This window comes from Streptomyces lacrimifluminis (assembly GCF_014646095.1).
Taxonomy (GTDB): domain Bacteria; phylum Actinomycetota; class Actinomycetes; order Streptomycetales; family Streptomycetaceae; genus Streptomyces; species Streptomyces lacrimifluminis.
Window position 1 is genome coordinate 1 of sequence record NZ_BMMU01000032.1, and the last position, 83351, is coordinate 83351.

The 83351-nt window shown below is 70.5% G+C and carries 78 protein-coding genes and 2 pseudogenes; 40 read left to right on the forward strand and 40 right to left on the reverse strand.

All coding sequences use genetic code 11. The features are described from left to right. The coding region (locus IEY89_RS33140; protein ID WP_189151234.1) for a maltotransferase domain-containing protein at nucleotides 1-576 on the reverse strand (576 nt) is incomplete at its 3' end. 61 nt (nucleotides 577-637) lie between these two features. Then, a complete protein-coding gene (locus tag IEY89_RS33145) occupies nucleotides 638-934 on the reverse strand; it encodes a DUF5133 domain-containing protein (protein ID WP_189151235.1) in 297 nt (98 codons plus the stop codon). A 250-nt stretch (nucleotides 935-1184) separates the two neighbouring features. Here IEY89_RS33145 and IEY89_RS33150 point away from each other — a divergent pair, with 250 nt between their 5' ends. Then, entirely contained in the window at nucleotides 1185-1688 is a 504-nt protein-coding gene (locus IEY89_RS33150) for a pep a2 (RefSeq protein WP_189151236.1), read from the forward strand. Between the two features lie 84 nt (nucleotides 1689-1772). On the opposite strand, the gene IEY89_RS33155 is transcribed toward IEY89_RS33150, so the two are convergent. Both IEY89_RS33155 and IEY89_RS33160 read right to left on the reverse strand, forming a co-directional pair. Then, complete coding sequence (locus tag IEY89_RS33155; RefSeq protein ID WP_189151237.1) at nucleotides 1773-2588, reverse strand: VOC family protein; 816 nt, start codon at nucleotides 2586-2588, stop codon at nucleotides 1773-1775. A 428-nt stretch (nucleotides 2589-3016) separates the two neighbouring features. Then, entirely contained in the window at nucleotides 3017-3877 is an 861-nt protein-coding gene (locus tag IEY89_RS33160) for a SigB/SigF/SigG family RNA polymerase sigma factor (protein ID WP_189151238.1), read from the reverse strand. 808 nt (nucleotides 3878-4685) lie between these two features. On the opposite strand from IEY89_RS33160, the gene IEY89_RS33165 reads away from it, so the two are divergent. Continuing rightward, complete coding sequence (locus IEY89_RS33165) at nucleotides 4686-5243, forward strand: hypothetical protein (RefSeq protein ID WP_189151239.1); 558 nt, start codon at nucleotides 4686-4688, stop codon at nucleotides 5241-5243. Nucleotides 5244-5315: 72 nt separating this feature from the next. Here the strand turns inward: IEY89_RS33165 and hemC are convergent, their stop codons facing one another. Beyond that, entirely contained in the window at nucleotides 5316-6251 is a 936-nt protein-coding gene (gene hemC, locus IEY89_RS33170) for a hydroxymethylbilane synthase (RefSeq protein ID WP_189151240.1), read from the reverse strand. Between the two features lie 521 nt (nucleotides 6252-6772). Here hemC and IEY89_RS33175 point away from each other — a divergent pair. Beyond that, the gene (locus IEY89_RS33175) at nucleotides 6773-7300 is read left to right on the forward strand and encodes a MarR family winged helix-turn-helix transcriptional regulator (RefSeq protein ID WP_189151241.1); all 528 of its coding nucleotides are present in this window, start codon (nucleotides 6773-6775) and stop codon (nucleotides 7298-7300) included. A gap of 182 nt (nucleotides 7301-7482) precedes the next feature. On the opposite strand, the gene IEY89_RS33180 is transcribed toward IEY89_RS33175, so the two are convergent. Then, complete coding sequence (locus tag IEY89_RS33180) at nucleotides 7483-8256, reverse strand: SDR family oxidoreductase (RefSeq protein ID WP_189151242.1); 774 nt, start codon at nucleotides 8254-8256, stop codon at nucleotides 7483-7485. Between the two features lie 112 nt (nucleotides 8257-8368). On the opposite strand from IEY89_RS33180, the gene IEY89_RS33185 reads away from it, so the two are divergent. From IEY89_RS33185 to IEY89_RS33200, 4 genes are all read left to right on the forward strand, one after another. Then, nucleotides 8369-9082: a TetR/AcrR family transcriptional regulator gene (locus IEY89_RS33185; RefSeq protein WP_189151243.1), complete on the forward strand. Its 714-nt coding sequence runs from the start codon at nucleotides 8369-8371 to the stop codon at nucleotides 9080-9082. An 84-nt stretch (nucleotides 9083-9166) separates the two neighbouring features. Further along, a complete protein-coding gene (locus IEY89_RS33190; protein ID WP_189151244.1) occupies nucleotides 9167-9547 on the forward strand; it encodes a DoxX family protein in 381 nt (126 codons plus the stop codon). Next, nucleotides 9544-10008: a peroxiredoxin gene (locus IEY89_RS33195; RefSeq protein ID WP_308437471.1), complete on the forward strand. Its 465-nt coding sequence runs from the start codon at nucleotides 9544-9546 to the stop codon at nucleotides 10006-10008. Before IEY89_RS33190 ends, IEY89_RS33195 begins: the two co-directional genes overlap by 4 nt. 113 nt (nucleotides 10009-10121) lie before the next feature. After that, complete coding sequence (locus IEY89_RS33200) at nucleotides 10122-12491, forward strand: ATP-binding SpoIIE family protein phosphatase (RefSeq protein ID WP_189151245.1); 2370 nt, start codon at nucleotides 10122-10124, stop codon at nucleotides 12489-12491. Nucleotides 12492-12521: 30 nt separating this feature from the next. Here the strand turns inward: IEY89_RS33200 and IEY89_RS33205 are convergent, their stop codons facing one another. Continuing rightward, nucleotides 12522-12956: a cupin domain-containing protein gene (locus IEY89_RS33205; protein ID WP_189151246.1), complete on the reverse strand. Its 435-nt coding sequence runs from the start codon at nucleotides 12954-12956 to the stop codon at nucleotides 12522-12524. A gap of 178 nt (nucleotides 12957-13134) precedes the next feature. Then, a complete protein-coding gene (locus IEY89_RS33210; RefSeq protein ID WP_189151247.1) occupies nucleotides 13135-13806 on the reverse strand; it encodes a TetR/AcrR family transcriptional regulator in 672 nt (223 codons plus the stop codon). A 121-nt stretch (nucleotides 13807-13927) separates the two neighbouring features. Here IEY89_RS33210 and IEY89_RS33215 point away from each other — a divergent pair, with 121 nt between their 5' ends. Next, nucleotides 13928-14977: a serine hydrolase domain-containing protein gene (locus IEY89_RS33215; RefSeq protein WP_229695543.1), complete on the forward strand. Its 1050-nt coding sequence runs from the start codon at nucleotides 13928-13930 to the stop codon at nucleotides 14975-14977. Nucleotides 14978-15427: 450 nt separating this feature from the next. Here IEY89_RS33215 and IEY89_RS33220 read toward each other — a convergent pair whose 3' ends face one another. After that, the gene (locus IEY89_RS33220) at nucleotides 15428-15850 is read right to left on the reverse strand and encodes a DUF3291 domain-containing protein (protein ID WP_189151248.1); all 423 of its coding nucleotides are present in this window, start codon (nucleotides 15848-15850) and stop codon (nucleotides 15428-15430) included. A gap of 109 nt (nucleotides 15851-15959) precedes the next feature. On the opposite strand from IEY89_RS33220, the gene IEY89_RS33225 reads away from it, so the two are divergent. After that, entirely contained in the window at nucleotides 15960-16598 is a 639-nt protein-coding gene (locus IEY89_RS33225; RefSeq protein ID WP_189151249.1) for a MerR family transcriptional regulator, read from the forward strand. Between the two features lie 432 nt (nucleotides 16599-17030). On the opposite strand, the gene IEY89_RS33230 is transcribed toward IEY89_RS33225, so the two are convergent. Continuing rightward, nucleotides 17031-17849, reverse strand: coding sequence for an AraC family transcriptional regulator (locus IEY89_RS33230; RefSeq protein WP_229695544.1), 819 nt, complete (start codon nucleotides 17847-17849; stop codon nucleotides 17031-17033). Nucleotides 17850-18060: 211 nt separating this feature from the next. Between IEY89_RS33230 and IEY89_RS33235 the strand changes: the two genes are divergently transcribed. Both IEY89_RS33235 and IEY89_RS33240 read left to right on the forward strand, forming a co-directional pair. Next, nucleotides 18061-18849 carry an IclR family transcriptional regulator gene (locus IEY89_RS33235; protein ID WP_189151251.1) on the forward strand — a complete coding sequence of 263 codons (789 nt, stop codon included), beginning with the start codon at nucleotides 18061-18063 and terminating at the stop codon, nucleotides 18847-18849. A gap of 906 nt (nucleotides 18850-19755) precedes the next feature. Beyond that, nucleotides 19756-20757: a TauD/TfdA dioxygenase family protein gene (locus IEY89_RS33240; protein WP_189151252.1), complete on the forward strand. Its 1002-nt coding sequence runs from the start codon at nucleotides 19756-19758 to the stop codon at nucleotides 20755-20757. A 7-nt stretch (nucleotides 20758-20764) separates the two neighbouring features. On the opposite strand, the gene IEY89_RS33245 is transcribed toward IEY89_RS33240, so the two are convergent. From IEY89_RS33245 to IEY89_RS33255, 3 genes are read right to left on the reverse strand one after another with little or no spacing between them, the layout of a single operon-like run. Then, nucleotides 20765-21796 carry an LLM class flavin-dependent oxidoreductase gene (locus IEY89_RS33245; RefSeq protein ID WP_189151253.1) on the reverse strand — a complete coding sequence of 344 codons (1032 nt, stop codon included), beginning with the start codon at nucleotides 21794-21796 and terminating at the stop codon, nucleotides 20765-20767. 30 nt (nucleotides 21797-21826) lie between these two features. Next, nucleotides 21827-23377, reverse strand: coding sequence for a metallophosphoesterase family protein (locus IEY89_RS33250; protein ID WP_189151254.1), 1551 nt, complete (start codon nucleotides 23375-23377; stop codon nucleotides 21827-21829). Nucleotides 23378-23397: 20 nt separating this feature from the next. Next, on the reverse strand, nucleotides 23398-24279 hold the full coding sequence (locus tag IEY89_RS33255) for an MHYT domain-containing protein (RefSeq protein WP_189151255.1): 882 nt from the start codon (nucleotides 24277-24279) through the stop codon (nucleotides 23398-23400). Between the two features lie 272 nt (nucleotides 24280-24551). Between IEY89_RS33255 and IEY89_RS33260 the strand changes: the two genes are divergently transcribed. The 3 genes from IEY89_RS33260 (at nucleotide 24552) to IEY89_RS33270 (ending at nucleotide 28819) form a co-directional block, all read left to right on the forward strand. Then, entirely contained in the window at nucleotides 24552-25682 is a 1131-nt protein-coding gene (locus tag IEY89_RS33260) for a substrate-binding domain-containing protein (protein ID WP_189151256.1), read from the forward strand. A gap of 183 nt (nucleotides 25683-25865) precedes the next feature. Further along, nucleotides 25866-26897: a hydroxyacid dehydrogenase gene (locus IEY89_RS33265; protein ID WP_189151257.1), complete on the forward strand. Its 1032-nt coding sequence runs from the start codon at nucleotides 25866-25868 to the stop codon at nucleotides 26895-26897. Beyond that, a complete protein-coding gene (locus IEY89_RS33270) occupies nucleotides 26894-28819 on the forward strand; it encodes a DUF2264 domain-containing protein (RefSeq protein WP_189151258.1) in 1926 nt (641 codons plus the stop codon). The genes IEY89_RS33265 and IEY89_RS33270 overlap by 4 nt, the downstream gene beginning before the upstream one ends. Nucleotides 28820-28916: 97 nt before the next feature. Here the strand turns inward: IEY89_RS33270 and IEY89_RS33275 are convergent, their stop codons facing one another. After that, nucleotides 28917-29123 (reverse strand): hypothetical protein, encoded by a 207-nt coding sequence (locus IEY89_RS33275; RefSeq protein ID WP_189151259.1) that lies wholly within the window; start codon nucleotides 29121-29123, stop codon nucleotides 28917-28919. Nucleotides 29124-29157: 34 nt separating this feature from the next. Here IEY89_RS33275 and IEY89_RS33280 point away from each other — a divergent pair, with 34 nt between their 5' ends. After that, nucleotides 29158-29304 (forward strand): hypothetical protein, encoded by a 147-nt coding sequence (locus IEY89_RS33280; protein ID WP_189151260.1) that lies wholly within the window; start codon nucleotides 29158-29160, stop codon nucleotides 29302-29304. On the opposite strand, the gene IEY89_RS33285 is transcribed toward IEY89_RS33280, so the two are convergent. Continuing rightward, complete coding sequence (locus IEY89_RS33285; protein ID WP_189151261.1) at nucleotides 29290-29910, reverse strand: L-threonylcarbamoyladenylate synthase; 621 nt, start codon at nucleotides 29908-29910, stop codon at nucleotides 29290-29292. The two genes, IEY89_RS33280 and IEY89_RS33285, sit on opposite strands and share 15 nt — an antisense overlap. 190 nt (nucleotides 29911-30100) lie before the next feature. On the opposite strand from IEY89_RS33285, the gene IEY89_RS33290 reads away from it, so the two are divergent. After that, nucleotides 30101-31582, forward strand: coding sequence for a helix-turn-helix domain-containing protein (locus tag IEY89_RS33290; protein WP_189151301.1), 1482 nt, complete (start codon nucleotides 30101-30103; stop codon nucleotides 31580-31582). 302 nt (nucleotides 31583-31884) lie between these two features. Continuing rightward, the gene (locus IEY89_RS33295; protein WP_189151262.1) at nucleotides 31885-32268 is read left to right on the forward strand and encodes a DUF6479 family protein; all 384 of its coding nucleotides are present in this window, start codon (nucleotides 31885-31887) and stop codon (nucleotides 32266-32268) included. 290 nt (nucleotides 32269-32558) lie between these two features. On the opposite strand, the pseudogene IEY89_RS33300 reads toward IEY89_RS33295, so the two are convergent. Beyond that, a pseudogene (locus IEY89_RS33300) lies at nucleotides 32559-32848 on the reverse strand (cation acetate symporter); the annotation flags it as partial. 378 nt (nucleotides 32849-33226) lie between these two features. On the opposite strand from IEY89_RS33300, the gene IEY89_RS33305 reads away from it, so the two are divergent. Then, nucleotides 33227-33568: a YkvA family protein gene (locus tag IEY89_RS33305; RefSeq protein WP_189151263.1), complete on the forward strand. Its 342-nt coding sequence runs from the start codon at nucleotides 33227-33229 to the stop codon at nucleotides 33566-33568. Nucleotides 33569-33633: 65 nt separating this feature from the next. Here IEY89_RS33305 and IEY89_RS33310 read toward each other — a convergent pair whose 3' ends face one another. After that, the gene (locus IEY89_RS33310; protein ID WP_189151264.1) at nucleotides 33634-34998 is read right to left on the reverse strand and encodes an FAD-dependent oxidoreductase; all 1365 of its coding nucleotides are present in this window, start codon (nucleotides 34996-34998) and stop codon (nucleotides 33634-33636) included. A 247-nt stretch (nucleotides 34999-35245) separates the two neighbouring features. Between IEY89_RS33310 and IEY89_RS33315 the strand changes: the two genes are divergently transcribed. Further along, entirely contained in the window at nucleotides 35246-37264 is a 2019-nt protein-coding gene (locus IEY89_RS33315; protein WP_229695545.1) for a DUF1996 domain-containing protein, read from the forward strand. A 19-nt stretch (nucleotides 37265-37283) separates the two neighbouring features. On the opposite strand, the gene IEY89_RS33320 is transcribed toward IEY89_RS33315, so the two are convergent. Further along, nucleotides 37284-37568 (reverse strand): zinc-ribbon domain-containing protein, encoded by a 285-nt coding sequence (locus tag IEY89_RS33320; protein WP_189151266.1) that lies wholly within the window; start codon nucleotides 37566-37568, stop codon nucleotides 37284-37286. Nucleotides 37569-37659: 91 nt separating this feature from the next. Here IEY89_RS33320 and IEY89_RS41070 point away from each other — a divergent pair, with 91 nt between their 5' ends. Then, on the forward strand, nucleotides 37660-38010 hold the full coding sequence (locus IEY89_RS41070; protein WP_229695546.1) for a hypothetical protein: 351 nt from the start codon (nucleotides 37660-37662) through the stop codon (nucleotides 38008-38010). 97 nt (nucleotides 38011-38107) lie between these two features. Here IEY89_RS41070 and IEY89_RS33330 read toward each other — a convergent pair whose 3' ends face one another. The 3 genes and pseudogenes from IEY89_RS33330 to IEY89_RS33340 all read right to left on the reverse strand — a co-directional run bounded on the left by IEY89_RS33330 (nucleotide 38108) and on the right by IEY89_RS33340 (nucleotide 39938). Then, complete coding sequence (locus IEY89_RS33330) at nucleotides 38108-38977, reverse strand: helix-turn-helix transcriptional regulator (protein ID WP_189151267.1); 870 nt, start codon at nucleotides 38975-38977, stop codon at nucleotides 38108-38110. Nucleotides 38978-39038: 61 nt separating this feature from the next. After that, nucleotides 39039-39266: pseudogene (locus IEY89_RS33335) on the reverse strand (nuclear transport factor 2 family protein); the annotation flags it as partial. A 321-nt stretch (nucleotides 39267-39587) separates the two neighbouring features. Beyond that, nucleotides 39588-39938 (reverse strand): helix-turn-helix domain-containing protein, encoded by a 351-nt coding sequence (locus tag IEY89_RS33340; protein WP_189151268.1) that lies wholly within the window; start codon nucleotides 39936-39938, stop codon nucleotides 39588-39590. A gap of 679 nt (nucleotides 39939-40617) precedes the next feature. Between IEY89_RS33340 and IEY89_RS33345 the strand changes: the two genes are divergently transcribed. Then, a complete protein-coding gene (locus IEY89_RS33345) occupies nucleotides 40618-41451 on the forward strand; it encodes a LuxR C-terminal-related transcriptional regulator (RefSeq protein ID WP_229695547.1) in 834 nt (277 codons plus the stop codon). 430 nt (nucleotides 41452-41881) lie between these two features. On the opposite strand, the gene IEY89_RS33350 is transcribed toward IEY89_RS33345, so the two are convergent. Next, complete coding sequence (locus IEY89_RS33350) at nucleotides 41882-42739, reverse strand: aldo/keto reductase (RefSeq protein ID WP_189151270.1); 858 nt, start codon at nucleotides 42737-42739, stop codon at nucleotides 41882-41884. Nucleotides 42740-42995: 256 nt separating this feature from the next. Here IEY89_RS33350 and IEY89_RS33355 point away from each other — a divergent pair, with 256 nt between their 5' ends. Continuing rightward, nucleotides 42996-44270, forward strand: coding sequence for a hypothetical protein (locus IEY89_RS33355; protein ID WP_189151271.1), 1275 nt, complete (start codon nucleotides 42996-42998; stop codon nucleotides 44268-44270). Nucleotides 44271-44619: 349 nt separating this feature from the next. Then, nucleotides 44620-46038: a DEAD/DEAH box helicase gene (locus tag IEY89_RS33360; RefSeq protein WP_229695548.1), complete on the forward strand. Its 1419-nt coding sequence runs from the start codon at nucleotides 44620-44622 to the stop codon at nucleotides 46036-46038. A 267-nt stretch (nucleotides 46039-46305) separates the two neighbouring features. On the opposite strand, the gene IEY89_RS33365 is transcribed toward IEY89_RS33360, so the two are convergent. Genes IEY89_RS33365 through IEY89_RS33390 form a run of 6 tightly spaced genes read right to left on the reverse strand, consistent with a single transcriptional unit; the run spans nucleotide 46306 to nucleotide 52250 of the window. Further along, nucleotides 46306-46866 carry a hypothetical protein gene (locus IEY89_RS33365; protein WP_189151272.1) on the reverse strand — a complete coding sequence of 187 codons (561 nt, stop codon included), beginning with the start codon at nucleotides 46864-46866 and terminating at the stop codon, nucleotides 46306-46308. A 25-nt stretch (nucleotides 46867-46891) separates the two neighbouring features. After that, the gene (locus IEY89_RS33370; RefSeq protein WP_189151273.1) at nucleotides 46892-47818 is read right to left on the reverse strand and encodes an STM4011 family radical SAM protein; all 927 of its coding nucleotides are present in this window, start codon (nucleotides 47816-47818) and stop codon (nucleotides 46892-46894) included. Between the two features lie 10 nt (nucleotides 47819-47828). After that, nucleotides 47829-49202, reverse strand: a complete 1374-nt coding sequence (locus IEY89_RS33375; RefSeq protein WP_189151274.1) for an STM4012 family radical SAM protein — start codon at nucleotides 49200-49202, stop codon at nucleotides 47829-47831. After that, entirely contained in the window at nucleotides 49199-50005 is an 807-nt protein-coding gene (locus IEY89_RS33380) for an STM4013/SEN3800 family hydrolase (protein ID WP_189151304.1), read from the reverse strand. The genes IEY89_RS33375 and IEY89_RS33380 overlap by 4 nt, the downstream gene beginning before the upstream one ends. A 31-nt stretch (nucleotides 50006-50036) precedes the next feature. Next, nucleotides 50037-51227, reverse strand: coding sequence for an STM4014 family protein (locus IEY89_RS33385; RefSeq protein WP_189151275.1), 1191 nt, complete (start codon nucleotides 51225-51227; stop codon nucleotides 50037-50039). Nucleotides 51228-51281: 54 nt separating this feature from the next. Continuing rightward, nucleotides 51282-52250, reverse strand: a complete 969-nt coding sequence (locus IEY89_RS33390) for an STM4015 family protein (protein ID WP_189151276.1) — start codon at nucleotides 52248-52250, stop codon at nucleotides 51282-51284. Between the two features lie 270 nt (nucleotides 52251-52520). Here IEY89_RS33390 and IEY89_RS33395 point away from each other — a divergent pair, with 270 nt between their 5' ends. From IEY89_RS33395 to IEY89_RS33405, 3 genes are read left to right on the forward strand one after another with little or no spacing between them, the layout of a single operon-like run. Then, complete coding sequence (locus IEY89_RS33395) at nucleotides 52521-52847, forward strand: DUF8820 family protein (protein WP_189151277.1); 327 nt, start codon at nucleotides 52521-52523, stop codon at nucleotides 52845-52847. Between the two features lie 45 nt (nucleotides 52848-52892). Beyond that, nucleotides 52893-53957 (forward strand): DUF6745 domain-containing protein, encoded by a 1065-nt coding sequence (locus tag IEY89_RS33400; protein ID WP_373287325.1) that lies wholly within the window; start codon nucleotides 52893-52895, stop codon nucleotides 53955-53957. 10 nt (nucleotides 53958-53967) lie between these two features. Beyond that, nucleotides 53968-54150 (forward strand): hypothetical protein, encoded by a 183-nt coding sequence (locus IEY89_RS33405; protein WP_189151279.1) that lies wholly within the window; start codon nucleotides 53968-53970, stop codon nucleotides 54148-54150. 38 nt (nucleotides 54151-54188) lie between these two features. Here the strand turns inward: IEY89_RS33405 and IEY89_RS33410 are convergent, their stop codons facing one another. Then, on the reverse strand, nucleotides 54189-54974 hold the full coding sequence (locus tag IEY89_RS33410; protein ID WP_189151305.1) for a PaaX family transcriptional regulator: 786 nt from the start codon (nucleotides 54972-54974) through the stop codon (nucleotides 54189-54191). Between the two features lie 393 nt (nucleotides 54975-55367). Between IEY89_RS33410 and IEY89_RS33415 the strand changes: the two genes are divergently transcribed. Genes IEY89_RS33415 through IEY89_RS33430 form a run of 4 tightly spaced genes read left to right on the forward strand, consistent with a single transcriptional unit; the run spans nucleotide 55368 to nucleotide 58828 of the window. Next, nucleotides 55368-56345, forward strand: coding sequence for an ABC transporter substrate-binding protein (locus IEY89_RS33415; protein WP_189151280.1), 978 nt, complete (start codon nucleotides 55368-55370; stop codon nucleotides 56343-56345). After that, complete coding sequence (locus IEY89_RS33420; RefSeq protein ID WP_229695549.1) at nucleotides 56342-57202, forward strand: ABC transporter permease; 861 nt, start codon at nucleotides 56342-56344, stop codon at nucleotides 57200-57202. Before IEY89_RS33415 ends, IEY89_RS33420 begins: the two co-directional genes overlap by 4 nt. Further along, nucleotides 57199-57981, forward strand: coding sequence for an ABC transporter permease (locus IEY89_RS33425; protein WP_189151281.1), 783 nt, complete (start codon nucleotides 57199-57201; stop codon nucleotides 57979-57981). The genes IEY89_RS33420 and IEY89_RS33425 overlap by 4 nt, the downstream gene beginning before the upstream one ends. Nucleotides 57982-57994: 13 nt before the next feature. Continuing rightward, nucleotides 57995-58828 (forward strand): ABC transporter ATP-binding protein, encoded by an 834-nt coding sequence (locus IEY89_RS33430; RefSeq protein ID WP_189151282.1) that lies wholly within the window; start codon nucleotides 57995-57997, stop codon nucleotides 58826-58828. 161 nt (nucleotides 58829-58989) lie between these two features. On the opposite strand, the gene IEY89_RS33435 is transcribed toward IEY89_RS33430, so the two are convergent. Further along, nucleotides 58990-59871: a LysR substrate-binding domain-containing protein gene (locus tag IEY89_RS33435; RefSeq protein WP_189151283.1), complete on the reverse strand. Its 882-nt coding sequence runs from the start codon at nucleotides 59869-59871 to the stop codon at nucleotides 58990-58992. A 71-nt stretch (nucleotides 59872-59942) separates the two neighbouring features. On the opposite strand from IEY89_RS33435, the gene IEY89_RS33440 reads away from it, so the two are divergent. The 5 genes from IEY89_RS33440 to IEY89_RS33460 all read left to right on the forward strand — a co-directional run bounded on the left by IEY89_RS33440 (nucleotide 59943) and on the right by IEY89_RS33460 (nucleotide 64731). Then, nucleotides 59943-61148 carry a thiolase family protein gene (locus tag IEY89_RS33440; RefSeq protein WP_189151284.1) on the forward strand — a complete coding sequence of 402 codons (1206 nt, stop codon included), beginning with the start codon at nucleotides 59943-59945 and terminating at the stop codon, nucleotides 61146-61148. Then, nucleotides 61145-61840 carry a 3-oxoacid CoA-transferase subunit A gene (locus tag IEY89_RS33445; RefSeq protein ID WP_189151285.1) on the forward strand — a complete coding sequence of 232 codons (696 nt, stop codon included), beginning with the start codon at nucleotides 61145-61147 and terminating at the stop codon, nucleotides 61838-61840. The genes IEY89_RS33440 and IEY89_RS33445 overlap by 4 nt, the downstream gene beginning before the upstream one ends. Further along, the gene (locus tag IEY89_RS33450; protein ID WP_189151286.1) at nucleotides 61837-62526 is read left to right on the forward strand and encodes a 3-oxoacid CoA-transferase subunit B; all 690 of its coding nucleotides are present in this window, start codon (nucleotides 61837-61839) and stop codon (nucleotides 62524-62526) included. The genes IEY89_RS33445 and IEY89_RS33450 overlap by 4 nt, the downstream gene beginning before the upstream one ends. Before the next feature lie 299 nt (nucleotides 62527-62825). Next, nucleotides 62826-63467, forward strand: coding sequence for a DNA alkylation repair protein (locus IEY89_RS33455; RefSeq protein WP_189151307.1), 642 nt, complete (start codon nucleotides 62826-62828; stop codon nucleotides 63465-63467). 61 nt (nucleotides 63468-63528) lie between these two features. After that, the gene (locus IEY89_RS33460) at nucleotides 63529-64731 is read left to right on the forward strand and encodes a cytochrome P450 family protein (protein WP_189151287.1); all 1203 of its coding nucleotides are present in this window, start codon (nucleotides 63529-63531) and stop codon (nucleotides 64729-64731) included. Between the two features lie 135 nt (nucleotides 64732-64866). Here IEY89_RS33460 and IEY89_RS33465 read toward each other — a convergent pair whose 3' ends face one another. The 4 genes from IEY89_RS33465 to IEY89_RS33480 all read right to left on the reverse strand — a co-directional run bounded on the left by IEY89_RS33465 (nucleotide 64867) and on the right by IEY89_RS33480 (nucleotide 69053). Next, complete coding sequence (locus IEY89_RS33465) at nucleotides 64867-65898, reverse strand: LacI family DNA-binding transcriptional regulator (RefSeq protein WP_189151288.1); 1032 nt, start codon at nucleotides 65896-65898, stop codon at nucleotides 64867-64869. A gap of 76 nt (nucleotides 65899-65974) precedes the next feature. Then, entirely contained in the window at nucleotides 65975-66811 is an 837-nt protein-coding gene (locus tag IEY89_RS33470) for an ATP-binding cassette domain-containing protein (protein ID WP_189151289.1), read from the reverse strand. Next, entirely contained in the window at nucleotides 66808-67803 is a 996-nt protein-coding gene (locus tag IEY89_RS33475; protein WP_189151290.1) for an ABC transporter permease, read from the reverse strand. Before IEY89_RS33475 ends, IEY89_RS33470 begins: the two co-directional genes overlap by 4 nt. Before the next feature lie 233 nt (nucleotides 67804-68036). Beyond that, complete coding sequence (locus IEY89_RS33480; RefSeq protein WP_189151291.1) at nucleotides 68037-69053, reverse strand: sugar ABC transporter substrate-binding protein; 1017 nt, start codon at nucleotides 69051-69053, stop codon at nucleotides 68037-68039. A gap of 210 nt (nucleotides 69054-69263) precedes the next feature. On the opposite strand from IEY89_RS33480, the gene IEY89_RS33485 reads away from it, so the two are divergent. Both IEY89_RS33485 and IEY89_RS33490 read left to right on the forward strand, forming a co-directional pair. Then, nucleotides 69264-70229, forward strand: coding sequence for a carbohydrate kinase family protein (locus IEY89_RS33485; RefSeq protein ID WP_189151292.1), 966 nt, complete (start codon nucleotides 69264-69266; stop codon nucleotides 70227-70229). Between the two features lie 103 nt (nucleotides 70230-70332). Next, on the forward strand, nucleotides 70333-70635 hold the full coding sequence (locus IEY89_RS33490; protein ID WP_189151293.1) for a putative quinol monooxygenase: 303 nt from the start codon (nucleotides 70333-70335) through the stop codon (nucleotides 70633-70635). A 124-nt stretch (nucleotides 70636-70759) separates the two neighbouring features. On the opposite strand, the gene IEY89_RS33495 is transcribed toward IEY89_RS33490, so the two are convergent. From IEY89_RS33495 to IEY89_RS33515, 5 genes are all read right to left on the reverse strand, one after another. Then, entirely contained in the window at nucleotides 70760-73228 is a 2469-nt protein-coding gene (locus IEY89_RS33495) for a CBM35 domain-containing protein (RefSeq protein ID WP_189151294.1), read from the reverse strand. Nucleotides 73229-73334: 106 nt separating this feature from the next. Further along, nucleotides 73335-74159, reverse strand: a complete 825-nt coding sequence (locus IEY89_RS33500; protein WP_189151308.1) for a carbohydrate ABC transporter permease — start codon at nucleotides 74157-74159, stop codon at nucleotides 73335-73337. Nucleotides 74160-74203: 44 nt separating this feature from the next. After that, on the reverse strand, nucleotides 74204-75139 hold the full coding sequence (locus IEY89_RS33505) for a carbohydrate ABC transporter permease (RefSeq protein ID WP_189151295.1): 936 nt from the start codon (nucleotides 75137-75139) through the stop codon (nucleotides 74204-74206). 58 nt (nucleotides 75140-75197) lie between these two features. Further along, nucleotides 75198-76532: an ABC transporter substrate-binding protein gene (locus IEY89_RS33510; protein ID WP_189151296.1), complete on the reverse strand. Its 1335-nt coding sequence runs from the start codon at nucleotides 76530-76532 to the stop codon at nucleotides 75198-75200. Nucleotides 76533-76644: 112 nt separating this feature from the next. Next, nucleotides 76645-77691: a LacI family DNA-binding transcriptional regulator gene (locus IEY89_RS33515; protein ID WP_189151297.1), complete on the reverse strand. Its 1047-nt coding sequence runs from the start codon at nucleotides 77689-77691 to the stop codon at nucleotides 76645-76647. Between the two features lie 105 nt (nucleotides 77692-77796). Between IEY89_RS33515 and IEY89_RS33520 the strand changes: the two genes are divergently transcribed. Together IEY89_RS33520 and IEY89_RS33525 are read left to right on the forward strand one after the other, a co-directional pair. After that, the gene (locus tag IEY89_RS33520) at nucleotides 77797-79971 is read left to right on the forward strand and encodes a glycoside hydrolase family 36 protein (protein WP_189151298.1); all 2175 of its coding nucleotides are present in this window, start codon (nucleotides 77797-77799) and stop codon (nucleotides 79969-79971) included. Nucleotides 79972-80127: 156 nt separating this feature from the next. Beyond that, complete coding sequence (locus tag IEY89_RS33525) at nucleotides 80128-81501, forward strand: cryptochrome/photolyase family protein (RefSeq protein ID WP_189151299.1); 1374 nt, start codon at nucleotides 80128-80130, stop codon at nucleotides 81499-81501. Nucleotides 81502-81528: 27 nt separating this feature from the next. On the opposite strand, the gene IEY89_RS33530 is transcribed toward IEY89_RS33525, so the two are convergent. Then, nucleotides 81529-82545 (reverse strand): MerR family transcriptional regulator, encoded by a 1017-nt coding sequence (locus tag IEY89_RS33530; RefSeq protein ID WP_189151309.1) that lies wholly within the window; start codon nucleotides 82543-82545, stop codon nucleotides 81529-81531. A gap of 150 nt (nucleotides 82546-82695) precedes the next feature. Here IEY89_RS33530 and IEY89_RS33535 point away from each other — a divergent pair, with 150 nt between their 5' ends. Beyond that, the gene (locus IEY89_RS33535) at nucleotides 82696-83295 is read left to right on the forward strand and encodes a sigma-70 family RNA polymerase sigma factor (RefSeq protein WP_373287326.1); all 600 of its coding nucleotides are present in this window, start codon (nucleotides 82696-82698) and stop codon (nucleotides 83293-83295) included. The last annotated feature ends 56 nt before the right edge of the window (nucleotides 83296-83351 follow it).

An 83351-nucleotide genomic window follows, 5' to 3' on the forward strand; every position in this document is an offset into this window, starting at 1 on the left:
CACCAGCGCCAACGGCTCACTCGACGTCACCAGCTCACGCAACGGATACCGACGCAACACCCTGCCCACCGCCGGGGTCATGGCCGGCGCGAGGCGATCAGTGACAGAGAGCGAGTCGTCGCCCAGGGAGTGTGCGGCGGCCAGCACGGCAGCCCGGGCCGCCGGCTCCGGCACACCCACGGCGGCACGTTCGTACAGCAGCGCGCCTTCCTCCAGCACCAGCCCGACGTCGATCCCGGCGGGAATCTTGATGCCGGCGTGGTGCCGCCAGGTGCTGACCGGGTCGTCCCAGGCCTCGACCCGGTAGGTCCAGCGGCCCGGCGCGTCCGGGGTGACGTCCGCGCCCCAGCGATCACTGCCCGGAGCCAGTTCACGCATCGGGGTCCAGGGACCCGGACGGCCTTCCGGGTCGCACAGCACGACGTTCGCGCCGACGGCGTCATGACCCTCGCGGAAGACCGTCGCGGTGACCTGGAAGGTCTCTCCCGCGACGGCCTTGGCCGGGCGTCTGCCGCTCTCGACGGCCGGGCGCACATCCCGTACCGGGATGCGGCCGATGGCCGGGGTCGGGCTCATGGGTCTCACCTCTGCCGTGTGCGTGGGCGTGTGCGGGGTCGGGCCGGGGCCGCGGGTGGCGCTATCCCCCCGCTGTGGAGCGCTGGACGGCCGGGGCGGCGTGTCCGGTGAAACGTTCGGCGTGGGCCCATCCGGTCTGCTCCCGGAGGTAGGCGACCAGGCTCGTGCGGAGATAGCGTTCGGCGGCGTGCACGGCCTCCCGCGCGCACCGTTTCCCCATCAGCACGCACAGGGTGTAGCCAGAGTCCTCGAAACTGTCCCGCGCCGAACGGTCGGACGGGGCCGCGAGCATGACGCGCTCCCACGCCCGGTACCTGTCCAACTGTCGGGCGACCTCGGCTTTGGCGGGCAACAGCATGGCGCTGGTCCCCTTCCTCGTGACTCACAGCTTCTGGGCCTCTACGGCGAGACCTTCACTCATGGTGCACGCGCGACGACCAAGCGTCTTGTTGGCTCTTCAACCATCACTGGTGGTGCTCGTGTTGCACGAATGGACTAGCGCTCCCACTCTGGAGCTGACTCAGAAGCGAACAGTGCTCACGCTTCGCGTTCGGGGACCGGCCCCGCAGCGTGGAGGAACGTGGGCCCGCCGTGAGGAGCCAACGAAGATGAAGACCGCAGAGTCCTGCTACTACCACCTCGACGTGGAGGTCTGTCCCGAACGGGTCGGGCAGGTGGGCCGCATCCTGGCCGCACACCTCCGGCTCTGGGACCTGGAGCACCTCGCCGGGTCCGTATGCCACGGCACCGAAGCGCTGCTGCGCGCCATCGACGAGCACGCGACCGACAAGCAGGCGGTGATCGAGATGTGGTGGAACGGCCAGCACCTCATCACCGCCATCGCCGAGAACGACCGCGACCTGCGTCTCGACCAGGAACTCGGCGACTGCCTGGCGTGGATCGCCGCGGTGAGCGACGGCTGGGGCTGCTGTGCCACCGGCACCGGTGCCAAGGTCATCTGGTTCTCGCGCCGGGCCCGCGCCTGCGAAGGCGTCCCTCTCCTCCCGGCCCCGCCGGCGCCGACCTTGCGTGAGGTGCGCCAACTGCCCCGAGGGGGCCCGGCCTTCGCCGGTGCGGCGCACAGGGCGCCGAGCGTTCTGGTCGGGGCGTAGGGGCGGTACGTTGCGGCCGGGCCCGCACCCGGCATCCGAAGGGCGGGCGTCACCGTGCGTGCCGCGGTCCGGTAGGCGGCGGGCTCAGCGCGGGAGACGTGAGGTCACCGTGAACTGAGCCCCGTCCGGATCGCGCAGTACCGCCTCGTACGGCAGGGAACCGGAGTCGTAACGCAGGACGCTGCCGCCGTTGTTCTGCGCGGCCTTGACGCAGGCCGCCACGTCCTCGACCGCGAAGTGGACCTGCCAGTGCGGCCGGATCGTGGGATCGGGCGCCGCCTCCAGCGCACCCGAGACGATGCGGGCCACCACGTCTCCCCGGCTGCGCAGCACGACCTCGTCGCCCTCGTAGTGGACCTGGCAGCTACCGGGCCGGTCCGAAGCCCACTCCAGGATCTCGCCGTAGAAGATGGCCGCGTCGAAGGCGTCGCGGGTGTGCAGCCGAACGAACGTCGGCGCCGCACGGCGCCAGGCCTCCCAGCCGGCGAGCAGTTCACCCTCCCAGATCCCGAAGATGGCCCCGTCGCGGTCGGCCAGCAGGGCCGCCCGGCCGGGCGGGAAGGAGAGCGGCCCGACCGCAGCCGTACCCCCGCGCTCGCGGACCCGCGCCACCGCGTCGTCGGCGCTCGGCACGGCGAAGTAGGGCGTCCAGGCGACCACCATCTGCCACACGGAGGCCACCGCGGCGATCCCCGCGACCGGTGTGCCGTTCACCAGTGCGACCCGGAAGTGGTCGCCCAGGCGGGCCGAGCGCCATCTCCAGCCCAGTACGGCGCTGTAGAACGCCTCGGTGGCCCCTGTGTCGCGGCTGGTCAGACTCACCCAGCAGGGGGCACCGAACACGGAATGGGTCGAGGGGACGACGTCCGTCGCGCCGCTGGGATGTGTCGCGTGGTTCATCACTCGTGTTCCTGACTTCGTCGACCGGCGGACACCGGTCGGGCACCAGTCTCCGACCGAACCCCCTCCCGGTGCCTGTCGAGTACCCCGATCGGGTCTGTTGCCACCTGGCGGGTGCGATGGCGTATCTCGCAAATATTTCCGAACCGGGGACGTGACGCGGAAATGCCAGTCCGAATCCGTGCCGAGCAGAAAGAAATCCCGGACCGTCAGGGACCCGCGTGGATTCCGGGCGGCGCACCGAACCCATGGCGCCGGTTCCGAGCGGGAGCGGAGTGTGTTTCAACTCCGCCCCTCTGGTGAAACCGGGAGGGGAGGGCGAGCTGAGGAACCATTCCCGGGAGGGTTCGGCAGTGAGCCCGTCCCCCGGTCGCCCGGCGCGAAGGACTTGCCCGGGCGACTGTGGTGTGGTCGGAGCCGTCCGGCCTTCAGCGGGCGTCGGCGAGCGCGTCCTCGTGCCGGGGCCGGATCCGCTCGGAGTGATCGGCGGGCGGCTCGGCGGCCGATTCCTCGTCGAGCTCCTCGCGTATGCGAGCGCAGCAGGTGCTGAGCAGCCGCGAGACGTGCATCTGTGAGATGCCGAGTTGCGACGCGATCCGGCTCTGTGTCATCCCGCCGAAGTACCGCAGGTAGAGGATGGTCCGCTCGCGTTCGGGCAGAGCCCGCAGACAGGGGCTGACGGCCGTGCGGTCGACGATCAGGTCGAAGCCGGGGTCGGTTTTGCCGACGGTGTCCGTGAGCGCGTACCCCTCGGTGCGCGGCAGCTCCGCCTCCAGTGACAGGACGGAGAAGCACTCCAGGGCCTCCATGCCGGTACGCACCTCGCTCTCGCTCAGTTGCGCGCAGGCGGCGATCTCGGCCACGGTCGGGGGGCGTCCCGAGACGGTGGCTGACAGTTCCTTGGAGGCCGAGCGCACCCGGTTGCGCAGGTCCTGGACCCGGCGCGGCACATGCAGCGCCCACAGATGGTCGCGGAAGTGGCGCTTGATCTCGCCGGTGACGGTCGGTACGGCGTAGGCCTCGAAGGCGGCGCCGCGCTCGGGGTCGTAGTGGTCGACAGCCTTGACGAGTCCGACGGCCGCGACCTGGTACAGGTCCTCCAGGGCCTCGCCGCGCCCCCGGAAACGGACCGCGATCCGCTCCGACATGGGCAACCAGGCCCGTACGAGGTCGTCTCGGAGGGCTTGGCGTTCCGGGCCCTCGGGCAGACGGGCGAGCCGCTCGAAGTCGGCGGCCGTGTCGGGAGCGTCGTCATGCGGATGTTGCTTCGTTCTGGTGGCGACAAGCATCGCGCGCACCTTCCTCGCACTGGTGCTGGATGGACAGACACCGGGGGAGAGAGTGCGCTCACGGACCGGACGGAGGTCGGCCGAGATCCGGCGAACCGGCTCCCACGGGCGTGCCTCCAGTCCGAAGCACTACCAGACCAATTCCCGTTCTTGACGACATGGAAACAAATCGACATAAAAAGTGACTCACTGTTTCCCGTTGGTCGCCACGCGAATTCATCACATGGAACATGTCGCATGCATGTTCTTGACCGTTCTATTCCTTCCTCGTGGTTCGTCAGCTCTGACGCAGAGCCAATTCCTGACGTGTGGAACCAGCGAGGAAACGGAGGAGGCGTGACGTCCGTAGGATCACCGAAAGCCCTGAAGCCGTCAGCCGTACCGGTCTCGTGTATCCCTTGGGCGGGAGCGGGGTCGTCGCCGGATTCGGTCTCCGCGTTCTCGGCCACGAGGCCACCGACCGGATGGCGGTGCGCCGGCTGCTCCGATACGTACCGCGGCAACTGTCCGCCGACTCCACCTCGCCGTCGACTTCGGGTCCTGCTGCTCGCCGCCGTCCTCGGCGTCGTGGCGGCCTCCCTCCTCCACGGTCGGCTGGCCCGCTGAACGCCGGTCACGACCATGCATCTGAACGTGATGTGCGGCACGCGCCCAGCTGGTGTGGGACGGCCCTTCGGCGGATTTCCGCTGCACACCGCTTGATCAGTGATCAAGGGGACGAATTCGCTGGCCACAGCGCATTCTGCTCATTTGACTGTGCGCCGGGCGCAAGGATAGGAAGCAGCCATCCGAGGTCGAGAGGTGGACTGTGCACGAGCCGAACGTGGTCGGGGACTGGCACGAGTACGACGAGCATGCCGGCCTGCGTGTCCGCGTCCACCGTCTGGTGGCGGCCGAACCGCCGCGCGGACGCGACGACGCAGCCGAGGGACTGACCTATTTCAGCCTCCGGGTGACGGTCGAGAACCGCGGCGACCGGCGTTTCGGCGTCCACCTGGAGGACGGCCAGATCGACATCCGGCTCGGCCCCGACGGCGAGGGAGCCTTCATCGACTGGCGGAGCTCACAGTTCATCGAGGGCTTCGACATCCACCCGCTGCGCCGCGCCACGGCCGTCCTGTACGCGGCCGGCCCGGAAGCGTCCCTCGCGCAGGTGGACGTACAGATCCAGCTGCGGGTCGAGGAGGAGTGGACCGCCCGGCACCTCTGGGCGGGCGGGATCGGCCTGCCCGAGGACTTCACCGGTCCCGGCGCGCACCACGGCACGGTCCGCGACGGGGTGGCCCACCAGGTGAGCGACTTCCTCAAGGAGCAGAGGGGCCTGAGGGAGCAGCGGGATCAGAAGGGCCAGACCGAACCCACCTGAGCGACCGACCGGCCCGCACCGGCGTGCGGCCTTCGCCGCCGCCGGACGGGCCCGGCCTGCGTTCCCCGGTCCTCAGTGCGCGATGTTGTCGATCAGCTCGCGGGCGCCCTGCCGCAGCAGCGCCACCGCCACAGATGTGCCGAGCGTGGCCGGGTCGAGGCGGCCCGCCCATTCGTGGGCGTTGAGCTGGACCTTGCCGTCCGGGGTGAACACGCAGGCGCGCAGGGAGAGTTCGCCGTTGCGGGACACCTTCGCGTACCCGGCGATCGGGCTGTTGCAGTGCCCCTGGAGAACGTGCAGGAACATGCGCTCGGCCGTCGCCTCGCGATGCGTGTCCGGGTCGCCGAGGCCGCTGACCGCGTCGATCAGCTCGGTGTCGCCCTCGCGGCACTGGAGGGCGAGGATGCCCGCGCCGATCGGCGGCATCATCGTCTCGGGGGAGAGGATCTCGCTGACCACGTCCATCCGGCCGATGCGCTCCAGACCGGACACCGCGAGGAGCAGCGCGTCCGCCTCCCCGGCCGCGAGCTTCTCCAGCCGCCGGTTGGCGTTGCCGCGGAACGGTACGCACTCCAGGTGCGGGTGGGACGCGGCCAGTTGGGCGATCCGGCGCACCGAGGACGTACCGATCCGGGTGCCGTCCGGCAACTCGTCGAGGGTGCGGCCACCGGGGTGGATCAAAGCGTCACGGATGTCGTCCCGCCTGAGGAAAGCGGCGAACATCGTGCCCGCGGGGAGCGGCCGGTCGGCGGGCACGTCCTTGACACAGTGCACCGCCAGATCGGCCTCACCGGCCAGCAGCGCGGCGTCGACCTCCTTGGTGAACGCACCCTTGCCCTCGACCTTGGACAGATCACCCATCCACTTGTCGCCGGTCGTCTTCACGGGGACGACCTCGGTGCGCACCCGCGGATGTACGACGGCCAGTTCGGCGCGTACCCGTTCCACCTGGGCCAGTGCCATGGGCGAGTCGCGGGAGACGATACGGATCAGTTCAGGGACGGACATGCCGACACGATAGACCCTCCGGACCACCCTCCTGGTCCGAACCGGGCGCTTCGCCCAGGGAGTCAGCACCCGGCACGGAGACCACCAGGCTCCCGCCGCCGACGTCGATTCCGACTGTCGGGGACACCGTCGGCGCTGGACGATCACGTGGGCCCGGCTGCCCGGCTGCCCGGCGCACGAGAGTCTCGTGGCACCCGTCCGCTTCAGGAGACATGAGCGCTCATCCCGAACCCTTCAGGCCGCGCAACGCGGCGTCGGCCGTGCCGCGTTCACCTCGCTCGCCCGGGTGCACCGGGGCCGCGTCCTCCGTCGGCATCAAGGGCTCGACATGATCATGCGCAGGGAACCGGACGAGCCCAGTCTCCCCGCCTTGGGTCGGTGGGTGACGCTGACTGCGAAGGCGCACGGGAGTCTGTCGTGATCTGGCCGGCGGTGGCCGAAACGCTCCGGCGCCCCGTCGGTCGGGAGGGTAGGGCCGGGGAATTTACTTGAGTAACGCAACGAGATGGTAACGTGAAGGTATGTCCACACCGCCACCCAAGACCGCTCCCGCCCCGAAGGATGTGGCAGAGATCGAGCGTGCTCTCACCCGCATCTCCTATCTGCACAGCCGTGCCCGGCAGCACGACCGTCTGATGGCGATCGCCGGAGTCCCGCTCGACCGGGCCGCCACCGCGCTCCTTCGGCAGATCGCCGACTCCGAACCGATGCGCCCCGGCGAACTCGCCAACCTGCTCGCGGTCGAGGCCTCCCACGTCACCCGCCAGGTGCAGCAGCTCCAGAAGGCCGGTTACGTCACCCGCGTACCCGACCCCGACGACCGCCGTGCCCAGCGCATCGAGCTGACCGCGACGGGCGAGGAGGCCGTCGAGCGCGTGCGGGAGGCGAGCCGCCGCGGTATGCAGCTGGCCCTCGGCGGCTGGTCCGCCGAGGAACTTCAGCAGCTCGCCGGCCTGTTCCACCGCATGGTCGACGATTTCCTCGCCTACTCGCTCGACGGTGACGGCGACGGCGAGGCGGGCGTCGTCGAGCCCCTCCCCAGTGCCTGACGCAGCACCTCGCGCCGTGTCGTACCGCGCCCGCGGTGCGATCGGTCACTTCCCGTCGAGCATCAGTCCGACCGTGAGGCGGGTGTCTCCCGGAGCCCTGGAGGGCGACGGCGCCGCCCGGTCGGTGACGCGGCGGGGGTACCGGCGTCGGAGGGTGCTCGTGGGCGGTCGCTCGCGGCGGCTCAGGCGATGCCCCCGTTGGCGCGCAGCACCTGGCCGTTGACCCAGTGGCCTGTCGGGCCGACCAGGAAGGACACGACCGAGGCGATGTCCTGTGGGGTGCCCAGGCGTTCCAGCGGGGGCTGGGCGGCCAGGCGGGCCACGGTCTCCTCGTCCTTCCCGTCGAGGAACAGGTCGGTGGCGGTCGGTCCGGGCGCGACGGCGTTGACGGTGATGTCCCGGCCGCGCATCTCCCGGGCGAGGATCGGCGTGAGGGCCTCGACAGCTCCTTTGCTCGCCGCGTAGGCGCCGTAACCCGGGAAGGACAGGCCGAGGACCGAGGTGGAGAAGTTGACGAGGGCTCCGCCCGGCCGCAGCCGGCGCGCCGCTTCCCGGTCGACGACGAACGTGCCCCGGATGTTGGTGCGGTGGACGGCGTCGAGCTCGTCCAGGTCGATTTCGGCTATCGGGGACAGTGTCATCCGGCCGGCCGCGTGGACGACGGCGTCGACACCGCCGTACGTGCTCTCCGCGAGGTCGAACAGGGCGCTCACGTCGGCCTCGTCGGCGACATCGGCGCGGGCGGAGAGCGCGGTGCCGCCGGCTGTCTCGATGGTGTGCACGGCGTCCTCGGCGGCCTCCTTGCTGCCCGCGTAGCCGACCGCCACGGCGAATCCGTCGGCGGCGAGCTGCTGGGCAACCTGGCGCCCTATGCCGCGCGAACCGCCGGTGACAAGCGCGACGCGCGGACCGGTGCGGGGAGGGCCGGACGGGGTGGTGTCGGTCTGAGCGGTCACGACGGATCCCTTCGTAGCGACGTTACGGTCGATCCGTATCGAAGGTATCACGGAACCGTAGCGACGCTAATAGGCGTTCGTAACGTCGCTACGCATGTCGTAACGTGAAGGCATGGACGCGAGAGAGAAGATTCTGGACGCCGCCACCGAACTGCTGGCCCGGGCGTCGGCCGCCGATGTGTCGACGCGCGCCGTGTGTGAGGCCGCGGGGGTGGGGGCGCCGATGCTCTACCGGCTCTTCGGTGACAAGGCGGGGCTGCTCGCCGCGGTGGTGGACCGGGGCTTCGAGCAGTACCTCGCGTCCAAGCGCGCCGCCCGGCCCAGCGCCGACCCGGTCGCCGACCTCAAGCGCGGCTGGGACAACCACATGCGGTTCGCGCTGGACCACCCGAACCACTACCGCCTGATGTACTCGCCCGAGCTCGCCACGCCCCCCGCCGCCGCGAAGGAGGCCCACGCCCTGCTGCACGGCGTACTGGAGCGGTGCGCGGCGGCCGGACTGCTGACCGTCCCCCCGGAGGCCGCCACCCGGGTCGTCATGGCGGCGAACGTCGGCGCGGCCCTGTCCATGCTCACCAGACCGGAGCAGTACCCCGACATCCGGTTCGCCGCCCGCCTGCGCGACTCGGTGATCGACTCCCTCACCAGCCCCGCCGACACGGGCGAACCCCACGACACCGGCCGTGGGGGTGCGGTACCGGCGGCGGCGGCCACCCTCGCTGCCCGCTTGCGGGCCGAACCCCCGCAGCGACTCACCGTGGTCGAGGCGGCCCTCCTCCAGCAGTGGCTGGGAACGCTCGCGGACTCCGGCGAGCCCACGGCCTGATCGCGGGGAGAAGTCGAACACCCACTTCTCGAACGGGATTTACCGTCCAGTAGGATCGCCCGGCACACCATCCGAGGAGGAAGCGTGCCCCGGTCCCAACGCTCACCCCTGCTGCTCGCCGGCCTGTTGGCCGCTGCCGGAGTCACCCACTTCATCGCGCCCCGCACCTTCGACGCGATCGTGCCGCGCGCCCTGCCGGGTACGCCCAGGACCTGGACGTACGCCAGCGGCGCCGCGGAGATCGCGCTGGCGGCCGGGGTGGCGCTGCCGCGTACCCGGCGGGTCGCCGCGCTCGCCACGGCGGGCTTCTTCGTCGGGGTCTTCCCGGCCAACGTGAAGATGGCCGTCGACTGGCGGAACAGGCCCGCCGCCCTGCGGGCCGGCGCCATCGGCCGGCTGCCGCTCCAGGTACCGCTCGTCCTGTGGGCACGAAGTGTCGCGAAGAACGGAGAAGGCCGGTCATGACAAAGGTGAACGTCGGCGACAGGATCGAGGACTTCGAGCTGCCCGACGAGAGCGGCGCGCCCCGTCGGCTCTCCCAGCTGCTCGCCGAGGGGCCGATCGTCCTCTTCTTCTATCCCGCGGCCCTGACGCCCGGTTGCACGGCCGAGGCCTGCCATTTCCGGGACCTGGCCGCGGAGTTCGCCGCAGTCGGCGCGCGGCCGGTCGGGGTCAGCGGGGACTCGGTCGACCGTCAGCAGGAGTTCGCGCAGAGCCACACGCTCGGCATGCCGCTGCTGTCGGACGCGGACGGGAAGGTCCGTGAGCTGTTCGGTGTCAAGCGCGGGTTCTCGATGATGCCCACCAAGCGGGTCACCTTCGTCATAGCCCAGGACCGGACGGTCCTGGAGGTGGTGACGAGCGAGCTGCGCATGAACACCCACGCCGACCGTGCCCTCGCCGCACTCCGGGCCCACAAGGGCTGAGATCCGCCTCAGCAGTTGCCCGGGCGCCCGCAGGGGGCGGCCGGGCGGGATCGCCGTGCCGGGGTGGGGCGTCGGGGTTGATGCCCCGGGGCCCAGGGACCATCCTGGGGCGTATGAACCAAGTCGCCGCCGCGGTGATCATCGATGCCCGAGGCATGGTGACGGGATGGAGCGAGGGTGCCCGGCGGTTGACCGGGCACGCGGCCGAGGCCGTCGTCGGACGCCCCGCCGCCGAACTCCTCGCGGAGGACCCGCCGCCGACGGCGATGACCGGGCTGGCCGGCGTGGTCGCACTCCGCCACCGGGACGGCCACCGCGTCGAACTCACCGTCAGCGCGTGCGCGGTACTCGGCGAGGACGGCGAGGCACGGGGTTTTGTCGTCACCGCCCTCCCCGAACCGGCGGCCCCCGAGCCGCAGACGGTCGCGCAGGGGCCCGCCTCGCTGGAGCGGACCATCCGGCAGGCATCCGTGTCCATGTCCGCCCTCGACACGAACCAGTGCTACACGTGGCTCAACGACTCCGCCTGCGACCTGATGGGGGTCGAGGAACAGGCGTTGATCGGGCAGTTCTACGGGGACGGGAACCTCGTGCCCGACGACCGGATCAGCCAGGGGTTCCTGGTCAACCTGCGCGAGGTCGTCCGTACGGGCGTCCCCGTACGCTACGAGACCTTCGGCAAGGACGCGGACGACGGCCGGGAGCACGCCTGGAGCCTTGAGATGTGGCCGGTGCGCGACGATCTGGGTGCCGTCGTCTCGGTCGGTATCGCCGCGTTCGACAGCAGTGAACAACACTGGGCGCGGCGGCGGCTCGCTCTGCTCAACGAGGCTGCCGCGGCCATCGGGACCACCCTCGACGTCGTCCGCACCGCCGAGGAACTCGTCGAACTCGTGGTGCCCCGGTTCGCCGACTTCGTCAGCGTCGACCTGCTCGACTGGGTGCTCGGGGCGGAAGAACCCACGGCCGCACAGGCCGAGGAGGTCGTACTGCACAGGGTCGCCCACGGCTCCGTCACCGAAGGCACGCCGGAGGCCGTCATTCCGCTGGGTGCGAAGGACACGTACCCGCCGTTCACCCCGCCTGTGCGGGCCATCGCGGAGGGCCGGGCGGTGCTCGGGCGGGTCGGCGAGCGGGCGTTCGACGAGTGGGTTGCGGAGCGCAACGCCCGGGAGCCCGTCGGCCGCCCCTACCGCAAGGGCGTCCACTCCATGGTCACCGTGCCGCTGCGGGCCCGCGGCACCACGCTGGGCGTCGCCGTCTTCCTGCGCATCGGCAGCCCCGACCCCTACACCGAGGACGACGTCGTCCTCGCGGAGGAACTGGCCAGCCGCGCCGCCGTCTGTGTCGACAACGCCCGCCGTTTCGCCCGCGAGCGCACCACCGCGCTGGCCCTCCAGCACAGTCTGCTGCCCCGGGGGCTGCCCGGCCAGGCCGCGGTCGAGGTCGCCCACCGCTATCTGCCCTGCGGATCGGTGGCGGGCATCGGCGGCGACTGGTTCGACGTCATCCCGCTGTCCGGCAGCCGGGTCGCCCTCTGCGTCGGCGACGTCGTCGGGCACGGCATCCAGTCCTCCGCGACCATGGGACGGCTCCGTACGGCCGTACGGACCCTCGCGGACGTCGATCTGCCGCCGGACGAGCTCCTCACCCACCTCGACGACCTGGTCACCCATCTGGCCGACGAGGAGGACGGTGCCGACGTCGCCGAACTGGGCGCCACCTGTCTCTACGCCGTCTACGACCCGGTCTCACGCCGGCTGACCCTCGCCTCCGCCGGACATCCGCCACCGGCCTTCGTGCCGCCCGGCGGTGTCGCCGAGCTGATCGAGGTGACGGCGGGACCGCCGCTGGGCGTCGGCGGCCTGCCCTTCGAGGCGACCGAGCTGAAACTGCCCGAGGGCTCGCTTCTCGCCCTCTACACGGACGGCCTGATCGAGGACCGCGACCGGGACATCGACCACGCCACCGCCGAGCTGTGCCGCGCCCTGAACCTGCCCGGAGCCTCGCTCGACGCCGTGTGCGACGCGGTGCTCAAGGCCGTGCTGCCCGAGCAGCCCGGCGACGACGTGGCCCTGCTGCTCGCCCGCACGCACGCGCTGGGCGCCGGCCGGGTGGCCACCTGGGACATCCCGCCGGACCCCGCGCACGTGGCCGCCACGCGTCAGGCCGCCATGGAGCAACTGGCCGCCTGGGGGCTGGAGGAGGAGGCCTTCGTCACCGAACTCGTCGTCAGTGAACTGGTCACCAACGCCATCCGGTACGGCGAACCACCCATCCAGCTCCGGCTGATCCGCGACCGCGCCCTCATCGTCGAGGTCTCCGACGGCAGCTCCACCTCACCGCACCTGCGCCGCGCGCACGTCTACGACGAGGGCGGCCGAGGCCTCCTGCTCGTCGCCCAGCTCACTCAGCGCTGGGGCAGCCGCCAGACGGGTACCGGCAAGACGATCTGGGCGGAGCAACCGCTGCCGGCCGAGTGATCCGGCCGGCCGGGCGGGTTCGGCGACCGGTCACTCGAAGTCGCACCCGGGGTTCGGGGCGTCCTGCGAGAAGGGCGAGCCGTGCGGCAGCACGTACAGGACGTCGAGTACGACGGGCGTGCTGCCGAGATTCCGGCCTATGTGGATGTTCCCGGGACCGGCCGGCTCGTGGATGGCGCTGCCCTGCGGGTACAAGCCGTCGGACTCGCAGGTGGAGTCGAAGTGGCTGAGGGTGCCCTGCTTGACGAGGCCGTGGAGGGGGCCGTCATGGTAGTGCCAGCCGGTGGCCTGACCTGCGGGAATGGTGATCTCCCGCAGGATGTAGTCGGTGTCGCCGATGGTGGTCCGGGCGAGTATGCGGCCCGACACTCCCGGCCCGGGCGGCGTGGCGTGGGCGGTGCCGCAGGCGAGGACCGCGGTGACCGTGACGGCTCCGGCCATGGTGGTGCGAAGCAGGTTGCGCATGGTGGGGATCCCCTCGATGGCGAGAGCGTGAGCGCGTCATGACAGGTCCACGCGATCGTAGAGGGGCGGGGCGGTCGGCGGAAAGAGGGAGAGGCTCCCGCCGAACAGGACGCGCCGGTCACCGTCCGTCCGTCACGTACGGGCGGTCACGTCACCGGTGTTGGGACGGGACGGGGTCTCACGCTCGCTCGGCCACCGCTTCGGCCGAGATCTCCGTCTCTGCCGCCTTCCTGGACATCGATCGTCGCCCCCGGGCGCGGGCGGGGAGCGGCTGCTTGGTGCCCGGACCCGGCGCATCGGTGTATGCGGCGAGGCGGGTCAGGGCCTCCTCGATCCGGGGGGTGTCGCCCGTGACGAGGTAGTCCTGAGTGAGCCCGGAGAGGGCCGCGGAGATGAGGGTGGCATCGATGCGCGCGGCCCGGGCTCCCCAGCCGTATGCCATGAGCTGGTGACCAATGAAGTCGATCCAGTCCTCGATCATGCGCGGGTGATGGCCGCTGACGCGTCCGCTCGCCAGCAGACCGAAGATCTCGTAGTCGAGGCGGACGAGCGGCAGTGCCTCCGGCCTGGTCTGCCAGTGCCAGAAGGCGAGGATCCCCGCGCCCGGCGAGCTCGGCGGTGCCTGGGATGCCCACTGCTGCAGCGCCTCGCGTTGCTGTTGGTCCAGGTGGTCGAGGACGGCGGCGAGCAGGCCGCTCTTGTCCTTGAAGTGGTAGGTGAGCACGTAGGTGCTCTGCCCCAGTGCCTTGGCCAGCGGGCGCAAGGAGAGGCCGGCGATGCCGTGCTCGGTCAGGTGGGCGACGACGGCGTCAAGGAGTTCCGTACGGCGGGTGTCAGGAGCTTGGGGCATCGGGGTCTTCTCTCTCGGTTGCTTGGGGGTCCAGCCTAGATAACAGTCGTCATCAATAACGACTGTTATCCGTGACGGTTGTCATCGATAACGACCGTCATTCACGACTCGGGAGACTCCTGTGGCACCCTTTTCGTCGCTGCGCGCATTCCTCGCCCGGCACCGGCGGGCCGCTGTCGCCGTACCGACGGCTCTGACGGTTCTCGTCGCCGGCCCCTGGGCGGCAACGGCAGCCCTGAGCCTTCCGTCCCCCCTCGCCCTCACCCGTCTGTCGAACACCCCGCCCTCGCGGCAAGGCGCCCTCTTCCCGGCCCGTACGGTGTCCGCGTCCGCCGAACCGGCACCGCTGCGCAAAGCCCCGGTGGCACTGCCGGCCACCGTGCCCTGGAAGGACGGGCGCAAGGGCACCCGGCAATTCCTGACGGACACCCACGCCAACGCCTTCCTGGTCCTGCGCGACGGCCGTCTGGCCCACGAGTGGTACCGCGACGGCGTCGACGCCCAGAGCCGTCACGGCTCCTGGTCCACCGCGAAGTCCGTGATCTCCCTGTTGGTCGGGCAGTCCATCGCCGCAGGACACCTGCGCGAGGACGATCTTCTGGTGGACTTGCTGCCCGAACTCGAAAAGGGCGGCGCCTACGACCGGATCACCGTGCGCCACCTGCTGGACATGAGCAGCGGCATCGACGTGAGCGAGGACTACAGCGGCATACCTAGGTCCGGCACCCCGCGGATGTACCTCACCACCGACCTGCCGACCTTCGTCAAGGACAACCGCACCCTGCGCTTCCCCCCGGGCAGCACGAGCGAGTACCGCAGCGTCGACACCCAGCTACTGGGCCAGATCCTGCACCGCGTGGAGGGCGAATCCGTGGCGGGGCTACTCCAGGAGCGCATCTGGCGGCCGATGGGCGCCGAAGGCGACGCCACCTGGAACCTGGACAGCGAGGGCGGGACGGAGAAGTCCTTCTGCTGCCTGAACGCCGCCGCCCGGGACTTCGCCAAGATAGGACAGCTCGTCCTCGACAACGGCCGGGCCGGCGACCGCCAGATCGTCCCCCAGGACTGGATCGACCGCCTGAGCGCCCCGCGGCGACCATGGCCAACGGGTGGAGCTGCTCCGCCCAGTGGTGGCATCCCAGTGGCGCCACGGGCGACTTCAGCGCGGTAGGCGTCTACGGCCAGTACATCTACGTCAATCCGGCCGAACGCACAGTGATCGTGAAACTCAGCGACCACGGCACAGAACGAGACGAGCAGGAAACCATCGACGCCATGCGGGATCTCTCCCACAACCTGCACCACTGAAGCCCGTCTCTCTCCGCCGACGCGGGAAACCGCTCAGCCCCGAGGCGGCCGACCTCCGCGAACAGCGCCAGGCCCACCCGAGCAGGGAGGTCCGCGGCTGGACCAAGGCCGTACCGATGTTCCCCGAGGTGGTTCTCTTCCTGGTCCTGGCGGCCTTCTCGAGCCGCTCCAGCGCCGCCTTGCCGTCGGCCCGTCGTCGGCTGTGCGTCGGCCTCTTCCTCCACGACCGGGTTCACTTCGGACAACGTCATGGCGGGGAGTCTCCGAAGCTGAGTGGCTGGTCCGGCGGTGCGGCAGAAGCGGGCAGGTGGGGTCAGCCGGTCGGCGAGTTGCCGTCGGCGTCCGAGTGCTCCTGGGCGGCCAGCCGGTCGCGCGCGTCCGACCAGTCGATGGGCAGGCCCGCCGTCGGCGTCTCCCAGAAGGTGAAGACCGAGCGGTTCATCGTGGAGCGGAGGCCGGTCATGACCGACTTGTGGGGCTCGGTCCGTGCGTATGCGTAGAGGGCCTGCTTGTCCTCCCAGGCCGACAGTGTCCAGAACGTGCGCTTCAGCGGTTGCGCGATCAGGGAGGCGCCGTACGCGCCGGGCGCGCGCTTCACCTGCTTCCACGCGGCGAGGGCCCGTAGGAAGAAGCGGGGGACGTCGCTCAGGGAGCGGACTTCGAAGCGGGAAGCCATGACGAACGCCGTGGCGTCAGGAGCGGGCTCGTCGACAGGGGTCCAGGGCAGGGTGGGCATGGCTGAGACCTTCTTCCGGGAGGCAGGGTGAAGCGGAGACCTCATTGGATACCTTCACTATCCATGTTAGACAGTAGAAGTATCCAATGACCAGAGTGGAGCCCGACCGATGCGTATGTCCGAGCTGAGCCGCCGCAGCGGCGTCTCCGTCACGACGATCAAGTACTACCTCCGCGAAGGTCTCCTCCCGGTCGGCCGTCAACTGTCGGCGACGCAGGCCGAGTACGACGAGAACCACCTGCGCAGACTTCGGCTGATCCGCGCGCTGATCGGCGTACGCGGCCTGTCCGTCAGTGCCACCCGGGAGGTGCTGGGCGCGCTGGCCGGGCACACCGCCGACACGCACCGCATCCTGGGGCTCACGCTCGGGGCGATCCGGCTGGCCGACGAGGCCGAGGCGGACTCCCCGGAACCGGCCGAGGTCGACGCGCTGATCGAGGAGTTGGGCTGGGACGTGCACCGGTCCGCCCCTGCTCGCCTCGCACTGGCCGACACCCTCGCCTCCCTGCGCACCCTCGGCGCACCCCTGGACCGGCGGGTGCTCCTGCCGTACGCCCGGCTGGCCGAGGAGACCGCGGTCCTCGACCTTGACCAACTCGACGGAATCGAGGACTCGTTGGAGGTCGCCGAACGCGCGCTTCTGCTCACCGTCCTCCTGGAGCCCGCGCTCATGGCGCTGCGGCGCATGGCCCAGCAGAACGAGTCGGCCCGGCGGCACGCGGGCGGGGCGGACCGGGCGGACTGCTGACCGTGCCTACCGGCCCAGTCTCGCGGCGACCGGGCCACGCGTAGTCGACGGCGGGCGGTCGCCCACGCCTCCTGGCGGGACCGGTCGGCCGACGGGACGGAGGTGCTGTAGCGCAGCGGCACGGGTCGCGCTGGAGGGCCCGATTCGGGAGCGCCTGTTCCGACCCGGCGTGAATCGGTGCACTGGTACGGAAATGGGGTCGAGACAGACGGCGGTGTTTTGGTGACTTTCCTCACCGCGTGCGGCAGGGAACAACCGTCAATAGACGGGTGCGGGAGGAATCCGGTCTCGCCACGATCCTGTCAGTTCGCTGAATCTTGAACAACCACTCTTCCTGGAGAGTGGAATGAAACCGTGGATTACGGGCGGAGAACGCGAGCAAAGCAGGTTACCGGCGAGTCAAGTCCCGGCTGGTCAACGCGGGCGCCGACGCTAATTCCGTGGATCGTCGCCGCGCCGGAATGTGCCGGGCGTCATATTGACCCGGCGCGCGAAGAACTTGCCGAAGTTCGTGACTTCGGTGAACCCGAGCTGGCGGGCGATGGTGCCGACAGGCAGATCCGTGTGGACCAGAAGACGCTTCGCCTCCAGGGCGACACGGGCGTCGATCAGGTCCTTGGTGGAGGTGCCGGCGACGATGCGGCAGGCCCGGGACAGGGTGCGGGGCGTGCAGTTGAGCGCGGCGGCGTAGTCCTCGACCAGCCGGGTCGTGCGATAGGAGGCCTCCAGCTCGCGTCGGAAACGCAGGAAGAGCTCACCGTTCTCGCCGGAGGGGGTGTCGGTCTCCCGGTGATCCTTCCGCTGGCTGCGGCACAGCTGGTCGATGTGCATCAGGGCGACCGCCAGCAGATGCTTGAGGATGTCCTCGCCGAGGCCCTGGTCGGGCCGCCCGAACTCCTCCTGGATCAGGGCCAGCACCCGCTGGAAGCCGGCCAGCTCGTCGTCGCCGAGCTGCCAGTGGCAGGGGCGCAGGACATCGTCGAGCATTCCCATCTGGGCGCGCAGTCGCAAGGGGAAGGTCTCGGTGAACATGACGAGGTGAGCGTCCATGTTCGTCGCCGATGCGAACTGGATCACCTGGTTCGGCCGGATCCACAGCAGGGAGCCCGCCCGGCACGAGTAGCGCGTGGAGTCGATCGTGAAGTCTCCGGTTCCCGACTCGACCAGCATGATCTGGTGATAGTCGAGCCGGTGGGGAGCGGTGGTGAAGTCCATCCGGACCTTCGCGCGCACCTCACCGAGCGAGGTCACGGCTATGCCGACCCCGGGTCTGCAGAGGGGTGTGTAGGGGATCACAGGGATCGGTAACGAAGCGAAATCGACCATGAGCGTTCCGGAATCGACCTTTCTCAGGCTTCTTTAAAAATCAATGATAGGCGTGGCCGCCCGTTGCCAGATCACTTCTGGCGCATGCACGAGTAATCGTCCCCACATGATGTGCAGGTGAAGGGAAGTTGACGGGATGACCACCCACCCCAGCGCCCCCGAGCGCTCGGTTGTCGACCGGACGCTCAGCATTCTCGGCGTCTTCGACCGTGACAACCGCACCCTGACGCTGAGCGACATCAGCCGGCGCTCCGGACTTCCGGTCGCCACGGTCCATCGCATCGTCAACAAGCTCCATGGCTGGGGCGCACTGGAGCGAGGGGAAGAAGGCGGTTACAGCATCGGCCTGAAACTGTGGGAGACGGCGATGCTCGCCCCCCGGTACTCGGGCCTTGCCGAGGCCGCGCAGTCCCACCTCGTGGAGCTCCACGACCAGTCCGGCGGCGCGGCGGTCCTCGCCCTGCGTGACGGAAAGGAGAGTGTCTGTCTGTCCATCCTCTCCAATGACCCCGGTCTCACGGCCTACCGCGGTGGCCCAGGCTGTCGGCTCCCCCTGCACGTCACCGCGACGGGCCTGGTCCTGCTGGCGCACGCGAGTGTCGTTCTCCAGGACGAGATCTGCGCCGGCCCGCTCCGCGCGTACACCGCCGCCACCATCACCAACGGCGCCACGCTGCGAAATCAACTGAGCCGGACAAGGCGGGAAGGCTACGCGATGGTCTGCAGCTCCCTGCACGAGGGCCGGGGAGCGATCGCGGCCCCGGTGCGCAACGCGTGCGGCACGGTGGTGGCGTCGGTGGGTGTCGTGGGCCCACTGAACATGCTCCAGCCGTCCCGACTGGCCCCGCTGGTCATGGCCACGGCCGAGGCGGTCTCCCAGCAGGACCGGACGGAAGGGCGGCGGATGGCGGGGGTGGGCGCGTAGCCCGCCCTACCCCACGCAACGCCGTCCCGCCCCTGCCCCCGTCCTCTGCCGCCGCCGCGATCCGTCGATCGGCTCGCAGCTCCCGACTCCCTTTACGGGAGCAGGAGTTCTTTCCCCCCAAGAGAGGAACATGTCGCGCAATCGGGTCGGATCGGCGGGGCGGGCGGCAACCGCGAGCGGAGGTGCACGGCGCACGTCGCCCACCGGTCGACGTGCGCCGTGCGGGTCGTCCGTCGAGAGGACGGTCCGCACGGCGCGCGCTGCAACAGCGGTCTCAGCCCGGCCGACCGGGCGGCGGGCAGATCGTCCGGGTCGTAGGGGAAGCGCGGCTGCAGCAGCCTGATGGCAGGCGGCCGTGGGCAGCCGATCGTGGTCCAACCCGCCAGTGCGCGTCAGCCCAGAGCGCGTCCGCCACGAGCTTGCGGCAGACCACACAGGCCAGGCCCCGGCCTCGCCGTCGCGGTCCGGCTCCGTCAGCACCGGAGGTGGTAACGGTTCGACCCGCGACTCCGCTTCGAACCTCGAAGGTGAAGGTCTCTCGTGCGGTGACCGAGGTCCGCAGGCATCGACAGCCGCTCCCTGGCGGGCAACCAACGGACAAAGTCACCGGGTTCGGGGACACAGGGTCCGGCAGCGGTCATCGTTGCGGCCCTTCGGATGCGCCCGGGCACTGTGGGGCCCCACGCAGACACTGGGGCAAGCGGTCCCTGGACAATCGGGCGCGGGACCGAATCGACCTGCGGCTCCACCGCGTCGGGGCGACCAGCCGCGACGGCCCCGCGGGTTGACGTACCGGGCGTCCGGTTGAGACGCGGCGCCCGGTCGCCATGTCCGCCGAATACTGACACGCTCACCAGCGAGACCGACACACGAGACCGACACAACGGACCCACGATCGGAGCGTGCATGAGGACGAACCGGCCCGCGAACGGCGAAGTGCCCCCGACCGACCAGGAGTCGGGGGAGGCGAGCGCAGCCGGAGTCGAGGTGAGGCCTGTCGCGGGGCACATCGGTGCCGAGATCTCGGGCGTCGACCTGACCGAGCCCCTGGACAGCGCCGTGGTCGCCGCGATCAGGGCGGCCGTCCTGCGCTGGAAGGTGGTGTTCTTCCGTGGCCAACGGCTGGACCACGCCGGGCACATCGCCTTCGCACGCCGGTTCGGCGAGCCGGTCGTCCTCGGACGGCGCGGCGGCGCCTCACCGCCCGACTTCCCCGAGATCGAGACGACCGCCGACCGGCTGGAGCTGGGCGGACGCTACGGCATGGAGCACACCGAGTGGCTGGAGCGGCGCCGCCACTCGCTGTTGCGAGGCTGGCACTGTGACCACGGTGCCCGTATCGACCCGCCCGCCGCGACCGTCCTGCGCGCCGAAACCGTACCGCCGTACGGAGGTGACACCACCTGGTCCAACCTGGCCGCCGCGTACGCCGGACTCTCAGCGCCCGTACGGGAGTTCGTCGACGGACTCAGGGCCGAGCACCGGCTCGGCGTCGGCTACCAGGCGCGGCCCGGTGACGACGCGTATCTGCGGCATCTGCTGGACCACCAGGTCGCCTCGGTGCACCCGTTGGTGCGGGTCCACCCGGAGACGGGGGAGCGGGTGCTGTTCGTCAACGGCTACTACCTGGAGCAGATCGTGGACGTCTCCCGCGCGGAGAGCCGACTGCTCCTGGAGATGCTCCTCGAACAGGCGACCAGGCCCGAGTACACGGTCCGTTTCCGCTGGGAGCCCGGCAGCGTCGCCTTCTGGGACAACCGGGCCACCATCCACCTCGCCCCCGGCGACAACGCCCACCTCGGCCACCCCCGGGTCATGCACCGCGTGTTGCTGACCGGCGACATCCCGGCCGGCGTGGACGGCAGACCGTCGGAGCCGGTCACCGGTACCGAAGCCGGACGCTGGTGAGGGCGCCTCAGCCGGTGGCCGGCTGCCAGCCCAGTGCGGGACCGAGCCGGGTCGCGATGTCCGTGAGGATCTGGACGTAGTCCTCGTGGTCGAAGGTGAACGGCAGCGCGAAGGCCACCTCGTCGATCTCCTGGAACGCGACGTGCGCGTAGAGGCGTTCGGCGATCTCGGCCGACGTGCCGACGAGGTCCGGCGCGAACATCAGCCGTGCCGGACCCTGCGGGGCCTCGGTCCGTGGCAGCCGCTTCGCCGCGTACTCCTCGTACTTCGCGCGCTGCTCGGGCGAGGCGCTGTCGGTGGGGATCACGACGAGGCCCTGGGAGACCCGGGCCCGGTCGCCGTCCGGGTGGTGGGCGCGGAAGGCCCGGACGCCCGCCAGCTGGATCTCGGCGAAGTCCGGCGCCTCCTCGTGCCCCTCGGCCTTGACGACACTGCTGGTCAGGAAGTTCATCCCGTGCTCACCGGCCCACTGGGCCGACCGCAGACTGCCGCCGCCGTACCACAGCCGGCTGCCCAGCCCCGGGGAATGCGGTTGCACCCGGTCGGAGAACACCTCGAATCCCTGCACCCCGCTGAAGTCGCTGGCCGCCTTGCCGCGTACGTGGTCCAGCAGTCGTTCGACCCGCTGGTAGCTGAAGTCCTCGGCATCCGCCGTGCCGGGGTACAGGGCGTCCTTGATGTGGTCGTAGTTCATCGGTGGGCCCACACTCAGACCCGGGTTCAGCCGGCCGCCGGAGAGGATGTCGACGGTCGCCAGGTCCTCCGCCAGACGCAGCGGGTTCTCCCAGCCCAGGGGGATGACCGCGGTGCCCAGCTCGATACGGCGGGTGCGCTGCGAGGCCGCCGCGAGGACGGCCACGGGGGAGGAGATCCCGTACTGGAGATGGCGGTGGCGCAGCCACGCGCTGTCGAAACCCAGCCGCTCACCCAGCTCGATGATCTCCAGCGTTGATTCGTGCCCTGCTCGCGGATCGTCCCCGTCGAACAGTCCGATGGTGAGAAAGCCCAGTTTGCGCAGCGGCTGTGAGGGGGACGGCACGAACTCCTCCAACGATCGTCGTACGCACGTTCACGCTTCGTCGATTGTGCCAGCCGGCCGGGTCAGCGGAATGACGACCTCGTCCTCGACCGGTGGATCCAGCTCCTGCCTGAGCTTGCCGGTCGCGGAGAAGCAGCGCAGCCGGACCTCCTCGGGAGACACGTCGATGCGCAGGAAGCTCTTGAAGAACGGCGGGCTGTACGTCGCCGAACCGGGCGAGAACAGTTGCGTGTACGCCTTCCGGACCGGGAGCCGCAGACGCCGCGTCCGGTCGGGACGGCGGGCCGTGCCCAGCAGGCCGGCGACCAGCCGGATGCGCCAGGTGAGGCGGACGGACTCGCCGGGGTCGCGCGTCGGACGGATGCCCAGGCGCTCGGCGATCACGGCCGTCGCCTCGGCCTCGGTGAGGGTGAAGAAGCGGCGCAGGTGCAGCCGTCGGCCGTAGATGCGGCTGTAGAAGGCCAGCGAGTCGCCGCGCAGGGGATAGCAGCGGAAGTCGTCCTCGGTGACGTCGGCCACCGAGACGGGCTTGATGGTGTGGGTGGCGTGCATGAACGCACCGCCCCCGCCCGAGACGATGTACTGGATGGTCCCGTTGACGCGGCCGGGCACGCTCACCGGATAGCGCTGGTAGTTGTGGATGTCACCGCCTATCGCGGCCACGAAGTTCCGCTCCGGAACGCGGACCAGGTCGTCGACCGTGCCGCCGCCCTCGATCGGGCAGGGGTGGTGCTCGCCGTCCACGTACAGGGGTGACCCCGTGATGAGGATCTTCGGGACGGGCCCCGAGGACACCTCTTTCAGCCAGCGGCCCTGCTCGGCGTCGAGCGTGCCCAGCAGGCCGGTGTCGATGCCTATGATGCGCACCGGTCCGGCGTCGATCGCCCAGTACGGGCCGGGCTGGACGGACTGTTGGGCCGGCGCCGAGCGCAACTTGCTTGCCTCGGCGAGGCGTTGCTCGTCCACGGCGCTCGGCCTGTGCCACAGCTTCGAGCGCAGCCAGGCGGGGGTCAGCGGGCGGGGCGCGGGCTCGGCCGGGAGGGGCGGGGCGTCGCAGAAGACGCGCATGAACCCGTTCAGGTCCTCGTACCAGTCATGGTTGCCCGGTATCGCGTAGATGGGCGCCGGGTAGCTCTGGTAGGGGCGGAAGAACTTGGTGCCGAAGTCGTCGGTCGCCCCGACGGGATAGATCACGTCGCTGGCGAGCACGGAGAACGCCGTGTCCTGACCGATCGTCAGAAAGCCGGGGACGACGGCGTACTGGGGTGCGTCACCCTCGCCCGTGTCGCCGATGACCATGAAGGAGAAGCGGTCCGGGTCGCTGCGCCGGATCACCTTGTCGGCGGGAGCGCCCGCGGCTGTCCGCTGTTCGGACCAGCGGCTGCGGGTGCGGCCCGTGGGATCGCCGAACCAGGAGGCCAGCACACCGTTGCGAGCGGGCCACAGCGTCCGGGGGTTGACCCACGAGAGCTTCTCGACCCGATCCGGCATCAACTCGCGGTAGGAGCCCGGGTTTTCGAGACCCCATCCGGCGCCCTCGGGGGTGTCGCGGGATGAGTGAGTCCGTGAAGGGTCAACCATCGGGGCACCGTAGCAATGTCCTACAGGCGAAGATCCGTCCGGGTCCGGGGCGGGGTCCGCTGCCAGCTGGGAGAGCGTCGTCCTGTGTCGTGGGACGCCGACTGCTGCGGTATCTGCGGCGCCTCTCGCGCGGGCTGTCGACGGGGGTTCCTTCCTCCCCATTCCCCTTCACCCAGCACCAGCAACGGGTCGAACATCACCACGACCGCGGCCAGTAGGAGGAAGATCGCCGGGCCGATCAGCATCGGCAGCAGCAGCGAGGTCGGCGAGTCACCGGCCCAGGTGTTGGCGGACGTCTCGTGCAGATGCACGCTGACGGCGGCCATGCCCGTGTAGTGCATACCGCTGACGGCCACACCCATCACCAGGCTGGCCCCGAGGCTGGTCAGGAAACCCCGGATGGAGACGGCGGCCCACAGCGCGGCGGTCGCGGCGACGATGGCGATCACCACCGAGAGTGTCACGGTCGCCACGTCGTAGCGGATCGTGCCGTTCAGATGGAGCGCCGCCATGCCGAGGTAGTGCATCGCGGCGACGCCGAGACCGGTCACGATGCCCGCGGCGGAGAGCGCCGCAGGCGTGGCCCCGCGATATCCGACGACGAACACCCCGATACCGACGACGACGATCGCGACGGCGAGGCTGATGACCGTCAGCCCGGTGTCGTAGCGGACCGCGGTCTCCTCGACCTGGAACCCGATCATCGCGATGAAGTGCATGGTCCAGATCCCGCACCCGATGGCCGCGGCCCCCAGTGCCAGCCAACCCGGCTTCCACGAGTCCAGGTTGAGCAGCGATCTGACCACACAGCGCAACCCCAGGGCGCTTCCCAGGCAGGCCATGACGTAGGCGGCCACAGGCGTGACGAACCCGTAACTGAATCCGTCAATTGTTCCTTGCATATGCCAAATCCCCCCGAGGCGCAACACATTGAGGGGTGAAATTCTCGCCTCAAGTGCGAACAAAGCAAGCGGTTACCGCAGGTACTCGGTGAATTTCATTTGACTGATGGTCAAGATCGGTCGATAAGGGATGGGATTCGGCCGGAATCCCTGATTCCGGTAATGGCGCTGCCGTTTGGACCGCTGATCGCTATGCTGCGCGCCAAAGCGTTCAAACGAACATTCCGGTGTACGGGTACGCCGGTGCATCCGGACATGAGGGAGTGAACGGTATGCGCGAGCCGGTCGAAGTGAGGCGGCAGCGGATCCTGGCCGCCGTACAGGCACGCGGCGCGGCCCGGGTGACCGATCTCGCCGCCGAACTGGAGGTCTCGGTGGTCACCGTCCGCCGCGACGTGGAGGAACTCGCCCGCGAGGGCAGGCTCCGGCGCGGCCACGGCATCGCCCGCTCGACGCTTCCGGTACCGGACGCCCGGCCCGAGCCGGTCACCGCGCCCGGGGACGGCGACACCGTCGTTCTGGTCGTCCCCGCCCGCCACTCCTACCTCTACGAGACCCTGCACGGCGCCCGCCCCGTCCTTGAGGAGGCCGGCGTACGCATCGCCCTGCACATCGCCCCGCAGGCCGCCGGCGCCGAACAGCCCCTGGTGGAGCGGGCGTTGGCGGACGGCGCCAGGGGGGTGCTGATCGCCCCCCGCTGGCGCACCCTCGCCGCCGAGGAGGCCGACGCGAAATGGCTGTGCGGGCTCGGCGTGCCGACCGTCCTGATGGAGCGCAGGCCCCGCCCCGGCAGCGCACTGCACGCCCTGGACTCCGTCTGCACCGACCACTGGTACGGCGCCCATCTCGCCGTGGAACACCTGGTCGCCCTCGGCCACCGCAGGATCGTCTTCGCCACCCGCGACGACAGCCCCACCGCACGGGCCCTGCGCATCGCCTTGACGGGGATCGCCGGCGCCCATCCGGAACTCGACGCCTGGACCCTCACGCTGAGTTCGCCCGACGCGCGCCCCGACCGCACGGCCGACGTGGACCGTCCCGCCGTCGACCTGCCCGGCGTCCTGCGTGAACTGGACGCCACGGCGTGTGTGCTGCACGGCGACGTGGACGCGCTGATGCTGGTCCAGGACCTGGTCGCGCACGGCGTCAGGGTGCCGGAGGACTGCTCGGTCGTCGCGTACGACGACGTCGTGGCCGCCCTCGGCAGTACCCCCCTCACCGCCGTCTCCCCGCCCAAGGGCGAGGTCGGCCGGGCCGCCGCCGGACTGCTCCTGCACCGGCTGGGGGATCCGCGCGGGAGTGGGACAGGGCCGGCGCGGCGGATCGAGCTGCTGCCGGAGCTCAAGGTGCGAGGTTCGACGCGCGCGCTGACCTCCGTGGTGTCCCCGCCCGCTGCGGAATGAGCGTTTGACCGCTTTATTTTCTTCTGATCGCTCTCTTGACCGTTTTCCTTGCGCCGATCAGGATTTCCGTATCAGGAACCGGACCTGGCCCGCGCGGTCCGCCGTAGTGGTCCGACCGCGGGTTTCGTCAAGCAGCGGCTTGTGCACCGGAGTTCCCGACCACCAAGGAGTGACCGACCTCGTATGACCGTGTCCTCGCCGGGTCCCGGCTTCCGCCCCCGTGCCGCCCTCGCGATGTCCCCGGACGCCGCGACCGCCGTCGTCGACCCCGCCGCACTGGCGGCCTTCGCCGCTGTGTGCGACCTGGCCCCGCTGCCGGTCCTCGACGACTTCGGCACCGACCGCGCCCGCGAGATCCTCGCCGACGTCGACCTTCTCGTCACCGGCTGGGGCTGCCCCGTAGTGGACGCCGACGCACTCGCGACGGCGCCCCGGCTGCGGGCGATCGTGCACACGGGGGGCAGCGTCCGCGCGCATGTCACCGACGCCTGCTGGGAGCGCGGCATCGAGGTGTCGTCCGCCGCCGCCGCCAACGCCCTGCCGGTCGCCGAGTACACCCTCGCGATGATCCTTCTCACCGGCAAACAGGTCCTGGAACGGGGTCACGCCTACGCCACCACCCGCACCCGCGACAACTGGCTGCGCACCTCCCGCACGATCGGCAACTACCGCCGGACCATCGGCGTCGTCTCCGCCTCCCTGATCGGCCGCCGCGTCATCGAACTGCTGCGCCCCCACGACTTCGAGATCCTCCTGTACGACCCCTGCGTCACCGATGCCGACATGGATGAACTCGGAGTGGAACGCGTCGAGTTGGACGCCCTGTTCACCCGCTCCGACACCGTCAGTCTGCACACCCCGTTGCTGCCCGCCACCCGGGGCCTGGTGAGCCGCGCCCTGCTCGACGCCATGCGCCCCGGCGCCGTGCTCATCAACACCGCCCGCGGGGGCGTCGTCGACCAGGACGCCCTCACCGACGCTGTCCGGGAGCGTCGCATCCGCGCCGTGCTCGACGTCACCGACCCCGAAGTCCTGCCGCCCGACCACCCGCTGTGGACCTGCCCCGACGCACTTCTCACCCCCCACCTCGCCGGTTCCCAGGGCAACGAGTGGCGCCGCCTGGCCGACCTCGCCGTCGCCGAGACGGAACACTGGGCATCCGGCGCGGGATTCCGCCATCCCGTACGACGCGAAAGGCTGGCCTTCCTCGCATGAGCAGCACGATCCGTATCAGCAGCGGGGGCGTCCCCTTCGACTTCCCGTCCGAGGATCGCGAGTTGAGCCCTCGCACCGGCTACACCCGTGCCCACTGGGAGGCCGTGGCGGACGGACTGCTGGCTGCCGCGTGGCGCTGGAGCACCCCCGGAGGCGCCCTGCTCGACCTGCCCGGCGCCCCGTCGTATTCGGGCGTGCGCTCCGACGGGCTCGAAGGTTACGCCCGCACCTTCCTCGCCGCCGCCTTCCGCGTCGCCGGCGCGGGCGGCGACGACCCGCACGGCTGGCTCGACCGGTACGCCCAGGGTCTCACGGCGGGCACCCTCACCCCCGGCCGCGCGGACACCGAGTCCTGGCCGCTCATCCTCGACCACGACGTGCAGGGCCAGCCGATGGTCGAGTCGGCCTCCGTGGCCCTGGGCCTCAGGCTGACGGCGCCCTGGCTGTGGAAACGGCTCGACTCCGCCGTACAGGACCGGGCTGAGGACTGGCTGCGGGGTTCGCTGCGGCACTCGCCCGCGCCGAACAACTGGTACCTCTTCCCCTACACGGTCGCCGGTTTCCTGGAGTCCGTGGGGCGCGGTGACACGGAGACGGCCAGGGCACGTGAGCGGGCGCTGGAGCTGATGGAGACCTGGTACCGGGGCGACGGCTGGTACGCGGACGGCGACGGCCGGGCCTTCGACCACTACAACGGCTGGGCCCTGCACCTGTACCCGGTACTCGACGCCCACCTCGGCGACGACCGGGAGATGTCCGCCCGCTACGGCCCCCGCCTGCGCGAACACCTCGCCGGCTTCGCTCTGATGTTCGGCGGAGACGGCGCCCCGATCCACTTCGGCCGCTCCCTCTCGTACCGCTTCGCCGCCTCCGCCGCCGTCGGCCTGGGCGCCCTCACCGGCCACACCCCGCTCACCCCCGGCACGAGCCGCCGTCTGATCAGCGGCAGCCTCCGCCACTTCCTGGACCGGGGCGCCCTGACCGAGGACGGCCGGCTGACTCTCGGCTGGCACGGCAGGCACCGGGCCACCCTCCAGGCCTACTCGGGCCCCGCGTCCCCGTACTGGGCCTCGAAGGCCTTCCTCTCCCTGCTCGCCCCCGCCGACGCCCCTCTGTGGACGGCCACGGAGGAACCGGCACCGGTGGAGGAGGGCGACCGGGTGCTCGCGCTGCCCGCGCCGGGGCTCCTGGTGCAGTCGACCCGCGCGGACGGGATCGTACGGCTGCACAACCACGGCAGCGACCACGTCCGCCCGCACGAGGGCGAGACGGCGGCCGAGGACGACCCGCACTACGGCCGCCAGGCGTACTCGACGCATTCCGGCCCGACGGCCCTCGCCAACGTCGCCGACAACCACCTCTCCGTGGAGATCGGTGGCCGGGGCAGCGTGCGCCGCCGGATCCACCCGCTGGGCGCGGGCCACGGGGACGGCTGGGGCTGGGCCGCCTCCTGGCACCGACCGGTCTTCACCGCCGGGCCGCCCATGGTGCCGGGGCTGAAGGTGGAGAGCGTCACAGTGGTACGAGGCCGCCACGAACTGCGCGTCCACCGCGTGAGCGGCGCTCCGGCCGGGGCACGCGTCACGCACACGGGCTGGGCGACCGGCCCCGAGGAGGAGGTGACGTCCGCGCTGCACGGCCTGTACGGGTGGAACACCGACGCGGAGAAGGCACGGGCCCCGCAGGGCACCGCCTACACCCGCTGGGCCGTCGTCCCCCGCCTGACCGGCGAGACGTCCGGCACGTCGCTGCACGTGTCGCTGGCGGTCCTCACGGCCGACCCGGAACCCCTTGTGCCGGAGCAGGTGGTCGCGGGCGTCGAGGTCACCGGCACGGCGGTCGAGGTGCACTGGATCGAGGACAGCACCCGAACGAGGATCACCTTCGAGCCGCTGTCCGTGCAGCACGGCTCACAGGACTGACGCGCGCCCCAAGCAGGCGCGAAAAACCGCGCGACCAGCCCCCACCGCCCCGCGGCGGACCAACCGCATATCCGCGGGGCGCCCGGAGAACCGGCGGCTAGGGCAACAGCTTGTCCAGCGCCGCGGGCCCCTCCTCCGCCAGCTTGCGCTCCGCCCAGGCCAGGCTCTGCGGAGTGAGGTCACGGCCTGTCGCAAGCACCAGGTCCTCGGCGGACGCCCCATGCTCCGCACCGGTGTGGAGCAGGACGTCGGGGGTCGTGGTGTCGTCGGAGGGAGAGGGCGAATCGGAGTGCTGGATCGGCATGACGTCTCCTTGCTCGACCGGACCTCCTACCACCATGCACACCCCACGCCCCGCGCGCACCCCGCACCGGAACGGACCCTCCTCGGCGCCGGTGACGATCCGGGGCGCGTCCGGCGTCCCGGCGTACCTCGACAACGACGTCAACGCGTCCCGCGCTGCGGAGCCGTCACTCGAACCGTGACGTGTCCCCCGCGCCGCGGCGCACGATCTCTGCCTCGCCGCTGGAGAAGTCGATGACGGTGGTCGGCTCCGTGCCGCAGTCCCCGGAGTCGACGACCGCGTCCACGACATGGTCGAGCCGCTCCTTGATCTCCCAGCCCTGGGTGAGCGGCTCCTTCTCGTCGGGGAGCAGCAGAGTGCTGGACAGCAGCGGTTCGCCCAGCTCGGCCAGCAGGGCCTGCACGACCGCGTGATCCGGGATGCGTACGCCGACGGTCTTCTTCTTCGGATGCAACAGCTTGCGCGGCACCTCGCGCGTCGCCGGGAGAATGAACGTGTAGCTGCCCGGTGTGGAGGCCTTCACGGCCCGGAACACGTCGTTGTCGACCTGCACGAACTGGCCGAGCTGCGCGAAGTTCTGGCACACGAGAGTGAAGTGGTGACGGTCGTCGAGCTGCCTGATCGACCGGATACGGTCGATGCCGTCACGGCTGCCGAGCTGGCATCCCAGAGCGAAACAGGAGTCCGTCGGATACGCGATCAGCGCGCCGGAGCGGATGCTGTCGGCGATCTGACTGATCGTGCGGGGCTGCGGGTTGTCGGGATGGACGTCGAAGTACCTTGCCATCCAACGAGCTTATGCCGTCGCGTCACCGAACCCGCGCAGGCCCGTACCGGCGACCGGACACGGGCGGGTCCGCGCCGGTCGGGTGAGGTAAATTCCGGACCGTGACGCGGTGTGCAACGTGATCGACCAGAGGAGGGCGGTCGTGCCAGGCAGCGGGGCCGGTGGCGGACACGGGGCCGTGACCGCCAGGATGTCCGGCGACTGGGCGGACGAACTGCTCGACCATCTGCGGCCGGCCGCTCGCGACCTCGGCAGGGTGATCACCTGGCTCGCCGGAACCATCGAGGCGGAGGTCTCCCTCCAGGACGGGACCGGCGCCCTCCTCGCCGGCACCCGGCTGGCGTCGGACGACGACCTGGTGACCGATGTGTCCACCGGCAGAATCGCTTCTGCTGCGGTGCACACCCAGGGGCGCCATGTCCGGCTGGCCGGACTAGGACACCCGGTCACCAAGGGTGTACTCGCGGTGTCCCGGGCCCAGCCCTTCGACCGGCGTGCCACCGACATCGTGGCCCGGACCGTCTGGGTGCTCGAACTGCTCCTGCGGGAACGCGAGACGATCAGCGCCGAACACCGGCTCGACAGGGCGACCGCCGACCTCAGGCTCGCCATCCTCCAGCTGTTGATGGTGGGTGACATCATCGCGGCCCGCCGAGTCGCCGCCGGGCTCTGGCCGGGCCTGTTCGACACCGACACCGCCTGTGTCTACGTACTGGAAGGCCATGCCGCGCAACGCGACGACCTGGCCGAGGACTGTCAGGCGGCGGCGGAGGGGCACGCGCTGATCGTCCGCTGCCCGGCCGTGGACGAGCACCTGATCGTCGTGGCGCCCATCGACCGGGGCCAGGACAAGGCAGGTCCGCAACTCCGCTCGGTCGTCGGGGAGCGTCCCGACACCTTCATCGGCGGCAGCGTCCGCCACGGCCTTGCCGAGACGGCCACGGCGTACGGACAGGCCGTCAGTGCCCTCGCCGTGGCCCGGTTCCGTCCGGACAGGGCCGCCGTGTACGCCGAACGCACGCATCCCGAGCGGCTGATGAACCCGGCGGCGCTGCGCGGCTGGGCGGACCGGCTGCTGAGCCCGCTCGACGACCTGTCCCACCACACGCGCGCCGAACTCCTCGCCACCACCCGCCTCGGGTTCTCGTTCACCGCCGTCAAGACGGCGCTCATCCTCGGCGTCAGCCGCAACACCGTGCGCGCCCGGATGGAGCGCATGGAAGGACTGCTTGACGCCGACTTCTCGGACCTCACCACCCGGGCCGCCGTCCAGCTGGCCCTGAACACCCAGGCCGCGGTCCCCGACGGGCCGCGCCCGCCGGTGGCTCCGCCCGCCGCACTGACCGAACTGCTGCGCACGGAACCGCTGCTGGCCTGGGCGGACAGCCTTGTCGGCCGCCTCACAGCGGACTCGAGGGACCTGCGGCGGACGGTCCTCACCTGGATCGCCGCAGGCGGCAACGCGGAACGCACCGCACAGGTGCTCGGCATCCACGCACAGACCGTCCGCGACCATGTACGCAGCGCGGAGCCCGTCCTGGAACGCCAGCTCCTCGCCGGCGGCAGCGACCTGTACGAGGTCGTCCTCGCCCATCTGGCACTCGGCGACCTCGACGAACCCGCTGTCGACCGGGCGAAGCGGGACCATCCGGACGGGACTGTGCACGAGTGAGTCGTCGGCGTTCGAGAGAGGGCATCGGCGAGATACACACGGTGCCCGGCCGCACGTAGGTTCATCTGGACGCCGGTGCTCCGGAACGCGCCACCTCCCCCGGAGGGGTGTCCGAAGCGCCGGGGCCGACGACGTGGTGCCCGGCCGGGAACACCGGCCCCTGATGGCCCGCGGGTGCGGGGGCGCGGCCGGTACGGGGGTCCGGCCGTACCCCCCGCACCCGCGCCTTTCCGGCAGCAGGGTCGTGGCTGCCGCGGGTGAGCGGTGTGAGTAGCCGGCCGGTTCCGGGGCACTCGGCGACCATGAACACGGCAGAAGCAGCAGACGCGGGACAGGTACTCGCCGCATCGAGCAACGTACTCAATGTGATCGCCGCCTTCGCCGGTGGCCTGATCGTGGTGGCCCTGCTGATCTGGGCCGTCCGGCTGGGAGTGAAGGCCAAGGAGGCGGAGTCGCCCCCGCCCAGGCCGGATGAGCAGCCCAGGCTGCCGGAGACCGGGCCGGTGCACGAGGAGCGGGAGATGCGCGAGCCCAATGAGGTGCCGCACGTCTCGGGGGAGGAGGTGCGGATCGATCCGCACAACCTCGATCCCTCCGGCTCGAAACGCGGCGAGGACCAGACCCGCCCGCGTTGGTCGTCCGGCAGCGGCGGTTCCTTCGGCAGTGGCGGCTCGGGCCAGAAGTGACGCTTCTGATGGTCCCGGGCGGGCAGGCCGGGACCTGTGACGTCCTGCCGTCGCTCCTGGCGGCTTACCGGAGCGTCGAGTCCCTGATCTGAGTCTGGCGCGCGCACAACAGAACCAGCGCGGGGGCACGGGTGTGCCGCGCGCTGTGGTGACCGGAGTGCGTGCAGTCCCGGTGCGCCCCCGCCGCGCTCCGCTCCCTGGTCCTCCTGGGCCGGGCACGCGAACGCCCGCCACGGCACTGACGAGGCCGGCCCCAGGGGAGCCGGGCCTCGCCCCGGGAGCCGTACGCACTACTCGGCGTCGGATCCGATGCCGACGAGCGCGCGGACCTCGAACTCCTCGTACGCAGAGGCTTCCTGGTGGTGCGTCATGACCGTGCCGAGCCAGCCGAGGAGGAAGCCCGCCGGGATGGAGACGATGCCGGGGTTCCGCAGCGGGAACCAGGCGAAGTCCGCCGACGGATAGACGGAGGAGGAGGTCGACGAGACCACCGGCGAGACACGACCAGAAGCACCGAACAGAGCAGCCCTCCGCACAGGCTGAGCAGCGCGCCCCGGGAGGTGAAACGGGGCCAGAACAGGCCGGACGTATCGCCGAGTGAATTCCAGCGCGGCGTATCGCGGCGTATCGGGAACTCTTGTGTCAGTCCCAGAGGCCCCGCCGGGGTTGACGACGGGGCAGGAAGCGGATTATGGCAGCGGCGCTCAGGAACAATCAACTCGCTGTGAATTGCTCTTGGGTACTGGCTCATTCGTGCTCTTCGCGGGTGCTTTGGCGCCCGGTGCAACCTGCGGGAATCCGCCGCAGCTGGATGAGGTCCGTACCGTCCCCGCCCCGGACTGTCTCAAACGTGCCGTGCGCGAGACGTGTGGAGGTCGCGGTGTGGAGGCGCCGTGAAGGGGAAGCCGAAGGGTAGAAAGGTTCGGAGCAGAGGCAGACACGGAACAGCGGAGGGGCGATGGATTCCACCACGACAGTCATCCTGGTCGTCGCGGTCCTGGCGGCGGCCTTGCTGGCCGTGGCGGCCACCGTGCTGGTCCGGCTGGTCCGCACCCGCCGGGATCTGCGCCGTGCGGGCCTGCCGACGGGCTCGCGCTGGGTCTTCTGGGGCGCGGTCGCCTACCTGGTGCTGCCGACCGACCTCGTGCCCGATCCCGTCTACCTCGACGACATCGGCGTACTGCTGCTGGCGCTGCGCAGCATGCGGACCCAGGCGCGGGAGTTCGGCATCGAAGGGAGCCCCGAATCCGCTCCGTCCGGTGGCCCGGATCCGGTCGGCCGACTGGGCAAATCCCGGTGAGGAACGACGAAGGCTCGGCTCGCGGTACCCCCGCGAGCCGAGCCCTGCCGCTGTGACGGCCCTGCTTACGCTCCGCTGGCCCGGAGCATGTCCTCGCGCTCGACGAGCTTCACGCGCTCGCGTCCCTGAGGCTCTCCCAGAGCCTTCTCCGCGGCGTCCAGCCGGTGCCAGCCCTCCCACGTGGTGAAGCGCACGTCCCGCTCGGCGAGAAACGCGTCGACGGCCTCCGGGGCGGGCGAAACCGGCTCGGGCAGGCGGCCACCCGCGTAGTCGGCCAGCAGGTTGGCCACGGTCTCGTTGGCGTCGCCCTTCGTGTGCCCGATCAGACCGACGGGGCCACGCCGGATCCAGCCGGTGACGTACATCGAGGTGAGGGGCTCGCCGGTCTCCTCGATCACCCGGCCGCCCTGATCGGGGACGGTGCCCGACTCGACGTCCCAGGGCAGCTTGGGCAGCTTGTCGGAGAGGTAGCCCACGGCGCGGTAGACCGAACTCACGTCCCAGTCCTTGAAGACGCCGGTGCCCTTGACGTTGCCGGTGCCGTCGAGAGCGGTCCGCTCCGTACGCAGACCGACGACCCTGCCGTCCTCGCCGAGGATTTCGGTGGGGGACTCGAAGAAGTGCAGGAACAGCTTGTGCGGCCGGTCGCCGATGTCGCGGATGGCCCAGTTCTCCAGCGTCTTTGCGACCATGTCGGCCTGCTTGTTGCCGCGCCGGGTCGCGATCGAGCCGTCGTCGTAGTCGATGTCCTCGGGATCGACGATGACCTCGATGGTGGGGGAGTGGTCCAGCTCGCGCAGCTCCATCGGGCTGAACTTGGCCTGTGCCGGACCACGTCGACCGAAGACGTGGACCTCCAGAGCCTTGTTGGCCTTGAGTCCCTCGTGGACGTTCGGCGGGATCTCCGTCGGCAGCAGCTCGTCCGCCGTCTTGGCGAGAATCCGCGCCACGTCGAGCGCGACGTTGCCGACCCCGAGCACCGCGACCTTCTCCGCGTCGAGGGGCCATGTGCGCGGCACGTCCGGGTGTCCGTCGTACCAGGAGACGAAGTCCGCGGCGCCGTACGAGCCGTCCAGCTCGACGCCGGGTATGTCGAGGGAACGGTCGGCCGTGGCCCCCGTGGAGAAGACCACCGCGTCGTAGAAGGCGCGCAGATCGTCCAGGTTGATGTCACCCGGGTAGTCGACATTGCCGAAGAGGCGGATCTGCGGCTTGTCGAGCACCTGGTGCAGGGCGGTGATGATGCCCTTGATCCGAGGGTGGTCGGGGGCCACGCCGTACCGGATCAGACCGAACGGGGCCGGCATCCGCTCGAAGAGGTCGATGGACACGCCGGGCTCCGCGGCCACTGCGGACTTCAGCAACGCGTCGGCGGCGTAGATCCCGGCGGGGCCGGCTCCGACAATGGCCACCCGCAGTGGGCGAGGCATGATCAGGTTCCCTTCGAGTGATGACAAGAGATCTTCGAGGAAGCCTAAACTAAGGCAAGCCTAAGCTGGTACGGGGGTTGGGGTTATGGGCTCATAAAGTGGACTTATGGGCCTCCGGGGCTCCCCTGGGGATCTTGTTTTCTTGGAGGTTCCTATGAATCCGCGTGGTGCTTGAACGCCCGTGAGTCCGCCTGCGTATGGGGCTGGGGATTTCCCTGCCGAACCGGCCATGAAGCGGAGTACTTCCGTGGGACGTAACACGCGCAGACGCCCGACAGGCCCGCGCCGCGCCACCTTTGCGGCGGTCGCCCTGATGCTGGGCGGAGGTGGACTGGTCGTGGGGAACGTGTACGCCTCGGCCACCGAAGGAGGTCTGGGGGGTGACCCGGCTCAGCAGAGCCGCACCGACCGGACCCTGTCCTCCGGAGCCGCCACGATCGACTGCCCGGATGTGGGCGACCGGTTGGCGTTCGTACCGGACGAGGTCCGGTCGGAGGTCGACAACGAACTCGCCGCCCTGGACCAGCAGATCGCCGAGGCCTATCAGCGGCTGCAGGAGTCGACGCAGGCGATGCAGGAGGACAGCGGCTTCGCCGACTCCGCGATCATGAGTCCGCTGAAGGAGAAGCGGGCCGCGACCATCGAGCGGATCGCGATCGCCATCGACCGGGTGGGAGACCGCCCGGAGGGAATCGAGGATCTGGCGGCCTGTGAGTTCCGCGCCTCCGGCAATCAGTCCGGGGAGCGGCAGGACCAGAACGGCGACCAGAACGGCGACAGCCAGGATGGTCAGGACGGCCAGGACCAGGGCGACGACCAGGGCGGCCAGGAGGAGCAGCAGGTCGGCAACGGTGGCCAGGCCGGAAACGGCCCGGTCGCCGACGACTTCGCGGACATCACCACCGTCCAGCCCAACGTGCAGAACCCGGCCCCGGAGAACAACGCCTCCCGCGGCACCTTCGCCACGAGCTGCGGCGTGAACGCGAACGGCCTGTTCAACTCGGACAACGTCATCGTGGCCCCCGGCGTCTCCAACGGCGCACACCACTTCCACGACTACGTCGGCAACCAGTCCAACAACGCGTTCGCGAGCAACGACGACCTGGCCGCGGCGCAGACCAGTTGCGTGGACCAGGGCGACAGATCCTCCTACTTCTGGCCCGTGCTGCGCCTGCAGAACGGTACGCAGGAACAGGACGCCCAGTCTCCCGGCGGTGGTATCGAAGGCAACGCCGGTGAGATCGTCACGCCCGCTCAGGTCACCATGACGTTCGTGGGCAACCCGCGCGGCCAGGTCGTGGCCATGCCCAGGCTGCTGCGCATCATCACCGGCGACGCCAAGGCGTTCGTCAACGGCAACGCCAACGTCAACGCCTCCTGGAGCTGCACCGGCTTCGAGGACCGGCAGCTCAAGGACAAGTACCCGCTGTGCCCCCAGGGCAGCGACGTGGTGCGCACGTTCAGGTTCCAGAGCTGCTGGGACGGCCAGAACATCGACAGCGCCAACCACCGCACCCACGTGGCGTTCGCCGACGCGTCCGGGAACTGCGCCAACGGCTTCCAGGCGATTCCGCAGCTGGTGCAGCGCGTCGTCTACGACGTCGACGCGCCGAGCCTTCAGGACGGTGGCCGTACGGTGCCACTGTTCGCGGTCGACTCCTTCCCCGAGCAACTGCACAAGCCGGTCACGGACCACGGCGACTTCATCAACGTCTTCGACGAGGACCTGATGCGGAAGATGGTCGACTGCATCAACACCGGCCGGCAGTGCGGCGCCGGTTCCTCGAACGGCGAGGACCCGGGCAACACCCCCGCGCCGACTCCCGACCCGCCGTCCGGTGGCACCGACGAGCCGACTGCCGACCCCACGGTCACGCCGGGCGACGACGAGACGCCGGAGCCCTCGGATTCCCCTTCGTCCCCCTCCTCGTCCCTCCCGAGTACGCAGGCACCTGATCCGGCGAGCGCGACTCCCACCAAGGAGCCCGTCGAAGCGAACCCCAGGGCCTACACGTCGCCGCCGGCCACCCAGCGTGCCGAGTCGGCGGTGTCGCCGACGGACGACGGCGACGGCCGAACAGGCGGCGCGGCGACCGCGGAGGAAGGCAACGGCAACGGTGACGTGTCCGCCCTGCGGCCCGAGCCACAGGCCGTCACCGGCGATCTCGCCGACACGGGTACCCAGCTGTGGCCGGCCGCGCTCGGAGCACTTCTCCTGATCGCCGGCTTCCTGATGCTGCGGCGCATCCGGCACGCATCACGATGACGACCCTGGGCGTCTCTGCTCAGGGCCGGTAGGACTGCTGCGGCGGCGTGTCGGTCCGGCCACCGACAGCGCCGCCGACGCCCTGCATCTGCTCCGCCTGTTCCTTGGTCACCTTCTGCTCCGCACCGCAGAAGGTGCACTGGGTCGTGTACTTCGTGGAGAAAGGGAACAGGGGCACGAAGAACAGCGTGAACTTGGTGACACGCTTCCGGAGGGCGTGCGCGGAGGGATTCCCGCAGTGGCCACACACCAGCGTGAGTATCGCGAGCTGGTAGAGGTATCCCTTGGTGCCGAAAATGATCACGGTGCAGGTCCTGTCGTCGGTGTAGCTGTTGTCGTCCCGGCCCCCTCAGAAGGGGGTAGTGGATTATGCACTTCCGGTTCATGGTGGGGGCATGACCGAACTGCGGACTTTCCCGCTGCCTCCGACCGTCGAAGGCAGCGACGCCGACCGGTTACCCGGTCAGGCGCTCATCGCCGCCTGGCAGGTCGACGCTATCTTCCAGATCCAGGCCACTCCTGACCAGGATGCTGCCACCGGACGAGTCCTGGACGCGTCCGAGGCGGACGAGTTCATCGACGACGGCACGCACTTCACCACCATGTTCATGCGCTGCTACCCCGACCGCTCGACCACCGCGCGTATCGGGCAGGAGAACCGGACGGCCGCCCGGAGCGGCTCCGCAGGGAAGCCCTCACCGCTTGAACCGTGCCTGCCGCGTGCTACGAGGTCCGGCGCGTTCTGAAGCCGTCCAGCCGCCGATGGGCGGCCCCCCGGGTGGCTGGACGGCTCCAGAACGCGCCGAAACCCGGAAGCCGTGTCTTGTCCCTGGCCACGTCTGCTCAGGGCAGTAGACCCAGGCGGCGGGCGGTCATGACCGCCTCCAGGCGTGAATGGCATCCCAGCCTGCTCATCGCGCTGCGCAGATAGCTCTTCACCGTTTCGGTCCGAAGGCCGAGCTCCTTCGCTACATCGGTGTTCGTCCACCCCAGGGCGACGCACGACAGGACGTCGAGTTCTCGCGACGAGAGGACCGGATCGGTGGAGTGCCGGGCGGTGGGGGCCTTGGCGTCGACCAGCTTGTCGCTCAGCGCCGCGACCCGGTCGCGCAGGTCGCTGTCCGTGAGGTGCTGGGCGAGGACCCGCAGCTCGGCGTACGCCTCGCGAATCGTCTCCCACCGGGGGGACGCCGGCTCCGGGGCGCGGTCGGCGGCCACCGCGGGCTCGTCGAGACGGCCGAGGCGGCGCACCACTTCGTCGCGCACCGCCAGGTTCTGTTCCAGCGCGCGGGCGGTGTCCATGACGGCGTCGACCGTCCGGTCGCCCAGCCCGACGGACTGGCGGACCGCGCCGTACATCACCGCCCGCACCGTCCGGTTCACCACGACGGGGGCCGCCACGACGGCACGAATGCCCTCGGCGGCGACCATCAGATCGTAGTGATGGCTGATCCGCTTGGAGTTCGCGTAGTCGTTGACCGCGACGGGCCGGTGCAGAGCCACCGCCTTGCCGCCCAGCCCCATGCCGAACCCGAGGGTCAACCCCATGAGGGCTCTGGTCGAGTTCCCGGCGAACTCGGTGAGCTGGGCGTGCCGCCCTCTGGTAACGACGCCGCCGAAGGTGAGATCCACACCGGTGGTGTGACGTAGCGAGTCGACGGCCCGCTTGAGCTGGCGGTCGTCGTCCGAAACGGAGGGTGGTTTCACTGTCATACGGTTTCCTCGGTCTGCGCGGGAGCCCAGTCTGCCCCCGAATGTGCGTTGCTGTGCGGGGTCAGCGGCCGGTGGGGGATGTGAGGACGCGGTCCTCGGTCCAGTCGGCGGTCAGTTCCCGGCGGGTGAAGCGCCAGGCTCCTGTCGTACGCCGGTAGGAGTCGCGGTAGCGGACGGAGCACACGCGCAGTCTGGCGGCATCGGCGTCGGCGGCGTACATCTCGTGCGCGAGGCAGGTGGTCTCTCCCGAGGCGCTGTCCCCGGTCAGCCGGACCGTGTGCTTGCCGACGAAGGGCGTGGTGACGACGCACGAACGCCAGCACGGACAGCACGCTCGCCCAGCCGTCCCGCCCGTCGAGGACGAGGGGCGGCCGGCCGGTGCCTGCCGGGGGGTTCAGGACGAGTTCGCCGTCCGTGTCGAACGGGGAGGCGAACAGCTTCGGGTTCTGCCGGTCCAGGGCGGACGCGTAGGCGTCGACCAGCCGGCGCAGATCCTGCCGGTCCATTGCCCCGTCCTGCCAACCAGCCTTCGTCCCGGGTGAGTTGCTCGGACGGGTAGGTGTCATATGTGCCGCCAGACGGATGTGGGGGTGCTTCCGGGGCGCCGAGGTCAGCTGCCGATGGTCTGCGAGGCCATGAGCAGAGGCATCCCGAGCCCGTGGATGATACGGGCGATGTACGCGCTGATCGGCTGGAGCGGCACGTTCTCGGGGGACGCCGTCTGCCAGGTGGCGGAGAGTACTCGGGTGACCGGACTCGGCTTGCGGTGGGAGAGGGCGACGGTGACCCCAGGCGCCGGGACGACGCGCAGCGGGGTGGCGCGTCCGCCCATGCGGTTCCGCCAGATGCCCGTCAGCCCGATGCTGCGGCACGCCTCCTGAGGCTGGGGCGCGTGGTGCTGGACCGTGTGACACGCCTCCAGGACATCGTGCGGGGCTCGGGCAGGGCACCACCGCGTCACGGCAGGCGCACTCGTCGGACAGTGCTTTTGAGGAGTGCGCCTGCCGTGACGACGGACTCGGTCGCCGTGGAGACGGGAAACGGACCCGACAGCCCTCGCTTGCCGATCCCCCCGCGTGATCAACTGGGCCGTCAGATCGCCCAGGGCACCGTCGGTCCCGGACGCGTCCTCGTTCACCGTCATCTGCCGGGTGGGACCGACAGCGCTTTCCCCGAGATCGGCAGGACACGGCAAGTGGGAGAAATCCATGGGGGTTCCTCTCTGGGCGTGCGGGCTCCGAGCCGCCGGGTGCACACAAGGGCCTTGCGCCGGGGGTCGGTCGGCGCGCGGCCCGAGTGAGGGTCATACGGTTGTACATCCCGTTCCGCGGACCGGGAAGCGGCTCTCTACTGGCACCACCATGAGGTAAACCGTGCCGCACAGCTACCCCCGGATGAGGGGACAGGCAGAGGGCGGCACTCCTCAAGACCAAGTCGACCATGTCAGGGCGGGCACGCCACTCCAACCAAAACTGATGAATGGTCAACTATGGTTTGTTGTCAGGAACTTGACGCCGAAGAGTGCTTGCAGAACTGTTCTCCTGGCGGCGGGGGAGCAGGCCTCCGGCGCACGAGGAGAGCATGCAGCTGCCGTGAGGTAAGGAGTCGACCGGGTCGTGCTACCGGCGGAGGACAGTGAAGTGGCTGCCGCGACGCGGGCGGCGGTGCTGGCGCTGCGCAGGGACAGCGGGATGCCTGTGGCGGGTGCCGCCTGGGTCGTCGGCCCGCAGTTGCTGCGGATCAGTGAGACCAGCGGAGTGAAATCATCCGGATGCCGGGGCTTCCCCGTGCCGGCGGGCGCCGGACTCATCGGCAAGGTGCTGACCACACGTCGGCCGGCAGCGGTGAGCGACCATCGGTCGGCCCAGGAGATCAGCCACGAACACGACTCCTTCGTCGCGGCGGAGGAGGTGCGGGCGATGGCCGCGGCGCCCGTGATCGTGGGTGCCACGGTACGAGCCGCGCTCTTCGTGGGGTCGCGTGACGCCGTACGGCTGGGTGACCGCGTACTGACCGCGGTGACGGAGGCGGCCCGCGACCTGGAGCAGTTCCTCGCGACCCATGAGCACGCCCACCGGTTCCTCCCTGAGCCCCGGTCCGTGCGGTGCCCTGCCTCGCCCCATGACGCGGTGGCCCGGGAACAGGTGCACGGAGTCCACACCGAGCTGCTGGACCTGACTGCGGCGATCAGCGAGGGCCACCTCAAGGAACGCTTCCGCGAGCTGTGTTCCCTGCTGGAGTCGGGCTGCTGCTCCGAGCGAGCGTCACCCGGGCCGGAGGCGCGTCTGTCGCCGCGTGAACTGGACGTCCTGGTCGCGGTCGCCGCGGGCTGCACCAACCTGGAGATCTCCGACCGGCTCGGCATCGGCCTGGAAACCGTGAAGGGCTATCTGCGCTCGGCGATGCGCAAGCTCGGCACCAGCACCCGGCTCGAAGCCGTCACCGCGGCCCGGAGGGCGGGCCTGCTTCTGTAGTGCCGTACTCTGCCGGCCGCCAGTCCCCTCCCGCGCTTCGGGCAGTTGTCGGTACGAGAGGGCCAGGGTGCCGGTCGTCAGGTTCGCTTCGGCGCTGCGCGCTGTCGGTGATGTCGCCTTCGCGTCACGCATGTCCAGGTGGAGACGGTCGATGTGCAGACAGCCACCCTGAGTGCTGGTCGTGGTGTCGACGAGGAACCGGCCCGCGGTCAGCGTCGCGTGACCGGACTCCTCGTCGGCCGCCTGGGTCAGAAAGCGAAGGCCCTCGGTCGTCACGCCCAGGTCGCCGTCGGTGGTGTTGGCGTAGCCGTACTCCTCCTGGACGAGCCGCGTGACTTCCTTGCCGAGTCTAGGTGTCCGTCGTCGACGGAGAGTCCGGCGGAAAACGGCGGCGGGCGCCCGGCCCGGGTGGCCGGGCGCCCACGAGGTGTCAGACGGCGTCGAGTTCGGCCGACTCCTCGGCGGAGAGCACCAGGTCCACAGCGGCAGCGGAGTCGCGGATCGTCTCCGGACGGCTGGAACCGGGGATCGGCACGACCACCGGTGACTTGGCGAGCATCCAGGCCAGGCACACACGCTGCGGGCTGACGCCGTGGGCCGAGGCGATCCGGGCGAAGGGGGCGTACGCCGAACCGAGGCCGCCGGCCCGGGAGATACCGCCGAGCGGACTCCAGGGCAGGAACGCGATGCCCAGTTCGTCGCACAGCCGCAGTTCCGGTTCGCTGGAGCGGAAGGCCGGGGAGAACTGGTTCTGCACGGAGACGAGACGTCCGCCGAGGATCTCGTTCGCCTGCCGGATCTGGTCCGGGTCGGCGTTGGAGATGCCGACCATACGGATCTTGCCCTCGTCCAGCAGGTCCCGGACCGCGCCGACCGACTCCGCGTACGGGACCTTGGGGTCGGGGCGGTGGAACTGGTACAGCCCGATGGCCTCCACGCCCAGGCGGCGCAGTGAGGCTTCGCACGCCTCCCTGATGTGGGCGGGGGAGCCGTCCAGGGTCCAACTGCCGTCACCGGGACGCAGGTGTCCGCCCTTGGTGGCGACCAGGACGTCCGGGCCGCGCTCGTGGGTGGCGAGCGCCTTGGCGATGAGGGTTTCGTTGTGACCGACCTCGTCGGCGTCCCGGTGGTAGGCGTCGGCCGTGTCGATCAGTGTCAGGCCGGTGTCGAGCGCGGCGTGGATGGTGGCGAGGGAACGGGCCTCGTCCGGCCGTCCCTCGATCGACATGGGCATCCCGCCCAGACCGATCGCGCTGACCTCCACGTCACCGATGCGTCGAGTCTGCATGTGCTCGTGACCTCTTTCGGGTGTCGCGAAGTAAGGGTGCGCGATCCAGCCTTGCCCGCCGACGCCCTGAGGTCCAATAGAGGAACGCGAACGCATTCAGCACCCACGCAGCTGAATCCCGGTGACTCCGTCGCCCCCTCGCGAACACCCGTAGGACGAGGTGCACTTCGCGTATCGCCATACTGACGGTTTCTCAACATGCCGTCGGAATCAACCAGTTGGACGCCCCAGATGAGTTCGCATAGCTTTGCCCGTCATGACCATGGCGCGCAGATCGATCATCAAGGGCATGGCGGCGGCACCGTTCGTGGGTGCTGCCGGGACCGTGCTCTCCCCTTCCGAGGCCCACGCGTCGACCATCGGAAGCAGTCAGTTCCGGCTCAGGGCACGGGCCTCCAACAGCTACGGCAGGTTCGCCGATCTCAACGCGGGCCTCGCGGCCCGGCTGACCAAGGTGAACGCGCGCGCAGTCCTCGCCGATGCCGACCGCAGGGCGAAGCGCCTCACGGGCGCCCCCAGCACGGCCAGGGCCTTCCAGACGGGCTTCGCCTGGGACAGCGCGGACCAGACGGTCCCCCACTGGATTCCGCAGGGTGTCACCACCAGCGCCGACGCCTACAGCAGTGGGTACTACGGCGGCACCGACAAGGCCGTCCTGGTCTCCTGGTACTTCGAGGCCCACCCCAACGGGGACCAGGTCGTCGACCACCCGCTCGACAAAGGTATGCGGCTGACGTTCGTCAACCACAACAACGCCGCCGCGCCCACGTACCGGCACGTCCTGCTGGTCGAACCCGTGAGAACCGGCACCGGTGCCCCGTCCTTCCGGCCGGTGCGCAAGCACGCCGGCGGGATCATGTGGTACGGCGACCTCCTCTATGTCGTCGACACCTACAAGGGGCTGCGGATCTTCGACCTGCGCACCCTCTTCAAGGTCGCCACCACACAGAAGGACGTGTGCGGCCTGCACACCGACGGCCAGTACCACGGCTACGGCTATCGGTACGTCCTGCCGCAGAGCCACGCCTACGACAACGCGGCCAAGTACCTGCGCTACTCGTCGATCGGGCTCGACCGGGCCACCAACCCGGACAGCCTGGTGATCAGCGAGTACTCACCGGCCGGCACGGTCTCCTACGCGGAGGACGGATTCATCGGCACGGGCAGGCCCAGCACCGCGGTCCCCAAGATCGTCCGCTGGCCCCTCGACGAGGCAGGCCGGTACCTGGCGTCGCTCACCCCGACCGAGGCCGTCTCCGTCAGGCAGAAGAAGATCCAGGGTGTCGTCTCCCGCGGGTCCAGGCACTATCTGGCGGTGAGTGACGGCCCGTCCGGCAAGGGTGCCCTGCGCACCTTCGCCTCCAGCGCCTCGACCGCGGGCACCGTCACCAGCCTGGCCGTCGGTTGCGAGGACCTCAGCTTCCACAGCAAGGACGCGACCGGCTGGAAGTACGGCGAACATGTGATCTGGAACGTGAGCGAGTACGCCAAGAAGCGCTACGTGTACGCGGTCCGCGCCGACGGTTCCTAGGGCCTGTCGTCACATTCCCGCCTGTCGGGCGACGCCTGGCACGCTCCCTCAGCCTCCGGCCGGGGGGACCCCCACTCGCCGCACCGGACGAAAGCCCAAGTACGTCCAGTACGAGGACTTCCGCCCGGCAAACCGAGAGCACGCACCAGGCGCCGGGCAGGCCCGCCCTCCGGGCGGACGACGGGAAGGTGACGGCAGGACCTGGCAGGCCCGGGGGCGGTGCGAGGGACGCCGACCGCTGCGGGGGCCACCGCTGATAAAATGGGGCCCACGCTTCGACACCACCGGGGCCCGTACCAAGGGGTACGGGCCCCGGGGCGTTCCAGGCGTCAGACCAGGAAGGTTCCTCATGAACGCCAGACCGTCGGGCCCCGGACACTCCCGTGCGGGCAAGCCCCAGCAGGCTGCTCTGTCGCAGGGTGAGCTCTCCACCCCGAAGACGGTGTCCCCGGGGCTGCCGCCGGCCGCGTCCTTCGACGCGCTCGGGCTGCCGCCGGTGCTCATGGAGACGATGGCGGGTCTCGGGGTCACGGAGCCCTTCCCGATCCAGGCGGCGACGTTGCCCAACGCGCTGGCCGGCCGTGATGTCCTGGGCCGCGCGCGAACCGGCTCCGGCAAGACGCTCGCCTTCGGGCTCGCGCTGCTCGTCCGTACGGCGGGCCGGCGTGCGGAGTCCAAGCGCCCGCTCGCGCTGGTGCTGGTGCCGACCCGGGAACTCGCGCAGCAGGTGGGCGACGCGCTGGCGCCCTACGCGCGGACACTGAACGTACGACTGGCGACGGTGGTCGGCGGGCTGTCGATCAACCGGCAGCAGGCGGAGCTGCGGACCGGCGCCGAGGTGGTGATCGCGACCCCGGGACGCCTGACCGACCTGGTGTCGCGCCGGGACTGCGTCCTCAACCACGTGCGGATCACGGTGCTGGACGAGGCGGACCAGATGTGCGACCTGGGGTTCCTGCCCCAGGTGTCGGACCTCATGTACCAGGTCCCCTCCGACGGACAGCGGCTGCTGTTCTCGGCCACCCTCGACCGCAACGTCGACCAGCTGGTACGCGACCACCTGCACGACCCGGTGCTCGCCACGGTCGACCGGGCGGCGGGCTCGGTCACCACGATGGAACACCATGTCCTGAACATCCACGCCGCCGACAAGTACGCGACCGCTACCGAGATCGCCGCACGGGACGGCCGGGTACTGATGTTCCTGGACACCAAGACCGGCGTGGACCAGTTCACCCGTCACCTGCGGGCCAGCGGGGTAAGGGCGGGCGCCCTGCACAGCGGGAAGTCGCAGCCCCAGCGCACGCACACGCTCGGCCAGTTCAAGGACGGTGAGATCACCGTGCTGGTGGCCACCAACGTCGCCGCGCGGGGCATTCACATCGACGCCCTCGACCTCGTCGTCAACGTCGACCCGCCGGCCGACGCCAAGGACTATCTGCACCGTGGCGGGCGCACGGCGCGTGCGGGGGAGTCGGGGAAGGTGGTCACCCTGGTCACCCCCAACCAGCGGCGCGACGTGAACCGGATGATGTCCGACGCCGGGATCCGCCCGACGGTCGCACAGGTGCGCTCCGGTGAGGAGAAGCTGACCGCCATCACCGGCGCGAAGCGCCCGCCGACCGAGACGAAGACCACCACCGGCAACGCTCCCTTCCGCGGCATCGGCACCCGCCCGGGCCGCCCCGCCAAGGAGTCCCGCAAGGCGGCCGAGGCCCGCAAGACCGCGGAGGCCCGAGCCGCGGCCCGGGTCCGCAAGGGCCGCTGACGCCTGGGTCAGCGAGGGGGAACCCTCCCGTTCTTGAAGGCGGGTGGGCTTCCCGCTGCCCTGGCGGCCGAGCCTCAGGCGCCTCTGGCGGCGGCGACCTGCGCGGCCACGAAGACAGCGAGCCGCAGCGCCTGGTGTGCGAGGCGATGGCGGTGGTGGCAGCCGTCGCGGTCCGGCCCCAGCGGGTGCGAGGGCTCGGGGGCACGGCTTGCGGGCGAAGGCCGCCGTGTTCCCCGATGACTTGCGGGTGGGGGCTGCTGACCGTCGTCAGAGGGCGAACGCCTCGGTCAGGCGCACGTGGTAACCGTCCTCCTCCATCAGGACGACGGTGACCCCGAAGGGGGAGGGGTGGTCGATGTCGAGCGGGACGAAGGAGTAGTCGACCGCGGCCCGGACCGGGGGGAGCAGTTCGCCGTCCGGCTGGGGTTCGGGCACGGGGAGCCACTGTGGCTCGATCGTGGCTCGGCCCTCGGGGGCCCGCTCGGCGTAGGGGAACCGGTGCAGGGTGTGGCCGTCCTTCGTGGCGTGTACCAGGTTCAGGCACGGCGCCGGTTCGGTGACCGGCAACTCGCAGGCGGCGGCGACGTCCTGGGTCTCCCAGGCGAGGACGACCTCGTCGGCGCCGGCCGCCGCGGCGATGTTCGACAGTTGGGCGATGCCGGTGAGCGCGTCCTTGCCGGTCTCGACGGGACGCAGCCAGATCAGGCCGACCAGTTCACCGCGGACCAGCGGCATGATGACCGGACGGGGCACCGCCCCCTCGCCCAGGCCCGCGGTGTACGCGTTCCTCATCGATGCGGCCAGTGCGTCCCAGGTCTGGGTGTCCACGAACTTCCTCTCACCAACAGCACGTTCACGAATCAGGCGACCCTGTCACGGCAGCAGCGCCGACGCCACCTCGTGCGTTCGGGACCAGTGGCAGGAGCGGCCGGTCAGGGAGGACCTGCGGAATCCGCTCCAGGACGCCGCCCGCGAACACGTCGTACAACGGCAGCGTCTCCAGGTGCACGTATCCGATGTGGCAGTCGCACACCGCCGAGGGGCAGGCCCGCGGGCGCAGCGCGGCGCGGTAGGAGCCGTCGTACAGATTTCCCAGTTCCGCGCGGACGAAATGACAGCGGCGCACCGTGCCGTCACCGTCCACCGAGAGCACCGACTCGCCGGTGCGGCACGGCAGGCCCGCCGAGCGGTGCGGGTGGCGGCTGAGGGGGAAGAGCGGGTCGAGTTCGGTCCACCGGCCGGCCTGCTCGTCGGTGTAGGTGTGCCCTTCGGCGGCGTTCACCCACAGATAGACGTGCTCCGGCAGCTCCGCGCGCAGCCGTCGCGCGTGCTCCAGATGGTCCGGTACGCCGACGATGCCGACGCTGAAACGGATCCCGAGGGCGGACAGCTCGTACGTCTTGGCCAGGAACCGTTCGTAGGGTGTCTGCCCGGGATGGTAGGTGCACCACAGGGCGACGGTGTCGCGGTCCGCGTCCGCGAGCCAGTCGGTCCGGCAGCTCAGGTTGGTCTGGATGGCGACCCGGCGTATGTGCGGCCGGTGCGAGAGTTCCACGAGCGCGCGCCGGTACCAGGAGCGGACCAGTCCCTCGCCCCACGGGGTGAAGAGCACCGACAGCCCGTCCTCCCGCTGCGCGCACGCCCACGCCGTGAACCGCTCCAGTGCCGAGCGGTCGGCGCGCAACTGCTCCGCGGTGTCGCGGCGCTTCGCGAACGGGCAGTACGGGCAGTCGTAGTCGCAGGAGGAGAGCGGCCCGCGGTACAGCAGTGTCAGATCCACCGGGCGCCTCTCACTTCGTCTCGTAGGCGGCCATGGCGTCGCGCACCGCCGGTGAGAAGAAGTCGGGGCCGATGGCGTCCGAGTGGGCCAGCCCCTCGGCGGACAGGCGCAGCCGGTCCGCCCGGTCGCTGTCGAGCCAGCCACGGGCGGCGAGGAGGTCCAGCTCGACGGGAAAGTCCTCGTACGGGTCCGAAGCGAACCGCAGTCGGTATTCCGCGACGGGCAGGCCCTCGGCCTGGAGCAGGGACTGCAGCAGATGCCGGCGCCGTGCCTCGTCCTCGTCGACCCAGCGCCCGTGCAGCGCGTGGGAGAAGTCCTCGGTGGTGGTGTAGTCGTCGATGATGCCGCGTATCTCCCGCATCGACACGGCGTAGTCGAAGGAGTAGTGCAGCCGGGAGGTGTACGAGCGGGCACCGCAGCCCAGACCGATCATGCCGTCGGTCTGGCAGGCGTAGTCGTCCGGTCCCTGCGGCGGTGCGTCCGAGCGCCGGAACATGCGCATCGACACCTGCTCGTAGCCGTGGGAGAGCAGATGGTCGCGGCCCTCCCGATAGCGGCGCAGCCGCTGCCCGTCCCAGTCCCGGTCCGCCGCCTGCGGGTCGGTGTGGCGGCCGAGACCGGTGAGGGGGCGGATGTAGAGGGGGTACAGATAGATCTCCTCGGGACGCCAGGCGAGGGCCGCGTCGAGGGAGTAGCGCCAACTGGCCGCCGTCTGGCCGTCGATGCCGTAGATCAGGTCGATGTTGAGGACGGGCACGGCGGCCTCGCGGATACGGGTCAGCGCCGCTTCGACGTCGGACCTGTGCTGTGGGCGTACGGCGGCCCGCGCCTCCTCCTCGACGAAGCTCTGCACGCCGAGGCTCAGGCGGGTCGCGCCCCGCTCCGCCAGCACGGCCAGCCGGTCCGCCGTGGCCGTGGACGGCGACGCCTCCACGGACAGCGGGACGGCCCGCAGATCCACGCCCATCTCCCGCTCGGCGATGTCGCACAGCCGCTCCAGCTCCGCGGCCTCCAGAAAGGTCGGAGTGCCGCCGCCGAACGCGGCGTTGGCGAACCGCGGGGGCCGCGCGTCGCCCAGGGCCTCACGGACGGCGGCGGCCTGGCGTTGCAGGGCGTCCAGGTAGCGGCCCGTCAGCCCGTCCGGCGCGCCGATGCGGGTGAACAGGTTGCAGAAGCCGCAGCGGACCTCGCAGAACGGGATGTGCAGATACAGCGACAGCGCCTGCCGGGACTCGCCGGCCCACAGGTCCGCGAGCCTGGGCGCGGGGCGGGACTCGGAGGCGAGCTCCCGGTAGGCGGTCTTGTGCGGGTACGCGTACGTATAGCTCTGGTACGGCCGCGGCGGGTGGACGGAGGTGTCCGCGGAGGTGACGTTCGTGCTCATACGGACGGCTCCAGGAAGAAGTGGCCGTAGGGCACGGTCCACACGGACTCGTGACCGAGGCGGTGACCGGTGTACCCGTCGTCCCCGTAGGCGGTGCCGTGGTCGGAGCAGACGATGGCGAAGCAGCGGCGGCGCGAACTCATCGCCGCGAACAGCCGCCCGACATGACGGTCGATGTACTCCAGCGCGGCGGCATGCGTGAGCCGGCTGTCGCCCGCCTCGCGGGTCGCGCCGGGGAGGTGGAACCAGTTCGGCTGGTGCAGTGCGGAGGCGTTGAGGAAGAGGAACAGCCGCTGCTCGGGCGGCAGTTCGGCCACCGTCTGCTCGGCGCGTGCCACCTGCGCCTCGAAGGAGGTCGGGGAGGCCACGGAGAACTCCGGCTCCCAGTGGCTCTCCTGGAAGAAGCCGGGCAGGACGTCGCCCAGGGCGCCCTGCTTGTTGAAGAAGCCGACGCCACCGATGCACACCGTGCGGTAGCCGTGCGCGGCCAGGCCGGACACGAGGTCCGGGGCGTCGAAGACGTACGTGCCGTCCGCCGTCGTCTCGCTGCCCGCGAACCGGGCCGCGAACAGTCGCGGATGCGGTCCGGGCGTGGCCGGTGTGGGCAGGAAGCCCGCGAACATCGCCTGGTGGGAGGCGTAGGTGAAACTCCCGGGCGCGTGCCGCTTCTCCCAGGTGCCGCCCGGCAGGTGCGCGGTCAGGTTGGGGAGCCGTCCGGCGGCGGCGAGTTCGACGGCCACGTCGTGGCGGAGGGTGTCCAGGGTGAGCAGCAGCAGGTCGTCGTGGCCCACCACCTGGTTCATGTCCGGCCCGGCGGCCGGGGCGGGAAGGGGCTCAGACGGTGGCATGTGTGGTCCTCGGCAGCTCGTGCGGTCGTACGGGTGGTGCGGGTGGTTCCGCGGCTGGCCCCGGTGTCCCCGGCAGGCGGCCGGGGGAGAAGGAGACGGCCGCGGCGACCTGGGCGGCGTACGTGTCCAGGCCCTCCGCCCCGCTGTCAGGGAGACCGGTGAGGCGGGGGAGCAGGTCACCGAACGCGTTGACCTCCCCGACGGCGAAGCGCCGCCAGCCGACGGCCGGCAGCAGATCGACACCGACACACAGGGTGCCGGGGAAGCAGGCCGCGGCCCGCTCGCTGGTGTCGAGGGCCGCGGCCCACCGGTCACCGGCCAGCACCCGGACGGCCGCCAGGTCGCCGCGCGCGCCGCCCAGATGCAGATTCGTCAGCGGGGAACGGCTCGTGCGGACCACGGCGTGGGTGGCCCTGCCACCCACGACCACGATGCGCAGATCCGCCGACCGTCCGCCGAGCGACGCCTTGGGCAGCCACCGTTCGATGTGCAGTCCGTCCGGTGCGAGCGTGTCGACGATCGCGGCGATCTCCCGCTCCTCGGTGTAGCGGCGCAGGCGCAGGGAGTTGTGGAGCCGGCCCTCCTCGGTCCGCTCCACGGACGTGGTCGCGCGGAAGCGCCCCGACGCGGTCGTCTCGATCGCCAGGACACCGGAGGCGGAGGAACCGTGCGCGAGCTTGACGAAGACGCGCCGCAGACCCGCCTCCTCCATGATTCGCCGTACGTCCGCCCAGTCCCGCACCGGCGCCGCACCGCCGGAGGTGGGGGACTGCGGTACCGGCACGCCCGCCCGGACGAGCCGGTCATGACACAGCCGTTTGTCGAACATCACGGCCAGATCCACCGGGTCGTCGAGCCGTCGCCCACCCCGCAAGGAGGCCACGCACTCCAGCAACCGCCCGTACCAGCGCGCGGACCCCTCGACCCGCGTCGGATCGTCCACCCCGCGCAACAGGGCGTCCACCTCGGCGCTCTCCCCGGGAGAGTCGAGGCGGACGAGCTCGTCGTCGGCGAAGTCGTGTCCGCCTTCGCGCAGCACGTCCCGCCACTCGACCACGCGAGGCGTGCCGTGACCGGCGGCCCCGGTGGCCGCGGCGAACAGGCTCACCCGACGGTTGTCCCCGTTGGCGACCACCGCCCACCTCGGCGAGGCGCTCCCCGCCTCCGTGTACCGCATGCCGCTCCCCATCCCCCTGTGTGCCTTGCTTCCCTGGCCCCGACGGCCGGTGTGCTACTCGCCCACCGAGACGAAACGCCAGACCTCGCCGTCCCCGTCCTCGTCGGAGTCGGCGTCTTCGGGATCGGCGTCGACCTCCACACCGGCGGGCTCCAGCGTCTCCAGCAGCCGGGTACGCAGCGCTTCACTGAGGTAGTTGTGGTGCAGGTCGAGCTTCTTCAGATGCGTCAGCGGCTGACCGGTCAGCAGCGCCGTCGCACCCTCGTCGGTGAGCACGCCCATCGAGACGTCCAGCACCTCCAGCCGTGCCACCACCGGCGCGGACGCGAGTGCCGTACAGATGGCGTCCTGGATCTCGCTGTTGCACAGGGCGAGCCGCGTGAGGTTCGGCAGCCTGGTGCCCGCGAAGAAGGGCTCCAGGTCGGCCACGTCGGCATCACCGCCGTACTCGGACGTGCCCAGCCACAGGTCGAGTTCGACGAGGGCGGGCAGATCGCTGCCCGCGATGCCGCGCACCACCTCGACGGGCATGCCACCGGTCTCCACGGTCAGACTGCGCAGCCGCTCGTGACGGACCGCGGGGAAGACCAGTTCGTTGCCCCCGCGGACTCCGAACTCCTCCAGGTCGGGAAAGGCATCCAGGAGGGGAGTGACGTCACCCTGGGTGATCCAGGAGATCTCGCTCTCCTCCATCACGATGTCGCCCAGGAACAGGCCGCGCAGGGCGGGCAGTTGGCCACGAGCCGCCACCAGAGCCCCGATCACGGCGTCGGGGCCGCTGTCGTACACGTTGCTCCAGGCGCCGACGATCAGGGCGCGGACCTGCCGGGTGTCGACCGCCTCCAGGAAGCGGGCGAAGGCCTGCTCCCACTCCTCCTTAGCGTCGTAGGAGTCGACGGCGATGCGCCATGCGACGGAATCGGGCGACGGAAGGGCGGACACGTCCGCCGGTGTGTCACCGGCGTCGGGAAAGGTGAAGGCCGGCAGGCCGTGGAATTCCCCGAGGTGGCTACCGATGGTCATGCGTGCCTGCTCCCTGATGCTGAGACCGGTGGATCGGCTGTCGTGGTGCTGGTCCTGGCGCGTGCCGATCGCATCCAGGTAAAGGAGTTCTACCAAGCCCCACTGACAACGCCGCGAACAGGGGCCCCCGCACGGCCCGGCGGCCCTTCGGCGAGCCGCGGCCGACCGGACGCCACGCCCGGCCCGGTTCGGCTGTGAGGCCCGATTGTCAGTGCCCGCCTCTACGGTCGTTCCCATGGCACACGTCGTGCCGCATCGGGAGGGAGACCCATGTACCGGCAAGGTGACGTTCTGATCGTGGCGCTGGCCGAGGGCGCGGTGCCGGAGTACGCGGTCGACGCGACGTCCGAACCGCGTGACGGCCGCGGCAGACTCGTCCTGGCCCTCGGTGAAGTCACCGGGCACGCCCATGCGGTGGCCGGTCCGGGACGCCTGATCCGGGAGGCCGGTGTGTTCGGGCCGATGCTGCTGCACGTGCCCGAGGGTGCGCGGGTCGTGCACGAGGAGCACGCGGCGATCTCGCTCCCGAAGGGCTGGTACCGGGTGATCCGGCAGCGGGAGTACATCCCGGGTTCGGTGCGCGTCGTCGCCGACTGACAGCACCGGGCAGGCGGGGGAAGCGAAGAACCGGGCGGCACGGGGATGCGGTCCGGCACAGCAACTGGGAGAGGAACGGCGTTGAAGGATCAGGGCAGTTGGCGGGCGGCGGCAGCGGCGACGGGACCGGGTGACCGGGCGGTGGCCGAGGAGGGCGTCCGACTCGCCTACCGGCGTGCGGGACTGCCGGAACCCGACCGGATCCTGTGGGCGCGCTCGCCCCGCGAGGCGGTACGCATGCTCATGACGGCCACGCACCCGGACGGTTCGGCGCTCGGCCCTCTCGGCGCCGGTGTCCGCGACGCGGTGCTGGGCGCGCCCTGGGCCGCCGAACGGGCCAGGCTGCACGCGGAGTTGGGGCCGGAGCGGTGGAGCGGGCACTGGCGGACCACGGGAGCGAGCCTGTGGGAGGCGACCCGCACCCTGGTCGACCGGGTGCGGGCGGGAACAGTCGAGGAACTCGCCGCCGACCGGCAGGAGGAGGCGCAGGTCCGCCTGCTGCTTCTGGACGCCGCACTGGGACAGCACGACGCGGCCTGGCTGTGCGCGTTCGAGTCCGGCGACGACAGCCCCTTGGCGGGCCTTGCCAAGGTGGCGGGCGAGGCGGGCTGGTGGTGGCCCTACGAGAGGACGGCGATCGTCAGCGAACGCCCTCTGACCCTGCACCGCGACGAAGCGGGCCGCCTGGACCGTGGCGACGGCCCGGCGCTCGGTTACGCGGACGGATTCGAGCTGTACGCCTGGCGCGGCATGCCCGTGCCACGGGACTTCCTGGACGAGCTGACCGCGCTGACCCCGGAGCGGATCCGCGGCGAGGAGAACGCCGAACTCCGCCGGGTGATGCTGGAGTACTACGGCTACGACCGCTACCTGGACGAGTCCGGCGCGAAACCCGTCCACCGCGACGAGACGGGGGTGCTGTGGCGCGTCGAACTGGTCGGTGACGAGGACGTGGTCATGGTCGAGGTCGTCAACTCCACGCCGGAACCGGACGGTACGAGCCGCACCTACTGGCTGAGGGTGCCGCCGACGACCCGTACGGCCCGTGAGGGAGTGGCCTGGACGTTCGGAATAGGCGCGGAACTGTACGAGCCGTTGCGGCAGACGTGACCGGAAGCTCGTGCCTGCCGAGGCGCCGACCGGCTGGTCCTCGGTGCCGCCCGCGCCGGGTATGGTCCCCGCCTTGTCGGTGATGCGGGCGGGCAGGCCACCCTCGCAGGCGGTGCACTTCTCCATCGAAGGCAGCTCCTACGGCTTCCCCTGGACGCGGATCGACCCTGACGGCCGGACCGTCGGCGCCTGATCCCGCCCCGGGGCGGTTCCCGTACGTCGGAGCCGGCGTCAGGACACCTGTACCGGTGTGGTCTCCAGGAGTTCGGCGGCCATCCGGCGGGCGGGAGCCTCGGTCTGCCGCGCGATGCGGTGGAAGGTCTCCTGGGCCGAGCGGGCCGGCCAGTCCGGGGGCAGATGGCCGGCGGGGAGCCGTGGGTCCGTGCGGATGGTGTCCAGCCATTCGCTGATCACGCGCAGCCGGACACCGAGCGGGTCGTCGGAACCGGTGCCGGGCCAGGTGGACCAGCGTCTGTCGAAGTCGGCGTAGCGGGCGCCGATGCTGCCCAGGTCCCAGGTGTCACGGATCATCAGGCCGATGTCGGTGGCGTCGTCGGCCGAGGCATGGAAGATCTTGACGTGGGCCGCGAGGCCGAGCTCGGAGACGAGCGTGGAGACGTCGACGTCCCCGGGGGCGATCCACAGGCCGCTGTACAGGGCGCCGAAGCCCGACCAGGTGAGCCGGGAGCGCAGATCGTGCCGCTGGCGCTGCCAGGACTCGGGCAGTGAGAAGCCGAGCAGTGTCCAGGTGCCGTCCCACTCCTCGTTGACGGCGCCGGTCTGCCAGAGGCGTCGCCGGCCGTCCCAGAGGATCTGTTCCGTCTGGGCGGTCAGGCCGAAGTACATCCTGCGTCCCTGGCGCCGGCGCTGCAGCAGACCCCGGTTGACCATGCGGGTGAGGGTGGACCTGACGGCGTGTTCCCCGACTCCGGCACGGGCGAGCACATCGATGATGCTGCCCGAGTACACATGACCGAGCCCCTCCTCCAGGACGTAGCTGCCGAAGAGGGCGAACATGAGTGACTGGGGGCGCGGCTGCGGTCCGGCGGGGGTCTCCTCCGCGGCCTGGGTGTTCTCGTCGTGCACGTCGGAAAGGGTACGGCCGCCCCGCAGGTCCCCGACGTCAGGGGGCTCGGGCGAGGTCACCGGGACGTCGGCCCGACGGGGCCACGGATTCTCATGCGGGGCTGCACGGACGGAACTCCCTTTTTCGATGTGCCTCGTTGGCGGTGGCCGCGCTCGTCGAAGTTGTCGGGGCCTCTCTTGTCCTGAGTGCTGACAGCGCGAACATAGGTGTGTACATTGCGGCCGTCAAGAAAGTGCACAACATTCGGGTCGCAGGTCCGCGCGACTCGTTCCGTCATCTCGGGGCGTTCACCCATCCAGCGTTGCTTCCGTCAGGAGAGGCCCATGCAGAGGCGCATTTTCGGGCTTGCCGCAGTAGTGATCACGGTCGTCGGCGCGGCCGGATGCGGGTCGTCGGACCCGGCAGACAGTGGTTCGTCGTCCTCGGGCGGCGACAAGACCACGCAGGTCAAGGTCGGCATCATCCCCATCATCGATCTGGCGCCGCTCTATCTGGGCCAGAAGAAGGGGTTCTTCAGCAGCCGGGGCATCGAACTGGAGATGGTGAGTGCCCAGGGCGGCGCGGCGATCATCCCCGGTGTGGTGAGCGACCAGTTCCAGTTCGGGTTCAGCAACACCACGTCGCTGATGATCGCCCAGGTCAAGGGCGTACCGATCAAGTCCGTGGTCAACGGTGCGGCCTCCAACGGCAAGGTCGGCGGAGACGTCACCGGTGTGGCCGTCAAGAAGGACAGCTCGATCAAGTCGGCCAAGGACCTCGCCGGGCACACGGTCGCCGTCAACACCCTGCAGAACATCGGATCCACCACGGTGCGCGAGTCGGTCCGCAAGGCCGGCGGCGACCCGGAGAAGGTCACGTTCGTCGAGATGCCGTTCGATCAGATGCCGGCCGCGCTGGACGGCGGGCGGGTGGACGCCGCCTGGATGGGCGATCCCGCGATGACGATCGCCAAGGCACAGGGCGCCCGCGTCGTGGCCTCTCCGTTCGCCGAGACGGACCCGCAACTCACCGTGGCGACGTACTTCACCTCCACCCAGCTCGTGAAGCAGAAGCCGGACCTGGTCAAGAAGTTCGCCGCGGCCATGAGCGAGTCGCTCCAGTACGCCTCCGACCACCCGGACGAGGCACGCCAGATCCTCACCACCTACACGAAGATCGGCGGCGATGTCCTGAACAAGCTCACGCTGCCCAGCTGGCCGGCGGAGGTCGACATGGCCTCGCTGGAGAAGCTCGCCTCCCTCGGTGAGGAGGACGGCCTCTTCGACGGCAAGAAGCCCGACCTGAACGCCCTGTTCTCATGACCCGCGCCGCCGTCACCACGGACGCGGCGGGCTCCGCCGGGACCGGCACCGGTCCCGGCGGAGCCCCCGCCCGGCGGCTCCCGGAACGGGCCGTCGCCCCGCTGCGCGGCCTGGCCGGAATCGCCGGACTCGTCGTGGTGCTCGAAGTGCTGCCGCACACCGGTCTGGTGTCGGCCGACTATCTGCCCCCGGCCTCGGAGACCGTCGGCGCACTGTGGCACCTGCTCGCCGAGCAGACGTTCTGGACCGCGCTCGGCGACACCCTCACCGGCTGGGGCCTGGGCCTGGCCATCTCCGTCGTGGCGGGCGTGGCGGCCGGACTGGTCATCGGCTCGATACCCGTCCTGCGCGCGGTCACCGCCTCCACCATCGAGTTCCTGCGCCCCATCCCGTCCGTCGCCCTGATCCCCGTCGCCGTCCTGCTCTACGGCACCGACCTCAGGTCCAAGCTGCTGCTCGTGGTGTACGCCTCCTTCTGGCAGGTGATCGTCCAGGTCCTGGCCGGCATCCAGGACGTCGACCCGGTCGCGGACGACACCGCCCGCAGCTATCGGCTCGGCACCTGGGGACGGCTGCGCCACGTCATGTGGCCCACCGCGCTGCCGTACGTGATGACGGGCGTACGGCTGGCCGCCACCGTCGCCCTCATCCTCGCCGTGACCGCCGAACTCGTCATCGGCGCACCCGGACTCGGCCAGGAGATCGCCGTCGCCCAGACGTCCGGAGCCGTACCGCAGGTCTACGCCCTGGTCCTGGTCACGGGGCTGCTCGGCGTCGCCGTCAACCTGGTGGCGCGAGCGGTCGAGCGGCGGGCACTGCACTGGCACCAGTCCGTACGCACAGAGGTGGCCGTATGACCGTCCTCACCGTCCTGCGACGCGCCCTGCTTCTCCTGGGCCTGCCCGTGGTCCTCTTCGCCGTGTGGTGGTTCGCCACCGCGGACAGCACCGACTTCTACGTGCCCCCGCTGTCCGCCATCCTCGGAGCCTTCGGGAAGGTCTGGACGGGGGAACGTCTGCTGTCCGACGTCGTCCCGAGTCTCCTGCGCCTCACGGCCGGCTATCTCCTCGCCGTGGTGGTCGGCGTGGGGCTCGGCCTGCTGGTCGGGATGCGCCGCGTCGTACGGGACGTCCTGGAACCGGTCCTGGAACTCTTCCGGGCCATCCCGCCGCCCGTCCTCGTACCGGTGATCATGCTGTTCGCGGGCATCGGCGACACCATGAAGGTCATCGTCATCGTCAGTGGCTGTGTGTGGCCGATCCTGCTCAACACCGTGGAAGGCGTCCGCGCCGTGGACGAGGTGCTCAGCGACACCTGTCGGTCCTACGGCATCACCGGCGCCGCCCGGCTGCGGCATCTGGTGCTGCGCGCGGCGAGCCCGCAGATCGTCACGGGCATGCGCCAGGCCCTGTCGATCGGCATCATCCTCATGGTCATCAGCGAGATGTTCGCCGCCAGCAACGGCCTGGGCTTCACGATCGTGCAGTTCCAGCGCTCGTTCGCCATCCCTGAGATGTGGAGCGGCGTCCTGCTCCTCGGCATCCTCGGCTTCCTCCTCTCCCTGCTCTTCCGGTTCGCCGAGAACCGGGTCCTGGCCTGGTACCACGGCCTGCGCCGTGCCCAGCGCAACCCCTGAAACGGAGCCGTCGATGCTCGACGTACGCAACCTGCAGAAGATCTACACCGGACGGAACCGCAACGTCGAAGCCCTGCGGAACCTGACGTTCCATATCGGTGCCGGTGAACTCGTCTGCCTGGTCGGGCCGTCGGGATGCGGCAAGACCACCCTGCTGAAATGCATGGCGGGACTCCTCGCCCCCACCGACGGCGAAGTACTCCTGGACGGACGCGCGGTCGACGGCCCCCCGCCCGGGATGGCGGTCGTCTTCCAGGAGTACGGCCGCTCCCTGTTCGCCTGGATGAACGTCCGCGACAACGTCGCCCTGCCCCTGCGCCGCAAGAAGCTCGGCAAGGAGCGGACACGGGAACTGGTGGACCACGCACTCGAAGTCGTGGGACTGGCCGACGCCCACCAGGCCTACCCCTGGCAGCTGTCGGGCGGTATGCAGCAGCGCGTCGCCATCGCCCGCGCCGTCGCCTTCGAACCGAAGGTCCTGCTCATGGACGAGCCCTTCGCGGCCGTCGACGCCCAGACACGTGCCGAACTCGAGGACCTCATCCGGCAGTTGTGGCGGGACCTCGGCGTCACCGTCCTGTTCGTCACCCACGACATCGACGAAGCCGTCTACCTCGGCCAGCGCACCGTCATCCTGTCCAAGTCGCCGACGATCGTGCAGGAGGACCTCACCATCGACCTCCCCGACGAGCGCGACCAGTTGCACACCCGCTCCAGCCCCCGCTTCGCCGAACTGCGCGCCCACGTCTACGAACAGATCCAGCGGGCAAAACACCGGAGCGGCGACACGGACCCCGAGGCTGTGGACCGGATGCCGGAGCCCGCTCTGCAGAAGACCGAACACTGAACCGCCTCTTGTCGTCCGCACGGAGCGGGCGGTGACGCCCGTACAGGTCGGCGTGCCTTCGAGTGCTGTCCTTCAAGTCGCTCGGGCACGCGTTCGCGCAGGCCCCCGGGCCGGGTTGTCGCACGGAGCGGGGACGGCTTCGTCCGGCTTCGGGGGATGCCTCAGAACATCGCCTGGATGATCCCCACGGTGCGCGCCAGGTGCGGCTCGGAGCGGTCGGCGCGGTGGGCGACGGCCAGCTCGATGCGGGCCTTGGCCCCGGTCAGCGGCAGGTAGGTGACGCCGTCGAGGGCCAGCGCGGTCACGGGCTCGGGGACGACCGCGACGCCGAGGCCGCCCGCCACGAGCGTGACCAGCGTCGAGGTCTCGCCGACCTCGTGGCGGATGTGCGGCTCCACTCCGGCGTCGCGCAGGAGGCCCAGCACGACGTCGTACATCACCGACCGGCGGTCGGCGGAGTGCACGATCAGGTCGGCACCGGCGAGGTCCGTGACGCGCAGTCGTGACCGCCGGGCGAGGGGGTGGTCGACCGGTACGGCGACCACGAGCCGGTCCCGGCGCAGCGTGTGCACGGTGAGGGACAGGTCGGCCGCCGGAGGGCGCAGCAGCGCGACGTCGATCGCGCCCGTGCGCAGCGCCTCGACCTGACCGGGCGCGAGCATCTCGCCGCGGAAGGAGAACTCCACGCCCGGAAGCTCCTCCGCGAGCCGCCGGGAGAGCGCGGGCAGGAGGCTGTACGTCGCCGAGCCCACGCACCCGATCGCGAGGTGGCCCACCGAACCGGCGGCGACGAGCCGGGCGTGATGGGCGGCCTCCTCGACGCCGGCGAGGATCGCGCGCGCCCGTTCGAGGTAGGCCCGGCCGGCCTCGGTGAGGTCGACGCGGCGTGTGGTGCGGTGGAGCAGCTCGACGCCGAGCTCGCCCTCCAGCTGGCGGATCTGCTGGGAGAGCGGCGGCTGGGCCATGTGGAGCCGCTCTGCGGCGCGACCGAAGTGACGCTCCTCGGCCACCGCCACGAAGTACCGAAGATGACGCAGATCCATATGCCAACGATATCAATGAGCTTGGATATGTGTACTTCAGAATATCGCGCGCCACGGCTACCGTCGGTGTCATGAGTGCTTATCTGTACGCCGCGACGCGGACGCCGTTCGGCCGCTTCAACGGAGCGTTGGCCGGTGTCCGCCCCGACGACCTGGCCGCCGCCGCGATCACCTCGACGCTCGCCGATGTGCCGGGTCTCGACCCCGCCGCGATCGACGACGTGGTGTGGGGCAACGCCAACGGCGCAGGCGAGGAGAACCGCAACGTCGGCCGCATGGCCGCGCTGCTCGCCGGGCTTCCGGTGAGCGTGCCCGGCACCACGGTCAACCGGCTGTGCGGTTCGAGCCTCGACGCGGCGATGACGGCCAGCCGGACGATCGAGTGCGGCGACGCCGAGGTGGTGCTGACCGGCGGCGTGGAGTCGATGACACGTGCGCCGTGGGTACTGCCCAAGTCGGCGAAACCGTTTCCGGTCGGCGACGTCACCGCGGTCTCGACCACGCTCGGCTGGCGGCTGGTCAACCCGCGGATGCCGAAGGAGTGGACGGTCAGCCTCGGCGAGGCCAACGAGCGGCTCCGGGAGCGTTTCGGCATCTCCCGCGAGCGGCAGGACGAGTTCGCCGCCCGCTCGCACCAACTCGCGGACCTGGCGTGGGAGTCGGGCTTCTACGACGGCCTGGTGGTGCCGGTCGAAGGTGTCGACCTGACCCGCGACGAGGGCATCAGGGCCGGGTCCACGCCAGAGGTGCTGGCCGGGCTCAAGCCGGTCTTCCGTACACCGGAGCAGGGCGGCACCATCACCGCGGGCAACGCCAGTCCGCTCAACGACGGTGCCTCCGCGGTGCTGCTGGGCAGCGAGAAGGCCGCGGCCACGATCGGGGCCGACCCGATCGCCCGTATCGCCGGCCGCGGAGTGATGGCGCTGGAGCCGCAGGCCTTCGGCTACGCCCCGGTCGAGGCCGCGAACCGCGCGCTCGCGCGGGCCGGGATCGGCTGGGACCAGGTGGGCGCGGTCGAACTCAACGAGGCCTTCGCCGTACAGTCGCTCGCCTGCCTCGACGCGTGGAAGATCGACCCCGCCATCGTCAACCAGAAGGGCGGCGCCATCGCGATCGGTCACCCGCTGGGCGCCTCGGGCGGTCGGGTCCTCGCCACGCTGGCCAAGGTGCTGCGCGTCACGAAGCAGCGCTACGGCGTCGCCGCGATCTGCATCGGGGTCGGCCAGGGGCTGGCCGTCGTACTCGAGAACTGCGGCGTCACGGAGGCGGGCAAGTGAGCCGGGCGGAGATAGCCGAGAGCGCCGACGCGGCGGTCGCCGGGATCGAGGACGGGGCGACCGTCCTCGTCGGGGGCTTCGGCCTGGCCGGGATGCCGTTCGATCTGATCGACGCGCTCATCCGGCAGGGGGCGAAGGACCTCACGATCGTGTCCAACAACGCCGGCAACGGCGAGGTCGGACTGGCCGCGCTGCTGGCCGCCGGCCGGGTGCGCAAGGTGCTCTGTTCCTTTCCGCGCCAGGCCGACTCCTGGGTCTTCGACGGCCTCTACCGCGAGGGGAAGATCGAGCTGGAGGTGGTGCCGCAGGGCAACCTCGCCGAGCGGATGCGCGCGGCCGGTGCCGGCATCGGCGCGTTCTACTGCCCGACCGCCGTCGGCACACCGCTGGCCGAGGGCAAGGAGGAGCGGGAGATCGACGGCCGGAAGTACCTGCTGGAGTACCCCATCAAGGGCGACTACGCGCTGATCGGCGCGCATGTCGCGGACACGCTGGGCAACCTCGTCTACCGGAAGACGGCCCGCAACTTCGGACCGGTTATGGCCACGGCCGCGACGACGACCATCGTCCAGGTCGACGAGGTCGTCGAGCCCGGGACGCTCGACCCCGAGGCCGTCGTCACCCCGTCCATCTACGTCGACCGGATCGTCCAGGTGGCGGCCCGTCGCTACACCGTCCAGGGGGCACGATGACCACCACGCCGACCGCCCGGATGTACGCCGAGGCGCCGAGGAGCGCCGACCACCAGCTCTCGATGGGGGAGCTGGCCGCCGTCATCGCACGCGACATCCCGGCCGGGGCCTTCGTCAACCTCGGTATCGGACAGCCCACCAAGATCGCCGATCATCTGCCGGCCGGCTCCGGGGTGGTGCTGCACACCGAGAACGGCATGCTCAACATGGGTCCGAAAGCCGAGGGCGACGCGGTCGACCCCGACCTGACCAACGCCGGCAAGGTCCCGGTGACCGAGCTGCCGGGCGCGGCGTACTTCCACCACGCCGACTCCTTCGCGATGATGCGCGGCGGCCACCTCGACGTGTGCGTCCTCGGGGCCTACCAGGTCGCCTTCGACGGCGACCTGGCCAACTGGACCACCGGCAAGCCCGATGACATCCCCGCAGTCGGCGGCGCCATGGACCTCGCCATCGGCGCCAAGGACGTCTACGTGATGATGACGCTCTTCACCCGCTCCGGCGAGCCGAAGCTGGTGCCGCGGTGCACCTACCCGCTCACCGGCGTCGGCTGCGTCAGCCGCGTCTACACGGACCACGGCGTCTTCGACGTCGGCCCCGACGGCGTACGCGTCCGGGAAACGTACGGCGTCGGAGCTCACGAGCTGGCGGAGCGACTCGGCCTCGCGCTGTCGCCGTCCGCGTAGCGGCAGGCGCGTCGGCCGGCCGAACCGGGTGGCGCGCCTGAAGGTAGCCGCGTGCTTGTTCGACGGCTCGGAGTGCGGCTTCCATCCGGACTGGGCCCGCCCCCGGCACGGCCGGCGCGACTGGTGCCGGGGCCGGCCGATCCAGGACGGGGGGGCGGAAGCGGGACCGGGACGGTCCTGGCCGGGTGACCCGCAACGTCAGCGCAGGTGCCTCGGCTCTCGCTGTCGCCGCCCGTAGGCTGGGTCGCGCACAGGACGGACGGGAGGCCGGAGTGACCGAGGCGGCGTTGACCGAGGTGATGGCCGAGCTGGCCGCACTCGAGGACCCGAAGGCACGCGCGGTGAACGAGAGACACGGTGACGATCACGGTGTGAACCTCGGCAGGCTGCGCGCGCTCGCGAAGCGGCTGAAGACACAGCAGGAGCTGGCGTGCCGGCTCTGGGCGACGGACGACACCGCGGCGAGACTGCTGGCGCTGCTGATCTGCCGCCCGAAGGCGTTCGAGCATGACGAGTTGGACGGCATGGTGCGCGAGGCGCGCTCACCCAAGGTGCACGACTGGCTCGTGAACTACGTCGTGAAGAAGAACCCGCACGCCGAAGAGCTGCGCCTCGCCTGGTCCGCCGATCCGGACCCCGTGGCCGCGAGTGCCGGCTGGGCGCTGACCACCGAACGCGTGGCGAAGAAGCCCGAGGGCCTCGACCTGCCGGGACTGCTGGACGTCATCGAGGCGGAGATGAAGGGCGCCCCGGATCGCCTGCAGTGGGCGATGAACCACTGCCTGGCTCAGATCGGGATCGAGCACGCCGAGCACCGCGCCCGCGCGATCGCCATCGGCCAACACCTGGAGGTGCTCAAGGACTATCCGACGTCCCCGGGCTGCACCTCTCCGTTCGCGCCCGTCTGGATCACCGAGATGGTGCGCCGGCGCGAGAAGTAGCAGGCCCGAGCGCTGGTGCGGGGCTGCGGGCGGAGGCCCCCGGCTGTCTAGGGTGGAGGCCATGTCGACCACAACGCCCAGTCACTCGCCCCTTGTTGACCCTGCCGAGCTGATCGCCGACCCGTACGGTGCGTACGCGCGGCTTCGCGAGGCCGGGCCCGTCCACCGCATCACCGGAACGGACGGGCTTCCGGCCTGGCTCGTGACCCGCTACCACGACGTGCGCCACGCCCTGGCCGACCCCCGGCTCTCCCTCGACAAGGGCAACGCCAGGCCCGGCGGCTATCACGGGCTCACGCTGCCGCCCGCGCTCGACGCGAACCTGCTGAACATGGATCCGCCGGACCACACCCGGATCCGGCGACTGGTGTCCCGGGCGTTCACCCCGCGCCGTGTCGCCCTCCTGCGTGAACCCGTCAGGAAAACCGCCGGCTTACTGCTCGACACCATCGCCCCGCACGGCCGCGCAGACCTGATCGCCTCCTACGCGGCGCCGCTGCCGATCACCGTGATCTGCGAGCTGCTGGGCGTGGCTCCGCACGACCGGCAGGACTTCCGGGCCTGGACCGATGCCCTGGTGGCCCCGGACCCCGCACAACCGGACAGGGCGAAGGAGGCGGTCCGGTCCATGCTGGCCTTCTTCACCCAGCTCCTCGCCACCAAACGGGCCGCCCCCGCCGACGACCTGCTCTCCGCGCTGATCGCCGTACGGGACGAAGAGGACCGGCTGAGCGAGGACGAGCTCATGTCCCTGGCCTTCCTCGTCCTGTTCGCCGGATACGAGAACACCGTCCACCTGATCGGCAACGCCACTCTGGCCCTGCTCAGCCACCCCGGCCAACTGGCCGAGCTCCGCGCCGATCCCGGTCGGCTGGCCGGCGCGGTCGAGGAGTTGGCCCGCTACGACGGCCCCGTCCCGCTGGCCATCCGTCGCTTCCCCACCGAGGACGTGGTCATCGGCGGGATCACCGTTCCGGCCGGCGAGACCGTTCTCCTGTCCCTCGCCGCCGCCCACCGCGACCCGCGCCGCTTCACCGATCCCGACCGGCTCGACCTCGGGCGCGACGCCACCGGCCACCTCGCCCTCGGCCATGGCATCCACTACTGCCTGGGTGCGCCCCTGGCCCGGATGGAGACCGAGATCGCTCTCGCCGCACTCCTCGAACGATTCCCCGGGCTGGTCCTCGACGTTCCGGTGGACGAAGTACGCCGACGGCCCTCGATGCGAGCCCGGGGGCTGCTGAGTCTCCCCGTGCGCTTCTGACCGTGGGACGCGGACGCGTCGGCCGGGCCAGGCATCGGCGGGGCCGGCCGCCTCGCCGCCCTGCCGAGGAGCGGCGATGTCAGCCGGCTCTTCGCCGCAGACAGTCCAGCCGTGGGGTCGGTCGACGACCGCAGGTCACGCGTCCTGCAGTGCGGGGACGGGGAGTTCGCCCGAGCCCCGGACGATCAGGCGGGTGGGGACGGTGACGGTCCGGGCGCGGGTGCGGTCACCGTCGAGCCGGGTCAGAGCGGTGGCCGCCGCCGCCCTGCCGAGTTCTTCCGCGTCCTGGGCGACGACCGTCAGAGCCGGTTCGAGCGCCTCGGCGAGCGCCACCTCGTCGAAGGCGACGACGGCGACATCCTTGCGCTTGCTGCGGGCCAGTTCGGCCACTGTGCCCAACGCCATGATGTTGTTGCCGGCGAACAGCGCGGTGGGAGGATCGGCCAGGCCGAGCAGCTGGGCGGTCGCGGCCTCGGCGCCCTGCTGGTCGTGGGCGTTGCTGACGAGCGAGCGGTCGTAGGGGATGTCGGCTTCCTGCAGCGCCGAGCGGTAGCCTGCCAGACGTTCACGGCGGGTGTACAGCTTCAGGGGAAGGTCGCCGACGAAGCCGACGCGCCGGTGTCCGTGGGCGACGAGGTGGGCCACGCCGTCATGGGCTCCGGCACGGTTGGAGCTGACGATGCTGTCCGTGGCGAGGCCGACTCCGGGGCGGTCGAGGAAGATCACGGGGAGTCCCGCCGTGCGGTGGGACTTGAGATGGGAGTGGTCGGCGCCGACGGACGGCACGACGATCAGGATGCTGACGCGTCGGGCCAGGAACTTGTCCGTCAGGGCGCGTTCGCGATCGGGGGTGTCCGCGGAGGAGCCCATGAGCAGGGTCAGTCCGCGTTCGCGGACGGTGTCCTCGATGGCGCGGGCGACAGCTCCGAAGAAGGGGTTGGCGAGGTCGGGAATGACCAGGCCGATGGTCGTGTCCGGCCCGCCGACGCGGATGTTGCGGGCCATGAGGTTCGGCTGGAAGCCGAGCTTGGCCACTGCGGCCAGTACCCGCTGCCTGGTCTGCGCGGAGGCGGGTCCGTCCTCGTTGAGGACTCGGGAGACCGTCTTGGCGCTGACACCGACTTCGCGGGCGACGTCGGCCAGGGTGGGGCGGCGGTTCGCTGCCATGGAGGAAACCGTCTCCTGAGGGCTCTCGGTTCCGGCCGCGGCCTCGGCCGGAAACTGCGAGAGCGGTGTTGTGCTGTCAGGTGGCCTGGACTCCGGCGGCCTTGGCGGCCTCCGAATCCGCAACGACAGTATCTCCGGCCTCGTCGACGGTGAGTGCGCCGGTCATGATGGCGACGACCTCGGCCATGGAGTAGTCGGAGGGCTTGATCACGGCGGCGCGCCGGCCCAGGCGGTGCACGTGGATCCGGTCGGCGATCTCGAAGACGTGCGGCATGTTGTGGCTGATCAGAACGACCGGCATGCCCTTGTCCCGGACTCTGCGGATCAGGTCGAGAACCTGCCCGGACTCCTTGACACCGAGGGCGGCGGTGGGTTCGTCCATGACCACGACGCTGCTCGCCCAGGCGACGGACCGGGCGACCGCGACGGCCTGCCGCTGTCCGCCGGAGAGCGTCTCCACCGACTGCGTCAGCGAACGCAGGCCGATCTTCAGGTCGGCCATGTGCTCGGCCGCCTCCTGACGCATGCGCTTCTTGTCGAGCATGCGGAAGACACTGCCCAGGACGCCGGGGCGGCGCAGCTCCCGCCCGAGGAACACGTTCGAGGCGATGTCCATCGAGGCGGCCACGGCGAGGTCCTGGTACACCGTCTCGATGCCGTGGGCGCGTGCGCTCTGGGGCCCGGAGAAGGTGATGGGTTTGCCGTTCAGGCGAATCTCGCCCGCGTCCGGGACCACCGCGCCGGTGAGGGCCTTGATGAGACTGGTCTTGCCGGCGCCGTTGTCGCCGATGACCGCGAGGACCTCGCCGGGGAGCAGGTCGAAGTCGGCGCCGTCGATGGCGGTGACCTGGCCGTACCGCTTGACCAGGCCGCGGGCCTGCAGCACGGGCGTGGGGGAGGAGGTGGCGGTCATCGGGCCTTCTTCCGGGAGAGCTGGTCGACGGTCACCGCGAGGATCACCAGGACGCCGGTGATCAGGGTCTGGTAGATGGAGGCGACGCCCATCAGCTGGAGGCCGTTGCGGAACACGCCGACGATGAGGACGCCGATGAAGGTGCCCAGGACCGAGCCGCGTCCGCCGAAGAGGCTGGTGCCGCCGAGGACCACGGCGGTGATGCTGTCGAGGTTGTCGGTCTGCCCGGCCTGCGGATCGCCGACTCCGGTGCGGGAGATGAGCAGCACGGCGGCGATGCCGTACAACAGGCCGGCCACGGTGTAGATGCCGATGGTGAGGCGGGAGGTGCGGATGCCGTTCAGCCGGGCGGCCTCGGCGCTGTTGCCCAGGGCGTAGACGTGGCGGCCCCAGCCGGTGTTGCTCAGCGCGTAGGCGAGGAGGAGGAACAGGGCGATGGTGACCAGGGAGCCGTAGGTGATGTCCGTGTTGCCCAGCGGGAAGGTTTCGCCGAGGGCGGTGAGCGGGCCGGGCAGGTTGGTGACCGTCTGCTCCTCGGAGTAGATGTGGGTCAGCGCGAACGCCACGTTGAGCATGCCGAGGGTGACGATGAACGGCGGCAGCGGGATCTTCTGCACCAGCAGCCCGTTGAGCAGCCCGAACCCACCGCAGACCGCCAGGCCCAGCGCGATGGCGAGGAGCGGCGGCAGTGAGCCCTCGGCGGCCATCTTGGCGATCACGATGCTGCCGAACGCCATCACGGCGCCGCACGACAGGTCGATGCCCGCGGTGAGGATGATCAGGGTCTGCCCGATGGCGAGGGTGCCCACGACCATGACCTGCTGCACGATCAGCGAGAAGTTCCCGCCGGTCAGGAACTGGTCGGTCGAGAGGGAGAAGAAGGCGCAGGCCAGGAGGAGGGCGGCCAGGGGGCCGGTGGTCGGCGCCGTGAGCAGTCTGCGGGCCGTGGTCGGTGCCTTGAGGTCCGAGTACGGCGTGGTCGTGGCTGTCATGCGAAGTCCTTGTCGGAAGACAGATGTCCTTGTCGGAGGACGGGGCACTGAGCGGTTCTGAAGGAGCCGGGCGCGAGCAGCCCTCACCGGCCTGCGGCGAACGCCCGTACGTGCGACGCAGCGCTCAGCCCGGCCCGTGCCGCCGGGACAAGGGGGACGGCCGTCCCTGGCCGGGGAGGTGGGACGACCGCCCCGCTGGGGGGAGGGGCGGTGTCGTACGGTCCTCGGGCTGCTCAGCCCCAGCAGTTCTCCAGGCCGTAGGCGGTGTCCTTCGCCGTGACCCCGTCCTGCGCCTTGTCGGTGATCAGCGTGACGCCGGTGTCGGTGTAACCGGACGCCTTCTTGCCGTCCTTGGCGTACAACACGACCGCCTTGACGCCTTCGGCGGCCATCTTCAGCGGGTACTGCTGCGACGTCGCGGCGATCTTGCCGTCCTTGACGGCCTGGGTGCCGGTGCAGCCGCCGTCGACGGAGACGATCAGTACGTCCTTCTCCCGGCCCTTGGCCTTCAGCGCCGTGTACGCGCCGAGGGCAGCCGGTTCGTTGATGGTGTAGACGACGTTGATGTCGGGCTCCTTCTGGAGACAGTTCTCCATCGCCGTCTGGCCCTTGGCCTGGTCGCCGCCGGTGTCCTGGGCACACGCGACGTCCTTCTCGGCGGCGCCGAAGCCCTTGAGGAAGCCGTCGTGCCGCTGAACACCGACGGAGACACCCGGCGCGAGGTCGAGGGCGGCTATCTTCGCCGTCTTGCCCTTCATCGCGGCCTTGGCGTACTCGCCGATCAGCTCACCGGCCTTGACGTTGTCGGTGGCGAACAGGGCGTCGACCGCGCTCTGCGGCTCGGTCGGGGTGTCCAGGGCGATCACCAGAACGCCCTTGGCGCGGGCCTTCTCGATCGCGGGCACGATCGCCTTGGAGTCGCTCGGCGTGATCAGGATGCCCTTCACCCCGGCGGCGACCATGTTCTCGATCGCGGTGACCTGCCCGGCGTTGTCCCCGTCGAACTTGCCTGCCGCGGTGGACAGTTGGGCGCCGTTCTCCTTGGCGGCCTTCTCCGCGCCCTCCTTCATCTTCACGAAGAACGGGTTGGTGTCGGTCTTGGTGATCAGGCCGACCTTGACCTCGCCGGACCCGGAGGCGGAGCTGGACGAGCCCGATCCAGACCCGCAGGCCGTCAGGGTGAGTGCCGCGACGCCCGTGACCGCGGCGACTCTGAGGAGGGACGAGGACTGGCGAGTGGTGCGAGACATGATCGACTCCTGTGGGATAGCGGGCGGCACGGGGGCTGGGGTCAGAGCATGCCGCTCGGGGTGTCATCGTTGACTTATGTCATCGTTGACACTGCCTGGCCAGGATGATGGACTCCGGATCCCGGCAACGTCAATGCCTTCCACCCGTCACAAATCGGCAACGTCCTTGTCCGTCGTCCCCGCGCCGAGCCTCTCCGAGAAGAGCAGCCCATGAGCCCGCGTCAGATCACCGTTCTGGGGGAGTGCGTCGCGGACGCCTTCACCGAACCGGCGGCAAGCGCCCCGAACGAACTCGCTCTGCGGGTGCTGCCGGGCGGCGGACCTGCGAATACGGCGGTGGCCCTAGCCCGCCTCGGCACACCGGCCCGCTTTCTCGCGCGCCTGTCCGACGACGTGTTCGGCCGCCTGTTCCGGGCCCGTCTGGAGGCGTCCGGCGTCGACCTGGCGTACGCCGTCGCAGCAACCGAGCCCAGCACGCTGGCCGTGGCGGAACTGGACGCCACCGGGCAGGCCGCGTTCTCGTTCCACGCGCAGAACACGGCCGACTGGCAGTGGACCCCGGCGGAACTGGCGAGGGTGGATCTCTCCGAAACGACCTGCGTGCACACCGGATCGCTGGCACTGGTCCGTGAGCCCGGCGGAGCGGTGGTGGAGGAGTTCCTGGCGGCGGCGGCCGAGCGGGCCACCATCAGTGTCGACCCCAACGTCAGGCCGCTGTTGGTGCGCCCCGAGGTCTACCGCGCACGGCTGACGCACTGGTGCGCTCTCGCCGACATCCTGCGGCTGAGCGAGGACGACCTGGAACTGCTCCTGCCGGGCACCGCGCCGGAGGAGGCGTGCGACATCTGGCATACCGAGGGGGTACGGCTCGTCGTGATCACCCTCGGCGCCGGTGGCGCACTGGCCTCGCTCGACGGCGAACGGCTACGGGTGCCCGCGGTGGCCACGCGGGTCGTCGACACCGTCGGCGCGGGGGACTCCTTCACCGCCGGACTGCTGCACCACCTCGGTACCGGCGGACTCCTCGGTGGCCGTCTGACCGGGCTCGGTCTCGACGAGGTCGCGGAGGCCTGCCGGTTCGGAGCCGGGGTCGCGGCCCTGACCTGCTCGGTCGCCGGTCCCAATCCACCCTGGCTGAACGAGTTGACGCAGCACACGGCCACCGGCGGAGCCTGACGGTTCGGACGGCTCGCGCCGGGCGGAACCGCCCGACCCGTTGACGTACCGGCCGTATTCCGCGCCCACACCTGATGCCATCGACCGACAAGGACACGAGACCATGAAGAAGACCCTGCTCGCCGAGTTCACCGCCCGCGAGGGAGCACAGGACGAGGTCGCCCGCCTGATCGGGGACTACGCCCGGATCGTGCGCGAGGAAGAAGGCAACATCACCTTCGACGTCTACACCAGGGCAACCGCCCCGCGTGCCTTCTGGATCTTCGAGGTGTACCGGGACGAGGAAGCCTTCCAGGCACACCTGAACGCCCCCTACGGTGGCCCTTTCAACGCGGTTCTCGCTCCGCTGATCGAAGAGGACGCCTCCGTACTGACGTTCCTGAACCCCCTGGCCACGAATCCGTAGCGGGGGGGTTGTCAAGGGCTCCAGGGGGCGCCGTCGGTCATGGAGGCCACATGGTGCCGCCGGTCGTGGAGCCGGGCCGGATCTCCGCCGAGATCCGGCCCGGCCCTGTGCCGGAGTGGGTCGACTAGCCGATGACCCGGCCCAGTTCGATCCGGTCGATGTTCGGGGCCCAGGCGCTCGCGTTGCCGAACGTCAACGTGTTGGAGCCCGCCTTCAGGTCGACGGGGACGCCCAGCGTCCAGTAGTCGTCCCAGCTCCAGGTGTTCTTGAAGGTGACCGTCCGGGGGGCGGCGGTCCCCACCGTGAGCTCCGCCGTACGGGACATGATGTCCGTGTTGTAGGAGTGGCCGTTGTCGCGCCGCTCGTTGTGCGCGTAGCTGATGACCAGCATGTACCGGCCCGACTTGGGCGCGTCCACCGTGAACTCGGCGGTGCTGGCGGCACTGTTGCCGAGCCACCCGATGGAGGAACCGGCGGAGGCGTAGGCCGAGTCGACGAGCTTGGCGCCGCCCGCCAGGGTGGCCGAGGCGCCCTCGTAGGAGAGGGTGCCGGACGTCGAGCCGGCGCCCGAGACGTCGAGGGAGCGGACGGAGGCGCTCTTGGCCGTCACCGCGACGCGGTTGTTGCCCGCCACCAGATACAGCCGCAGAGCCTTGCCCGGCACCGCCGTCACCTTCTGGCCGTGCAGCTCCAGCCGCACCGGCGCCGAGGATCGCGGCACCACCGAGTAGTAGCCGTCGCGCGGTGCGTAGACGTCGAAGACCGCCTTGTCGCCGGGGCGCAGGCCGAGGGAGCCCGTGCCGACTCCGGCGGACGAGGAGTAGTCGTAGGACGGCCGGCCGCTGATGTCGGCGAGCGTTGCCTCGTACGACGCCGAGGGCACGGCGGAGGCGCGGGCGGTCAGGTCGACGCGGTCGAGGGTGACCTCGGCGTCGCCCTTGGCGAGCGTCAGGGTGTGCCGGCCGGCCGGGAGGTCGACGGTGACGTCCTTCTTGGCGCGGTAGGTCCAGTTCTCGGTCGAGGGATAGGAGACCGTGGCCGGAGCCCGGCCGTCGACCGAGAGCTTCTGCGTGGCCGGCGTCCCGGACTGGTTGCCGTAGAGGATCGCCAGGTCGTAGGTCCCGGCCCTGGGCACGTCCACCGTGAAGTCGACCTTGCTGGTGGCCATGCTGAGCGAGCCGACGTCCTTCGTCCCGGAGGCCGCGTAGCCGTTGGCGTTGCTGACCGTGCCCTGGGTGTAGACCTTGCCGTCGGTGATGGCCGCGTCCTCGGCCTCGTACGACGCCGACCAGGGGACGGACGCGGCGGCCGGGGTGCCGGAACCGCCGGGGGTGAGGACGACCCGGTACGCGGACATCTTGTGCAGGCCGCGCAGCGGGACGGTCACCGTGCCGTCGGCCGCGACCTTCACCTTCGTACGGGCGAGGACGCGGGGCGTCGCATGCTGACCCTCGTAGCCGGACCAGGCGGCCTCGGCGACGGTCGCGGTGACCGTCCGGCCGAAGACCGATCGGGAGACGTTGCGGACGACGACGTCGGCGTCACCGGCCGAGCCGCCGAGCAGGACCTGCGCCTGGCGGCGCTTCCTGTCGTACGAGGCCAGACCCTGGAGGGTGTCGACGGCGTTGGCCTGCGGCGGGGTCACCTTGACCGTGTCGCCGGTCAGACCCGCGTACCAACGGAAGAACCACCAGCCGCCGTTGGGGATGTTGCTGCGGACGACGTTGCCGTCGAGGTTGCCGGCCGCGTCCCAGTAGGCCTGGTTGGCGTACACCTTGTTCCGCTCGAACATCGCGACCCACTGGGCGAGTTGGCCCGGGACAGACAGGTCGCGGCGGTTGGCGTACTCATCGATGTTGATCTTCAGGGGTGCTATGCCGAGTTGGCGTTCCATCGAGCGGTAGTTGTCGTAGTTCCCCTGGAAGTTCTTGAGTGAGCTGGAGTCCAACTCGTGCCAGGTCATGATCTGGGGCAGGACGTTCTCCCGCTTGGCGAAGGCGAGGAAGTCGGTCAGCAGACGCGTGTGGTAGCCGGACTCGTTCGGGCCGGCGATCCTGGCGTCCGGGTCGATCGCGCGGATGCGCTCGTACACCGTCTTCCAGTCCTTGAAGAACCGGTCTCGATTGATCTCGTACTGCGCCTGGTCGGAGGTGCCGAGGTTGTACCAGATCTGGTCGGGCTCGTTGAAGGGGATGTAGACGAAGCGCTCGCTGTTCGGGTCGGCCGCCACCTCCTTGACGATCTTGTCGACCTTGGGGAGGTAGTCCTCGATGCCGAGATCCTCATAAGGCCACTTCGCGTAGATGTCCTGCATCATCACGTTGATCTCGCCGCCGCCGTTGCGGAAGAACGACTTCGAGACGGTGAGCGCGTCCCCGTTCGGGTGCTGGGCACCGCCCTCCGGCTTCTGCGAGACGCTGGTGATCTTCAAGGGCGCCAGCATCGCGTCGCTGGGCACACCGTCGTCGCTGAGCCCGTACAAAGTGCCGTTGGCACCGAGCATCACCGGGCCTTCGGACGCGGCGAGATCGACGGTGACGCGCTGCGCGTCGGCTGCTGCCGCGGGCCCCGCGGCGGGGAGGGTGCCTGCCATGGCGGCTGCTCCAAGTACGGCTGCGGCAAGGACGGTTGCGGTTCGGGATCTCGTGCGGGCTCGCGTGGGGGTGGGGGTGAGGGTGCTCACGCTGAGGGACCTCCGGTCATTTGACGGCTCCACTGGTGATTCCGGACACGATCTTTCGCTGGGCCACCAGGAAGATGGCGACCATGGGCAGGCTCATCACCACGACGTACGCGAAGACGAGATGCCAGTTGTTGAGGTAGAGCTGGGCACTGGCGACCTTGTAGAGGTTGAGCGGCAGGGTCGCCCTCTCTCCGCCGCCGAGGACGAAGAAGGCGTAGAAGATGTCGCTCCAGGCGTAGAGCGTCACCATGATCGTCGCGGTGGCGATGACCGGTCTGAGCAGCGGCAGAATGATCTGCCGGAAGATCCGCAGCGGCGACGCGCCGTCCATCCGCGCGGCCTCCTCCAGCTCCACCGGGACGGCCCGGATGAAGCCGGTCATGAAGAAGATCGACGTCGACAGGTACATCCCGGTGTACACGGCGATCATCCCGGGCCGGGTGCCCGCGAGCCCCAGCTGCCGCAGCTCCATGACGATGGTGATGACGGCGGGCGGCAGCAGCAGCCCGCTGATGCAGAGCGCGTACGCCGCCGAGACCAGCTTCGACTTGCGACGGGCGAAGACCCAGGCGGCGCCGGCACCCAGGATGAGGACGAGGGCGACCGAGGGCACCACGACGAGCAGGGAGTTGAGGAAGCCGTGCAGCATCTCGCCCTGGCTGACGGCCTCTTCGTAGTTGCTGCCCTGCTGCCAGTGCCGTGGCAGGTCCAGGTTCGGGGTGATCGCCTCGGCCTGCGGCTTGGCGGAGGTGACGGCGACCAGCCACAACGGTACGCCGACGGCGAGCCCGGCGAGCAGCAGGACGAGCGCCGGACGGCCGTACCGCCAGGCGGGGTTCACGGCGGACGCGCGACGCACGACGGATGCGGGGTTCACGGCGGTGCTCACAGGAGTTGCTCCCTTCGGCGCAGTCCGATGACGAGGGGGATCGCGACGGCGACCACGACGAGGAAGAGGACGAGGCTCATCGCGGAGGCCTGGGCGTACAGGCCCTGTCCGAAGATCCGGAACATGTAGATGTTGAAGACCTCCGTGGAGCCCGCGGGCCCGCCGCCCGTCGTGGCCTGCACGATGTCGAAGGTGTTCATCGAGCCGATCAGCGCCGTGGTGACGTTGAAGGTGAGGGCGGGCGCCAGCATCGGCCAGCGCACCGACCAGAAGGTCCGCCACGGCCCGGCGCCGTCGCACTTCGCGGCCTCCAGCATCTCGCCGGGGATGCCCTTGAGACCGGCGAGATAGATCAGCATGGACAGGCCCATCCACTTCCAGCCGTGGATGACGGTGACCAGGACCAGCGTCCAGGACGTCGAGCCGAGCCACGGGATGTCCGTGCCCAGGAGGCCGTTGACGGCGCCGTCCTGGTTGAACAGGGACTGGAAGACGTAGCCGGTGGCGAGCGCGGAGATGAGCACGGGCAGGAAGAAGACCGCGCGGAAGAACCGGTTGAACCGGCTGTCCGCCTCCAGCAGCAGGGCCAGACCGAGCCCGAAGCCGTTCTGGAAGACCGCTGCCAGCAGGGCGTAGAGCAGGGTCGTGCGGATCGCCCGCAGCAGTGAGCCGTCGGCGGCGATGGTCGTGAAGTTGTCGAGGCCGGTGAAGGCGATGTCCGGGTGGTACGAGGACCAGTTGGTGAACGGGTAGTAGAAGTTGAGCAGGTTCGGCACCAGGAAGAACGCCGCGAAGACGACGATCGCGGGGAGGGCGAACCACCAGGGGTGATGAACGGCGGCGCGCGGCAGCCGTCCCGCCTTTCCCGCCCGGCCCTTGGCGGGCGCCGGTTTCTGCGTGCGCGTGCGCGTGCGTATGGCCGTGTCCGCCATCGGAAAATCCTTGCCGGTCGGGTCGGGCGATCCAGAAGCCGGTCGAGAAGCTGCCGGTCTAGAAACCGGGCGCGGCCTGGGCCTTGGCCACCTGTGCGAACTGGTCCTGGATCGCCTGCGCGACCTGCTGGGGACTCTTCTTGCCGTAGAGCATGTCGGCGAGGTACAGGTGGGTGTCGGGCGCGACGATCGCCTTGGCCTGGAAGACACCGATGGCGGTGGGAAGGGACTTGACCTGCGCCATCGACGCCTCGGGAAGGCCGGCAGGGGTCGGCACGGACGGCTGCACGGACGGGATCTTCATCGCGTTGATGTAGTCGGCGTAGTCCGGGCCGAGCCAGAAGGCCAGGAACTGCCGGGAGGCGTTCTGCCGCTTCTCGTCACCCGTCCTGAAGGCGACCACGCCGTTGGTCTGGTCGGGCGAGTACAGGCCGGTGGCCGAGGAGTTGGCGACCGGGAACCAGCCGATCTTCCTGTCGATCTCGGCCGTGGAGTACTTGGCCTGCAACTGGCTCTGGAACGAGGTGACGTTGAGGACCATTCCCGACTCGCCCTTCCAGAGGGAGTCTGCCTGCCCGGTGAAGGTGCCGGTCTTGTAGTTCTTCTGCGCGAGCCCGGCGCCGAGCAGCTTCTCCTTGTACTTCTTGATGGCGCCGACGACGACCGGGTCGGTCCACTTCACCTTGTTCTGGTTGAGGTCGGCCCACCACTGCTTGTCGAGGTCGGTGAGCTGGACCTGCATCTGCCACTGCAGCGGCCACTTGTCGCCGCCGGCCTCGTAGAACCCGGCCGCGTCCGTCCTGTCCGTGACGGTCCTGCCGAGGGCCAGCAACTCGTCGTACGACGTGGGGAAGTCGGCCTCGCTCAGCCCGGCCTCCTTGAAGACGTCCTTGTTGTAGTAGACGCCGAGCATGGCGGGGCTGGTGACGATCGCCGCGTACCGCTTGCCGTCGATCACACCGAGCGACGTCTCGGTGTCACCCAGCTTGGACACCCACTCCTCCCCGTCGAGGGTGAGGAGGTTCTGCTGCGGCTGGATGAAGGGCAGCGTGGAGACGGACGGCTGCCAGAACATCAGGTCCGGCCTGTCGCCCGAGGCGAGCTTGGTCGGCACGTTCTGCTCGTACAGGTCGGGGATCGCCTGCGTCTCGACCTCGGCTCCGGTGGCCTTCTCGAAGGCGTCGATGACCTGCCTCGGCGCGTTGAGGGTGTTCTGCGCGGTCCACATGGTCAGCTTCACGCCGTCCAGGCGGGCGGTCGGGTCGACCTTCGCCCGCCTGGCGCCCGAGTCGGAGGCGGAACCGGAGTCGCCGGCGGTCGGGTCACTGCAGGCGGTGACGGACAGGGCTGCGACGCATATGAACGCCAGCGCGGGGAGGGCTCTTCTCGTCATGACGTGCCTTTCGCGAACGGGCTCAGATGGGCGGATCGGGAAGCGGTCCGGCTGAGAAGGTGCGAGCGGGCGGAGCGAGTGGGGGAGCGGCGCGGGTGGTGCGGGAGCGGGTTCAGCCGCGCGCGGGCGGCGGCCCAGAGCTCTCCCGCACCACCAGTTCCGGTACGGAGACGGGATGCGGGGCGATCTGCGCGGACTCCTCCAGCGCACCGTGCAGCAGAGCGAACGCGGACCGGCCGAGGCCGGTGAAGTCCAGGCGTACGGTCGTCAGCGACGGGGTCAGATAGGCGGAGTGCGGGGCGTCGTCGAACCCGGCCACGCTCACCTCACCGGGGACCGGGCGGCCCGCCTCGTGGAGGGCGCGGATCACCCCGAGCGCCAGGTCGTCGTTGCCGCACAGGATCGCGGTGACGTCGGTGTCCTGCGCGAGTTGCAGGCCCGCTGTGTGACCGCCCGCCGGGCCCCAACTCCCCTGCAGCGGAAGGGGTTCCGGCGCGCCCGCCTCCCGGAGAGCCTGCTGCCAGCCGGTCGTCCGGGCGCTGGTGCGCCGGGTGCTGGAGGGGATGGCGACGTAGTGCACGGTTTCGTGGCCGAGGGAGAGCAGATGGCGGGTCGCCTCGTAGGCGGCCTCACGGTCGTCGGCCCACACCCAGGGACGGTCGTCGCCGGGCGGGCTGGCGGGGGTCTCGACCACGCCGACGACCGGCAGTTCGGCGGGAACGGCACCCAGGGCCCGTACACCGGCCGGATCGTATGCGATCACGATGAGACCGCCGCCCGAGTCCGCCGCCCGCTGCACCTGGGCGGCGATGGCGGCCTCGTCGGCTTCGTCGGTCGATTCGAGGACACCGACCCCGACGCTGTACGCGGCGGCGCGGGCGGTCTCCTCGATGCCCTGGAGGATCGAGGCGTAGCCGTAGTGCGTGGTGTTGGAGGTGAGCACGGTCACGGCACGGCTGCGTCCGCTGGCGAGAGCGAGAGCGGTGGAGTTGCGCCGGAACCCCAGCTCGTCGATGGCGGCGAGCACTCTGTCGCGGGTCGACGGCTTGACGCTGGGGTGGTTGTTGATCACCCGGGAGACGGTCTGGTAGGAGACTCCGGCCGCCGTCGCGACATCCCGGATGCTCACTGAGCGCCTTGTGTGACCGGTCACATTCATGCCAGGATTGTGACCGGTCACATGGGGCTCGTCAAGAGACCGTAACCGTCAATTCACGCGGCAGAATCAGACCTTCGGCGCAGGCGCCATCGGGAGGGGAAGACGTTGACCGGTACGTCGGATTCGGCGGGCACGACCCCCCGCACCACCACTGAGCAGCACTTTGTCTGGGGCCACCGCGCCCTGGAGGCCGAGTTCGCCACCGGCGCCGACGGGGTCCTGTGGCTGGTCCGGCTGATCCGCCCCGACTCCCGGCCTCCGACGAGCGGGAGTACCTCCACCGGGGCCTCGGCATGCGAACCCGGCCCGGACGCACCCCTCCACCTCGTGGAGCTCACCGCCCTCGGCAACGGCAGCGGCTGGTCGGGTCCCCGCTTCACCGGTACGGCCTTCGGCGCCCGGCTGCGGCACCGGGGCCACACCATCCGGGAAGCCGACGGCTGGACGTACCTGACCGTCGAACTGCACGACGCCGTCAGCGCGTTGACCGCCTTCGTCGAGCTGTCCTCGCCCGTCGGACTGCCCGTGCTGCGCTCCCGTGTCCGCCTCCGCAACGACGGGAAGGAACCCCTCGTCGTCCAGTCCGTCAGTAGTCTGCTGCTCGGTGCCCTGCCTTCTCCCGGCGGCCTCGACGTCCACCGCGCCCGCAACGACTGGCTGGCGGAGTGCCGTTGGCACACCGAGCCGCTGCGCGACACCGTCAGCGACATCCACGTCGACGTCCACCAGCACGACAGCCGGGCGTCGCTGACCCTGACCGGACGCGGCAGCTGGCCCACCGACGGGCACCTTGCGATGGGCGCCCTCACCGAACGCGACGGCGACCGGGCCTGGTTGTGGCAGATCGAATCACCGGCCGGCTGGCGCTGGGACCTCGGCGAGCGCGACAAAGGCACGTATCTGGCGCTGAACGGTCCCATGGACGCGGAGCACCAATGGCGGGTCCGCCTCGCACCCGGCGCCGAGTTCACCACTGTGTCCGGCGTCCTGGCCCTCGGTTCCGGCCTGGACGACGCCTTCGCCGCTCTGACCTCCTACCGCCGTGCCGTACGCCGCCCGCACCCGGACCACACCGCACTGCCGGTCGTCTTCAACGACTACATGAACACCCTGATGGGCGACCCGACGACGGAGAAACTGCTGCCTCTGATCGATGCCGCCGCCCGGGCCGGGTCGGAGTACTTCTGCATCGACTCCGGCTGGTACGACGACAGCACCGAGGGCTGGTGGGACGGCGTCGGCGAGTGGCTGCCCTCGCCGCGCCGCTTCCCCGACGGCGGAATCCAGGCGGTCCTGCACCGGATCAGGGAGCGCGGCATGGTGCCCGGGCTGTGGCTGGAGCCGGAGGTCGTGGGCGTGCGCAGCCCCGTCGCGTCCGAACTCCCGGCGGAGGCATTCTTCCAGCGGGACGGCGTACGCATCGCCGAGCAGGGCCGCCACCAGCTGGACCTGCGACACCCGGCAGCCCGCGCGCACCTCGACAGGACGGTGGACCGCATCGTCGGCGACTGGGGCGTCGGCTATCTCAAGCTGGACTACAACATCGTGGTCGACCCGGGAACCTGCGCCGCCGGGGACATCGCGCCCGGAGCCGGGCTGCTCGGCCACGCCCAGGCGTACCTGGACTGGCTCTCCGGGGTACTGGACCGGCACCCGGGCCTGGTGATCGAGAACTGCGCCTCGGGCGGGATGCGGATGGACGGGGCCACGCTGGCCGTCACCCAGCTCCAGTCCACCAGCGACCAGCAGGACCCCCTGCTCTGCCCGCCGATCGCCGCCGCCGCACCGACCGCGGTCCCGCCCGAGCAGGGCGCCGTCTGGTCCTACCCGCAGCCCGGCTTCGACGACGACCTGATCACCTTCACCCTGGGCGGGGCGCTGCTCGGCCGGATCCATCTCTCCGGCCACCTTGACCGGATGTCGGAGCACCAGCTCGCCCTCGTGGGGGACGCGGTGGCCGTGTACAAGACGCTCCGCGGCGATCTCACGGAGGCGGTGCCGTTCTGGCCGCTCGGTCTGCCGGGCTGGACCGACGAGTGGGTGGCCCTGGGTATGCGGGTGCCGGGTGACCGTACGTCCTATCTCTCGGTGTGGCGCCGTGGCGGAGAGTCGGAACTCCGCCTGCCTGTGGGGCGCTTGGCGGGCCAGGAGGTCCGTACGGAGATCCTGCACCCGTCCGTTCCTACCGCCGGTTCGGCGGTCTGGGACGGGGGCGGACTGCGGGTGTCACTGCCGCGCACGCCCGCTGTCCTGCTGATCCGGCTCACTGCGGGCGGGTGAGACGGACCGGGAACGGCGCAAGCCGGATGGTGTCGGTGGATCTACTCTGATATGAGCCGCTTCGTTCATCGAGGGAAAGGGCAAGTGGCGGCCGTCGGCGACAAGAGTTCCGCCCGGGGTGCATCCAAAGCGGGCTCCGACCCGGAAATGGTCACCATGAACGTCTCAGTCGTCCTGTTCACCTCCGACCTGCGTCTGCACGACCATCCGCCGCTGCGGGCCGCCCTGGAAGACGGCCGCGAGATCGTCCCGCTGTTCGTGCGGGACCCGGCGGTGGACGGCGCCGGGTTCGCCGTGCCCAACCGGCTGGCCTTCCTCGCCGACTGCCTGAGCGATCTGGACGCCGGTCTGCGCGAGCGGGGCGGACGGCTGGTCGTGCGCCACGGCGACCTCGTCGGCGAGGTGTGCCGGGTCGCCGCCGAGGCGGGCGCCGACGAGGTGCACATGGCGACCGACGTCAGCGGCCACGCGCGCCGACGGGAGGACCGGCTGCGCCGCGCCCTGGAGGCGGACGGCGTACGGCTGCACGTGCACGACACGGTGAACGTCGCCGTCGCCCCGGGTGCCGTGGCCCCGGCAGCCTCGGACCACTTCGCCGTCTTCACGCCGTACTTCCGGCACTGGTCGCAGCAGCCGCTGCGGGAGCCGCTCGGGGCGCCACGCACGGTACGGGTGCCTGACGGCGTCGGATCCGGGTCTCTGCCGTCCCGCAGCGGACTGGCGGGCCTCTCGGAGGGTCTCGCCGCCGGCGGCGAGACCGAGGGCCGCACGCGGCTCACCGCATGGCTGCGCGACGAGCTGGCGTCGTACGAGGAGGGCCATGACGACCTGGCGGGCGACGTCACCTCCCGGCTCTCCCCGCATCTGCACTTCGGCACCCTCTCCTCCGTCGAACTCGTCCACCGGGCCCGCCGGGCGGGCGGAGCGGGCGCCGATGCCTTCGTACGGCAGCTCGCCTGGCGCGACTTCCACCGTCAGGTTCTCGCGGCCCGCCCGGACGCTGCCGTCTCCGACTACCGCACCCGGAACGACCGTTGGCGATCGGAGGCGGAAGCGCGGGAGGACGTCGAGGCGTGGAAGGAGGGCCGCACCGGCTACCCGATCGTCGACGCGGCGATGCGCCAGCTGCGTTACGAGGGCTGGATGCACAACCGGGGGCGCCTGCTGACCGCGAGCTTCCTCGCCAAGACGCTGTACGTCGACTGGCGTGTCGGCTCCCGGTACTTCCTGGACCTGCTCGTGGACGGTGACGTTGCCAACAACCAGCTCAACTGGCAGTGGATGGCCGGTACCGGGACCGACTCACGGCCCAACCGGGTCCTCAACCCCGTCACCCAGGCCAAGCGGTACGACCCCGACGGCGCGTACGTGCGCCGCTGGGTGCCCGAACTGCGGTCGCTGGAGGCTCCCGTGGTGCACGAGCCGTGGAAACTGCGCGGCCTGGACCGAGCCGCAGTCGACTACCCGGACCCGGTCGTCGGCCTGCCGGACGGGCTCGACCGCTTCAAGCGGGCCCGCGGTCTCGGCTGAGCCACCGCCGGGCCACCGCGGGTGACCTCACCGGCCCTCCGTGTAGAGGGCCTCCAGGGTGTCCAGGGCGTCCTTCAGCGACGGAGGCCAGGTCATCCCCGGGTCCGATCGGCCGAGCCAGCCGGGGCCGCACGGCACCACCAGGGGACTGCGCCGGGCGCCCTTCACACCCCACCGGGTGCGGGCGACGCGCCGGGCCAGCGCCAGGCTCGCCGTGGAGCGGGCCTGTGCCCACAGGACGACGGCCGCCGGGCCGAGCCGGTCCACCGCCGCGGTCAGCGCCTCAGCGGGGACCGCGGACCCGAACATCCGGGTGGGCAGGCCCCGTTGGCTCAGCCCGGCGTGCAGCGCCTCCAGCGCCAGCGTGTGCTGTTCGCCGGGCATGCAGGCCAGAACCACCGGTCCGGGCGCGGAAGCGCCGCCGCAACGGGCCGCCGGGCCGGCGAAGCGGCGCAGGGTGGTCGAGACGTGCCAGGACAGGAGATGCTCCACCTCGACGTAACGGTCCCCTGACGAGGCCCATTTCCGGCCCACGGCATGCAGCGTCGGCAGCATCACCTCCTGCCAGGCGACCACGAGACCGTGGGCGTCGACCGCCGTGGCCAACTGCTGCTCCACGGCGGGCGCGTCGAGCCGTACGGCGGCACGGGCGAGCCCTCTGCACTCCCGGCGCACGTCGCCCAGCGGCAGCGGGCCCGCAGCGCGGGAGGCCGCGCCGGGTGCCGGTTCCGGCGCGCCGGCAGGCTCCCGGTCCTCGCCCGACGCCCCGGCCGCGGTCTCCCGTGCGGCGCGGGCCGCCTCCGCGGGCGGCACACCGGCGGACGTGAGCCGGCACATCGTCTCCAGGACGGCTACGTCGTGCGGAGCCCATCGGCGGTGCCGGCCGTCCGGGCGGATCGCGGGCCCGATGCCGTAGCGGTGGTCCCAGGAGCGCAGCGTCGTGGGTGACACACCCAGCCGGCGGGCCAGTGTGCCGGTGGTGAGGCTTGTCGCGACGTCCTGGGGTGCCGCCTCCGAGCGGGCCGTCACGCTGTCATCCGTCATGCCGTCCATGGGACGACTCTACGATTCACGACCCGCTATACGACGCAGAATCGATGCGAGTTGATGCGCTGGGCCCGGACTCGGACGATGGCGGAACCGTCGTACGCCGGATCGCGACGCCGGATCCGTTCCGTGCAAGGAGTTTTCGTCATGACCATGTCCGAGTGCACCGCTCCGGTCGGCCCGCCCACCATGTGCCCCGACGACGAGGAGCTGGTCCGGGGCCTTCTCGCCGGCGACGAAGCATGTCTGGCGGCTGTGTACCGGCGCTGGGCGGCTCTGGTGCACACCCTGGCCTGGCGGTCCCTCGGAGACGTGAAGGAGGCCGAGGACGTCACCCAGCAGGTGTTTCTCGGGGTGTGGTGCGGTCGGCGGGGCTACCGGCCGGAGCGTGGTCCGCTCGTCGGGTGGATCGTGGGCATCGCCCGGCACCGGATCGCCGACGCGCTGGCCGCGCGCACCCGCCGCTGCCGACTGATCGCCGCTGCGGGGTCCTCGCCGGCGCTCGCCGCCCCCGCGGACGACCGGTTCGAGGGCGCCCTGGACCGGGTGGTCGTGCGCGCCGAATTCGCCAAGCTGGCCTCGGCCCAGCAGCGGGTACTGCGGCTCGCCTTCTACGAGGACCTGAGCCAGAGCCAGATCGCCGAGCGCACGGGCTGGCCGCTGGGCACCGTCAAGAGCCACGCACGGCGCGGGCTGTACCGGCTGAGGCGCGAACTCGAAGCCGTCTTCGACGCGGAAACGGTGTGACCCTCCGCGCTGCCCGCGCTGCCCGCGCTGCCCGCGCTGCCCGCGCTGCCCGCGCT

What these genes read in the sequence shown, in the direction of transcription:
- IEY89_RS33145 (WP_189151235.1), bottom strand. Translation starts at nt 934, where the DNA reads ATGCTGTTGCCCGCCAAAGCCGAGGTCGCCCGACAGTTGGACAGGTAC.
- IEY89_RS33150 (WP_189151236.1), top strand. Translation starts at nt 1,185, where the DNA reads ATGAAGACCGCAGAGTCCTGCTACTACCACCTCGACGTGGAGGTCTGT.
- IEY89_RS33155 (WP_189151237.1), bottom strand. Translation starts at nt 2,588, where the DNA reads ATGAACCACGCGACACATCCCAGCGGCGCGACGGACGTCGTCCCCTCG.
- IEY89_RS33160 (WP_189151238.1), bottom strand. Translation starts at nt 3,877, where the DNA reads ATGCTTGTCGCCACCAGAACGAAGCAACATCCGCATGACGACGCTCCC.
- hemC (WP_189151240.1), bottom strand. Translation starts at nt 6,251, where the DNA reads ATGTCCGTCCCTGAACTGATCCGTATCGTCTCCCGCGACTCGCCCATG.
- IEY89_RS33175 (WP_189151241.1), top strand. Translation starts at nt 6,773, where the DNA reads ATGTCCACACCGCCACCCAAGACCGCTCCCGCCCCGAAGGATGTGGCA.
- IEY89_RS33185 (WP_189151243.1), top strand. Translation starts at nt 8,369, where the DNA reads ATGGACGCGAGAGAGAAGATTCTGGACGCCGCCACCGAACTGCTGGCC.
- IEY89_RS33195 (WP_308437471.1), top strand. Translation starts at nt 9,544, where the DNA reads ATGACAAAGGTGAACGTCGGCGACAGGATCGAGGACTTCGAGCTGCCC.
- IEY89_RS33200 (WP_189151245.1), top strand. Translation starts at nt 10,122, where the DNA reads ATGAACCAAGTCGCCGCCGCGGTGATCATCGATGCCCGAGGCATGGTG.
- IEY89_RS33205 (WP_189151246.1), bottom strand. Translation starts at nt 12,956, where the DNA reads ATGCGCAACCTGCTTCGCACCACCATGGCCGGAGCCGTCACGGTCACC.
- IEY89_RS33210 (WP_189151247.1), bottom strand. Translation starts at nt 13,806, where the DNA reads ATGCCCCAAGCTCCTGACACCCGCCGTACGGAACTCCTTGACGCCGTC.
- IEY89_RS33220 (WP_189151248.1), bottom strand. Translation starts at nt 15,850, where the DNA reads ATGCCCACCCTGCCCTGGACCCCTGTCGACGAGCCCGCTCCTGACGCC.
- IEY89_RS33225 (WP_189151249.1), top strand. Translation starts at nt 15,960, where the DNA reads ATGCGTATGTCCGAGCTGAGCCGCCGCAGCGGCGTCTCCGTCACGACG.
- IEY89_RS33235 (WP_189151251.1), top strand. Translation starts at nt 18,061, where the DNA reads ATGACCACCCACCCCAGCGCCCCCGAGCGCTCGGTTGTCGACCGGACG.
- IEY89_RS33240 (WP_189151252.1), top strand. Translation starts at nt 19,756, where the DNA reads ATGAGGACGAACCGGCCCGCGAACGGCGAAGTGCCCCCGACCGACCAG.
- IEY89_RS33250 (WP_189151254.1), bottom strand. Translation starts at nt 23,377, where the DNA reads ATGGTTGACCCTTCACGGACTCACTCATCCCGCGACACCCCCGAGGGC.
- IEY89_RS33255 (WP_189151255.1), bottom strand. Translation starts at nt 24,279, where the DNA reads ATGCAAGGAACAATTGACGGATTCAGTTACGGGTTCGTCACGCCTGTG.
- IEY89_RS33260 (WP_189151256.1), top strand. Translation starts at nt 24,552, where the DNA reads ATGCGCGAGCCGGTCGAAGTGAGGCGGCAGCGGATCCTGGCCGCCGTA.
- IEY89_RS33265 (WP_189151257.1), top strand. Translation starts at nt 25,866, where the DNA reads ATGACCGTGTCCTCGCCGGGTCCCGGCTTCCGCCCCCGTGCCGCCCTC.
- IEY89_RS33270 (WP_189151258.1), top strand. Translation starts at nt 26,894, where the DNA reads ATGAGCAGCACGATCCGTATCAGCAGCGGGGGCGTCCCCTTCGACTTC.
- IEY89_RS33275 (WP_189151259.1), bottom strand. Translation starts at nt 29,123, where the DNA reads ATGCCGATCCAGCACTCCGATTCGCCCTCTCCCTCCGACGACACCACG.
- IEY89_RS33280 (WP_189151260.1), top strand. Translation starts at nt 29,158, where the DNA reads ATGCACACCCCACGCCCCGCGCGCACCCCGCACCGGAACGGACCCTCC.
- IEY89_RS33285 (WP_189151261.1), bottom strand. Translation starts at nt 29,910, where the DNA reads ATGGCAAGGTACTTCGACGTCCATCCCGACAACCCGCAGCCCCGCACG.
- IEY89_RS33290 (WP_189151301.1), top strand. Translation starts at nt 30,101, where the DNA reads ATGTCCGGCGACTGGGCGGACGAACTGCTCGACCATCTGCGGCCGGCC.
- IEY89_RS33295 (WP_189151262.1), top strand. Translation starts at nt 31,885, where the DNA reads ATGAACACGGCAGAAGCAGCAGACGCGGGACAGGTACTCGCCGCATCG.
- IEY89_RS33305 (WP_189151263.1), top strand. Translation starts at nt 33,227, where the DNA reads ATGGATTCCACCACGACAGTCATCCTGGTCGTCGCGGTCCTGGCGGCG.
- IEY89_RS33310 (WP_189151264.1), bottom strand. Translation starts at nt 34,998, where the DNA reads ATGCCTCGCCCACTGCGGGTGGCCATTGTCGGAGCCGGCCCCGCCGGG.
- IEY89_RS41070 (WP_229695546.1), top strand. Translation starts at nt 37,660, where the DNA reads ATGACCGAACTGCGGACTTTCCCGCTGCCTCCGACCGTCGAAGGCAGC.
- IEY89_RS33330 (WP_189151267.1), bottom strand. Translation starts at nt 38,977, where the DNA reads ATGACAGTGAAACCACCCTCCGTTTCGGACGACGACCGCCAGCTCAAG.
- IEY89_RS33350 (WP_189151270.1), bottom strand. Translation starts at nt 42,739, where the DNA reads ATGCAGACTCGACGCATCGGTGACGTGGAGGTCAGCGCGATCGGTCTG.
- IEY89_RS33355 (WP_189151271.1), top strand. Translation starts at nt 42,996, where the DNA reads ATGACCATGGCGCGCAGATCGATCATCAAGGGCATGGCGGCGGCACCG.
- IEY89_RS33360 (WP_229695548.1), top strand. Translation starts at nt 44,620, where the DNA reads ATGAACGCCAGACCGTCGGGCCCCGGACACTCCCGTGCGGGCAAGCCC.
- IEY89_RS33375 (WP_189151274.1), bottom strand. Translation starts at nt 49,202, where the DNA reads ATGAGCACGAACGTCACCTCCGCGGACACCTCCGTCCACCCGCCGCGG.
- IEY89_RS33380 (WP_189151304.1), bottom strand. Translation starts at nt 50,005, where the DNA reads ATGAACCAGGTGGTGGGCCACGACGACCTGCTGCTGCTCACCCTGGAC.
- IEY89_RS33385 (WP_189151275.1), bottom strand. Translation starts at nt 51,227, where the DNA reads ATGCGGTACACGGAGGCGGGGAGCGCCTCGCCGAGGTGGGCGGTGGTC.
- IEY89_RS33390 (WP_189151276.1), bottom strand. Translation starts at nt 52,250, where the DNA reads ATGACCATCGGTAGCCACCTCGGGGAATTCCACGGCCTGCCGGCCTTC.
- IEY89_RS33395 (WP_189151277.1), top strand. Translation starts at nt 52,521, where the DNA reads ATGTACCGGCAAGGTGACGTTCTGATCGTGGCGCTGGCCGAGGGCGCG.
- IEY89_RS33400 (WP_373287325.1), top strand. Translation starts at nt 52,893, where the DNA reads ATGCGGTCCGGCACAGCAACTGGGAGAGGAACGGCGTTGAAGGATCAG.
- IEY89_RS33410 (WP_189151305.1), bottom strand. Translation starts at nt 54,974, where the DNA reads ATGTTCGCCCTCTTCGGCAGCTACGTCCTGGAGGAGGGGCTCGGTCAT.
- IEY89_RS33415 (WP_189151280.1), top strand. Translation starts at nt 55,368, where the DNA reads ATGCAGAGGCGCATTTTCGGGCTTGCCGCAGTAGTGATCACGGTCGTC.
- IEY89_RS33420 (WP_229695549.1), top strand. Translation starts at nt 56,342, where the DNA reads ATGACCCGCGCCGCCGTCACCACGGACGCGGCGGGCTCCGCCGGGACC.
- IEY89_RS33425 (WP_189151281.1), top strand. Translation starts at nt 57,199, where the DNA reads ATGACCGTCCTCACCGTCCTGCGACGCGCCCTGCTTCTCCTGGGCCTG.
- IEY89_RS33430 (WP_189151282.1), top strand. Translation starts at nt 57,995, where the DNA reads ATGCTCGACGTACGCAACCTGCAGAAGATCTACACCGGACGGAACCGC.
- IEY89_RS33435 (WP_189151283.1), bottom strand. Translation starts at nt 59,871, where the DNA reads ATGGATCTGCGTCATCTTCGGTACTTCGTGGCGGTGGCCGAGGAGCGT.
- IEY89_RS33440 (WP_189151284.1), top strand. Translation starts at nt 59,943, where the DNA reads ATGAGTGCTTATCTGTACGCCGCGACGCGGACGCCGTTCGGCCGCTTC.
- IEY89_RS33450 (WP_189151286.1), top strand. Translation starts at nt 61,837, where the DNA reads ATGACCACCACGCCGACCGCCCGGATGTACGCCGAGGCGCCGAGGAGC.
- IEY89_RS33455 (WP_189151307.1), top strand. Translation starts at nt 62,826, where the DNA reads ATGGCCGAGCTGGCCGCACTCGAGGACCCGAAGGCACGCGCGGTGAAC.
- IEY89_RS33460 (WP_189151287.1), top strand. Translation starts at nt 63,529, where the DNA reads ATGTCGACCACAACGCCCAGTCACTCGCCCCTTGTTGACCCTGCCGAG.
- IEY89_RS33465 (WP_189151288.1), bottom strand. Translation starts at nt 65,898, where the DNA reads ATGGCAGCGAACCGCCGCCCCACCCTGGCCGACGTCGCCCGCGAAGTC.
- IEY89_RS33470 (WP_189151289.1), bottom strand. Translation starts at nt 66,811, where the DNA reads ATGACCGCCACCTCCTCCCCCACGCCCGTGCTGCAGGCCCGCGGCCTG.
- IEY89_RS33475 (WP_189151290.1), bottom strand. Translation starts at nt 67,803, where the DNA reads ATGACAGCCACGACCACGCCGTACTCGGACCTCAAGGCACCGACCACG.
- IEY89_RS33480 (WP_189151291.1), bottom strand. Translation starts at nt 69,053, where the DNA reads ATGTCTCGCACCACTCGCCAGTCCTCGTCCCTCCTCAGAGTCGCCGCG.
- IEY89_RS33485 (WP_189151292.1), top strand. Translation starts at nt 69,264, where the DNA reads ATGAGCCCGCGTCAGATCACCGTTCTGGGGGAGTGCGTCGCGGACGCC.
- IEY89_RS33490 (WP_189151293.1), top strand. Translation starts at nt 70,333, where the DNA reads ATGAAGAAGACCCTGCTCGCCGAGTTCACCGCCCGCGAGGGAGCACAG.
- IEY89_RS33495 (WP_189151294.1), bottom strand. Translation starts at nt 73,228, where the DNA reads ATGGCAGGCACCCTCCCCGCCGCGGGGCCCGCGGCAGCAGCCGACGCG.
- IEY89_RS33505 (WP_189151295.1), bottom strand. Translation starts at nt 75,139, where the DNA reads ATGGCGGACACGGCCATACGCACGCGCACGCGCACGCAGAAACCGGCG.
- IEY89_RS33510 (WP_189151296.1), bottom strand. Translation starts at nt 76,532, where the DNA reads ATGACGAGAAGAGCCCTCCCCGCGCTGGCGTTCATATGCGTCGCAGCC.
- IEY89_RS33515 (WP_189151297.1), bottom strand. Translation starts at nt 77,691, where the DNA reads ATGAATGTGACCGGTCACACAAGGCGCTCAGTGAGCATCCGGGATGTC.
- IEY89_RS33525 (WP_189151299.1), top strand. Translation starts at nt 80,128, where the DNA reads ATGAACGTCTCAGTCGTCCTGTTCACCTCCGACCTGCGTCTGCACGAC.
- IEY89_RS33530 (WP_189151309.1), bottom strand. Translation starts at nt 82,545, where the DNA reads ATGACGGATGACAGCGTGACGGCCCGCTCGGAGGCGGCACCCCAGGAC.
- IEY89_RS33535 (WP_373287326.1), top strand. Translation starts at nt 82,696, where the DNA reads ATGACCATGTCCGAGTGCACCGCTCCGGTCGGCCCGCCCACCATGTGC.